101 protein-coding genes, 3 tRNA genes, 1 pseudogene and 2 riboswitches (2 of these 107 only partly in view) are annotated in these 114,858 nt (G+C 61.0%); of the genes and pseudogenes, 54 read left to right on the forward strand and 51 right to left on the reverse strand.

Translation table 11 applies throughout. From position 1 onward, the window contains the following. Window positions 1-796, reverse strand: the 5' portion of a protein-coding gene (locus GLS_RS05300) for an efflux RND transporter periplasmic adaptor subunit (RefSeq protein WP_041111490.1). 341 nt of this gene lie to the left of the window's left edge; only the first 796 of its 1,137 coding nucleotides appear in the window; the start codon lies at window positions 794-796; its stop codon lies off the left edge, out of view. 277 nt (window positions 797-1,073) lie between these two features. Further along, on the reverse strand, window positions 1,074-1,877 hold the full coding sequence (locus GLS_RS05305; RefSeq protein ID WP_041111491.1) for an OmpW/AlkL family protein: 804 nt from the start codon (window positions 1,875-1,877) through the stop codon (window positions 1,074-1,076). 271 nt (window positions 1,878-2,148) lie between these two features. Between GLS_RS05305 and GLS_RS05310 the strand changes: the two genes are divergently transcribed. Together GLS_RS05310 and GLS_RS05315 are read left to right on the forward strand one after the other, a co-directional pair. Further along, the gene (locus GLS_RS05310) at window positions 2,149-2,745 is read left to right on the forward strand and encodes a Crp/Fnr family transcriptional regulator (RefSeq protein ID WP_041112685.1); all 597 of its coding nucleotides are present in this window, start codon (window positions 2,149-2,151) and stop codon (window positions 2,743-2,745) included. A gap of 73 nt (window positions 2,746-2,818) precedes the next feature. Next, on the forward strand, window positions 2,819-3,274 hold the full coding sequence (locus tag GLS_RS05315) for a hypothetical protein (protein ID WP_041111492.1): 456 nt from the start codon (window positions 2,819-2,821) through the stop codon (window positions 3,272-3,274). A gap of 44 nt (window positions 3,275-3,318) precedes the next feature. Here the strand turns inward: GLS_RS05315 and GLS_RS05320 are convergent, their stop codons facing one another. Then, window positions 3,319-4,758, reverse strand: a complete 1,440-nt coding sequence (locus GLS_RS05320; protein ID WP_041111493.1) for a cryptochrome/photolyase family protein — start codon at window positions 4,756-4,758, stop codon at window positions 3,319-3,321. A gap of 200 nt (window positions 4,759-4,958) precedes the next feature. Between GLS_RS05320 and GLS_RS05325 the strand changes: the two genes are divergently transcribed. The 7 genes from GLS_RS05325 (at window position 4,959) to GLS_RS13245 (ending at window position 12,876) form a co-directional block, all read left to right on the forward strand. Beyond that, on the forward strand, window positions 4,959-5,150 hold the full coding sequence (locus GLS_RS05325) for an entericidin A/B family lipoprotein (RefSeq protein ID WP_024716914.1): 192 nt from the start codon (window positions 4,959-4,961) through the stop codon (window positions 5,148-5,150). A 163-nt stretch (window positions 5,151-5,313) separates the two neighbouring features. Continuing rightward, window positions 5,314-5,471: riboswitch (FMN riboswitch) on the forward strand. A gap of 117 nt (window positions 5,472-5,588) precedes the next feature. Continuing rightward, window positions 5,589-6,638, forward strand: coding sequence for a bifunctional diaminohydroxyphosphoribosylaminopyrimidine deaminase/5-amino-6-(5-phosphoribosylamino)uracil reductase RibD (gene ribD, locus GLS_RS05330; protein WP_226986646.1), 1,050 nt, complete (start codon window positions 5,589-5,591; stop codon window positions 6,636-6,638). Continuing rightward, a complete protein-coding gene (locus GLS_RS05335) occupies window positions 6,620-7,258 on the forward strand; it encodes a riboflavin synthase (RefSeq protein WP_041111494.1) in 639 nt (212 codons plus the stop codon). The genes ribD and GLS_RS05335 overlap by 19 nt, the downstream gene beginning before the upstream one ends. Beyond that, window positions 7,255-8,508 (forward strand): bifunctional 3,4-dihydroxy-2-butanone-4-phosphate synthase/GTP cyclohydrolase II, encoded by a 1,254-nt coding sequence (locus tag GLS_RS05340; protein WP_041111495.1) that lies wholly within the window; start codon window positions 7,255-7,257, stop codon window positions 8,506-8,508. The genes GLS_RS05335 and GLS_RS05340 overlap by 4 nt, the downstream gene beginning before the upstream one ends. Further along, window positions 8,505-8,984 carry a 6,7-dimethyl-8-ribityllumazine synthase gene (gene ribH / locus GLS_RS05345; protein ID WP_041111496.1) on the forward strand — a complete coding sequence of 160 codons (480 nt, stop codon included), beginning with the start codon at window positions 8,505-8,507 and terminating at the stop codon, window positions 8,982-8,984. The genes GLS_RS05340 and ribH overlap by 4 nt, the downstream gene beginning before the upstream one ends. A gap of 566 nt (window positions 8,985-9,550) precedes the next feature. Next, window positions 9,551-11,365: a hypothetical protein gene (locus tag GLS_RS05350; RefSeq protein ID WP_148295893.1), complete on the forward strand. Its 1,815-nt coding sequence runs from the start codon at window positions 9,551-9,553 to the stop codon at window positions 11,363-11,365. A gap of 107 nt (window positions 11,366-11,472) precedes the next feature. After that, window positions 11,473-12,876, forward strand: a complete 1,404-nt coding sequence (locus GLS_RS13245) for a hypothetical protein (protein WP_148295894.1) — start codon at window positions 11,473-11,475, stop codon at window positions 12,874-12,876. Window positions 12,877-12,897: 21 nt separating this feature from the next. On the opposite strand, the gene pqqE is transcribed toward GLS_RS13245, so the two are convergent. From pqqE to pqqA, 5 genes are all read right to left on the reverse strand, one after another. Further along, on the reverse strand, window positions 12,898-13,959 hold the full coding sequence (pqqE, locus tag GLS_RS05355) for a pyrroloquinoline quinone biosynthesis protein PqqE (RefSeq protein ID WP_041111498.1): 1,062 nt from the start codon (window positions 13,957-13,959) through the stop codon (window positions 12,898-12,900). Next, window positions 13,956-14,246 carry a pyrroloquinoline quinone biosynthesis peptide chaperone PqqD gene (gene pqqD / locus GLS_RS05360; RefSeq protein ID WP_041111499.1) on the reverse strand — a complete coding sequence of 97 codons (291 nt, stop codon included), beginning with the start codon at window positions 14,244-14,246 and terminating at the stop codon, window positions 13,956-13,958. Before pqqD ends, pqqE begins: the two co-directional genes overlap by 4 nt. Then, a complete protein-coding gene (pqqC, locus tag GLS_RS05365; protein WP_041111500.1) occupies window positions 14,243-14,962 on the reverse strand; it encodes a pyrroloquinoline-quinone synthase PqqC in 720 nt (239 codons plus the stop codon). The genes pqqD and pqqC overlap by 4 nt, the downstream gene beginning before the upstream one ends. Next, window positions 14,959-15,873: a pyrroloquinoline quinone biosynthesis protein PqqB gene (gene pqqB / locus GLS_RS05370; protein WP_041112687.1), complete on the reverse strand. Its 915-nt coding sequence runs from the start codon at window positions 15,871-15,873 to the stop codon at window positions 14,959-14,961. Before pqqB ends, pqqC begins: the two co-directional genes overlap by 4 nt. A gap of 115 nt (window positions 15,874-15,988) precedes the next feature. Next, window positions 15,989-16,069, reverse strand: a complete 81-nt coding sequence (gene pqqA, locus GLS_RS05375; RefSeq protein WP_010502998.1) for a pyrroloquinoline quinone precursor peptide PqqA — start codon at window positions 16,067-16,069, stop codon at window positions 15,989-15,991. A gap of 195 nt (window positions 16,070-16,264) precedes the next feature. Between pqqA and GLS_RS05380 the strand changes: the two genes are divergently transcribed. The 4 genes from GLS_RS05380 (at window position 16,265) to hisD (ending at window position 20,473) form a co-directional block, all read left to right on the forward strand. Next, complete coding sequence (locus tag GLS_RS05380; protein WP_062368206.1) at window positions 16,265-17,524, forward strand: AI-2E family transporter; 1,260 nt, start codon at window positions 16,265-16,267, stop codon at window positions 17,522-17,524. 160 nt (window positions 17,525-17,684) lie between these two features. Next, window positions 17,685-18,311, forward strand: coding sequence for a guanylate kinase (gene gmk / locus GLS_RS05385; protein ID WP_041111501.1), 627 nt, complete (start codon window positions 17,685-17,687; stop codon window positions 18,309-18,311). 144 nt (window positions 18,312-18,455) lie between these two features. Next, window positions 18,456-19,181 carry an ATP phosphoribosyltransferase gene (gene hisG / locus GLS_RS05390; protein ID WP_041111502.1) on the forward strand — a complete coding sequence of 242 codons (726 nt, stop codon included), beginning with the start codon at window positions 18,456-18,458 and terminating at the stop codon, window positions 19,179-19,181. Then, window positions 19,181-20,473: a histidinol dehydrogenase gene (gene hisD / locus GLS_RS05395; RefSeq protein WP_041111503.1), complete on the forward strand. Its 1,293-nt coding sequence runs from the start codon at window positions 19,181-19,183 to the stop codon at window positions 20,471-20,473. The genes hisG and hisD overlap by 1 nt, the downstream gene beginning before the upstream one ends. A gap of 47 nt (window positions 20,474-20,520) precedes the next feature. On the opposite strand, the gene GLS_RS05400 is transcribed toward hisD, so the two are convergent. Together GLS_RS05400 and GLS_RS05405 are read right to left on the reverse strand one after the other, a co-directional pair. Next, entirely contained in the window at window positions 20,521-22,146 is a 1,626-nt protein-coding gene (locus tag GLS_RS05400; protein WP_052327629.1) for a phospholipase C, read from the reverse strand. A gap of 103 nt (window positions 22,147-22,249) precedes the next feature. Further along, on the reverse strand, window positions 22,250-23,659 hold the full coding sequence (locus tag GLS_RS05405) for a cytochrome-c peroxidase (protein ID WP_226986647.1): 1,410 nt from the start codon (window positions 23,657-23,659) through the stop codon (window positions 22,250-22,252). 379 nt (window positions 23,660-24,038) lie between these two features. On the opposite strand from GLS_RS05405, the gene GLS_RS05410 reads away from it, so the two are divergent. The 11 genes from GLS_RS05410 (at window position 24,039) to GLS_RS12950 (ending at window position 31,474) form a co-directional block, all read left to right on the forward strand. Next, window positions 24,039-24,479 carry a hypothetical protein gene (locus tag GLS_RS05410; RefSeq protein WP_041111504.1) on the forward strand — a complete coding sequence of 147 codons (441 nt, stop codon included), beginning with the start codon at window positions 24,039-24,041 and terminating at the stop codon, window positions 24,477-24,479. 127 nt (window positions 24,480-24,606) lie between these two features. Then, window positions 24,607-25,905 carry a DEAD/DEAH box helicase gene (locus tag GLS_RS05415; protein ID WP_041111505.1) on the forward strand — a complete coding sequence of 433 codons (1,299 nt, stop codon included), beginning with the start codon at window positions 24,607-24,609 and terminating at the stop codon, window positions 25,903-25,905. 195 nt (window positions 25,906-26,100) lie between these two features. After that, entirely contained in the window at window positions 26,101-26,319 is a 219-nt protein-coding gene (gene infA, locus GLS_RS05420) for a translation initiation factor IF-1 (RefSeq protein WP_007282896.1), read from the forward strand. A 13-nt stretch (window positions 26,320-26,332) separates the two neighbouring features. Beyond that, a complete protein-coding gene (locus GLS_RS05425; RefSeq protein ID WP_041111506.1) occupies window positions 26,333-26,989 on the forward strand; it encodes a Maf family protein in 657 nt (218 codons plus the stop codon). Beyond that, a complete protein-coding gene (locus GLS_RS05430; RefSeq protein WP_041111507.1) occupies window positions 26,986-28,029 on the forward strand; it encodes a ribonuclease E/G in 1,044 nt (347 codons plus the stop codon). Before GLS_RS05425 ends, GLS_RS05430 begins: the two co-directional genes overlap by 4 nt. Then, on the forward strand, window positions 28,026-28,205 hold the full coding sequence (locus GLS_RS05435) for a DNA gyrase inhibitor YacG (protein ID WP_024716732.1): 180 nt from the start codon (window positions 28,026-28,028) through the stop codon (window positions 28,203-28,205). The genes GLS_RS05430 and GLS_RS05435 overlap by 4 nt, the downstream gene beginning before the upstream one ends. Window positions 28,206-28,265: 60 nt before the next feature. After that, window positions 28,266-28,341: transfer RNA gene (locus GLS_RS05440), tRNA-Phe, on the forward strand. Window positions 28,342-28,517: 176 nt separating this feature from the next. Then, the gene (locus GLS_RS12945; protein ID WP_052327478.1) at window positions 28,518-29,051 is read left to right on the forward strand and encodes an energy transducer TonB; all 534 of its coding nucleotides are present in this window, start codon (window positions 28,518-28,520) and stop codon (window positions 29,049-29,051) included. A 133-nt stretch (window positions 29,052-29,184) separates the two neighbouring features. Further along, the gene (locus tag GLS_RS05450; protein ID WP_011252571.1) at window positions 29,185-29,646 is read left to right on the forward strand and encodes a hypothetical protein; all 462 of its coding nucleotides are present in this window, start codon (window positions 29,185-29,187) and stop codon (window positions 29,644-29,646) included. A 115-nt stretch (window positions 29,647-29,761) separates the two neighbouring features. Further along, the gene (locus GLS_RS05455; protein WP_011252572.1) at window positions 29,762-30,391 is read left to right on the forward strand and encodes a DUF1269 domain-containing protein; all 630 of its coding nucleotides are present in this window, start codon (window positions 29,762-29,764) and stop codon (window positions 30,389-30,391) included. Between the two features lie 72 nt (window positions 30,392-30,463). Further along, window positions 30,464-31,474, forward strand: coding sequence for a DUF6624 domain-containing protein (locus GLS_RS12950; RefSeq protein WP_052327479.1), 1,011 nt, complete (start codon window positions 30,464-30,466; stop codon window positions 31,472-31,474). 50 nt (window positions 31,475-31,524) lie between these two features. Here the strand turns inward: GLS_RS12950 and GLS_RS05465 are convergent, their stop codons facing one another. Then, a complete protein-coding gene (locus tag GLS_RS05465; RefSeq protein WP_193363850.1) occupies window positions 31,525-33,465 on the reverse strand; it encodes a glycoside hydrolase family 32 protein in 1,941 nt (646 codons plus the stop codon). A gap of 97 nt (window positions 33,466-33,562) precedes the next feature. Between GLS_RS05465 and GLS_RS05470 the strand changes: the two genes are divergently transcribed. Beyond that, window positions 33,563-34,585 carry a bile acid:sodium symporter family protein gene (locus GLS_RS05470; protein WP_041111508.1) on the forward strand — a complete coding sequence of 341 codons (1,023 nt, stop codon included), beginning with the start codon at window positions 33,563-33,565 and terminating at the stop codon, window positions 34,583-34,585. On the opposite strand, the pseudogene GLS_RS05475 reads toward GLS_RS05470, so the two are convergent. The 4 genes and pseudogenes from GLS_RS05475 to GLS_RS05490 form a co-directional block, all read right to left on the reverse strand. Then, window positions 34,510-35,217: pseudogene (locus GLS_RS05475) on the reverse strand (ABC transporter ATP-binding protein); the annotation flags it as partial. The gene GLS_RS05470 and the pseudogene GLS_RS05475 sit on opposite strands and share 76 nt — an antisense overlap. A gap of 73 nt (window positions 35,218-35,290) precedes the next feature. Beyond that, window positions 35,291-36,277, reverse strand: a complete 987-nt coding sequence (locus GLS_RS05480) for a FecCD family ABC transporter permease (protein ID WP_041111510.1) — start codon at window positions 36,275-36,277, stop codon at window positions 35,291-35,293. Continuing rightward, window positions 36,274-37,107: an ABC transporter substrate-binding protein gene (locus GLS_RS05485; RefSeq protein ID WP_052327480.1), complete on the reverse strand. Its 834-nt coding sequence runs from the start codon at window positions 37,105-37,107 to the stop codon at window positions 36,274-36,276. Before GLS_RS05485 ends, GLS_RS05480 begins: the two co-directional genes overlap by 4 nt. Window positions 37,108-37,135: 28 nt before the next feature. Next, entirely contained in the window at window positions 37,136-39,133 is a 1,998-nt protein-coding gene (locus tag GLS_RS05490) for a TonB-dependent receptor plug domain-containing protein (RefSeq protein ID WP_041111511.1), read from the reverse strand. A gap of 107 nt (window positions 39,134-39,240) precedes the next feature. After that, window positions 39,241-39,449: riboswitch (cobalamin riboswitch) on the reverse strand. 159 nt (window positions 39,450-39,608) lie between these two features. Between GLS_RS05490 and GLS_RS05495 the strand changes: the two genes are divergently transcribed. The 6 genes from GLS_RS05495 to GLS_RS05520 all read left to right on the forward strand — a co-directional run bounded on the left by GLS_RS05495 (window position 39,609) and on the right by GLS_RS05520 (window position 49,588). Further along, window positions 39,609-40,376 carry a sulfotransferase family protein gene (locus tag GLS_RS05495; protein ID WP_052327481.1) on the forward strand — a complete coding sequence of 256 codons (768 nt, stop codon included), beginning with the start codon at window positions 39,609-39,611 and terminating at the stop codon, window positions 40,374-40,376. Window positions 40,377-40,600: 224 nt separating this feature from the next. Next, the gene (locus GLS_RS05500; RefSeq protein ID WP_041111512.1) at window positions 40,601-43,138 is read left to right on the forward strand and encodes a TonB-dependent receptor; all 2,538 of its coding nucleotides are present in this window, start codon (window positions 40,601-40,603) and stop codon (window positions 43,136-43,138) included. Between the two features lie 156 nt (window positions 43,139-43,294). Beyond that, window positions 43,295-43,798: a ferritin-like domain-containing protein gene (locus GLS_RS05505; RefSeq protein WP_041111513.1), complete on the forward strand. Its 504-nt coding sequence runs from the start codon at window positions 43,295-43,297 to the stop codon at window positions 43,796-43,798. 50 nt (window positions 43,799-43,848) lie between these two features. Further along, window positions 43,849-45,087 (forward strand): metallophosphoesterase family protein, encoded by a 1,239-nt coding sequence (locus GLS_RS05510; RefSeq protein WP_041111514.1) that lies wholly within the window; start codon window positions 43,849-43,851, stop codon window positions 45,085-45,087. Then, window positions 45,087-48,497, forward strand: coding sequence for an ATP-binding protein (locus GLS_RS05515; RefSeq protein ID WP_041111515.1), 3,411 nt, complete (start codon window positions 45,087-45,089; stop codon window positions 48,495-48,497). The genes GLS_RS05510 and GLS_RS05515 overlap by 1 nt, the downstream gene beginning before the upstream one ends. A 212-nt stretch (window positions 48,498-48,709) precedes the next feature. Continuing rightward, window positions 48,710-49,588 (forward strand): helix-turn-helix domain-containing protein, encoded by an 879-nt coding sequence (locus tag GLS_RS05520; protein WP_041111516.1) that lies wholly within the window; start codon window positions 48,710-48,712, stop codon window positions 49,586-49,588. A gap of 15 nt (window positions 49,589-49,603) precedes the next feature. On the opposite strand, the gene rfaE1 is transcribed toward GLS_RS05520, so the two are convergent. From rfaE1 to flgE, 5 genes are all read right to left on the reverse strand, one after another. Beyond that, a complete protein-coding gene (gene rfaE1 / locus GLS_RS05525; protein ID WP_041111517.1) occupies window positions 49,604-51,043 on the reverse strand; it encodes a D-glycero-beta-D-manno-heptose-7-phosphate kinase in 1,440 nt (479 codons plus the stop codon). A gap of 130 nt (window positions 51,044-51,173) precedes the next feature. Then, a complete protein-coding gene (htpG, locus tag GLS_RS05530) occupies window positions 51,174-53,045 on the reverse strand; it encodes a molecular chaperone HtpG (protein ID WP_041111518.1) in 1,872 nt (623 codons plus the stop codon). 66 nt (window positions 53,046-53,111) lie between these two features. Beyond that, complete coding sequence (locus GLS_RS05535) at window positions 53,112-54,173, reverse strand: flagellin (RefSeq protein WP_041111519.1); 1,062 nt, start codon at window positions 54,171-54,173, stop codon at window positions 53,112-53,114. A gap of 2 nt (window positions 54,174-54,175) precedes the next feature. Then, window positions 54,176-55,705, reverse strand: coding sequence for a flagellar hook-associated protein FlgK (gene flgK / locus GLS_RS05540; protein ID WP_041111520.1), 1,530 nt, complete (start codon window positions 55,703-55,705; stop codon window positions 54,176-54,178). Window positions 55,706-55,730: 25 nt separating this feature from the next. Further along, window positions 55,731-57,011, reverse strand: a complete 1,281-nt coding sequence (flgE, locus tag GLS_RS05545; protein ID WP_226986670.1) for a flagellar hook protein FlgE — start codon at window positions 57,009-57,011, stop codon at window positions 55,731-55,733. 169 nt (window positions 57,012-57,180) lie between these two features. On the opposite strand from flgE, the gene GLS_RS05550 reads away from it, so the two are divergent. Beyond that, window positions 57,181-58,566 carry an MATE family efflux transporter gene (locus GLS_RS05550; protein WP_226986648.1) on the forward strand — a complete coding sequence of 462 codons (1,386 nt, stop codon included), beginning with the start codon at window positions 57,181-57,183 and terminating at the stop codon, window positions 58,564-58,566. A gap of 70 nt (window positions 58,567-58,636) precedes the next feature. Here the strand turns inward: GLS_RS05550 and GLS_RS05555 are convergent, their stop codons facing one another. Beyond that, complete coding sequence (locus GLS_RS05555; RefSeq protein ID WP_024716738.1) at window positions 58,637-59,602, reverse strand: DMT family transporter; 966 nt, start codon at window positions 59,600-59,602, stop codon at window positions 58,637-58,639. 394 nt (window positions 59,603-59,996) lie between these two features. On the opposite strand from GLS_RS05555, the gene GLS_RS05560 reads away from it, so the two are divergent. Beyond that, complete coding sequence (locus GLS_RS05560; protein WP_041112697.1) at window positions 59,997-60,344, forward strand: hypothetical protein; 348 nt, start codon at window positions 59,997-59,999, stop codon at window positions 60,342-60,344. Window positions 60,345-60,402: 58 nt separating this feature from the next. On the opposite strand, the gene GLS_RS05565 is transcribed toward GLS_RS05560, so the two are convergent. Further along, entirely contained in the window at window positions 60,403-62,325 is a 1,923-nt protein-coding gene (locus GLS_RS05565; RefSeq protein WP_052327482.1) for a S9 family peptidase, read from the reverse strand. A 150-nt stretch (window positions 62,326-62,475) separates the two neighbouring features. Between GLS_RS05565 and GLS_RS05570 the strand changes: the two genes are divergently transcribed. Continuing rightward, window positions 62,476-63,075 (forward strand): DedA family protein, encoded by a 600-nt coding sequence (locus GLS_RS05570; protein ID WP_041112699.1) that lies wholly within the window; start codon window positions 62,476-62,478, stop codon window positions 63,073-63,075. A gap of 23 nt (window positions 63,076-63,098) precedes the next feature. Next, the gene (locus tag GLS_RS05575) at window positions 63,099-64,070 is read left to right on the forward strand and encodes an SDR family oxidoreductase (RefSeq protein ID WP_041111522.1); all 972 of its coding nucleotides are present in this window, start codon (window positions 63,099-63,101) and stop codon (window positions 64,068-64,070) included. A gap of 101 nt (window positions 64,071-64,171) precedes the next feature. On the opposite strand, the gene hemJ is transcribed toward GLS_RS05575, so the two are convergent. The 3 genes from hemJ to hemE are packed head-to-tail and all read right to left on the reverse strand — an operon-like array spanning window position 64,172 to window position 66,377. Further along, on the reverse strand, window positions 64,172-64,618 hold the full coding sequence (hemJ, locus tag GLS_RS05580) for a protoporphyrinogen oxidase HemJ (RefSeq protein WP_011252598.1): 447 nt from the start codon (window positions 64,616-64,618) through the stop codon (window positions 64,172-64,174). After that, window positions 64,615-65,319 (reverse strand): HAD family hydrolase, encoded by a 705-nt coding sequence (locus GLS_RS05585; RefSeq protein WP_041111523.1) that lies wholly within the window; start codon window positions 65,317-65,319, stop codon window positions 64,615-64,617. Before GLS_RS05585 ends, hemJ begins: the two co-directional genes overlap by 4 nt. After that, window positions 65,316-66,377 (reverse strand): uroporphyrinogen decarboxylase, encoded by a 1,062-nt coding sequence (gene hemE / locus GLS_RS05590; RefSeq protein WP_041112700.1) that lies wholly within the window; start codon window positions 66,375-66,377, stop codon window positions 65,316-65,318. Before hemE ends, GLS_RS05585 begins: the two co-directional genes overlap by 4 nt. Before the next feature lie 353 nt (window positions 66,378-66,730). Here hemE and GLS_RS05595 point away from each other — a divergent pair, with 353 nt between their 5' ends. From GLS_RS05595 to GLS_RS05610, 4 genes are all read left to right on the forward strand, one after another. After that, on the forward strand, window positions 66,731-67,342 hold the full coding sequence (locus GLS_RS05595; protein ID WP_041111524.1) for a Maf family protein: 612 nt from the start codon (window positions 66,731-66,733) through the stop codon (window positions 67,340-67,342). Window positions 67,343-67,433: 91 nt separating this feature from the next. Next, window positions 67,434-67,509, forward strand: a tRNA-Ala gene (locus tag GLS_RS05600). A 126-nt stretch (window positions 67,510-67,635) separates the two neighbouring features. Further along, window positions 67,636-68,790 carry an AGE family epimerase/isomerase gene (locus GLS_RS05605; protein WP_226986649.1) on the forward strand — a complete coding sequence of 385 codons (1,155 nt, stop codon included), beginning with the start codon at window positions 67,636-67,638 and terminating at the stop codon, window positions 68,788-68,790. A 125-nt stretch (window positions 68,791-68,915) separates the two neighbouring features. Further along, on the forward strand, window positions 68,916-69,353 hold the full coding sequence (locus GLS_RS05610) for a YjjA family protein (protein WP_225198159.1): 438 nt from the start codon (window positions 68,916-68,918) through the stop codon (window positions 69,351-69,353). 51 nt (window positions 69,354-69,404) lie between these two features. On the opposite strand, the gene GLS_RS05615 is transcribed toward GLS_RS05610, so the two are convergent. Continuing rightward, complete coding sequence (locus GLS_RS05615; protein ID WP_034954160.1) at window positions 69,405-69,908, reverse strand: aminoacyl-tRNA deacylase; 504 nt, start codon at window positions 69,906-69,908, stop codon at window positions 69,405-69,407. A gap of 80 nt (window positions 69,909-69,988) precedes the next feature. Between GLS_RS05615 and GLS_RS05620 the strand changes: the two genes are divergently transcribed. From GLS_RS05620 to GLS_RS05635, 4 genes are all read left to right on the forward strand, one after another. After that, the gene (locus GLS_RS05620; protein WP_011252605.1) at window positions 69,989-70,396 is read left to right on the forward strand and encodes a lytic transglycosylase domain-containing protein; all 408 of its coding nucleotides are present in this window, start codon (window positions 69,989-69,991) and stop codon (window positions 70,394-70,396) included. A gap of 73 nt (window positions 70,397-70,469) precedes the next feature. Beyond that, on the forward strand, window positions 70,470-71,357 hold the full coding sequence (locus GLS_RS05625) for a metal ABC transporter solute-binding protein, Zn/Mn family (RefSeq protein WP_226986650.1): 888 nt from the start codon (window positions 70,470-70,472) through the stop codon (window positions 71,355-71,357). After that, window positions 71,344-72,033, forward strand: coding sequence for an ATP-binding cassette domain-containing protein (locus GLS_RS05630; RefSeq protein WP_041111525.1), 690 nt, complete (start codon window positions 71,344-71,346; stop codon window positions 72,031-72,033). The genes GLS_RS05625 and GLS_RS05630 overlap by 14 nt, the downstream gene beginning before the upstream one ends. Continuing rightward, window positions 72,020-72,826, forward strand: coding sequence for a metal ABC transporter permease (locus GLS_RS05635; protein WP_041111526.1), 807 nt, complete (start codon window positions 72,020-72,022; stop codon window positions 72,824-72,826). The genes GLS_RS05630 and GLS_RS05635 overlap by 14 nt, the downstream gene beginning before the upstream one ends. Here the strand turns inward: GLS_RS05635 and GLS_RS13570 are convergent. After that, a complete protein-coding gene (locus tag GLS_RS13570; protein ID WP_264358003.1) occupies window positions 72,813-72,941 on the reverse strand; it encodes a hypothetical protein in 129 nt (42 codons plus the stop codon). The two genes, GLS_RS05635 and GLS_RS13570, sit on opposite strands and share 14 nt — an antisense overlap. Window positions 72,942-73,060: 119 nt before the next feature. On the opposite strand from GLS_RS13570, the gene GLS_RS05640 reads away from it, so the two are divergent. The 3 genes from GLS_RS05640 to GLS_RS05650 all read left to right on the forward strand — a co-directional run bounded on the left by GLS_RS05640 (window position 73,061) and on the right by GLS_RS05650 (window position 76,596). Then, window positions 73,061-74,545, forward strand: coding sequence for a sugar porter family MFS transporter (locus GLS_RS05640; protein ID WP_052327485.1), 1,485 nt, complete (start codon window positions 73,061-73,063; stop codon window positions 74,543-74,545). Window positions 74,546-74,580: 35 nt separating this feature from the next. Then, window positions 74,581-75,018 carry an HIT family protein gene (locus GLS_RS05645; protein WP_041112705.1) on the forward strand — a complete coding sequence of 146 codons (438 nt, stop codon included), beginning with the start codon at window positions 74,581-74,583 and terminating at the stop codon, window positions 75,016-75,018. A 78-nt stretch (window positions 75,019-75,096) separates the two neighbouring features. Next, entirely contained in the window at window positions 75,097-76,596 is a 1,500-nt protein-coding gene (locus GLS_RS05650; RefSeq protein WP_041111527.1) for a glycosyltransferase family 2 protein, read from the forward strand. Window positions 76,597-76,608: 12 nt separating this feature from the next. Here the strand turns inward: GLS_RS05650 and GLS_RS12955 are convergent, their stop codons facing one another. The 6 genes from GLS_RS12955 to rfbB form a co-directional block, all read right to left on the reverse strand. Then, window positions 76,609-78,366: an HAD-IIIC family phosphatase gene (locus GLS_RS12955; RefSeq protein ID WP_052327486.1), complete on the reverse strand. Its 1,758-nt coding sequence runs from the start codon at window positions 78,364-78,366 to the stop codon at window positions 76,609-76,611. Between the two features lie 108 nt (window positions 78,367-78,474). Further along, a complete protein-coding gene (locus GLS_RS05660) occupies window positions 78,475-79,422 on the reverse strand; it encodes a glycosyltransferase (protein WP_041111528.1) in 948 nt (315 codons plus the stop codon). A gap of 111 nt (window positions 79,423-79,533) precedes the next feature. Beyond that, entirely contained in the window at window positions 79,534-80,439 is a 906-nt protein-coding gene (gene rfbD / locus GLS_RS05665; RefSeq protein ID WP_193363852.1) for a dTDP-4-dehydrorhamnose reductase, read from the reverse strand. Then, complete coding sequence (gene rfbC, locus GLS_RS05670) at window positions 80,436-80,999, reverse strand: dTDP-4-dehydrorhamnose 3,5-epimerase (protein ID WP_011252613.1); 564 nt, start codon at window positions 80,997-80,999, stop codon at window positions 80,436-80,438. The genes rfbD and rfbC overlap by 4 nt, the downstream gene beginning before the upstream one ends. A 102-nt stretch (window positions 81,000-81,101) precedes the next feature. Beyond that, complete coding sequence (gene rfbA, locus GLS_RS05675; protein WP_024717001.1) at window positions 81,102-81,968, reverse strand: glucose-1-phosphate thymidylyltransferase RfbA; 867 nt, start codon at window positions 81,966-81,968, stop codon at window positions 81,102-81,104. 20 nt (window positions 81,969-81,988) lie between these two features. Next, a complete protein-coding gene (gene rfbB / locus GLS_RS05680; protein WP_011252615.1) occupies window positions 81,989-83,044 on the reverse strand; it encodes a dTDP-glucose 4,6-dehydratase in 1,056 nt (351 codons plus the stop codon). 198 nt (window positions 83,045-83,242) lie between these two features. Here rfbB and GLS_RS05685 point away from each other — a divergent pair, with 198 nt between their 5' ends. Further along, a complete protein-coding gene (locus GLS_RS05685; protein WP_041111530.1) occupies window positions 83,243-85,291 on the forward strand; it encodes a hypothetical protein in 2,049 nt (682 codons plus the stop codon). Then, window positions 85,288-85,974, forward strand: a complete 687-nt coding sequence (locus GLS_RS05690; RefSeq protein ID WP_041111531.1) for a histidine phosphatase family protein — start codon at window positions 85,288-85,290, stop codon at window positions 85,972-85,974. Before GLS_RS05685 ends, GLS_RS05690 begins: the two co-directional genes overlap by 4 nt. A 46-nt stretch (window positions 85,975-86,020) precedes the next feature. Here GLS_RS05690 and GLS_RS05695 read toward each other — a convergent pair whose 3' ends face one another. The 11 genes from GLS_RS05695 to GLS_RS05745 form a co-directional block, all read right to left on the reverse strand. Further along, window positions 86,021-87,505 carry a M48 family metalloprotease gene (locus GLS_RS05695; RefSeq protein ID WP_041111532.1) on the reverse strand — a complete coding sequence of 495 codons (1,485 nt, stop codon included), beginning with the start codon at window positions 87,503-87,505 and terminating at the stop codon, window positions 86,021-86,023. A 1-nt stretch (window position 87,506) separates the two neighbouring features. Next, a complete protein-coding gene (locus tag GLS_RS05700; protein WP_041111533.1) occupies window positions 87,507-87,881 on the reverse strand; it encodes a hypothetical protein in 375 nt (124 codons plus the stop codon). After that, the gene (locus GLS_RS05705) at window positions 87,878-89,599 is read right to left on the reverse strand and encodes a CHASE2 domain-containing protein (protein ID WP_041111534.1); all 1,722 of its coding nucleotides are present in this window, start codon (window positions 89,597-89,599) and stop codon (window positions 87,878-87,880) included. The genes GLS_RS05700 and GLS_RS05705 overlap by 4 nt, the downstream gene beginning before the upstream one ends. Window positions 89,600-89,994: 395 nt before the next feature. After that, window positions 89,995-90,070: transfer RNA gene (locus tag GLS_RS05710), tRNA-Lys, on the reverse strand. 118 nt (window positions 90,071-90,188) lie between these two features. Continuing rightward, on the reverse strand, window positions 90,189-91,064 hold the full coding sequence (locus GLS_RS05715) for a ParB/RepB/Spo0J family partition protein (RefSeq protein WP_041111535.1): 876 nt from the start codon (window positions 91,062-91,064) through the stop codon (window positions 90,189-90,191). A 6-nt stretch (window positions 91,065-91,070) separates the two neighbouring features. Beyond that, on the reverse strand, window positions 91,071-91,874 hold the full coding sequence (locus GLS_RS05720) for a ParA family protein (protein ID WP_011252624.1): 804 nt from the start codon (window positions 91,872-91,874) through the stop codon (window positions 91,071-91,073). Further along, window positions 91,864-92,445 (reverse strand): 16S rRNA (guanine(527)-N(7))-methyltransferase RsmG, encoded by a 582-nt coding sequence (gene rsmG, locus GLS_RS05725; protein WP_041111536.1) that lies wholly within the window; start codon window positions 92,443-92,445, stop codon window positions 91,864-91,866. The genes GLS_RS05720 and rsmG overlap by 11 nt, the downstream gene beginning before the upstream one ends. Next, the gene (gene mnmG / locus GLS_RS05730; RefSeq protein ID WP_041111537.1) at window positions 92,442-94,298 is read right to left on the reverse strand and encodes a tRNA uridine-5-carboxymethylaminomethyl(34) synthesis enzyme MnmG; all 1,857 of its coding nucleotides are present in this window, start codon (window positions 94,296-94,298) and stop codon (window positions 92,442-92,444) included. Before mnmG ends, rsmG begins: the two co-directional genes overlap by 4 nt. Window positions 94,299-94,301: 3 nt before the next feature. Then, window positions 94,302-95,615: a tRNA uridine-5-carboxymethylaminomethyl(34) synthesis GTPase MnmE gene (gene mnmE / locus GLS_RS05735; RefSeq protein ID WP_052327487.1), complete on the reverse strand. Its 1,314-nt coding sequence runs from the start codon at window positions 95,613-95,615 to the stop codon at window positions 94,302-94,304. A gap of 129 nt (window positions 95,616-95,744) precedes the next feature. Then, entirely contained in the window at window positions 95,745-97,181 is a 1,437-nt protein-coding gene (locus GLS_RS05740; protein ID WP_041111538.1) for a cytochrome c, read from the reverse strand. 29 nt (window positions 97,182-97,210) lie between these two features. Further along, window positions 97,211-99,484 carry a PQQ-dependent dehydrogenase, methanol/ethanol family gene (locus GLS_RS05745; protein WP_041111539.1) on the reverse strand — a complete coding sequence of 758 codons (2,274 nt, stop codon included), beginning with the start codon at window positions 99,482-99,484 and terminating at the stop codon, window positions 97,211-97,213. A gap of 463 nt (window positions 99,485-99,947) precedes the next feature. On the opposite strand from GLS_RS05745, the gene GLS_RS05750 reads away from it, so the two are divergent. Then, window positions 99,948-100,394, forward strand: coding sequence for a methylated-DNA--[protein]-cysteine S-methyltransferase (locus GLS_RS05750; RefSeq protein WP_011252630.1), 447 nt, complete (start codon window positions 99,948-99,950; stop codon window positions 100,392-100,394). Between the two features lie 87 nt (window positions 100,395-100,481). Here GLS_RS05750 and rho read toward each other — a convergent pair whose 3' ends face one another. The 3 genes from rho to GLS_RS05765 form a co-directional block, all read right to left on the reverse strand. After that, window positions 100,482-101,783, reverse strand: coding sequence for a transcription termination factor Rho (gene rho / locus GLS_RS05755; protein WP_011252631.1), 1,302 nt, complete (start codon window positions 101,781-101,783; stop codon window positions 100,482-100,484). Window positions 101,784-102,059: 276 nt separating this feature from the next. Next, the gene (locus tag GLS_RS05760; RefSeq protein ID WP_041112708.1) at window positions 102,060-103,589 is read right to left on the reverse strand and encodes a GMC family oxidoreductase; all 1,530 of its coding nucleotides are present in this window, start codon (window positions 103,587-103,589) and stop codon (window positions 102,060-102,062) included. A gap of 14 nt (window positions 103,590-103,603) precedes the next feature. Continuing rightward, window positions 103,604-104,251 (reverse strand): gluconate 2-dehydrogenase subunit 3 family protein, encoded by a 648-nt coding sequence (locus GLS_RS05765; RefSeq protein WP_041111540.1) that lies wholly within the window; start codon window positions 104,249-104,251, stop codon window positions 103,604-103,606. 203 nt (window positions 104,252-104,454) lie between these two features. Between GLS_RS05765 and sucB the strand changes: the two genes are divergently transcribed. From sucB to GLS_RS05785, 4 genes are all read left to right on the forward strand, one after another. After that, window positions 104,455-105,564, forward strand: a complete 1,110-nt coding sequence (sucB, locus tag GLS_RS05770; protein ID WP_041111541.1) for a dihydrolipoyllysine-residue succinyltransferase — start codon at window positions 104,455-104,457, stop codon at window positions 105,562-105,564. A 173-nt stretch (window positions 105,565-105,737) separates the two neighbouring features. Then, window positions 105,738-106,691, forward strand: coding sequence for a L,D-transpeptidase (locus tag GLS_RS05775; RefSeq protein WP_405002435.1), 954 nt, complete (start codon window positions 105,738-105,740; stop codon window positions 106,689-106,691). A 143-nt stretch (window positions 106,692-106,834) separates the two neighbouring features. Further along, window positions 106,835-109,099: a TonB-dependent receptor gene (locus tag GLS_RS05780; RefSeq protein WP_041111543.1), complete on the forward strand. Its 2,265-nt coding sequence runs from the start codon at window positions 106,835-106,837 to the stop codon at window positions 109,097-109,099. Then, complete coding sequence (locus GLS_RS05785; protein WP_041111544.1) at window positions 109,096-110,271, forward strand: histidine-type phosphatase; 1,176 nt, start codon at window positions 109,096-109,098, stop codon at window positions 110,269-110,271. Before GLS_RS05780 ends, GLS_RS05785 begins: the two co-directional genes overlap by 4 nt. A 76-nt stretch (window positions 110,272-110,347) precedes the next feature. Here GLS_RS05785 and GLS_RS05790 read toward each other — a convergent pair whose 3' ends face one another. From GLS_RS05790 to GLS_RS05800, 3 genes are all read right to left on the reverse strand, one after another. Further along, entirely contained in the window at window positions 110,348-110,740 is a 393-nt protein-coding gene (locus tag GLS_RS05790; protein WP_011252638.1) for a DUF3597 domain-containing protein, read from the reverse strand. 75 nt (window positions 110,741-110,815) lie between these two features. After that, entirely contained in the window at window positions 110,816-112,111 is a 1,296-nt protein-coding gene (gene ahcY / locus GLS_RS05795) for an adenosylhomocysteinase (protein WP_024716747.1), read from the reverse strand. Between the two features lie 94 nt (window positions 112,112-112,205). Continuing rightward, window positions 112,206-112,583: a hypothetical protein gene (locus GLS_RS05800; RefSeq protein ID WP_052327488.1), complete on the reverse strand. Its 378-nt coding sequence runs from the start codon at window positions 112,581-112,583 to the stop codon at window positions 112,206-112,208. A gap of 252 nt (window positions 112,584-112,835) precedes the next feature. Between GLS_RS05800 and GLS_RS05805 the strand changes: the two genes are divergently transcribed. Continuing rightward, window positions 112,836-113,900: a transporter gene (locus tag GLS_RS05805; RefSeq protein ID WP_041111545.1), complete on the forward strand. Its 1,065-nt coding sequence runs from the start codon at window positions 112,836-112,838 to the stop codon at window positions 113,898-113,900. A 127-nt stretch (window positions 113,901-114,027) separates the two neighbouring features. Here GLS_RS05805 and GLS_RS05810 read toward each other — a convergent pair whose 3' ends face one another. Continuing rightward, window positions 114,028-114,858 carry the final stretch of an alpha-keto acid decarboxylase family protein gene (locus GLS_RS05810; protein ID WP_041111546.1) on the reverse strand. It continues 861 nt past the right edge of the window, so only the last 831 of its 1,692 coding nucleotides appear in the window; the start codon falls outside the window, past its right edge; it ends in the stop codon at window positions 114,028-114,030.

The following is a 114,858-nucleotide window of genomic DNA, read 5'->3' on the forward strand; positions in this document are numbered from 1 at the left end:
ACGTCCGCCCCGGGAATTCATCGAAGCTGACCGAGAGCACATTGCCGTCGCTGATCTGCGCCAGACTGTCCTGCGGAATGGCGGCTGCAATCCAGACTTCCGACAGGTCCAGAACCGTCATCTGGATCGCGGTCGGGTCGGTGATGTTCTCGCCCGGCGCCATGGTCGTCATGGACACGACACCGTCCACCGGAGAGACAAGCGGGGCCTGTCCCTGGGCCGAATAGCCGGGACGTGCGCCCAGAACCTGAAGCCTGCGCTGTGTCCGCTCGGCTTCCGCCTGGGCCTGCGCCAGATCGTTGCGGGCGGATTCCAGATCCTTGACGGCATTGCCGCCGATCGCCTGAACGCCCTTGGCGCGGGCATAGGCCCGGCGTGCGAAATCGAGAGCCGCGCGGGCACGGGTATCGTCAGCCCAGGCCTGATCCAGATCGCCGGCGGCAATCGTGGCGAGGACCTGTCCGCGATGGACCTTCTGGCCCAGATGGACCGAAACACCCGTGATCCGTCCGGTGACGGGCGCGTAGACATTCACCTGCCGGTCAGGTTCCGTCATGACCTGTGCGGGCAGCGCGAGACCATGACCGCGGGAAACGCTGGCAACCTCCTGGATGATCAGGCGTTTCTCAAGAGGGCTGCCTTCGCGCACGACAAGGTGCCCCTGTGACTGCGTCACCATGGGGGACTCGACCGCTGCAACGGGTGAATGCGGGGTTCGGAACCGCAGGACGACGACGAGAAGGATGGCCAGGCATAGCAGGCCTATGGCCAGCGCGCCGACGCGTGAAACGCGCATGCTGATAGAAAACCCCGTAACTCTGTCAGGACAGACGTCCCGTTTCGTCCGAAACGTCTGGAAAATACTGTATCTGCCACCAGTCGGACGTTTTCATGGCAGACGGTCTTACCATGCCCATGGCAGGACGCCAGATGTCACATAAGGAAACGATGGGACTTTTGCACTTCCCGAATGATCGCATTGCAAAAGTTTTATGAGATTGCCACAAAAATGAAAAAAAGCGGCCCTTCCGGGGAAGGGCCGCTTTCTCAAGATCCGGATCCTGATCGGAAAATCAGAAGCGGTATTCGATACCTGCGCCGACGACGGTCGGGTCGAGGGAATCATGCGCCGTGATCTTCGTGGTCTCGGCACTGTCCTGGGCCCAGGCGTGGACACGCATGAACATCTGCTTCACGTCGAAGTTGAAGAACCAGTTGCCGACGACCTGATAGTCGAAGCCGACGTTGACGGACGGGCCACCGGTCACACCGATGTTCACCTTCTGCGTCAGGCCGTTGTTGGCCGGAGAGATATTGTGGAACCATGCCAGCGTCGCGCCAACACCCACATACGGGTTGAAGCGCTTGTGCGGGCGGAAGTGCCAGGCGAACGTGACCGTCGGCGGCAGGACCCAGGCGCTGCCGACATCGACCTTGCCCAGACCCGGAACGCCTTCAGCGGCGATTTCGTGACGGGTGCTGGCGGCGATCAGGTCAACCGACAGGTTGTCCGTGAAGAAGTATTCGAACGTCAGTTCCGGCATGACCTGACGCGTCGTCTTCACGCGGCCGCCAAGATGGGCGCCGTTCAGGGACAGGCTGCTGTCACGGTCTTCCGGCAGGACGCCGAGAGCGGACAGACGGACGATGAAGTCGCCCTTGCCGAGTCCGATGCGCGTGTTGGCGCAGGTCTGGAACAGGCCGCAGCGACCCGAAGCCGGAGCATGGATGTTCACGGAAGGCACCGGAGCTGCCGTCATGGGGGCGCTGACCATGACCTGCGGCGCGGCAGGAGCGGCGGCGGGGGCCGTCTGGGCAAACGCCGGAGTGGCAACGGCACCGACTGCGGCAGCCAGCGCGAAAGCGTTAAATTTCATCTGGATGTTCCATCAACATTTGTTGAGCCTCACAAAGCACTCCTCCCCACCCATCACCTTGACCTGAATCAAGTCTGGTAAATTATGTGGTAGTGTGGCTGAAAGTCTTCAGGCTGAGGTCAGCACAACGCAAACGGGGTTCATCATGTCAGCGTCACATAGTCCAGAGGATGTCCATGATCGATGCGCCCATTGCGTGGGGCGGCGTCTGAGTATCTGTAGCAGCATTGACGACTGTGACCTGGCCATCCTTGCCAATGAATCTTCCCGCATGACAGTTGCGGACGGCCGCTCCTTTATCGAGGAAGGCGCGCCAGCCAATGATTTCTTTGTCGTGACCGGCGGGCGGGTCAAGCTTTTCACCCTTCTTCCGGATGGCCGGCGCCAGATCACCGGCTTTGCGGAAGGCGGGGACTTCCTGGGACTTGCCGCCTCGACGAGCTATGCCTTCGGCGCCGAAGCGCTTGGCGGTGCAACACTCTGCCGCTTCCCCCATGCCGGCATGCAGCGCCTGACCGAACGTTTCCCCAGCCTCGAACACCGTCTGCGCGAGGAAGCCTCCCGCGAGCTGGCCCTGATGCAGGCCCGCATGACACTTCTGGGACGCAAGACGGCCCGTGAGCGCGTGGCCACATTCCTGATCGAACGCTGCTCCCATCTGGACAGGCCGGACCCGTCTCACCCGATCGAACTCGATCTGCCGATGCCCCGCACCGATATTGCGGATTATCTCGGACTCACTATTGAGACAGTCAGCCGGATCCTCAGCGCATTCAAAAAAGAGAAACTTATCAATATCAGAAGCATTACCCATATCACGTTACTGGCCCCCGAACGGATATCGATGATTGCCGAGGGCATGGAATAGGCCTTTTCAGAAGAGGCCACATTCCCGCCATCAGGGCGTGCTCTGTTTTACTGATCCGTTTACAGGAGATTTTATGAACTTCACCCTTTTTTCCCGCTCGATGCTTGCCGCAGGACTGATTGCCGGCGCCGTTTCCCTGGCGCCGCAGGCCCATGCAGCAGACAGCACGACCTCGAGCACCTGCCAGCAGACGGGTCAGACCGGTGTCCTCGGTCGTCTGGCACAGCGGGAAGACTGCCTGAACAGCAAGGTTCAGAACTACCAGAAGCAGTCCCAGGACGCGCAGGCCGCTCGTGAAAAGCGGATTCAGGACCTGAAGGACAAGTATACGAACGCCCCCGCCAACCAGAAGGCACGCCTGCAGAAGCAGATCACCAGCGAGCAGTCCAAGCTGACCAGCATGCGCGACCAGCAGACCCAGCGCCTGCAGCAGCTCAAGAATGCACCGCAGGAACAGCGTAACCGCGTCAACGCCCTGGGCAACAAGACGCGCGGCGACGTGAACAACTTCCTCAACGGCGGTCTCTGATCCGCTCACTCCGGCCCCTCTGACAGGGCCGGATTTTCAGGGTCTCAAAGGGCCCTGAACGCCTGAAGGGCGCGGTCCCGCCCGTCCTTCAGATCGACGATGGGACGGGGATAGGTCCTGCCGAGCACAACGCCCCCTCTTCGCAGATCCTCGTCCGCCGCTGCCCAGGGCTCGAACAGCGCCTTGCCGGAAAGACGGCGCAGTTCGGGAACCCACTGGCGGATATAGTCGCCATCCGGATCGAACTTCTCGGCCTGGCGCGTGGGATTGAAAATCCGGAAGAACGGCGTGGCCTCGATGCCCGTGCCGGCCACCCACTGCCAGTTCATGGCATTGTTGGCGAAATCCGCATCCACCAGCGTATCGCGGAACCAGGCTTCCCCCTCCTCCCAGTCAATCAGCAGATGTTTCGTCAGGAAAGACCCCACGATCATGCGGGCCCTGTTGTGCATCCAGCCGGTCTGCCAGAGCTGACGCATCCCGGCATCCACGATCGGCACCCCCGTCTGTCCACGCTCCCAAGCCTTCAGATCAGACGCATTTTTTCGCCAGCGCATTCCGGAAAACTTGGGGCTCAGATTTTCAAACGGCAGTTTCGGTAGATGATACAGCGTGTAGCGGGCGAACTCCCGCCAGCCGAGTTCCGACAGAAAGATCCGCGGACCATCCGTATGCGCGCCGTGCTTCTGAAGCGCGGCCCAGACCTGCCGGGGCGATACCGCGCCGGAGGCGAGATAGGGCGACAGGCGGGACGTTCCTTCCTCCGCCACCCGGTCCCGGCCTCTGGGATAACCTGCGACGGAATCCTTTAGAAAATCTTCAAGATGCTCCAGCCCTTCGGCCTCGCCCGGCTCCCAGGTTTTGCGAAAACCCGCCGCCCAGTCCGGCGCCTGAGGACAGAGGCTGTCCTCGTTCAGCCGGGCATCGGACAGGACAGAGGCGGGGACGGCGTGGAACGACAGATGGGACGGCGCGTCGAGCGATTCAGGAACGGCATGGGTCTGAAGCGCTTTCCAGAACGACCCGCAGACCTTGTAGAATCCGCCCTGTTTCGTCTGCACGGTGTCCGGATCGACCAGAACCGTGCCCCATTGCGCGTGGACCTCACATCCCTGCTCTTCCAGCGCCTGCCGGATGCGATCGTCCTGCGCCCGCTCGCGTTCATGCAAACGATGATGCCAGTGGACAGAGGCCGCATCCGTCTGTTTCGCGAGCTGCGGAAGCAGCTTTTCAGCCGAGCCGGAAAGCGTCAGCAGCGTCCCGCCCTGTTTTTCCAGGTTCCGTCGCAGATCGGCCAGCGCTCCATGCAGCCACCAGCGTGCGGCCGCTCCGAGAGGGTGGAGAGCCGGCGTGACATCATCAAGAATGTAGATACAGATCAGTGGTCGGCCGGAAGCAGCGGCTTCATGCAGGGCAGGATGGTCTGCCATGCGCAGATCGTCTCGAAACCAGACGATGGCAGGGCGGTTCTGGGAGCTGGACATGGATCCTCACAGCAGGGGAAAACATCTCATAAAGCGCGTGACGGCGCAGGTCGTTCAGAATGAGCCCCGTCAGAATGGTATCAAGTCATTTTCCTGGCCCAGGCGGCTCATTACCTGAGAAAAAATTTCTCTTCCTGTTGTGAACCATTGTCATCGGATGTCGTTTACAAGGCAAAACGCTCTTTAGAGGATTTTTACCTATGTCCACCAAATCCATCGCACGCATTGCCCTGTCCCTGGCTCTTCTGTCCGGTGCCGGTGTTTCACTCTCGGCCTGCAATACCGTTCATGGCGCCGGTCAGGACGTGAGCTCGGTCGGGCATGACGTTTCCCGCGGGGCCAATGCAACGCAGAACGCCATTCAGCGTAACACCCCGGCTTCCCGGAACTGAGCCTCTTCTCCGGGCTATCGGGTCTATCGGACAGGCCGCCAGATCTTCGGATCTGGCGGCTTTTTCGTATCTGCCCCGCAGACCGGATCTGTCCTCACTGGAATGCGAACGCATTTTTGCTTGTCATTCACTACAGGACAGTCCCATAGTTTCTTTTGAACAAAGACGTTCTCAGGGCGGGGTGAAATTCCCCACCGGCGGTATTGGCGGATTTCTCCGCCTCAGCCCGCGAGCGCCTTCCGGATTTCGGTTCGGAAGGGACAAGCAGATCCGGTGAGACTCCGGAGCCGACGGTTAGAGTCCGGATGGAAGAGAACGCAGCACTTGTCCGGTGACGGACAGGCTCGGGCACTTGTTGCCTGGCCTGTATCCCGTATCGGCTGAGGGCGGCGTGCGCCTTGCGGGCGTCCCGACTGTAACGGGACCAGAAGACGCAACTTGGCTGACCAGACTACCCTTTCCGACACAGTTTCGCTGCCCGCGATCCGCCATGGCTTTCATTCGGCCATCACGAAGGCTGTCGACACTTTCGGCGCTACGGCACCCAACCCGTCTGTGGGTTGTGCGCTGCTGGATGCGGAGTGTCGTATCCTCACGGTCGGCGTCCATCCGCGCGTTGGACAGCCCCATGCCGAAGCGATGGCTCTGGCGCAGGCCCGGGCGGCAGGTGTGCTGGATCAGGCGCGCGTGGCCCTTGTGACGCTTGAGCCCTGCAATCATACCGGGCGGACCCCGCCCTGCAGCGAGGCCCTGCGCAACAGCCCCGTTCGTGAAGTCTGGATCGGTGCGGCCGATCCGAACCCGCAGGCCGCCGGTGGTGCGGCACGACTGCGCGAAATGCCGGGTGGAAAGCGCGTGATCATGCTGGCCGATCGGCCGGACATGACCGATCTGGCCCGGGACTGCCAGGCCCTTCTGGCCCCTTTCGCAAGCCGCGTCGTCCGGCACCGCCCGTGGATCAGCGTCAAGCAGGCGCTGGACGAACACGGCTCCATGGTGCCGCCGCCGGGACAGAAAACCTTCACATCCCCGGACTCGCTTGTCCTCGCGCATCGCCTGCGCCGGGCAACGGATGCGATCATCACCGGCGTTGGCACCGTTCTGGCAGACCGCCCACGCTTCACGGTCCGGCATGTCGCGGATCATAAAGGCCGTTCGCCGCGCCTGCTCGTCGTCTGCGACCGCCACGGTCGCCTTCCGGCAGACTGGGTAGCCGAAATGACGGAGGCCGGGTTCGAAGTTCTCACCAGTTCCGATCTGCTCTCCATCCCCGCCATGCTGGCGGAGCGGGGCGTGAACTGGGCGATGATCGAGGCCGGTCCTGCCCTACTGGCATCCGTGGCCGAAGCCGGGCTGTGGGATGACTGGCTCACCATTCATAAGACCCCGGGTCACAAAACTGCGGGCGCTGACCGCATCGACCTGAAATCGCGGGACGAGAGCCCGCTGCGACTGCTGAGGGAAAACGCATGTTCTCTGGAATCATAGAGCGTCTGGGAACCGTCCGCTCTGCTTCCGTCCGTGACAAAGCGATGGATCTGACCGTGGAGACCGGCTTTCCTGATCTGGAACTCGGCGAGAGCGTGGCCGTGAACGGCGTGTGCCTGACAGTCGAGACCTTCGATGCGGCAGGCGTAGCGACGTTCCACCTCAGCGGCGAAACCCTGTCCCGCACCCCTCTGGACCAGCTCAAAGCCGGATCACGCGTCAATCTGGAACGCGCCGTTGCCGCCAGCACACGCCTTTCAGGCCATATCGTGCAGGGCCATGTGGATGGCATCGCGATCCTCGCCAGCATCGAAAAGGCGGGCGTTTCCTATGCCCTGCGCGTGTTCGTCCCGCAGGCCCTGCGTCAGTATGTCGTGGAAAAAGGCTCTATCACCTTCGATGGCATCAGCCTGACGGTGAACGAACTGCATGATGACATCATCCGCGGCAATCAGGCCGGTTTCGAAGTCGGCCTGACGATCATCCCGCACACCTGGGAACACACCAACCTCTCCACGCTATCGGTCGGGGACCGGATGGATGTGGAAGTCGATGTGCTCTCCAAATATGTCGAGAACCTGTTGCGGTTCTCGCCCAGTCTTGCAAAGGCCGCATCATGAAGCCGTCCCTGAAAGCGGCCATCGAGGCCATCCGCGCTGGCGGCATGGTCGTCATGGTCGATGACGAGAACCGTGAGAACGAAGGCGATCTGGTCATGGCGGCGCAGTTCGCCACGCCGGAAGCCATCAACTTCATGGTCCGCGAGGCGCGCGGGCTGGTCTGCCTGCCGCTGGAAGCCGAACAGGTGGACCGCCTCGGCCTGCCGCCCATGGTCACGCGCAACCGCGACCCGCGCGGTACGGCCTTCACGGTCTCGATCGAAGCAGCAACAGGTGTGACGACCGGCATTTCCGCCGCCGACCGCGCCCGTACAATCGTCGTCGCAGCCAATCCGACCGCAACGCCGGATGACGTCGTCTCGCCCGGCCACATCTTCCCGCTCCGCGCTCATCCGGAAGGCGTTCTGGGCCGCAACGGCCATACCGAAGGCTCCATCGACATTGCGCGTCTGGCCGGGCTGGAACCGGCTGGCGTGATCTGTGAGATCATGGCCGATGACGGCAGCATGATGCGCCTGCCGGAACTGCGGAAATACGCGGCAAAGCACAACATGCCCGTGGTCAGCATCGCAGACCTTCAGGACTGGTGCCGCGAGCATGGCCGTGGTCCTGTCGCAGGCCATGACCTGATCTGCACGCCCGTCCCTGCGGCTGGCGAAATGGTGGCCGAATCCGCCCTTCCGAGCATCTTTGGCGGTCATGACCTGCGGATCCATGCCTTCCGCGCCGTCGATGGCGTGGAGCATGTCGCGCTGGTGAAGGGCGATCCATCCAAAGGCGTGCCTTTAGTGCGGCTGCATTCAGAATGCGTGACGGGCGATGCGCTCGGCTCCCTGCGCTGCGACTGCGGCGCGCAGCTCCGCGAGGCGCTGGAACGGATTTCGGCGTCGGAATCCGGCGTGCTGGTCTATCTGCGCGGCCATGAAGGACGTGGGATCGGACTGGCCAACAAGATCCGCGCCTACGAGCTTCAGGATCATGGCATGGACACGGTGGAGGCCAATGAAGCCCTCGGGCTGCCCGCCGATGCCCGCGAATGGGATGCGGCAGCCGACCTGCTGCGGCATCTGGGCGTAAGTTCACTCCGCCTTCTGACGAACAATCCGGACAAGGAATCCAACCTGGTCCGCTTCGGCTTTGACGTGAGATCCAGCGAGCGGCTGGAAATCGAAGCCAATCCTTTCAACCGCGCCTATCTTGCAACCAAACGCACACGGATGGGCCATTTCCTTCAGGAACAGCCGGCATGAGCAAGCACATCCCCGTAGCCCCCGACCTGCGTCTCTCGCCTGCGCCGAAAATGGCCATCGTGGTCAGCCGCTTCAACACGAACATCACGGGCGGCCTGAAGAACGGCTCGCTCGAATGGCTGGAAGAGCGCGGCATCACGGATGTGGACGTCTATGACGCGCCCGGCGCTTTCGAGCTGCCGCTTCTGGCACAGCGTCTGGCGAAGTCCGGCAAGTATGAAGGCGTGATCTGCCTCGGCTGCGTCATCAAGGGCGACACCGCGCATTTCGAGTTCATTTCACTCGGCGCGACCATCGGCATCATGCAGGCCCAGCTTGCGACCGAAGTACCGATCGCCTTCGGCATCCTCACGACCTACACCGAACAGCAGGCCGTGGACCGCTCCCGCAAGGATGCCGAAAACAAGGGCCGTGAAGCCGCAGCCGCCTGCGTCGAAAGCGTGGCCTTCCTGCGCAACGTTCCCGGCCAGCCCTGATCATGTCATGCTCCCTGATGGTTTGCGGACTATCTTCCGTTACCATCAGGGTGATCCTCATCGGCTGTGGAGATGCTCCCGAACGCTGATGGAGCACCCGGAAAACATAGCAGACTTGCACTTGAGCGCAGTTTTTGCTATATTTTGCTAATGTAGAAGGATTTCATTTTCCTTCGCACAACAATCATAAAATGTACTAGATGTCCCTTCCCGATACTCGCGGGCCAAGGTCGATTACATTGCCTTCCTGAAAATTGAGGAATTTAATGTTGAAGAAATTTATTTTCTTTTGCGTACTGCTGTCCAGTCCGGCTCTGGCATCGGATGTGATCCCACAGACTTACCGCGCTACCGACAATCAGTATCATACCGTTAATATTACTTCGAATCTTGATGCGACAGGCAAGCCGGTCGTAGGCGCCTACCGGGATCTGAACGGACAGTGGCATGCCACCACCGTTTCAGTTCAGGCCTGTGGGCTGGACGCAGACAATCATCCTGTCCCCTGCGCGCCAGCCGTGACCGGCAGCACTCTTGAGAACTATCTCCAGAAATCGGCCGTCAGTGTGGCCAATGGTGTGGCCGCGCTCGACGCACTGGGAGATGTCACAAGCCCCCTCACCTCGGGAACCGACTGGCTGGGCACATGGCAGAAAAATGCTCAGTCCGTCGATGCCTTTGCCCAAGGCTACGAAAGCGCGCTTTTCGGCGGCCAGATGGCAACGGGGGAAAATAACGGCACCTATATGCCCCGTTCCCTTCTGGTCCAGACCGATCCTTACGGCCCGTATTCGACCGGATGTGGCGTGGGCGTGGCCATGACCGGATCGGTCTATAATTCGCAGTATCCGATTTCCGAGCAGGATCCGCGCGTGGGAGCTGGTGCTGTGGTTGGCGTTGGCGGCTATGACACCGTTGCGAACTGCATTCTCGTCAGCAACATGCCCGCACGCCTTGTCCTCACGGCTACCGGCTATACGGCGACATCCGTGCAACTCGCTACGCCCCTGACGGCCGCGCAGGCCGCGCAGATTCACCCCAACATGTACATCACGACCAACAGCCCCAATCCGGACCTGACACCCGCGGCCACAACAGGGCAGCTTCCCAAAAGAAATCTCTACGCGGGGTTTGTGAGTGCACAACCGGCGGCAGGCGCCACGTCAATCAACGTCTACGCCTGGGACGTTCCCGGCATTGGGACCAAGGCCAGCGGGCAGATCCCCCAGACAGCCACGCTTGATACCGTGTGGAGTGCACGTTCAACTCCTACGGTCTTTCTGGGCGGTGGCGCAGCGGGCAGCGCTTTTGGCAGCAACCTGTTCTTCAACCTGAATGCAGCCGATCTGACGCCTTCCACGACGAACCAGTCCCTGATTCATCAGATCACCCCTGCGGAAATTGATCTGAACATCATCAACGGAACGGCCCCCGCCAACTCCATCGACTGGCAGGGCATCAGCATGAATGCAGGAAACCAGCCTGCAGCACTAACAACTGATAGCAGACAGATTTTTCTGGGTGGAAACATAGCCCAGCACCTTGTTTTCGACGGTGGTGAAGGAAACTGGCTCATTAATGGTGATAATATCTATGTCCCTTCCCTCAAAAACCAATCCCTGAGCGCTCAGAACACAGCACAGCTCTATCAGGAGTGGGACCAGTGGATCGGCGGCGCCAACCGGATGCGCTTTCTTCTCTGGAATTCTTTCGGCAACCCGACCGCACCGCAGGGCTGGGAACAGGCTGTTTCGCATTTTGGTCCGACAATAGACGGAGACCCCGTCACTGAAGGCGATCCGGGCGGCTCCAAGCAGGCCGACATTGAATGGAACCGTGCAGAAAATTATGGTGGGCTTGATCTATGCGGGTACGGACATAATTGTGGCTTTACCCTGACAGGCGACGGAAATATTTCCGTTAGTGGCACGAGCACATTCAACTCCAGCTTCTCCATCACCGGGGGCAATACACTCTATATTCAACCTTCAACACTCGACAACAACCTGTTTTCAGGATGGTGCGCTCCTGACAGCTACAGTATGTCGCTATGTTCCAACATTGGTGCGTGGGTGTCCCTTCAGTCAAAAGGAGATCTCCGTTCTACAGCAGGCGGAACAACTTCATCGTCGGCCTGGCACCCTGATGGTTACGGGAACTGGTATGCTTCCAACTCAAGTAATGATGGCGGAATTTCCGGCGGTGGGTCTATAGCATCATCCTCATATACATTAGAAACACTCCCCACAAAAAATGAATTAGACGGTGCACGACTATGGTGTTCGGATTGCAAACTGAATGGCATTAGCGGAGTCGTTGTGTACTGGCATGCATCCATATCCAAATGGACTGACAGCCAAAATAATACTATTTCTCAATAAACCAGAAACAATCCTCACGTTCCCACTCTAGCGTTTCTGGGTGGAATTCCAGAAAAAAAAAGAATATGTCTCTACAGCTATCCTTTAGCGTAGGGACATTGAAAGTCATGGTATTTTTCCTTCTCTCGTCATGGAACACAGTTTTAGACTTTGACGAAAATAATAATAATCTTGTTTGCCGCGAAATAAACAACCAATCACCCTCTGTAACAGTTGAAATTAAAGACACCAAAGCTGAAATTAAGATTCACAATGCGGAACCCATATCTGTTTCAGAAGATATGAGCTTAAAACCCGGGATGGGTTCAACAATATTTGATATTAAATATCCTTCCCGATCCGGCCCCTATATCAGCTTAATGTTTCATGGCCTTTACATGAGCGCTACATCAACAGGCACCGTAGCTGTTGATAAAACTCGAAATTTTAGCTGGGAAACATTTAGGATCATTTCCCAAGCAGATTTAAATAATTTGTCTCATTTTTTAAATAATTCTTGGTATATTCGCTCCCGAAAAGAAATTATCTCACACCATGAAATTTCTGGTTCAGGTGACTTTACAATACGAATTGGAAATTTTTTCTCTACAAATACCGAAGATCTGATCGAAGCATTAGAAAAACCAAACCCCAAAGAGGTAATTCTTTTTCATGATGTCTGGAAAACAGAATTTTTAGATTTGTTTAGACCTGCAGTATACTATTGCAGCTTTGGGCGTCCTGAAGGTTTCGAATGCCTTAAAATGTCTATATCTTCTCTAAGAGAGTACGGAGAATATTCTGGCGAAATCAAAATTTTTACAGAAAAAAATCATGAATATATTAAAGATTTTCTTCCAAATGGAAATTTTGATAGAATTAGCATAGAAAAATATACTGCTCTTGATAATGTAGACTATATGTCAGCACGTTTTGATACGGAATCAATCTCATCACTCAATGAATATCAGCCAATATTATATATGGACACAGACATAATTGTAAAAAATCCCATAGAAACCGTATTGCGCTCTATTATATCAGACAAAATCCATCAATTTCAGGTATTTAAAGAAGTTGATGATGTTGCTCATGATATTTATTGGGGAAATGAACTTTTCGATGATGATCCAGCATCGGAAAAACCCAATTTCGGATTTTCGACTGGCATTATAGGATTCAAAAATTACCAAGAAATTTCGGCATTTTTCAAAACAATTAGAGAGATTATATTTAGACAAAGCACCATTTGGGGGACAAGGCAAATAATTCGTTGCTTTGATCAGCCCGTAGCAAATTATGTTTTGGGAAAATTTGCTTCACTAGGAAGTGAATTGCTTTCTTCAACAGTCATAAATTTTGATATGGAATACAACAACAGCCCCGAGGATAAATACAAATCATACGTAGACAACATAAATGAGGTTATTGTTCACTTTGCCGGCGGAGTCGGCGCGTATGACTGGAAACTTGAAGCAATGAAACGTTTTCTAAACCACCTCGAAGAAGGATCATCATCAAACGAGGCGTAGGTTTAAAAAACCGACCGTACTTTACCGCCCCCGGTAGACAAATTCTGTTTTTTGACTCCCTGCCTGTTCCACAAGATTGTGAAACGGCGACAGGCTGCAGACCGGATCGGTGTTTGCCGCATTTCCCGTCAGGGCCAGGGCCTGACAGCGGCATCCGCCCCAGTCCCTTTCCTTGCGTTCGCAGGACCGGCAGGGCTCGGGCATCCAGTCTGTCCCGCGGAACATGTTGAACAGGGGCGAGATGTTCCAGATCTCGGACAGGGTCACGTCTTTCACATTCGGGAACGAAACATCGGGAATGATCTCGGCCGCATGACACGGCAGCACCCGGCCCGAGGGCGTGACATTCACGAAACGCTGCCCCCATCCCCCCATACAGGGCTTGGGCCGGTCTGCATGATAGTCCGGCGTCACATAATCGATGGAAAGGCCGCCCTTCGCGCGTTCAGCTTCCACGGCACGGGTGGATTCCTCTAGCTGGTCCCTGCTGGGGAGAAGCGCATCGCGATTTTTCAGCCCCCAGCCATAATACTGGGTATGCGCGATCTCCACCCGCCCTGCTCCGAGTTCCCGCGCCAGCGCGAACATTTCGGGGATACGGGCAACATTTTCCCTGTGCACCACAAAATTGAGCGTCATCGGAATGCCGGACGCGCGGATGAGCCGCGCTGCCGCGATCTTGCGGGCCTGCGCCCCCTTGAGACCGCCGATACGCTCGGCTCCCCCCTCCGTCACGTCCTGGAAAGAGAGCTGGATATGATCCAGCCCTGCCCTGTCGAGGGCTTCCAGTTTCGGTTCGTCCAGCAGCACGCCGGACGTGATCAGGTTGGAATACAGGTTGAGTCTCCGCGCAACGGAGACCAGTTCGACCAGATCAGGCCGCGCCATGGGCTCGCCGCCGGAGAAATGAACCTGGAGCACCCCAAGCTCGGCCGCCTGCTCCAGTACGGCAGTCCAGGTGGCCGTGTCGAGTTCTGCCGCCTTGCGTTCGAGTTCAAGCGGATTGGAGCAGTAGGGGCAGGAAAGCGGGCATCGATGCGTCAGTTCAGCCAGAAGGCTCATCGGCGGCGAAGGGAGTGTCATGTGTGCAGGACGTTCTTTTCTGTCAGTTCAGAAAGAAGCGTGAGGACATCCTTCGCAATGACCTCACGCGGGGCGGAAAACTCGATTGCAAGCTGCTGGATGATGTCGCCGACGCTGCGCTTCCCATCCAGCAGCCGCAGAATATGCGGCGCGGCGCCCTCAACTACAAATGCTTTTTCAGGCGCCTGCACAATCCATACGTCCCGCACGCGATCGTACTGGAGACGATGCCCCCGGGCAAAGGAGAGAACCGTCCCCTCCGTCACGACATGCGGAGCCTCCGTCATGGAACGAAAGCCCCCGGCGGAATGTGGCCTTCCACATAGGCATAGTCGAGCGCGTCCAGCATCGTCCACAGCACGGAACACTTGAACTCCAGCGCTCCCAGGACCTCTTTCTGCTGCTCCGGCGTGCGGGCGTTTTCGCGGACATAGGCCAATGCGAAATCGGAATCCCGCGGAGCCTGCGTCAGGCGCGGCGTGAAATAGGCCAGCGTTTTTTCCGACACGAAGTCGTAGTGACGCAGCATCCCCGAAACGCGCTCGCTGATGATCGTGGGCGAAAACAGTTCCGTCAGCGACGACGCAATGGCCGCCAGGATCGACTGGTCCCGCACGAAGTTCACATAGGCATCAACCGAGAAGCGCGTGGCCGGAAGCAAGCCCTCGAGACTTTCCACATAGTCCCGGTCCAGCCCCAGACCATCCGTCAGCATCAGCCAGCGCGCGACACCACCCGTTCCGGGTTCCGTGCCGTCATGGTCTTCGATCCGGCGACGCCATTCGCGGCGCAGTTCGGCCGTCGGCAGGCGTGCCAGAAGCGTGGCATCCTTGGCCGGGATGCGGTCCTGATAATAATAGCGGTTCAGCGCCCAGGCCTGAACCTGAGCCTTGTCGAGCTTGCCGTCATGCAGCTTGCGATGGAACGGGTGCCGGTTGTGGTACCGCTCGGCCCCGATCTGGCGAAGCTGTGCTTCAAGCTGGTCAGGTGTGAGGAGCGTCATGGTGTGTCCAGTCTGAAAGTCATGCCGTCTTCCGCAACCGTCCATCCGGCGCGTTCGACGTCTTTGCGTTCGGGGCTGTCTTCGAACAGAATTGGATTGGAGTTGTTGATATGAATCAACACCTTACGGGGTTTTTCGCATGTCGTGAAACATTCGACCGGTCCCCCGGCATCATTCACGGACACATGCCCCATCCGCTGTCCGCTCTTCGGACTCAACCCGGCGCGGATCATTTCGTCATCCCGCCACAACGTCCCGTCAAAGAACACGAGATCGGCCGCAGCCACCCGTTCCACGATTTCCGGCGTAATCTGCGCACAGCCGGGAATGAAGAGCATCGTCTTGCATCCATCCGTGATGGACAGGCCCAGCGTTTCGTCCGGGCGTGAGCCTGCGGCTTCCGCGTAAAGCGGCGCCTTGCCGGGAACGGCGAAGGCCGTGAGCAGAAGACCGGACGGAATCCCGTCCTTGTTCATCAGGGACGTGGCTTCATCGAGAATGAGCGGAACACGTGGGACGATTTCGGGATCGAGCGCCCCGAAGATCGGATTGTCCGCAAGCTGCTGCAGGGTCGAGTCGCTGCCCATCAGGGTAAAAGGCTCACGCTCGCGCAGGGTCAGAAGGCCGGTTATGGCGTCGATCTCGCCGCAGGTCAGGACGACGCCCTGAATAGGCGTGCCGCGCAGGCTGCCCTGATGATGCAGGGCCGGCGTATCGATGATCTGCTGCCGCAGATCGGGCGAGGCGTTGAGAATGAACCAGCGCTTTCCGTCGGCACTGACGGCAAGAGAGGCCTGGGTCCGGGCTTTCGCGCCCTGTCGCGTGCGGGCGGCCACACAGCCGGGTGCTGCGGAGTTCCACTGCGGAAAACCGCCCCCTGCCGCCGCGCCAAGCACGATGACATCAATCATTTTTTCACAAACCGTCTGACTGGGGCACCACAGGGCACCCATGAACGAAAACGGCCGCTCCATGGGGGAGCGGCCGTGCCATTATTCCTCAAGGACGGGTCCCCGGGAAAGCGGCTTATTTCTTCTCGCCGCAGACATACGAGTTGATTTCTGCGCCCAGCGGGATTTCGGTAACTTTCGGTGTGTTCCAGGCCATGATTTTTCTCCTTGGTCTCCGATAACCGGCAGATGCGAGAGATGCTCCACCCCTGCGCACCCACAGGCGCTCCTCATGATTTAGTGACCGGATGCCACTGGAGTTCAAGGGGTTTTTTGGGCAGAACACGCAACTGTGTCCTTTCGCGGATCGTTTTGGTCCGTAAGCTCCGTCTCCGTTGCAGGCAAAGAAAACATGTCCGGCCGTCCCATCGCGTCTTCCGCCGACCCTGCCTGTAGCGACAGCCCCGCTCCCTCCGAAAAACCGGGCGAAAGACTGTTGCCCGACGGCGATTTTCCGGACCCGACCCTCGACCGGAATCTCCTGCGCGAACACCTGAACATCCGCGACATGTGCGTCCTGATCCTGACGATTCTGGCCGTATTCTATTCGCTGTATTTCACCGCACCCATCCTGCTGCCCTTCGTCTTCGCGCTCGTCCTGAACCTGCTCATGATCGCGCCCATGCGATTCCTGACGCAGCGCCTGCACCTGCCCCGGCATCTGGCAGGCCTCATGCTGATCGTCATGATGTTCGGAATCGTGGGCGGAATCGCCACGACCATTTCCGTCCCGGCCGCCGGCTGGATCACGCGCGCCCCTCAGACGCTTCCCGCCCTGCAAAGCAAGCTGGCCCTGCTCAGCGGGCCAATCGACGTGGTCCAGCGCGACTATATGCGCCTTTCCGCCATGTTCAGCGGCCATTCGGGCAGCACACACACCACCCATGGCGTGAGCGGGACGATCGGGGGAGAAACGGCTCTCTCGCGCCTCGGATCCTCCGTCCTGGCCGGAACACGCGAACTGGCCGGCGGCTTTTTCTCGATGCTGCTGATGCTGTTCTTTCTCATGACGGAAGGCGACACGCTCCTGCGCCGCTGCGTCGAGATCATGCCAACCTACGCCAAGAAACGCCGCCTCGTCGAAATGGCGACCCAGATCGAGCAGAACGTCTCGCTCTATCTCGTGACGATCACGATGATGAATCTGGGTGTCGGGCTAGTGAATATGATCCAGTGCTGGGCCACCGGCATGCCCAACCCGCTTCTGTGGGGCGTGCTGGCCTTCCTGCTGAACTACATTCCCATCATCGGCCCACTGACGGGTGTGGTGGTCTATTTCGTGGTCGGGCTGTTCAGTTTCCCGTCCCTGCTTTACGCGCTCCTGCCGCCCTCGATCTACCTGCTGATCCATGTTCTGGAAGGCGAGACCATCACACCCATGCTTCTGGCCCGGCGCTTCACCCTCAATCCCGTTTTCGTCATGGGATCGCTGCTGTTCTGGGACTGGATGTGGGGCATTTCGGGCGCGTTCCTGTCCGTCCCGATGCTCGCGGTCTTCAAGATCGTCTGTGACCATATCGAAGTGCTCGCCCCGCTTGGGCATGTTCTGGGGGGGCCGACACGGCGGACGATCAGCCGCGCCATCGTCGCGCAGCTTCAGTCCGAGCCGTGAGGATCGGGGCTTTGCCCCGCGCCCCACAAAGGGGCTCACCCCTTTGCGGGTTTCAGGGCAGCGCCCTGAATTCAGCCCGAATATCTGGCCAGAACGGCCTCTTTCACGCTAGACGCTTGGCAGAACATTTCCCATCCGGCTCATAATGCAAGGAGACCCCATGACCCAACTGCCCCGCCGCGGCGTCTGTCTGGTGATCTCGGCCCCGTCTGGTGCGGGCAAGTCCACCATTGCCAACGCCCTGCGCGCTTCGGAACCAACCCTGCGCCATTCCGTCTCGGTCACAACGCGCAGTCCGCGTCCGGGAGAGGTCGAGGGCGTGCATTACCATTTCCGGGACATTGCGGAATTCCGCCGCATGGCCGCGGATGGCGAGCTTTTGGAATGGGCAGAAGTTTTCGGGCGGGGGTATGGCACGCCGCGCGCACCGGTCGAGCAAGCGCTGGATGCCGGGCATGACATGGTGTTCGACATCGACTGGCAGGGACACCGCCTGCTGCGTGCGGCCCTGCCGGACGATGTGGTGAGCCTGTTCGTCCTGCCGCCGTCGCTGGAAGAGCTGGAACGCCGGCTGAACAAGCGGGCCTCGGACCATCCGGAAGAAATCGCCAGGCGCATGAAGGCGGCGCTGGATGAAATTTCCCACTGGTCCGAATTCGATCATACGATCATCAACTCGGACCTCGACACCGCCATTTCGCAGGCCCGCTCCGTCCTCACGGCCGCACGGCTTGCCACACGGCGCCAGCGCAACCTGCTGGACATGGTCGCCAGCTTCAGCCGCTGATCTCGTCAGTCGCGACGCCCTGAGAACCAGTTCTCCGGTTTTTGCGGAACCGGAAATCTTTCTGCGGAACTTGGGAAGAGTCCGGCTTCGTGATATGGCCTGCCGTTCTCTCAGTGGCTGCGGACGGCAAGGGAAAGACACTTCATGACAGCGCCCCAGAACGGGACCGGAAACGGCCTCCAGACCGGAGCGGACCTCGCTGTCCGCAGTGACTCACCCCTGATCCTGGCGCTCCCGAAAGGGCGGATCCTCAAGGCGCTGGCCCCCGTCCTGACACGCACCGGCATCGAACCTGATCCGGACTGCCTGACGGAAAGCAGCCGCCGCCTGCGCTTTGGCACGTCCGATCCGAATCTGGATGTGGTCCGGGTGCGCTCCTTCGATGTCGCGACCTTCGTGGCCTATGGCGGCGCCGATATCGGCGTCTGCGGTGCGGATGTGCTGATGGAGTTCGATTATCCGGACATCTATGCGCCGCTCGATCTGGGCATCGGTGGCTGCCGCATTTCCGTCGCACGCCCCAAGACCATGGTCGAAGATCCTGCAACCGGTCAGTCCCGCCTGCGTGTCGCCACGAAATACCCAACCATCGCCCGCCGCCATTTCGCGTCCCGTGCCATCAACGCCGAGATCGTGCATCTGAATGGCGCGATGGAACTGGCGCCGACGCTGGATCTGGCGAGCGTGATCGTCGATCTGGTCGATACCGGCTCCACACTGCGCGCCAATGGCCTGATGGAAACCGAGACCATCGCCCATGTCACGAGCCGCCTGATCGTCAACCGCGTTGCGCTCAAGACCCGCCCTGAAGAAATCAGCGCCCTGATCGAACGCTTCCGCGCCGCCCTGAACACGGAGGAAGCCGCCTGATGAAACGCCTTGATACATCCGCGAACGGTTTCTCCGAAGACTTCGCAACACTTCTGGCCGCGCGCGGTAGCGACGAACGCAGCGTGGCCGAGCCGGTCCGCGCCATTCTCGCCGATGTACGCAGCCGGGGCGATGAAGCCCTGTGCGATTACACCGCCCGATTTGATCGCCTGACCCTGCCGCCTGAAAAGCTGCGGATCAGCGCCGAAGAAATCGCGTCCGAAGCCGCGCGAGTCCCTCGGGACCTGATGGAAGCCCTGCGCACCGCCGCCCGCCGGATCGAGACGTTCCACGCCGCCCAGATGCCGAAGGATCTGGATTTCACGGACGAAGACGGCATCCGCCTTGGCATGCGCTGGACCCCGCTGGATGCAGTCGGGCTGTATGTTCCCGGCGGCAAAGCGGCCTATCCGTCTTCCGTGCTGATGAATGCCCTGCCCGCCCGCGTTGCGGGTGTGAAGCGGCTGGCCATGTGCGTGCCGTCTCCGGACGGCGTGCTAAACCCGCTGGTTCTGGCGGCCGCACAACTCTGTGGCGTCGAGGAAATCTATCGCATCGGTGGCGCGCAGGCCGTGGGCGCCATGGCGTTTGGTACGGACCTCATTGCGCCGGTGGACCGCATCGTCGGCCCCGGCAATGCCTATGTCGCGGAAGCCAAGCGGCAGGTCTTCGGGCATGTCGGCATCGACAGCATCGCCGGGCCGTCCGAAGTCGTAGTCGTCGCCGATGGCCAGAATGACCCGCGCCTTGTCGCGCTCGATCTGCTCGCGCAGGCCGAACATGATGAGCAGGCCCAGGCCATCCTCATCACGACGGATGCCGACTTTGCCGAGCGTGCTGCCGAAGCCGTCCGCACGGAGCTGGAAACGCTGCCCCGCACGGCCATCGCCTCAAGAAGCTGGGACGACCATGGCGCGATCATCGTGGTGCGCTCACTTGAGGAAGCCGCCGAGATCGTCAATGCGCTGGCGCCCGAACATCTGGAGGTCATGCTCGACGCCCCGCGCGAGTTCTCGGCGATGATCCGCCATGCAGGCGCAATCTTCATGGGCCGCTACTGCCCCGAAGCCGTGGGCGATTATGTCGGTGGTCCGAACCACGTCCTGCCGACCAGCCGCACGGCCCGTTTCGCCTCCGGCCTGTCAGTCTTCGACTTCATCAAGCGCACCACCACCATCGAAGCCGACGAAGCCGGTCTGCGCCGCATCGGCCCGGCCGGTGTGGCGCTGGCCAAGGCCGAAGGGCTGGACGCCCACGCGCTCAGCCTGTCGGTCCGGCTGGAAAAGAACTGATCCAGCCTCCACCCGGGAGGTTCTGACACCTCCCGGAACATCCCGCTTTACCGGAGCGAGCCCGTATCCGGGTCCAGAACCAGAGGCGTGGTGTTCGGCGTCTGCGTGAAGTCGAACATCGTATTGATCTGGCCCGCATCCGCATCAAACGAGCCGCCACCAAGGCGCTTTCCGCCCAGCCAGTTATCTTCGATGAAGCGCACCACGGAGGCCTGACTGGTCAGGTCATGACTGACGAAGTTCCGACGTGCATACGGCGAGATCACGATGAGCGGGATACGCGTTCCCGGCCCACAACGCCCATTGGCCGGCTTGCCCGCCACACCTTTCGGAGCCGATCCTGCGGTTCCGCAAACCCCGGGACCGTTGAGCTGATCCGCGGTACTGTCGAACGAGCCCCAGAGCGGTTTGTGGAATGCATGATCGTACCAGCCGTCTGAGTCATCATAATCGATGATGATCGCGGTGCTGGTCCATTCCGGCTGACTCTGGATGAAGTTCACGAGCGTCACGATACCATTCTGCTCATCCAGCGGGTCCGAGTTGCCAGGATGACCATCCTGATAGCCCGGCATCTTGATATAGGAGACCGCAGGGAAATTCCCCGCCTTCACGGCCGTATAGAAATCCTTGATATCATACTGATGGTTGGCCGGTTCCCGCGTCGATGTTCCTGGGATCGTGCTGAAGCCGATCGAAGCCGTGGAGTTCGGTCGGGCATGCGTCGGATTGGACGTACTCGCGAAATACTGGAACCAGGCATGATGCGGAACATAATCCGTGCGAGTTCCCACCGTTTCGGAATAGGTGCTGCGGCTGCACCCCGTGGTATTGTTCGCGTTCGTAAGCGTCAGGTCAAAGCCGCCCATGAAACCACCCCAGGAAATACCCTTCTCGTTCAGTAGGTCACCAATATTTTTGGCATTGATCAGCACCTGTGACGGGGTCGAGCAGCGATCGTAAGCCGGGTCCTCATCGTTGATCAGGGTGTATCCGCCTTGCCCGTCATGAATGTAGGCATTGCCGAGCATGTTGCCCGCGATAGGCTGAAGACCATTGGTCTGGCCAGCCACAACCTCAAGCGCACCCGGCGTGGACGGGCCGTATGTATCGCTCCAGTTATTGTCGCTCATCGCGTAATGCTGGGCGTAATTCCAAAGCGCCGTGACCGTGTTGCCATCAAAATACCCCAGGACCTGCCCCTTCGTCCCGAAGGCACCCGAGCTTCCAGATGTTGCTGATCCGGTATATTTTGGAAACAGATCCATCTTCCCAGCGTCGTAAGCCTGCTGTTCCGGCGTGTAGCTGTGGTTCTGATCCGCCGTATTGGCCTGCGTCCGGTCAATGCGGAACGGAAGTGCGGCTCCCGCCCCGTTCGCCGGACTGGAATTCGGATTGTTCGTAAGGAGATTTGCGCTTGTGAGATTATTGACAGAAGGCGTATTAGCCAACGCCGTAAAAGCCGGTTCACCGCTCACATTCGCCGCCTTGGGATAAGTCGCGAAATAATGGTCGAACGAACGGTTTTCCTGAAATATCACCACGACATGCTTGATGGGCGTCGCAGTCTGATAGGACGCAGCAGAAGACGCCGCCAGCCCCACGGACGGGAAAAGAATGGAGCCGGACAGAAGGACTACCAGGCCGGATTTTGCTTGTTGTACGCGCTTCATGAACACCTTACGGAACCTTTCCTCACTACGATCCACCGGTTTGACAAACATTCTGAACCCCACGCCCATCGTTCGTCCGAATGCTTCTGGTTTGTGGAGCATGTCACCCATCCTGTCGTTTCCCTGTCTGTCCCGTGACGGTGTCAGCCGCAGGAGCTACAGCCGGAGCATCCGTATCTGTCAGCGTCCCAAGAAACGCGATGATCGCCCGGCGCTCGCTTTCGGTTAACGCCGGCGACTCTCCGGCCTTGCGATCAAACGGCGCATCAATCATGTCAATATTAGAACGATATTGTTCCGGAATGTCGTTGTAGGCGTTGATTTTTCCGTCCGGACTGCGCGGATAGAATTTTTCAGGCTGAAGATCCCGAACAGCATAAAAATCCAGAACAGCTTCGAGCGTGTGAAAAACACCATTATGGAAAAAGACATGACGTGTCGCGACATTGCGCAGGGTGGGCGTCACGAACATTCCGCAATACGCCGCAAAAGCCTTCCGACCATCGAGCTGACCATCACACACTCCGAGATCGTCATAGCTGGCGAGGGCATTGCGGCTGATCGCCATGTTGCGCGGCGCGCCCAGCGCTTCATACTGATGATCGGTAAAAAGCGGTGGCAGGCCATCGCGCGTAATGTGGTCGAGATGACAGGCCGCACAGTTGCCTTTCTGCGGATCGTTGAACAGGAGATAGCCTTCGCGTTCGAGTGGCGTGAACCTGGCTTTCCCTTCCAGCCAGGCATCAAACCTGCTGGAATATTCGTGGAAATGACGGTCTTCCAGCTCGTAACGCCCAATCGCGAACAGCGCTTCTTCACGCAGGAAGGCAGCATCCTTTTCTCCACGCGCTCCGGCCAACGCAAAAAGAGCCGCACGGTAAGGTGCCGTGTTCAGCCGTGCAGTAACACGCTCCGGCGTGGAGGCCATTTCATCGGGATCAAAAAGCGGGCCGCCCGCCTGCTGCTGAAACGTATCGGCCCGACCATCCCAGAACAGCCCGCCCTGTGGAACGATATGCGCAGCAGATGACGCCGTATCCGCCGCACTTTTGCTGCCGCGCCGGTTTCCCATATTCGGCACAGCGATGACGCGCGGTGCAACGTCGTCATTTCCCAGATCCGGACCGATACTGAACGGCGGCATACGTTCCAGATAGGTCAGCGAGGGAATTGCGCGCCGCCCCTGCCGGTGCAGATCCGCCCCACCTTCGAAAACGGACGCATTGCCCGTCGGCCCGTAATGGTTCTCCGGATCATGACAGGACGCGCAGGACAGTTTGCCCGAACCGGACAGCGCCCTGTCGTAAAACAGCATGCGCCCGATCTGCGCCATCTGCGACAGGGGAGCCTGTCTGGGACGATGAAAATTCTGGGGACAGGGATTGCGACCATCCGACGCGGGATCACAGACATCCTGAGACACCGGGGGCGATACAGGCGAGGACTGCGCCTCACAACCTGCGCCGAGCACCGTCATGCCAAGGACTGCACTGACACACCGGATGGTCCGCATCACGCCCCTCACAGGAAAAGCGTCCGTTCTCCACACCGCACGTGCACCGTTTCCTGAACCCGTCATAACCAAAGGTCGTACCATACTGAAATGCGGGAGCTTCCTTGTTGCCAGTCCTCACGATCAGTTCCGGCAAGGGAGTAATCGCTGTGTCCGAGACAAGGGCTGATAACGGATTCAACAAAGAGGAGGATGTGACAGTTTTATGAACCTCAGCCTGCAGTTTTTTGCTCCCTTTTCCCATGAAGGCAGGATTGATGCAGTCCGCACGACGCTCGCATACGCCTTTCAGATTTGAAATCGGGCACGGGGAAGCAGAAAGTTTTTACCCACGATCCGGAACTGCTCTAGGCTCCGTCCTGAGAAGGAGAAGTGTATCATGGCCAAGTTGTCGATCGGTGATCATGTGTCGGACCTGAAGGGCATGCATGATGGCAGGCTGGTCGATATCGACGGCTCCACCGGTTATGTAGAGCAGGCCAATGGCGTGGAGGTTGAATTCCCGCTGAGCCAGCTCAAGCCTTACGAGCCCCCGAAAATAGCGGAAGAGCGCACGCTCTCCGGGCCCCTGCGGGACCGGCTTCTGAATCCTGCGCAGAGAGCGCTTCTGGCTTCGGTTCCCGCCTCCCTTCTGGCTGCAATCGCCAAAAGCTATGATGCGGGCAGTGAGGGGCCCGGATCGCGGCCACCTTTTGCGGCACTTCCGGAGTCCAAACGCCTTGAGGCCATCCGGATCTATCTGCCCACGCTGCCGCAGCGGCTTCTGGCGTCACACATGTCTCTGGTCGTGGCCATGCGCGATATTTCCAAACTGTCCTGACAGACGGGAGCGGCACGCTCTTTCGTTGCGTTGACGGCGGCAGGCATCATTCGTACAAGCCCGTTTTCTGAATCCGCGAAGCCCCATCAGGCGCAGCTTTACTCAGCGCCGGAGGCGCCGCTTCATCATGTCCCCGACTTCTGCCCAGGCTTTTGCCGATCTCGCCCTGGCGCCCACGCTTCTCCGCGCGCTGGATGAAGCGGGTTACGTCAAGCCTACGCCTATTCAGGCCCAGTCCATCCCGCTGCTGCTGGAAGGCCGTGATCTGCTGGGGCTGGCCCAGACCGGCACCGGCAAGACGGCCTCTTTCGCACTCCCCCTGCTGCACCGGCTCGCCGCAACGCCCCGTCCCGCACCCAAAAACGGCGCGCGCGTTCTGGTTCTGGCTCCCACACGCGAACTGGTCTCCCAGATTGCGGACGGGTTCGAGAGCTTCAGCCGTCACCAGCCGGTGCGCGTCACGACGATTTTCGGCGGCGTCAGTCAGGTGCATCAGGTCAAGGCGCTTGAAGAGGGTGTAGACATCATCGTCGCCGCACCAGGCCGCCTGCTGGACCTGATCGAGCAGGGTCTATGCGACCTGTCGCAGCTTGAGGCGCTGGTGCTGGATGAAGCGGACCAGATGCTGGACATGGGCTTTGCCAAGCCGATCGAGCGCATTGTCGCAACGCTCCCCGAAGACCGGCACACGGTGCTGTTTTCCGCAACGATGCCGAAATCCATCGCAGCCCTCGTCGAGAGCCTCCTGCGTAACCCGGCCAAGGTCGAGATCGCACCGCCGTCGAGCACGGTGGACCGGATCGAACAGTCGGTCATGTTCCTCAATGCGTCCGACAAGAAAGCGGCTCTTCTGGCGCAGCTCCGGACGCCGGGCATCGGTCAGGCCGTCGTCTTCACGTTGCAGAAGAACATCGCCAACGACGTCTGCACCTTCCTGACGGAATCCGGCATCACGGCCGAAGCCCTGCACGGCAACCGCTCGCAGGGTCAGCGCGAGCGCGCCCTGAATGCTTTCCGTGAAGGTGACGTTCAGGTTCTGGTGGCAACCGATATCGCCGCCCGCGGCATCGACGTCGATACGGTCACGCATGTCATCAACCATGATCTGCCGAGCCTGCCGGAAAGCTATGTGCACCGGATCGGACGCACGGGCCGTGCAGGCCGCAGCGGTTTCGCCATCACGCTGTGCGATGCCGAGCAGCGCGCCTGGCTGCATGCCGTCGAGCGTGAAATCGGCCGGACGCTGGACGTTCATGACAGCCATGAATGGCATTCGGAAGAGGCGCGGAACTCCACCATGCGCCCGCCCGTGCTCGGCGGCGGTCCGGTCAAGCAGGTCAAGCCGCAGAAGGTGCGCGAGCGCCGCGTCTGGACCGAAGAGGAAAAGATGGCCGCCCGGGCAGCGGCGGCTGCCAAAGCGTCCTGAACAGCCCCCGTCGTGCTGTCCGATAGGGCGGCACGACGCGAGAGTGCCAAAAAACCGCAAGAATCCCCGGACAGGGACCGGTCATGCTTGACCTTTGGGCTGACAGTCCGCACATAGCGGGCTGGATTTTCTGGCTCCGCACCGGAGCCACTGCCGCGCGCAGATCATTACCCTGTCCCTGAAGCAAGGATTCACATGTCAAAAGAAGACCTGATCGAGTTTACCGGCACCGTCATGGAACTGCTCCCCAACGCCATGTTCCGCGTCACGCTCGACAACGAGCACACCATCCTCGCCCACACCAGCGGCAAGATGCGCAAGAACCGCATCCGCGTTCTGGCCGGTGACCGCGTGAACGTCGAAATGACGCCGTACGACCTGTCCAAGGGCCGGATCACGTTCCGCTTCAAGTAAGACAGTCCGCCGCATGACCTCCTCCCCGTCTTCCGCAGAAGGGTCATCCGGCCTTCCGGACCGTCCGAAGCTCGTTCTGGCCTCCGCCTCCCCGCGCCGCCTGAGCCTGCTGGAACAGATCGGCATCGTGCCCGACGCCGTCGTCAGCGCCGATATCGACGAAGAACCGCGCCCCGGTGAACTGCCGCGCCCGCTCGCGCAGCGCCTCGCCCGCCAGAAGGCGGAGCATGTGGCCGCGCAGCGCACGGATGCCGCCCTCGTCCTTGGGGCCGATACGGTGGTCTCCGTCGGCCGGCGCGTGCTGCCGAAAGCCGAAGACGAAAAGACCGCCCGCGCCTGCCTGAAGCTGCTCTCCGGCCGCCGCCATAAGGTGCTGACGGCCGTGGTCCTGCGCCCGAGCGCGGGCTGGCCACAAGGCACGCCCTGCGAGAGACTGGTGGAAACCTCCGTCATTTTCCATCGCCTGACGGAGGCGCAAATCGACGCCCTGATCGCTCAGGGGGACTGGCAGGGCAAGGCGGGCGGCTATGCCATCCAAGGCGCCGCCGCCGCTCATATCCGCCAGATCGGCGGCAGCTATTCCGCCGTCGTAGGACTGCCCCTGTTTGAAACGGCCCAGCTCCTGCGCGGACAGCCGGTCGGCAAGCCTTCAGGTGGCTGGATCGCATGACCGAAATCCGCGCAGCCTGTTCCCCGGGCGAAGTGCGGATTGCTGTCACGGACCATGACACCCTGCTGGATGCCGCGATCTGGCGTCCCGGCTGCCCGGATGGTCTGGAAGACTGGCACGTCGTCCGCGTCCAGAAAGCCGCTCCCGCTCTGGGCGGTGCATTCGTCCTGCTCGAAGACGGCCAGAGCGGCTTTCTTTCCACCCGCGAAGCCCTGACCGAAGGGGCTCTGACAGCAGCCCGCGTCAGCCGTGCCGCCCAGAACGGCAAGGGCCTGCGCCTGCGCCGGGCAGACATGCCCACTGAGGCACCCTCTGCCCCCAAACTGCTCGAACGCGGACCAACCCCACTCGACGAACTGGCAGACCGCTATCCGGAGGCGCCGATTTTCGTGGACGATCCGGGCATTGCGGCAAAACTGCCTGTCCGCCTGCGTCCGCGCCTTCAGCGCTGCCAGCAAGCCTTCGACGCTGCGCTGGAAGCGGATTTCGACAGTCTCGGCAGCCCCGAGGCCGATCTGGGCCTCCTGACCGCCAGCATCTTCCCGACCCCCGCTCTTGTCGCCATCGACCTCGACAGCACTGGCGCCCCGGACTTCAAGGGCAATGTCGCAGCCTTCCCTGAACTGGCCCGACAGATCCGCCTGCGGAACCTCTCAGGCACGATTCTGGTAGACCCGGCGGGGGTGAAGACGCGCAAACGCCCGGCTCTGGTCCCCTTCCTGCGTGAGGCTCTGGCTGGCGATCCCCTCAAACCGGACGTCCTCGGCGCCACACCCTCCGGCCTGCTGGAACTGACGCGCCCGCGCCGCCGTCCCCCCTTGCATGAACTCCTGTCCTCCCCACATGGGCAGGCGCTGTCCATCCTCAGGACGATCCTGCGCGAAAACCGCCCCGGCCAGACGCTGACCGCCTCGATCGGACTCGTCACGGCGCTGGAAAACGATCCCGATGCCCTGGCGGATTTCATATCCCGTCGCGCCCGGCCGCTGGACCTTGTCCTTGATCCCAATGCCCCACCCGCAAGCTGGAGCCTGTCATGAGCAACGCCACCTGCCCGATCTGCCATCGCCCCACCGATCCGCAGTTCCGGCCTTTCTGCTCCCGCCACTGTGCGGATGTCGATCTGGGCCGCTGGTTCAGCGGGACCTACCGCGTTCCGTCCTTTCGTCAGGATAATGACGAAGAGCACGACGAATATCGCGACAGGGAGGGTTGATCCCGCCTCAATCATCAGTTAAACCCCATCTCCGCAACGGGGTCCGCCCTGAAGCTCGGTGCCCAAGTAGCTCAGTTGGTAGAGCATGCGACTGAAAATCGCAGTGTCGGTGGTTCGATTCCGCCCTTGGGCACCATTTTCCTCCTGAAAAAATCTTCTTCTGATCAGCGCTTCACGCGAATGGCTTCCTCTGTCATGGCGCGATTCCCTCTGGCGTTCTGACAGCCGGATCTTCCATGATGAAGCCGGGCAGGCCATCGCCGTCTGAAACAGGCCTCATCTCTCGCGCCCGGAGATATCGGGAACCGAAAAATGGACGATCCCCTTTCCCGGCATCACGACCCTGACCTTCCACCCCGGATGGAACCGGAGCAGGGCCCCCAGCCTGAACTCCAGCCCTGTCCCGAGCCGGATGCCAACGGGCGACGTCGCCAGCCACCAGTCTGGTTTCTCCTGCCCGTACTCTGCATCTGTCTGTTTCAGGTTGCTGTTCTGGTGCCGCAGATCGCCCATCTGAACATCGGCCCAGGCAGGTTTTTCGGAATATCAAACCATCAGGACAACACCCACGCCGCCCGACTCAACCGCGCCGTGTCCGGAACGCCCCGTTATCCCCAAGACATGGTCGACCGGCATATCGAAGATCACGTCACGGTGGCCTGTACGATCGATGCACAGGGCCATTCCCATGACTGTCTGGTCCAAGAAGGGCATTATGCGGAGCTGAATCAGGCCGCACGCGACTATGTGGTTCAGGCATCCTATTTCCCCGCGATGAGAAACGGTCATCCCGTCAGTTCACACTACAGGATGCACTTCAACTTCCTCATCCCTCCGGACCGGTGACCGATAACCGGAACATGAATTCTCCCTTCGCATGCATCCGAACCCACGTCGGAGCGTTGTCTCCTCAAGTGTCAGTGCCACACGGGTTTGCACCCGCAGGGCCTGACTATGAAAACAGACAGAAGGTTTCATGATGTCTTTCAATATCAGCCGCCGTGGCGTCGCCCTTGCAGCCGTCCTTTTCGGTGCCGGTCTTGTCGCAGCTCCTGCCGTACGCGCTGAAGATACGCTCGGGGCCCCTGTCGGACATGTCACCCTCACCGCCCATTCGGCGGATGTCGGCGTGGGTTACACCTGGGGTGACGGCACCCTGACCTACGGCCATCATACCTATCACTTCAAGGTCAGCGGCGGGAACATCGCCGCCGTCGGCTTCTCCGCCCTGAAGGCCGAAGGCACCGTCTACAACCTGAAGCACCTGCATGATTTCGACGGCAGCTACGGCTCCCTCGCCGGGGAAGCGACGCTGGACAAGGGTCTGGGTGGCGCTGTCCTGTCCAACAGCAACGGCGTGCGCATCAAGATCGAGACGGCGACCGAAGGTGCGCGTCTGGCTGCGGGTGCGCAGGGTCTGACCTTTACGCTGAGCCGGTAATCTGGTGTCCTCCTGCCGCAGCCTTCCGGGAAGGCTGCGGTGACAGGCCGGACACTTCCCCCGCGTGCCCGGCTCTTCCTGCATTTTTTCGCGGGGGAGCGGAGCGTGACAGATCATGGATACCAACATTCTTGTTCTCTCCTTCACCGAGCAGAGCAAGGCCTTCCAGGCTTTTTCCGAACTGCGGGAACGGGCTGCAGACCAGAAGCTGGTCGTCATCAACGAGGCTGTCGTTGAGCGCACCACGGACGGCAACATCACCATTCATGACAACTGGGCCAACGGGTCTTCAGGTGAGCAAGTTCTGAACGGGACGCTTCTGGGCTCGCTCGTCGGGCTTCTTCTGGGGCCGCTGGGCGTGCTTCTCGGGGCGTCCATGGGTGCGCTCGTGGGATCAAGCCTGTCGGTTGAGGATGCGGCCATCCGCAGCAGCCTTCTGGCGCAGATCGCCTCCGTCATTCCCGTGGGGACGACGGCCGTGATCGCGACGGTTCAGGAATATGTGCCGCAGGTCGTGGACGATCTGGCGGCGTCTCTTGGTGCATCGCTGGTGCTGCGTCGGCCAATCGAGGCCGTGGAGCGCGAGGTCCTGGCCCAGCAGAAGGCACAGGCCGCTGCGGCAGCGGAGGCCGAGCGCGTCCTCGTACAGCAGCATTCGACCGAATGGCACGACCGTATGAGCGAGTGGCAGAAGCAGGTTTCGACCAGCCTTCACAATCTGAAGAACAGGATCACGGGCGGCTGAGATCGTTACGGTCTTGATCTGAGCCTCTGATGCGGGCCATCGTGACGAAACATTTCCTTACAGGATGTCGTCATGATGGCCCGTTTTCGTATGCTTTTCCTGCTGGCCGGTCTGGGCGCGTTTGCAGCAGCATCCGCGGCTCCTGCGCCGCCACCCGTTCTGGCGCCGTTTATTCATGACGGCAGTTTCGAGCCCGGCGATTACGGGTTGGTCCGGGGTGCTTTTCCGGGTGCGACCACGCAGCAGGTCGCGGACTGGAAGGCCATTAAGGCTTATGGCAAGGCCTGCGTGCATGATGCGGCACTCGTGCAGGATGCAGAGTTGAAAAAGCTCGGGATTATCGCCTCGGTTCCGAAAGATCGCGGCTATCAGGACCGGCTGTGTTCGCAGATCCTTAACGTCATCTCTGCGCCGGAAGGTTTTGCGAATTGGGAGGCATTCCGGACAGCATTGTCCCGCAGCCTTCCCTATTTCCAGACTTACGAGGCCGGGATCACGGCTTCAGTCAATGCCATTCAGGGGGCAGAAGAGAACACGCTCGAAGAAGAGGCCACAGCACGCATCATTCCTGATCAGGCCTGGCGGGGGCCCCTTGGGATGGAAACATTAGACACTCTGTCAGGCGTTGATGCCGATACACTCAGAATGCTGAAAAACCGTACTGTACACAGATTTGAAGATGTGGATTGGGACAACAGTCACTGGGTGCGGCATCTGCTGGACACGAAGGGATGGTCAGCCGTGATAAAGGCGGGACCGAGAACCGCAAAAATGGTCTGGCTGATAGTGCAGCATGCCGATGAGGATCCGGCCTTTCAGGCCAAAGCGCTGCATCAGCTTGCGCCCTATGCGCGCGCTGGCAAATTCGCCAAGCCGGATTATGCATTGCTGACAGACCGGGTCATGCTGGCGACGACAGGCAAGCAGCATTATGGCTCCCAGCTTTCGTGCCAGAACCATCACTATGCACCCCGTTCGCTTGATGCGGGCGGCGACGATCCGAAGACGCTGGACAAACGGCGGGCGGAAATGGGGCTGTTCTCGGAAGCCACCTACCTCACCTATCTGCCACCCCATTGCTAAAAGGGGTGAAGGGGGCGAGCCCCCTTCCGGGTGCAGGGCAGCGCCCTGCATCACAACGCCGTCGGACGATCCATGGTTTTGCGCAGCGGATACAGCGCCAGTTCTTCGATTGTCGCACCGGTATTGGTGGCCTGAAGGCCCAGCGTTGTCAGCGGATTGGCAGGGAAGACCAGGGCCGTGGCAACCGAGAGGCCGTCATTGGCGAAGAGTTCCAGCGCACAGGCATCCAGCACCAACCGCAGGGAAAAGCGGCGGCTGTTAGCGATCAGGGGCGTGGAAAAGCGCTCCGTGAAGAACGGCTGGGAGAAGCCGTGCAGATCGCCGCGGTCGAGCCAGAGCTGGCTTGAGAAGGCGTCGAAGCCGATGGATAGGGACTCTCCCTGCCCGTTCGAGAACACGATGACGAAGCGGCCTGCGCGTCCCTGTTCGCCGTCCGGCTGCGGGTTGCTGCGTTCGTCAACGGTGACGGTCAGGAGCAGTTCGATGGCAGTGCCGGTGGGCAGCGCAACCTGCACCCCGCTCTGGGCGGCGATACGGTCCACCTTGAACGGGATCTTCTCACCCCGGAAGGCTTCGAGCCCGTAGGGGCGCTGGACCAGACGCAGCCAGTTCATTTCATCCCGGCGCAGGGACATGCGGCGCGGCAGCGTCATGAGGCCGCGCCAGCTCCGGTTGGGGACTTCCTCGCAGTACTGCCAGTTGCCGAACCAGGCGAAATAGACCGCCTTGTTGTCCGGCATGCTGTCATAGACCTGCATGGCGTAGCTGTCCTTGGCGAAGTCCGTCAGGCCGATCACCGTGTTATCGGGCGTAAAGCGTTCGCCGTCGAAATCGCCCACGAAATACTGTGTGACGCTGCCGCCCAGCGGGCCACCCGGATTGACGGAAACGAACAGGACCCATCGCCTGCCTTTTTCATCGCCCTCGATGTCGAGTTCAATCAGGTTGGGGCATTCGTAGTCCACGCCGAACAGGCCGGCGGGACCGAAGCTGCTGAGATGCATCCAGTGCAGCAGGTCGATGGAGCCGTAGAACAGCACTTTATGAGCGCGTGCACTGACCACGACCATGATCCATTTGCCGCTGGCCTCGTGCCAGAAGACCTTGGGATCGCGGAAGGAATTGACGCCGATATTCAGGATCGGGTTGTGGTCGTAGTCGATGTAATGCTGGCCGCCATCGGGGCTCCAGGCGATGTACTGCGTCTGGCTCTGCGGTGTGGCGCGCGTGTAGATCGCGACCAGTCCGCCGGGCATGGGCGGGAGCGCAGGCGGGGCAACATGGGTTTCGGCGCTGCTTGAAGGAGCATAGACCGAGCCGAACGGGGCGGACTCATTCGGGCCGAGCGCGGGCATTTTGTCGGGCGCGTAAGGCGTGTCAGATGTGGTTTTCCGCAGTTCCGGGGCGAGCGCCTGCACGGCGGCCTGCGTGGCCGTCGGGGTCGCCGGAGGAGCAGCGGCAGCCTCCGGTTTGCGGGGCGGGAAGAGGCCCGAGACGTTGTTGCGGTCCAGCACGACGCAGCCGGTATAGGCCTCGCCCGCTGCCGTCTGGTCGATGGCGATGGGCTGGTCCTGCCAGGTGTAGAGATCCGTGCTGGTGGCGTGGCCCCAATGGACGCGTCCGGCATAGGGGGCGGTAGGGTCGTACTGGTAATAGAGATGGTAGGTCTGGCCGTCGAAGATCAGGCCGTTGGGGTCATTCATGAAGCCGGTGGGCGGCGAGAAATGAATGGAGGGGCGATAGAAATAGTCGCTCTGGGTGCGGATGACAGGCTTGTTATTTGCGCCGGGCTGATCGGCGGGTTCGATATGCGCATTGCTCGGCTGATGGCCGTGAGACGTGAGTGTGTCTTTCGGCGGTTCATCGGCGGCGCTGGCATTCCCCGTCAGACGCAGGCTGCTACCGACGGTGCCGGCAACGGTTCCGGCGGCAAGAAGGGATGTCAGGGCGCGGCGGCGGCCCGGGACTGGCAGGTCATTATGGTCTGTCATGGCGGACAGGATACATGAGACGCCCGTTTTCAAAAGAGCGGGCGTGAGCCCGGGGCAGGACGTTGCATGTCCGGCCCGGATACGGACATAGTGCGGCATGAAGCGTCTCGACCCCTTTCTCCTGTCCCTCATCGCCGCGATCGCGCTGGCCTCTTTCCTGCCCTGCCGGGGGCAGATGGAGCACATTCTCCAGCATGTCGTGACGATCCTCATCACGTTCATGTTCTTCTTCCAGGGCGCGAAGCTCGAACGTCACGCCATTGTGGACAGCGTGAAGGACTGGAAGCTTCAGGGGAGCGTACTGCTCTGCACGTTCGCGCTGTTTCCGCTGCTGGGGATCGGGCTGCATCTGCTGTTCCGGTCCGTCTTCCCCGATGCGCTGTTCGGTGAAGAGCTGTGGTCGGGCATCCTGTTCCTGTGCTGCCTGCCGTCCACCGTGCAGTCTTCCATCGCGCTGACCTCCATCGCGAAGGGCAATGTTCCGGCCGCGATCTGTGCAGCGACGGTTTCCAATATCGCGGGCATTGCGCTCACGCCGCTGCTGACGGGCGTGGTGCTCGGGCATGTAGGCGCAGGCCATTCGCCGCTGGAATCCGTGCTGGATGTGGGCAAGGAGCTGCTGCTGCCGTTTGCGCTGGGACAGATCCTTCAGAAATGGGTCGGGCCGATCGTGCGCAAGCACAAGATCCTGATTTCGTTCACCGATCGCGGGTCCATTATCGTGGTCGTCTATACGGCGTTCAGCTCGGCCGTGGTCGAAGGGATCTGGCACCGGGTTTCAGGCACGCATCTGCTGGAAGTGGCGCTGCTCGACAGTTTCATGCTGGCGCTGGTCTTGTTGCTGTCGCATCTGATGGGCGACGGGCTGGGGCAGACGACGGAGAACAAAATCGCGCTTCAGTTCTGCGGCTCGAAGAAGTCGCTGGCGTCGGGCGTGCCGATGGCGAGCGTGATTTTCCCGGCGGCATCGGTTGGCATCATCGTGCTGCCACTGATGATCTATCACCAGATCCAGCTCTTCACCTGCACGCTGCTGGCGCGACGTTATGGACGTCGGGCGCTCGAGACCAGCGACCAGGGCACGGCGACCTCGCCGCAGCGTCGCACTGCCACACCGTAAACTTCGGCGAACAGGGCGTCCGTCAGGACTTCGGCAGGCGTGCCGATACTGACGAGACGGCCCTGCGACAGCACCGCAATCCGCGTGCAGAAACGGGCCGCGAGGGCCAGATCGTGCAGGACGACAGCGACGGCCTGACCCTGTGCGGCGCATTGGCCGAACAGGTCCATGACCGTCAGGGCCTGCGCGGGATCGAGGGCCGCGACCGGTTCGTCCGCCAGCAGGATCGGGGCCTGAACCGCCAGCGCGCGGGCGAGCAGAACGCGGGCGCGTTCGCCGCCTGAGAGCCGGGCGGAGGAACGATCGGCAAAGGCGCTCATCCCGACCGCATCGAGAGCCTGCTGCACGGCTGTTTCATTCTGTTCCGCCGAAGCCGTGCGACGATGGGGCAGGCGCCCGAGCATTGCGACATCCCGCACGCTCATACCGATGGCAGCGGGCGCTTCCTGCGGGAGGTAAGCCAGATGGCGCCCGCGCTCCTCGGGCGGCATGGTAAACAGGTCCTGTCCGTCCAGCAGGACGCGGCCGGTCTCGGGGCGGAGCAGCCCGGCCATGATGCGCAGGAGCGTGCTTTTGCCTGCACCGTTGGGGCCGATCAGGCCGAGGACTTCGCCGGGACGGACGTCGAGTGCGATATCGTTGAGAAGTCTGTTGCCCTGAAGGATCAGGCTGATCGTGTCTGTCTGGAGGATCATGGTGCGCTCCTCATACCGGCCGGCCGCGCAGGCGCCAGACCTGCCAGAAGAAGACCGGCGTTCCGATCAGGGAGGTGACGACGCCGAGTTGCAGTTCGGCGCCACTGACAGGCAGGCGCACGAACAGATCCGCAGCCAGCAGAAGCGCCGCGCCCCCGAGTGCAGACGGCAGCAGGAGGCGCGACGGACGGGCGCCGGCGAGCGGACGCAGCAGATGCGGCATGACGAGGCCAACGAACCCGATGCCTCCTGCAACAGCGACGCCGCTGCCGACCGCGAGTGCCGTTCCGAGCACGACGCGCCACTGTACCGCGCGCAGGGGAAAGCCCATCGTCTGGGCAACGTCTTCACCAAGAGTCAGGGCGTCGAGCGAGCGTCCGGTGCTGAACAGCAGGGCCGAGCCGATCAGAAGGCCGGGTGTGGCGATCAGCACGTCATGCAGGCTGGCGCGGGACAGGGAGCCCATGAGCCAGTGCATGATTTCGTAGGACGCATAGGGGCTTGGCACGAGGTTGAGCGTCAGGGCCAGAAGGGCGGCGCTCATGGAGCCCAGCGCCGCACCGGCGAGCACCAGAACGAGCGTGCCGCCGCGCGTCAGGGCCAGAAGCAGGAGTGTCGCGAGCCCGGCGCCGGACAACGCCGCCAGCGGCAGCGCGGGCGCCCAGACCGCCGAGACGCCGGTATAAAAGACCAGTACGGCGCCGAGCGCACCGCAGCCCGAAATGCCCAGCACGCCCGGATCGGCGAGCGGGTTGCGGACCAGTCCCTGAAGTGCTGCGCCGGACAGGCCGAGCGTTCCACCGATCAGCAGGGCCAGGATCATGCGTGGCAGGCGGATCTGGCCGATGATGGTTGCGGCGATCGTCTCGCGGCCATGCAGCATGTCGGACAGGCCTTGCACGACGCCGATCCCCGCCGGGCCTGCGGCCAGTGACAGGACGGCGAGAGCCAGAACCACGGCGCTCAATATGGCGACGCTTAATGTATAGCGGCTCATGGCGAAGGCTCCGTGCCGGTCAGACGGTCATGCGCGGCGATCAGGGCGGTCAGCGCATCGAGAGTGTCAGGCGTGCCGCACATTGTCAGGCGGCCGGGAAGCGCCAGAAGATGCGCGCCCGTGAAGCGGTCTCGCAAAGCAGGGTGATGCACGACATCTTCCGCAAGCGACGCGCCTTCCGAAATCATACCCGTCACCAGAAGATCCGGCGGATGGGCGATCAGCGTTTCCAGCGCGATGGTGCCGTCCGGGCGTTCGGAAGCAGACAGGCGGAATCCGGCGCGCTTCAGCAGATCGGAAATCAGGCCCCCCTCTTCTCCCGCAAGGTTCGCGCCGATAACCGTGGCCGTCAGGATCTGGTCCGAATGAACGGGATGGAGACTTTCCAGACGGTCCGCAAAGGCGCGGATCATATTGTCGCCGCGTGCGTCCTCACCGATGGCATGAGCGACCGTGCGGATCTGCGTGGGAATGTCTGCCAAGGACGCGATGGACGGAAGCTGGACGAACGGAACATGCAGGGCATTGGTCACGAGCGGGACTGTCGGGCGGTGCCATGTTCCGTCCAACACGACGTCCGGATGGGTAACGACAAGGTTTTCGCCGTCAGGGCGCTGGACGGGATATGTCGCTGCGATCTCGCAGCGGACGGATTCCGCGCAGTCCGTGGCCAATGGGCTGAGACCGAGGATGTGGGACGGGTCTGCCAGTTCGAGCAGCAGTTCGTCCGTGCACAGGTTCAGGGAAACGATACGGGTCCGCACCGGACCGGCACAGGCCGATCCAGCGATCGCACCCGTCATCAGGCCCGACAGCAGCAGGACTGCCATCGGGGCTGAAAGGACGTGAAGGAACGCCTTAAAGGCCAAACGTCACACCGCCATAGAAGGACCGGCCCGGCTGGAGATAGCCGACCGGGTTTTCATAATACCGGTTCCCCAGATTGTCGCCGCGCGCGAACAGGGTGACGAAATCGGCCAGCTTGTATTCCGCAGCGATGTTCACCGTGACGTAGTCATGACCGATCGTGCTCATGGACGTGTAACGGTCGAGATCGTGCCAACCGCTGACATAGAGCAGGCTTGGCGTGATGCTCAGGCGCTTGGTCGGCGTCCAGATGACGCTGGCTGTGGCCTTGTGGCGGGGCCGGCGCACGAGGGCAGCGCCGGTGCTGCGGTTCGTGGCGTCCGTCCAGGTATAGGTTCCGCGCAGATCCACGCTCTTGATGATGCGGTAATCGACGAAGGCTTCCACACCATGCGTCTGGGCGCGGGCGACATTCACATAAGTGTAGTTGTAGCCCGACAGCGCCGTGTTGATGAGGTTGCGGACATGGTTGCCGTAATAATCGGCGCCGAAGGTCAGCTTGCCGTCCAGAAGGCGCTCTTCAAATCCGGCATCGAAACCCAGGAGACGCTCGGCCCGCAGGTTCGGATTGGCCAGGAAGTAATAGGCCGGGTAGCTGACGAAGAGCTGGTTCAGGGACGGGCCGTGGAAGCCCGAGCCGCCGCTGGCCTTCAGCGTCAGGCCGGTGCCGGGGATCTTCACCGCTGGAGCGACACGCCAGGTCACGTAATTGCCGTAACGGGAATTGTTGTCGTAGCGGATATTGGCCGAGCCGAAGAGAATGTCGTGCCAGTGGCCTTCGAGCTGTCCCCAGGCGGCGTTCGTCGTGGTCTGGGCAGAGACCGGCGTCATGATCCGCTCGCGGATATAGTCATAGCCCACCAGGAAGGAGCCGTTATGGCCGAGATGGGTCAGGCCCTGCCAGTCCACCTTCAGGCGGTCGCCACGGTTGGACGAAATTTCCGGATCGCCAGCGGTGATGTCATGACGGCGATAGGTGATGTATCCAACGCCCAGCGTTTGCTCGAACACGCCCTTGAAGGACTTCAGATGAGCAGTGCCGCGCAGGATAGCCTGTTTGAGATCGCTTTCGTTCTGCTGGGCTGACGGCAGCGTAGGGTAGGAGCTGTAATCGTCGGCGACGTATTCGTAATCCGCCTGCGTCAGATGGGCCGTAAAGCCGAGATCGAAATTGTCCGTCACGTCATAGCCGAGCCGCACATTGGCGGTGCGGTTGTCGTTGCGGTTGGACGCGACGTCATGGTCATGAACCTGCGCACGGATGGCTTTCGGCACGGCCTGATAATCGCCGACATGATTGTGCGAGACTTCGACCATGTAATGGAAACGGTGCAGCGAGCCCGAGAAACCGGCCGTCTGGTTCTTCGTGGAATAGCTGCCGCCTTCGAGACGGACGAAACCGTGCAGCGGTCCCTGCCCCTGTTTGGTCGTCATGTCGATGACGCCGCCCATCGCATCCGCACCGTACAGACCGCTCTGCGGTCCGCGCAGGATTTCCACCCGGGCCAGACCATCGGTGAGGAACTGTGCCGTATCGAATGCCCCGGCCGGCGTGGACGGATCATTGATGTCCATCCCGTCCAGCCGCACCTTCACTTCATTGGAATTGACGCCGCGCATGAAGATCGAACCCGTGGCTCCGGGGCCACCCGAACGCACCATGTTCAGGCCCGGTTCACGCGCCAGAAGATCCGCAAGGTCGCGTCGCTGCAGAAGTTCAATGTCACGCTGGGTCACAACCGTAACCTGCGAACCGACCTTGCTGATGTCCTGCGGGATGCGGTTGGCCGTTACGGTGACGGTCTCGGGGACCGTGGCGGTCACGGCGTCAGGAGTGGTCTGCGGGGCACTGGTGGCTGTCGTCCGGGGAGCGGCCGGGGGTGCCTTGGGCTTCTGCGGCGGTGCCGGTTCCTGGGCCGGGACGGACGCCAGCGCGGGAACGGCGACAAGCATGCTCGTCGCGAAAAGAAGGCAGGAAATACGGGGCATGGCGATAGTAATGTCTCGTCGTTCTGCGTCGCCCTCAAGAAGGAGGCAGACCCGCAGTGACAGGGCCTGACCCGGCGTTCCGATGCACCCCGCCCGGACCGTCCTTCGGACAACTCATGCTGACGGCAGGTCTCCTGGCTCGCGCTCCGGTCTCAGGCCCCTTCCCGGCACCGGGCCAGTGGGTTCTCTCCTGAAGCCGTACTGTCCACCCGTTACGGAGCGACAGTCAGCGCTTACAGTTGCGGGGGCAGCCGCAGTTTTGCACTGCGTTCCCTTTTCACCCGGCAGACCGGGCACCGTCAGGTGTCATGAAGCGCCCCGGGCGGCACAAGTCAAACACAAACATCCATTCATGGCTGATTTGATGCCGCACAACTCTGCAACATTGCTTTCATTCCGTTACAATCCGGTCTTTGCCTCGAATATCCCCGGACGTCAGTGTTCCTGCCATCGGATACAGGATCAGGACACGATCATGACGACCCCTTCTGCTGCCCAGACGGTTCACCACGACCGCGACCTTCCGGCAGGACGCGATGGTATGAAAGCAGAGGGGCCCGGTCTTCCCCAGCGCCTGTTGTGCAGCACCTTCCGGGTCAGGCAGTATAATGACGTCCATGCCCGTGCCGCCGATCTGAAACTGCGCCTGCCGCTGGGCCGCAAACGCCTTCAGCGGATCGAACGCATCCGCGAAGCCGGGGCGCTGTTCATCCATGTTCCCAAGAACGGCGGGACCTCGATCTGTGACCTGCTGTATGGCGGGATCATGATGCATGAAACCTGGCGCTATTATCAGCATGTCGCGCCCGATCTGTGCCGGACCCTCCCCAGCTTCGCGATCTGGCGTGATCCCGTGAAGCGTTTCGTTTCCGCATGGGCCTTTGCCCGTCGTGGCGGCACGTCACGGGTAAAAATCCATCCTTCCGTCAACGCGCTCTACCGCTCGTTCCATACGCTGGACCATGCCATCGAGCACGTGGGATCCTGTTCGTCCGTTTACGAGATGGATCATATCTTCCGTCCGCAGACCCTGTATGTCTGCGACCGTAATGGCCGGCTTGCCGTCGATCAGCTGTTTTCGATGGACCAGATTTCGTCCCTGCCCGATCTGGTGCCTGTCCTGAAGGGCAAAACCATTCCCCATCTGAACGGCAACAGCCACGATGTCGTCCCCACGGCCGCACAGGCGAAAAGGATTCGACAGATCTACAGCGCAGACGAAGCACTGCGTCCCGCAGGATGACTTTTTGAAACGATCGCCCCCAGAAAAACGGGTCATGTCTTCCAAATGTCACAATGCGCAGGGAGTTACCTGCCCTTTCGCGCCGTTACATCAGCGAAATGTGACTAAATTGCCATACCCCCTTCATGTCATACTGTATCACTCTACATCTGATTGAAATAGAGCCGGCACTCATGCTTTTTCTCGGTTGAAAGTTCACCTGACCGAGAAAGACCGAAAATACGATGCGCCTTGCTCGCCTGCTTTCGACTTCGGCCCTGTTTGCGTTCGGTACGGTGTCGGCATTTGCCGCACCCGCAGACAGCACGGCCTCTTCTGACAAGAAGAGCCCTACGAAAGTCGCTGCTGCCGCCCCGTCCATGATGGGCAATACGGCTCCAACAGACGAACATGAAGAACATGTCTCCGTCAGCGGACATCACACCTATTTCGATGGCGTAACGCGCCGCGATGTCGGTGGTGGTCTGATGCAGAAACAGGACTCCGCGAAGTCCGTTTCGGCCATCTCCCGTGACTACATCGAAAAGCAGGCACCGGGTCAGGACCCGATGCAGCTGATCGCACTGCTTCCGGGCGCAAACGTTTCGTCTTCCGATCCGGCAGGCCTGACGGGCAGCCACATGAGCGCCCGCGGCCTCGACCAGTCGCAGATGGGCTTCACGCTTGAAGGCTTCCCGATCAACGATATCGGTTCCTTCTCGGTCTATTCCCAGGAAATCGTGGACTCCGAAAACCTGCGCAAGGTCAGCCTGGCACAGGGTTCCGCCGACCTCGACAGCCCGCATCTGAGCGCCACCGGCGGCGTGGTCGACATGTACATGATCGATCCGAAGATGAAGAAGGGCGGCGCGTTCGACGTCTCCTACGGTTCATACGATTACACGCGCGGCTTCCTGCGTCTGGATACCGGCAAGATCGGCCAGACCAACCTGCGCGCCTATTTCTCCGGCTCCTATGCGACCGAAGACGCCATCCACTCCATGGCCACGAACCGAAAGCTTCATGCCGAAGCGAAGTTCGTGAACGACTGGGGTGACGGCAACCGCGTCTCGCTCGCGATCGTCGGCAACCGCCTTTACAACTACCTGACGCCGAGCGTGAACCAGGCGTCCTGGGAGACGTACGGTTTCGGTGTGAAGGACCAGTACATCGCGCCCTGTTACAGCGGCAGCACCTGTACCCGTCCGAACGGCACGACGTTCAAGAACACGTCCGGCTCCACGATTTCCAACACCTCTTATAACGGTGTCTACAAGGACCCGACCGGCAAGACGACGGCAGGTGACGCCAGCTACTACAAGCTGCATCAGAACCCGTTCACCAACATCTATGCCAGTGCGCCTTCCACCTTCAAGCTGACGGACCACCTCGTCCTGACGGAAACGCCGTATTTCTGGTACGGTGACGGCAGTGGCGGTGCGGCCTACAGCCTTCCGACGAGCTGGGGCGCCACGTCCATGAGCGGTACGCTCGATGGCAAGACGCAGACGAAGGGCAGCCTGATCTACGAGCCGTCCATCACGACGACGTATCGTCCGGGTGCCGTCACGAAGCTGACGCTGACCACGGGTGTGAACCGTCTGATGGTCGGTTACTGGTTCGAATATGCCAAGCAGTCCCAGACCGCACCGGCAACGGGCATCGCTTCCGATGGTACGCCGTGGAACCTGTGGGGCGCCGGCCCGAACTTCGTGTTCAATGACGGCACGACCTACCAGTACCGTCAGAGCCTGACGCAGACGCGGACGCATACGATGTTCATCGGCGACAGCCTGTCGCTGCTGCACAACAAGTTGACGATCGACGGCGGCCTGAAATATGCCATCGTCACCCGCGATGCGCACAACATGCTGCCCGATACGTCCACGGGTCCGTACATCAACAAGACGTATTACCAGCCGCTGCCGACCGCTGCGATCCGTTACCAGATCAATCCGGAAATGCAGGTCTTCGTCTCGGGCTCCACGAACTTCCGTATCCCGACGAACTACTCCCTGTACGACGCTGGCACCTATTACAAGAACGGTGGCTATTCGACGCACGGCTCGACCAACCTGCAGCCTGAAATCTCGATTTCGGAAGAAGCCGGCTGGCGTTACACGGGTCCGACGGTCATGGCCTCGGTCACGTACTTCCACTACAACTTCACGAACCGCTTCTTCTCCCAGAGCGAATGTCTGGACGAGAGCTGCAGCAGCTACGCAACCGGCAGCATCAACGCTGGCGGCCAGAGCACGAACGGTGTGGATGCCGAAGTCGGAACGCGTCCGATCTTCTATCACATCCGTCCATATGTCTCTTTCGAGTATGTTGATGCCCGCACGACGAGCAACCTGCGTGCCGGCAGCGGTTCGTCCATCGACTATCTGCCCACCAAGGGCAAGTTTGCTCCGGAAACGCCGAAATATCAGGTTGGCTTCAACCTCGATTATGACGACGGCAATGTCTTCGGTGCCTACAACCTGAAATACGTCGCCAAGCAGTATTCCACGTTCATGAACGACGAAAGCATCCCGGGCTACGTCAAGATGAACATCACGGTGGGCTACCGCTTCAAGAACCTGGGCTTCCTCCAGGCTCCGAACGTCAAGCTGAACCTGACCAACATCACCAACAAGCACTATCTGGGCTTCCCGATTGGTCTGCAGACCAATGCCACGACGATGCGCGGCATCTTCGGCAACACGGTCAAGGGTTCCACCCCGACCTACATGATCGCGGCACCGTTCGCTGCGACGGGTTCCATCAGCGCCGGTTTCTGATCCCTTCAGATCCTGCTGAGCCTGAATGCCCCATGCCGGTCTCCGGCATGGGGTTTTTCATGCCTGGAAGGGCTTTTGTGCAAGGCTGCCGTGCCCTTGCGCTCTACCCTGCAATATGGCCATTTATGACTGCGCCAAAGATGAAAAGGATCCACGGTGGGCAGAACGAAAACGACAGCCAGATCAGCGCTGGATATTTATCTGGACGCCCTGCGGGATCACCTGTCCATTGAATCCAAGGCGATCGAGACCGCGCTTTCGGAGCTTCCGGTATGTGAGCAGTATCCGGGGCTGTGCAGCCGGATGGAGCAGGATCTGGCGATGGGCCGGAGCCATGCGCGGGAGATCACGATCATTCTGTCCCGGCACGGACACCCTGCCCCGGTTCCCCATGAGACCGTCTCGTCCATTCTCAGCACTGTCTCGGGGCTGCTGCATGGGGGTGAGGAGCATGACGTTCTGAAGAACGTGCTAGCGGCGAGCGGGTATCGCGCGCATCAGATCGCCTCGCTTCAGGTGCTGATCGTGCTGGCACGGCAGCTTGGCTTTGCGCAGGACGCGGCCGCGCTGGACTGTCTGAAGGATGAGGAAATAGCGGCGGCCGGAGCGCTTGAAGGGCTGATGCCGGAAATCGTGGCGCAGTATCTGGCGGCGGACTGAGGCGGCTCAACGCGGCTTGCAAGACATCCGTGAGGGCGTAAACTTCGGGCATGTCCTCATTCCGCTTCCTTCATGCTGCTGACATCCATCTCGACAGCCCCCTGAGGGGGTTGAGCCGTTACGAGGGGCTTCCCGAAGCGGAAATCCGCGGCTCCACGCGGCGCGCGCTGGACCGGCTGGTCGAGACGGCACTCACCGAAAAAGTCGATTTCGTCGTGCTGGCCGGCGATCTGTATGACGGATCCTGGCAGGATGTGGGGACCGGGCTTTACATGGTCCGGGCGTTGAGCCGGCTGGTTCAGGCGGGCATCCGGGTCGTCACGCTTTCGGGCAATCATGATGCCCAGTCGGTCATTGCGCGCGAACTGCCGCTGCCGGACGGGATCGACCATTTCTCCTATGATGCGCCGCAGACGCTGCACTGGCCTGAACTGGGTGTGGCGCTGCATGGGCAGAGTTTCCGGGACCGGCATGTCACCCAGGACATGACGCGATCCTATCCCGCGCCGGTGGCGGGGTGTTTCAATATCGGGGTGCTGCATACGTCGCTCTCGGGATATGGGGAGCACGAAACCTATGCCCCCTGCTCCGTCGAGACGCTCTCGGCCAAGGGGTATGATTACTGGGCGCTGGGGCATGTCCATGCGCGCGAAATTGTCTGCGAGCATCCGTGGATCGTATTTCCGGGCGTGCTTCAGGGGCGTCATGCGCGGGAGACCGGGGCCTGTGGCTGTGAGCTGGTCACGGTTGAGGACGGGATCGTTCAATCCGTCGAATTCGTGGAATGTGATGTCGTGCGCTGGGCCCGGCTGGAGCTGGATGTCAGCGGGATGCAGACCATGGATGCGGTTCTGGGCGCGGCGCGTCAGGCGATGGAAAACGCGCTCTCCGATGCGGGCGGCCGGACGGTTATTGCGCGGATTGTGCTGACGGGGCGAAGCGTTCTGCATGACCGGTTATGTGCGTCGCAGGCGTGGAAAGAGGATCTGCGGGGCATTGCAGTGTCGATGGCGCAGGGGACGGCCCAAATCGCGCTGGAGAAAATCCGCAACGAGACGTCCGCGCCCGTGCATCGTGCCGGGGTGGCGGAGACGCGGGAGCTGGATCTGGCGCTTGAGGGGCTGATGCAGGACGAGGATTTTCTCGCGTCCCTGCCCGAGGCGTTTGAAGGTTTTTTCTCCGCCCTGCCCTCCTGTGTCGAGCGGGACAGTCTGATGCCGGACGGGCGGTTTCCGCTTGAAGAGGCGCGGGCGGCGTTGCGGGCGCGGCTGGTGGGGGAGACGGAATAATGCGTTTCGAACGTCTCGATCTTCTGCGCTATGGCGGGTTTCAGGATGTCACGCTGAACTTTCCGAAGGGGAAGCGGGACCTGCATGTCATTTACGGGCCGAACGAGGCTGGAAAATCGACGACGCTCTGTGCGATCCGGGATTTCCTGTTCGGGTTTCCGCATCATATTGCCGGAGACTGGATGACGGCAGCGCCGCTGCTGCGGGTCGGGGCGTGTCTGGAGCAGGACGGGACGGTTTTCGAGGGTGTGCGGCGTCGGGGGCGGAACCAGACGCTTTTTGCGGCCGATGACAAAACGCCTCTGGATGATCTGCCGCTGCGGACCTGGCTGGGTGGGCTCGATGCGAAAGGGTTCGAGGCAGCCTGGGCGCTGGATCATGCGCGGTTGCGGGACGGCGGCGAGGAAATGCGTCGGCTGAAGGACGATGCGGGGCTTCAGATCCTGGCGGCTGGTCTGGGTCTTGAGGGCGTCGGGAAACTGGCTGCGACGCTTCAGGACGATATCAATTCGGAATGGAAATCCGGACGCGCGCGCTCGGCCCTGCAGCAGGCGAAGCTGAAGCTGAAGGAGTTGCAGCAGACGCTGCGTCAGGACACGACGACGGCGCGGCAGCTTTCCACCGCGAACCGGGCGCTGTCTGTTTCTGAATCGGAACGGTTGGCTTGTGAGAAGGAAGCGCAGGCTCTTGGCGTGCGTCGCAGGACCAACTCGCGTCTGAGAATGACATCCGTTCCGATTCAGAAACTGATGGAGACGGAAGCGGAGATTGCCGCATTTCCGCACTGGGATCTGACGGTTCAGGACTGCGCGCGGATTGAAAAAATCCTGGAAAATCTGCACCGGGAAGAAGAGGCGCTTTCGGCTGCGCGCCAGAAACTTGAGGCGGTGTCCGGGCAGGTCCGGGAGTGTGGCGAGCCGCATCCCGTTCTGGCGGAGCAGGATGCCATCCGCGCACTTCTGGGCCGGGGTGTTCTGGTTGAGCGTCTTGAGGCGGCGGCAGGGGACCGTCAGGCGCGACTGACGCGGGACGGGATCTGGCTTGAGCAGTTCTGGGCGCGGCATGGCTGTGAGCCGGACGTGCTGCCAGACCTGTCGGAACTGGATGATCTGGACCGGCGGCTTCAGGAACGCGCGCTGCTGCACACGCAGGAGCAGGATCTGCGGGACAGGCTCCGGGAGACGGAGCAGGCGCTGAATGCACTTCACCCGCAATCCGTTTCGGATACGGATGGAAATGGAAACGGGGAGCGTCTGCGTCTGTTCCGGCTGGAACTGGATGAGGCGCGGAGCCTTGGTCCGCTGGATGAGCGGATCGATGGTCTTTCGGAGGCGATTGCGCGGCAGGAAGACGTCACGGCGTCTGCTTATGGGGCGCTGTTGCCCTGGCGTGCGACAGGCGCGGACCGGAAGGCCGAGCTGACTGCACTTGCCTTGCCGGACATGGCGGCGCTCGAAGAGGAAGCGCGACTCCGGGCGGGGCTGGAAGAGCAGCGCCGGATGGCGCGCGAGGACGAGCAGGCGGCCGAGACGGACCGCGCGCATCTGGAACAGCAGCGGCGGCGGCTTGAGGAAGGCGGACAGGCCGTTTCACGCGAGCAGCTTTCCGCGGCGCGGCAGGAACGTGACCGGCTGTGGCAGGAGATGGAACGTCATTTCCAGTCCGGGGCCTGTCCACCTCCGGCGATGCGGGAGGCCTTTGGCGTTCTGGTCCAGAATGCGGATGGTCTGGCGGACCGGCGTCATGACCATGCCGAGCAGTCGGCGCAGCTTGCGGCGCTGTCGCGTCAGGTTGAGGATCTGGCGCTGAAGGCGGGAGAGGCCCGGCGCAGGGCAGCACATGCGGAAGCGGAACTGGATCGGCGTGATGCTGCATGGGCGGCTCTGCTGGGGACGTTGGGCGCGCCGGTCCTGCCTCCTGCTCCGCTTCAGGTCTGGATTACGCGCCGTCAGGCGGCGCTTGCAGCCGAGGAGCAGTTGCAGGGCACGCGGGCGCAGTTGCAGGCCGCCATGCAGTCCCGGGCGGATATGAGCCGGCGGTTGCAGGCTTTCGTGCCGGCATGTCCATCCGAACGGCTGGCGGTTCAGATCCGGCAGGCGGCGTCGGTTCTGGAGCGCGACGAGGCCCTGGCAAGGCAGAATGAGGCCCGGAATGCGGATCAGCGCCGGTTGCAGGAGGCTGTGGCAAAAGGCAGGGCGGCTCTGGCTGGGCTGGAGCGCAAACTGGCTCAGTGGGACGAAGACTGGGCGCTGGCCTGTCAGGCCTGTCGTTATCCGGGGCGGCCGGACCGGACGGATCTGCGGGATGTGCATGATGCGCGCGTAATCCAGACACGGATGGAAAGCGAACAGAAGGAACAGGCCGCCGAGACGCGTGATATTGCGGCGTTCCGCACGGAACTGGGGACGTTCCTTCAGCGCCACGGACAAGGATCGGCGGCCGAACTGGAAGCTTTCCTGACGCAGGCGCTGGCCCGCGAGCAGAAACGGCAGAATGTGGTTCAGGCTCATGCCGCGCTTGAGGCCGAGGTTGCGCAGAAGGATCTGAAGATTGCGTCGCTGGTGGCGGAGCTGGCGCCTGTGCGGTCAACGCTGGGTCTGGGGCCGGACGATGATCTGCGTCATGCACTGTCGCGGGCGTGCGAGCGGGCTGCATTGTGCGACAGGCGTGACGAGTTGCGCGATCAGATCCTTCAGGCCGGAAATGGCCGGCCGATCGACGTTCTTCTGGAAGAGGCCCGCGAGACGGATCCGGCACAGCTTGAAGAAGAGTTCGAGGCCATCGAGGCGGAAACGGTGGCGCTGAACGCCCGCAGGTCGGAGGTGGACGAGCGTCTGTTTACCGCGCGCAAGGTTCTGGACGATCTGGAAAATGCCCGGGGCGTTCATGAGACGGCTGAGGAAATCCAGGAGACGGAAGCGGATATTGCCGAGCGGGCCAGCCGCTATATCTCACTCAGGCTTCAGCAGCTGATGCTGTCGCGGCTGGTGGAGCAGGGGCGACAGCAGGCCCACGGACCATTGTTGTCCCGCGCCGGAGCGCTGTTTTCGCGGCTCACGCTTGGGCGTTATGTGGGGCTTGCGACGGAAGAGGACGGGTCGGACGGGCTGGTTCTGGCGGGATGCCGGCCGGGGAACACGTCGCTTGTTCCCGTTCATGCCATGAGCGAGGGCACGCGCGACCAGCTTTATCTGGCGTTGCGTCTGGCGTCGGTCGAGCAGGCGCTGGAGCGTGGAATCCGTCTGCCTTTCCTTGCGGATGATCTGTTCGTGACGTTTGATGAAGAGCGCACGGAGGCGGGTCTGAAGATTCTGGCGGAGATTTCGGAAAAAACGCAGGTTCTGTTTTTTACCCACCATGGGTATATCTTAAATCAATCGAAAGAAATTGGCTGTCTTACGGAACTATAATTCCGTTTCTAAAAAAATGTTTACTTTATAACATTCCAATGCTTCGCAGTTTCGTGAATGACACCGAGTGACGAAATAGTATGAAATACAGTCTGGCTATTTTCCTTTGAGCTGATTTTCCATATAGCCATCCTGACATGGGTGTTTTGACTGGTTTTACTATTAAAAATGGTGTTTAACGGCATTCCCACTTTCCTTCACGGAGCACAGTCGTGACTGAAAGCCCCCGCGGTAGCCTGAATGCACAGCGCATCATCCCGCTCGCGACCCTTGCGGCACCTCCCCGTGGAATGGACCCGATCGTCGTTCGTCTCAGCACGGCCCTGTCTGCGGGCGTTGCGGAGATTCTGGAGCAGGAACGGGCGGTTCTGGTGCTGTCACGGCAGTCCACGGGCAGGCTTTATCTGGATCAGCACCAGTTCTCGACTCTGGCCACGCCGCCGCGTGTTGAACCTACGGCGGATGTCTTTCTGCTGAGCGTCACGCGCAGTGCGCTGCTGCGGTATCTTCCGATGCTTGCGGGGCTGCCGCCCCTGTCTTTCAATATGGAGAAGGGGCCGGGGGCGTTCCTGCTTTCCGCGGGGTCCATGCTCGAGGCCGGTGTGCTGGAAGGCACGATTCCGCAGACACGCCAGCGCCTTATGCAGCATGTCACGGATCTGCTGATTACGACAATCCTGGACTGTTTGGAGCTGGAAGTCAGTGTCGCGGGGCGGCGCCGGCATCGGCAGAAGCATATCCGACACTATATCGAGACACGCCTGCACGAGCATGATCTGACGCCGCAGAGCATTGCGGAAGCGTCGGGGATTTCCACCCGGGCGCTCTATCAGCTTTTCGATGGCGAGGAGGGGGCGGTCGCGGGGTGGATCCTCAACCGGCGGCTTGAGCGGATCCATGCGGATCTGACGAACCCGGCCCATGATGCACTGCCGATCGCGCAGATCGCGCTGAACCACGGCTTCCGCAATGCCGCGCATTTCTCCCGGCGTTTCCGGCAGAAATTCGGGGCGTCCCCGCGGGAAATCCGGCAGCGTTCCGCCTTGCGGCTGGGGCGGCTGGAACAGACGGGATCGTCAGGGCGACGCTAACCAGAACGGGGCTAATCAGGACGGCGCTGACTGCATGCCCCGGACGAGGCGGGTGGTGGACTGGCCTTCGACAAGGTCCACCAGCACGACCTTGCCGCCATAACTCTTGACCACATCGGCACCGACCACCTGGTCTTCGGTGTAGTCCGCGCCCTTGACGAGAATATCCGGCTTCAGGGTGCGGATGACCTCCAGGGGCGTGTCTTCGTCGAACAGCACCACGAGATCGACCGAGCGCAGGGCCCCGATGACCCGGGCGCGGGCTTCTTCCTTCTGGACTGGGCGGGTCGGTCCCTTGAGCCGGCTGACGGAGCGATCCGTGTTGAGGGCCACGACCAGCCGGTCTCCTTCACGGGCCGCCGCCTGAAGCAGGCTGACATGGCCGGGATGGACCAGATCGAAACACCCGTTGGTGAACACGACCTTCGCGCCGTGCCGGTGCCAGCTTTCCACGATGCGGGCCGCCTGTTCGACCGGCACGAGGGCGCCTGTTTCGGGCATTTCCTGCAGCAGTTCGCGGGAGAGTTCCTCGCGCGAGACCGTGGCGGTTCCGAACTTGCTGACGGACAGGGCGGCGGCGGCGGTTGCGATGACGACGGCTGTTTCCAGCGTCTGACCGGCGGAAAGCACGGCGGCGACCGTGGCAACGACCGTGTCTCCGGCGCCCGAGACGTCAAAGACTTCGGATTTGCGGCTGGCAACATGCAGCGGTTTGGCGTCACGTTGCCAGAGCGTCATGCCATCTTCCGATCGCGTGACGAGGACGTTGCCGCCGAACTGGCCGGACAGGGTTTCCGCGACTTTCAGGACCTCGCCATCCGTGCGCGCCGGCAGGCCGCTGGCCTGTTGCGCCTCAATGCGGTTGGGGGTGACGAGCGTGGCGCCGGCATAGGCTTCGAAGGTGGGGCGCTTGGGATCGACGATGACGGGGATGCCCTTTTCGCGGCCGGCGGCGATAATGGCGCGCAGGACCTCATCCGTCAGGACGCCCTTGGCGTAATCCGAGCAGACGAGGACGTCCGAGACAGCGATCGCACGACAGGCTTCTTCCACAAGGCGCTGCTGGAGTGTTTCGGAAAGGGGGGTGAGCTTTTCGACGTCGATGCGCACGATCTGCTGGCGACCACTGACGACGCGGGTCTTGGTGATGGTGGTCCAGTCGGGGGACGAGACGATGCCGTCCGTCTCGATGGTGGGCCAGAGTTTCAGGGTTTCGTTCAGGCGCGCGGCCGAATCATCCTCGCCCACGAGACCGACAAGATGGACCTGGGCGCCCAGGGCAGCGGCGTTGACCGCCACATTGGCCGCACCGCCCGGCACACAGCGCAGACCGTCATGCAGGACGACGGGAACAGGGGCTTCTGGGGAAATCCGGCTGACGCCGCCCGAAATATACTGATCCAGCAGCAGGTCACCGATTACCGTAATGCGGCCAAAGCGGAAATCGTCGATCACAGGCCTGCTTCTCCTTCAGTCATGCGCGGCGGTTCATATTTCACCGGAGCGCGCAAAAAGAAAAGGCGAGGGATGACACCCTCGCCTTTTGCGAACCGGACCGGAGACATGGATTGCTCCGGGTCTTTGCTCACTCTGCGGCAGGACCGGCCAGCAGCGTTGCGAGCGAACGGCCGAAACCGGTCGGATCGGGAAGGGGCTCGCCTTCCTGCACGCGGGCCAGATCCAGCAGGACGGTCGCATAGTCCTTGACGCTCTCGCCCTTTGCGACGCGCTCGGCCAGGGCCTTGATGAGCGGATGCTTCGGGTTGATCTCGAGGATCGGCGGCATGGCGGGCATGGCCTGACCCGAACGGCGCATCAGGCGCTGCATCGTCAGATCCGGACCACCATCGGACGTGATGACAACGGCACTGCCCGTCAGGCGCACGGTGCTGCGGACGTCCTTGACCTGATCGCCAAGCGCGTCCTTGAGGGCCGGGACCAGCTTTTCGACGTCTGCAGCTTCGGTCGTGTCTGCTTCCACAGACTCGAACTTCTCCAGATCGCCATGGGAGTGGGTGACGGAGCGCAGGGGCTTTTCCTGATAGGAAGACAGACGCTCCGGCCAGAAGCCGTCCACCGGATCGGAGAGAAGCAGGACTTCGAGGCCGCGGGCGCGGAAGCCTTCAAGCTGGGCCGAGGACTTGAGCGCGTCCAGACTGTCGCCGGTCAGGTAATAGATGGCGTCCTGAGCATCCTTCATGCGGGAGATGTAATCATCCAGCGTGATCAGGTCGTCACTATAGGTCGAGTGGAAGCGGGCGAAACCGGCAATTTCCGTCCGGTGTTCGGCGTCTTCCCACAGGCCTTCCTTGATGACGGCGCCAAAGTTTTCCCAGAACGTGTTGAAACCGCTGTCGGCTTCCTTCGCACGCTTGCTGATCTCGCTCAGGACACGTTTGGTCACGGCTTTGCGGATACGGGCCAGGACCGGGGTGGCCTGAAGCATTTCGCGCGAGACGTTGAGCGGCAGGTCTTCGGTGTCGACCACGCCCTGCACGAAGCGCATCCAGTTCGGGACCAGTTCGGCTTCGTCGGTGATGAACATCCGGCGGACATGCAGATGGATCCGGCTTTCGCGGGACTGCTCCATGAAATCGAACGGGCGGGCGCTCGGCAGGAACAGCAGGGCCGTGAATTCGGTCACACCTTCCGCGCGCCAGTGCAGCGTCGCATAGGGCTCATCGAAAGCATGCGAGATGTGCCGGTAGAACTCGGCATACTGTTCCGGCGTGATCTCGGATTTCGGCTTGCTCCACAGGGCTGTGCCTTCGTTGGCGGCCTGGTCTTCGGTGGTGCCGTCTTCCTTGGTTTCACGCAGGGTGATGGGCCAGGAGATGTGGTCTGCCCATTTGCGAATGATCGAACGTAGACGCCAGCTGTCGAGGAACTCGTCAGCATCATCCTTCATGTGCAGGACAATGTCGGTGCCCGGCGTGGAGCGGGAGGCGGGGGTGAGCGTGAAGGCGCCCTTGCCGTCAGACGACCAGGTCCAGGCTTCGTCGGAACCGGCCTTGCGGGACGTGACGTCCACACGGTCAGCCACCATGAAAGCCGCGTAGAAGCCCACACCGAACTGGCCGATCAGGCTCGGACGGTCTTCCGGCTTTGCGGCATTCAGCTTCTCACCGAAGGCGCGGGTGCCGGAACGGGCAATCGTGCCGAGGTTCTGGGCCAGTTCGTCATGGGTCATGCCCACGCCGTCATCGGAAATGGTCAGCTCTTTCTGGCTCTTGTCCGGATTGATGCGGATGGACGCATTTTCCGGGAGAGCCAGTGCGCTGTCCGTCAGGGCCTCGAAACGGCGCTTGTCCGTGGCATCAGCCGCGTTGGCGACGAGCTCACGCAGAAAGATCTCACGATCCGAGTAAAGGGCATGGACCACCAGATCCAGAAGACGTCCGACTTCGGCACTGAACTCGTGCTTTTCGGCTGCCTTCTGGGTGTTCGTTTCACTCATCTCATCAGTCTCCGTACAGGAAAGTGACTTCGATATGCGATGTCACAAACGGATTTTCAACCGGCATCAGAGGTAAGATGCGAGCGTCATGCCCTTCATGTCGGCGATGAGGGAATAGGACGCCTGAAGCTGGTTGTTGGTGTCCGTCACCTGCGTGGAAACCTGCGCCAGATCAGCATCCTTGACCTGCCCGAGCTGGGTGGTCAGGGCGGAAGACATCTGGCTCAGCATGGAGGCCTGGGTTGTCAGGCTGTTCTGCTGAACGCCGAGAAGGCCGCTCATGTCTCCCAGGCCGCTCGTTACGGTTTCCATGGAGCTCTGGAGGCCTGAAATCAGGCTGGAATAGTCACTTGCGCTGGTGGAAGACGAGCCGAGGGAGGCGACCACCATGAGGTTGCGCATCAGGTCGCGGATGGGCGATGTGGTGGAGGTCGAGGTGGCGCTCTGGGTGGCGACCATGCCCACGGAGACCGTTTCGGACTGACCGACGACGACCTGCATTTTCTGCTGGTAGGCCTGATCGGGGGACGTGGACACCGCTGCGGAGAAAGGCTGGCCGGCGGCGGTATTGCTGGCCAGATCCCCGGTCGTGCTGAGCACGTCGTCCGCACTGGTGGAGCCGAGCTGGCTGACGGCCTGTTCGATCTGGGTGGCGAGATCCGATGTGCCCAGATCGGTGCTTACGGGGGCGGTCGTGTTCTGCTGCCCGGCGAAAACGTAGCTGTCGCCCTGTTTCGTATTCAGCAGGTTGCCGAGCGATGTCAGGGCCGACTGGGCGGCGGTGGCGGCTGTCGTGACGGTTGAATAGGTCAGCGTGCTGCCGAGCGTGGACAGCGAACTCGTCAGATCCTGGGCAATGGTGGAGATCTGCGACAGAGCGGTCTGTGTCGTGGTCAGGGTGTTCTGCGCATTCGTGACGTTGCTCGTCCAGGCGGACACCTGCGTGATGGCCGGCTGAAGGGCGAGGGCCTGTGTCCGGGATGCGCCGAGACCGGCATAGCTGCTGGAGAGAACGCCGGTCGAGGCTTCGAGCTGGAGCGAACTCTGGCTTTGCGAAAGGTTCTGGACACCCAGAAGAAGCTGGCTGGAGATTCCTCCGAAGCCGAAACTGGAGATGGTTCCGGTCATGATCAGGTTCCGATTGCGCTCAGCAGAGCGCTGAACATTGTCTGGACGGTTGATACGACTTTGGCATTGGCCGCATAGGCGTTCTGCAGGGTGACGATATTGGCCATTTCCGTGTCCACGGAGACCGTGGATGTTCCGGAAAGGTTGGACGTCAGGCTGGTCTGTGTCGTCTGGGACAGGGCGAGGCCGCTGCTGGCATCGCTGGCGGTGGCGGCCTGTTTTGCCGTCAGGGATGTCGCAAGGGAGATGATCCCCTGATTTCCCGTATAGCCCGTGGACAGGGTTCCGGTCAGTCCGAGGTTCGTGCTCGGCGCTGCCGTCTGGGAGGTGCCGGCGGAATCGGATGTGGTTCCGAAACCGTAGCTCAGGACCTTCTGGATGGTCTGTGTTCCGGATGTGCTGCTGTCGAGCAGTTTGGACGGATCATCGGAATAGGTGCTGGAAACGCTCATGACCTGCGAGAAGCCGACGCTTCCGGTCGGCGTGAGGTCCGTCTGCGATGTGCCCGGAACGTCGCCATCTGCGCCAGATGTGAAAAGGGGCATGCCCTGATCGCTCAGGCGGGTGGCAACGGTTGATGTCAGGGAGTCCAACTGCGCCTGCATGGTGGGGAGCGTTGTATCGCGCAGGGTGATATTCGCGCCCAGCGTTCCACCAGTCAGATCCGCAGTGACATCCCGGCCGTTCATGGTGATGGCAGGAATGCTGCTGTCGGCAGACGTGGCGGAATAGGTCGAGCTGACCGAAATCTGGGCTGATGACGTGCTGAGGGGCCAGGTGGAGGAAACGGTTGCGCCCTGGGTGCTGCTGGTATCCCGCGTCGGCAGGGTCACGCCATTTGCGGTGGAGATGGTCATGTCGCCATTTGCGGACTCGGACCAGGAGACGGAGAGTTCCGAGGAAAGCGACGACAGGGCCGTGTAGCGCTGGTTTTCCAGCGCGGCCGTATCCTGACCGGTGCTTTTGAGATTCATGATCTTGGTGGACAGGGCACCGATCGTGGTGAGATCGGTGTTGATGTCCGAAACCGAGGATACGACAGTATCCTGGGCCGTCTGGCGCTGGGTCTGATAGGCCGAGGCGAGGGTGTTGACGGACTGCGCGAAGGTGGAGGCGGCTGAAATGACCGTGCTCTGGGCCGATGCGCTGTCGGGCGTGGACGTCAGGGACGTCAGGGCGGACTGAAGATTGCCCAGTTCGTCAGAGAGGGTTCCGCTGCTGCCGGAGGTGGCGCTGGTGGAGCCCTGAAGTGCGGTGATGTTGGACAGGGAGTTGCTCGTGGCCGTGTAGGCCGCGACGTCCGCATTCTGGGCGTAGAGCGCCTTCTGGACCTGCTCGTTCGTGGCCAGGGTTGTGGCGGCAGTGCGCACACCGGTGCCCATATTGCCAGCCACGGTGGACTGAACGTTGGCGTTTTCCTTGATATAGCCGCTTGTCCCGGCATTGGAGACGTTGTTGGACGCAACGGCCATGGCGTTCTGGACGGCGTTCAGGCCGGACGTTGCAATCGAGAGTGCGCTGTTCAGTCCCATGAGGCAGGTATCCCTTCAGTCCGGCTTACTGGATCATCGCCAGGGTGGTCTGAAGAAGCTGGTCGGCCGTGGAGACGACTTTCGTATTTGCGCCGTAGGCCTGCTGCGCCACGATCAGCTTGCTGAGATCGCCGGTCAGATCCGTGGTGGATTCCTCGATGGAACCCGTGGTCAGGGTGCCGGCGCCATTGGTGTTGACGGCGTTGATCTGCGGGCTGCCGGACTGCGACGTGGCGGTATAGGCCTGTCCGTTCTGGGCAGACAGGCTGTTCGGATCGGCGAAGGTCGTCAGCGGGATCTTGGCGACAAGCTGGGAATAGCCGTTGTCGAACGTTGCCATGACAGAACCGTCCGTCTCCATGGAAATGCCGGAGAAGGTGCCGCTGGTGACGCTGTCAGAGGTCATGGAAACTGTGTTTGCCGAGCCGAGGGTGACGCCGCTGAGGCTCACGGTCATGTCCTGAGGGGAGCCTGTATAGTTGAAGCTTGAGCTGGAAGTGCTGCTGGCTCCAGTGCTGTCCTGGGACGTCACGGAGGAAACGGCGCCGGTGGAATCAAACGTCACGGTCGCGCTGTTGCTGGTGCCCGTAGTGTCGTTAGCATCCTTAACAGTCCAGGTCGTGTCGTTGACCTTCGTCCAAGTCAGATCGACCGTCGAGGCCGCACCTGTGCTGTCATAAGCTGTCGTCGACATATCGACAGTCTTGCTGCTGCTGTCGAGCGTGCCGGTTGCGGTCAGTTTCGTGCTCTCGGTCGGTCGGAACGCGATTGTGGAAGGAACCTGAATGGCAGAGAGAGACGTGCCCAGGGTGCCTGAGGTGGCGTCGACGTTGTAGCCCTCAAGGTAATAGCCGGACGTGTTGACCAGATAGCCGTTCTTGTCCTGCGAGAAGTCACCGTTACGGGTGTAATACTGCTGCGTTCCCAGAACGGGGGTGCTGTCATTGCTCTGGCCGGTGGCCTGCACGACGTTGAAGAACCCGTTGCCGGAAATGGCGAGGGCCGTGCTGTTGGTCGACGTTGTGACCATGCCCTGGTTATCGGTGTGCTGACGGGTGGTCGCAGAGACGCTATCGCTCAGGGATTCACCGTCATTGGCCAGTTCGTTGTTGGTGACGTAGTCCTCGAAACTGGTGGTGCTCGCCTTGTAGCCGGTGGTCTGGCTGTTGGCGATGTTGTTGGACAGGTCGGTAAAGGCGTGGGACTGGGCGTTCAGGCCACTGACGGCCGTGTGGACCGCGTTGATGATCGAGGACATGGCATACTCCCGGACATGGAACAGGCTGCGGGTCGTATGCCCGAGCATCACGGCCAAGGATTCCACGACGGATGTTAAGGAAGTCCTTACGAGGCAAAAAAGAGCGGTCCAGCCTGCATGAAAGCCGGATTCGGCTTTGGAATTCCTTGGAACCTGGGCGGGAAAAACACTTTCAGCCTCTGGTTCTCCGGGTTTGGAACGGGCAATATGTGTGAGCATGCCCCAGCCAGACGACGACCCGAAAAAGCCCAGTATTCCTGACGATTCTCCGGTCAGACCCGCCAGATTCGTTCATGGCAGCATCATGCGTCATGTCGTGACCATGGCCGGGACGGGGGCGATCGGGCTGATGGCGGTGTTTGCCGTCGATCTGCTCAATTACGGCTATATTTCCCATCTGCATGACAAGACGCTGACGGCGGCGATCGCGTTTGCGACGGCAGTCAGCTACGTGCAGGTGTCTGTTTCCATTGGCATGACGATCGGGCTAGGAGCCTGCACGGGGCGGCTGATCGGGGCGCGGCAGCATGCCGAAGCCCGGCGGATGGCCTCGGCATTTCTGGTGGTCATGGTGGCGATTGCCGCTGTGCTGGGGCTGCTGACGGCGACGTTCGCGATGCCTCTGCTCGGGCTGCTGGGCGCGCATGGCGAGGCGCAGCAACATGCGGCGACATTCCTGCATATCGTTTCGCCAGCGTTGCCGCTGGTCTGTCTGGGGATGGCGCTGTCATCGCTTCTGCGGGCGGTCGGGGATGCCAAGCGCTCGATGCGGGTGACGCTGACCGGGGCGGTTGTTTCGGCCTGTCTGGATCCGGTCATGATTTTCGGGCTGCATCTGGGGCTTGAGGGGGCTGCGATCAGCACGGTTCTGGCGCGACTGGCGATTGCGGCGAGCGGATTCCTGAATTTGCGCGGTCACGCCATGCTGGAATGGCCGGAGCGGTCGGCGTTTGGGCCTTCCACGCGACTGATTGGCGGGATTGCGGTTCCGGCGATTGCGACCAATCTGGCGACGCCGACGGGGGCGCTGTTCGTGACGCATGCGATGGCGCGGTTCGGGCTCAATGCAGTTTCGGGGCAGGCGACGATTGACCGGATCGTGCCGGTGGCGTTTTCGCTGGTCTTTGCGCTGACGGGGTCGGTGGGGCCGATCATGGCGCAGAATCTGGGGGCGCGGCAGATCCATCGCGTGCAGGAGGCGCTTCTGGCGGCGCTCAAGCTGACGGCGCTGTGTGTGGGCGTGACCTGGCTGATTCTGGCGGCGACGCACAATTACATCATCCAACTTTTCGAGCTTCAGGGTGTCGGCGTGGACATCGTGCGGCTGTTCTGCTGCTGGCTGGTGCTGAGTTACATGTTTGTGGGACTGCTGTTCGTGGCCAATACGGCGTTCAACAATCTGGGGCACCCGTTCTATTCCACGGGGTTCAACTGGGGCCGGGCGACGCTGGGGACCATTCCGTTCGTGTGGTTCGGGTCGGCTTACGGGCCGGTCGGAATTCTGGTCGGGCAGTCGCTGGGCGTGGTGCTGTTTGGCAGTCTGGCAGTGGTGACGGCGTTCCGGGTGATCCGGAAGCTGGAGCCGGCGATTGTGAAGCCTTAAGAGGGTGCTGGGGTTGCCGCTGCGACTGAGGCCAGTGTTCTGACCGTATGTGCAGCGGCGGGATCTGGCTTTATCGGGCGGAGAGCGCCGTTTTCTTGGCGGCTTTGAGGTTGCCTTTGGCGATTTTGCGCGCCTTGAGGCGTTCGAGACGCTCTTTCATCGCCATTTTCTCGTAGCGAATGCGCTGACGGATCCAGTTCAGCATGCCGGATGCTGTCAGGACCGCGATGCCCACGAAGGTCCAGCGATCGAGCGGCTGTTTGAAGAGGAAGTAGCTCAGCGCGACGCCCCAGGCCATCTGGCTGTATTGCGGCAGGGCGACGCGGTTTGCCGGGGCCCGGGCGGTGGCAAGCATCATGCAGAGCTGTCCGAGCGCGGTCAGGAAGCCGTATCCGAACAGGTAGAACCAGATCTTTGTGTTGGACGGCCATGTGGCGTGGGCGATCATCAGTAGACCGTTGCCGACCAGGGCGCCCATCAGGCTCGATCCGAAGAGCGACAGGCGGACGGTTTCCTTGCTGGCAATGCGATAGGCGATCACGCTGCCCGCATTCGCGCAGGCGGCCATGAGGGCGCACAGATGGCCCAGATTAAGGGGGCGCACTCCCGGGCGCAGGACGATCAGAACACCCGCAAAGCCAAGCGCGACCGCCAGCCAGGCCCAGAACGTTACTTTCTCCTTGAGCAGCACGACGGACAGGATCGTGACGAACAGCGGCATCAGGAACGTGATCGACAGGGCCTCGGGCATCGAGAGCAGCATGAAGGCTTTGACGCTGGCGGCCGTGGCGACGAAGACGCAGACGGCCCGCAGCAGCCACATGCCGCGAAGCTTCGGACGCACGATGTCGAGATAGGATTCAGTCGGTTTGCGAATGAAGGGAAGGATGAGGAACCCGAACACACCGCCAAAAAACGCGACCTCGAAGGGGTCGAGACTTCCGTCCAGCAGTTTGGAAAAGGCGTCGCTGATGGCGAACGCGGAATAGGCACCGAAGGCCAGGGCCATTCCGGAGAAGAGGGTTTTGGTGTCCATAAGGCGCGGGGACTCTGACGGGAGAGAGAAGGAAACGTGCAGTCCTGAGACAGGGCACCAGTAATTTCGGTCAGGCTTCTTAGAAGAAGTATTATGGAAATTCAAACCCGTTTCCGGAATGACGAGTATTTTCTTTTATAACTGGGGATATATTTTGTTATAACACATAATTATTTATATATAACACTGTAAAGGTTATTAATTCACACCTGATGCTGCGTCTGGTGTGTTCCGGTCCGGCCGGCGAAATCGACTCTGGTGAAGGCGCCCGTTATAGAAGCGGCACTCTTCAATGCTGTTTTCAGGGGAACGGTCTGTGCAGTGCGAATGGCGTAGGTCTTACGACAGGCTGGTTCCGATGCTGATTAAGGAGCATTTCGGAGATCCGGGTGTGATGACCCGGCAGTTTCCTTACATGAAATCGACGTTTCTTTGGAAAGGGGATGATTTCATTCTCACGCCGGAAGCGCTCGCCAATCCGAAGAACAAGTATCATGGGCTTGAGCGGCTGGCGCTGGAGCATCATGAGGCCGGAGACTGGCGGCTGGCCGGGGAATACTGGCTGATCGCGGCGGGGTGGCGCCGGAACCTGATGAATCCCGAGAACGAGCGGCATGTCGAAGCGCTGCAGTTCGCGCTGCGGCATGTTGAATATGATCGCGCGCTGGCGGAGTGGAAAAAGAAGAAGCTCGGCCGGAATGCGATGCCCTATCCCAGCCAGTTCGGGCTTTCGGACGACTGATTTTCCGGAGCATTTCATGCAGGGATGGGAGTCCCTGCATGCATACCCAGTCTGAAAATTACTGACCGAACACCTGCTGATAGAAAGCGAGTTCCCTTTGCAGGGCGTCCTCTATGGTTTCGCGGGCGCGGAAGCCGTGGGCTTCCTCCGGATAGACGTGCAGGGCGGAATGTTCGAGTTTTGTGCGCATGGATTCCGCCTGTGAGAGGGGGACGACCCTGTCTGCGCCGCCGTGCAGGAACAGGACGGGAACAGTAATCCCTTCAGCCTGCGTGATGGGAGAACGTTTCAGATACACGGCCTCGTCTTCCGGATAGGGGCCGATCAGGCCGTCCAGATAGCGGGCTTCGAATTTGTGCGTTTCTTCGGCGAGGGCGCGCAGATCGGTGACGCCGTAGAGGGATGTTCCGGCGGCGAAGAGGTCCGACTGGGCAAGAGCACCGAGGACGGTCAGGCCGCCGGCGCTGCTGCCGCGGATGACGCAGCGGGCGGGATCGGCGAGGCCACGGTCGAGCACGGCCTGCACGCCGGCGAGGCAGTCTTCGATGTCTGCGACGCCCCACTGACCGTCCAAGGCTTCGCGATAGGCGCGGCCGAAGCCGGTTGAGCCGCGGTAATTAACGTCGAGGACGGCAAAACCGCGTGAGGTCCACCACTGCACCTTGAAAGCGAAGGACGGGTTGGCACGGCCGGTCGGGCCGCCATGGGCCATGACGACGAGCGGTGGTTTTTCGCCGGGCTGGAGTGTGCTGGTGCTGCTGGCGGGAGCGTAGAACAGGGCGTGGGCTTCGGCGCCGTTGGCGGTCGGGAAGGTCAGGGGGGTGGGGGTTGCGATATCGGCTTTTGTCACGCCGGGCGGGAGGGTGACGCTGGTGCGGAAGCGGTCACAGGGCTCGCCGGGACGGCCGACGGCAATGGCGGCAGGGGCGTCGGACGGGGCGTCGATCCATGCGAAGCATCCGTCTTCGAGCGGTTGGGGGACATTGACCGGAGTGCCGAGCGAGACGTCTGTCCAGTGTCCGTTGTCTTCCAGCAGGACGTGATTGAGACCGTGGCGGATACCGAGGGCCAGCAGTCTGTTTCCGGGCAGCGGGGCCATGGTGCGTTGACCGAAGACCCAGTGCGGCAGGCCGATTTCGGCGTTGGCACCGTCGAGGCTGTGCGGGTGCCAGCCGGTATCGTCATGGGAAAAGCGGATGGGGGTCCAGCGGCCTGAGGCGTCGGACGTGGCGTAGAGCGTGCCATCGGGGGACCAGCAGGGTTCGATGATGCTGCATTGTTCCGGGCCGGTCAGGTCGGTGACGGGGCCGAGTGTGCCGGTTGTGCGGTCGAAGGGTGCGACGGAGAGGGTTGTGACGGTCCAGGGCATGGCGGGGTCGTTCCAGCTGAACCAGGCCAGGAAGCGTCCGTCGGGTGAGGGGCGGGGGGCGGCGTAGAAATCCGCGCCTTTGACCAGCACGGTTTCGAGGCCGTCGGACTGAACATGAACGAGGGTTGCGACGGGCGTGCCTTCGCCGTGGGTTTCGCGCACGCAGAACACGGCATCGGAAACAGGGTCGAAGGTCAGGTCGGCGTAGCGGTGTTCGGGGTTTTCGCCTGCCTGTGCCCATTGTGTGGCGGTGGGACCATCGCTGAACCAGAGTCCGCCGAGCTTGCGGTCGCTGAAAACGACCTGCGGGGCGCCGTTCTTCAGACGCACGTCCCAGGCCCCGCCGCCATATTCGTGCACCCGCGTGCCGACCGAATATCCGGGCGGGATCAGGTCGCGGATCCGGCCTTCGGGATCGCGGGCGGTGATGACGGAGCGGCCCTGTTCATCCGGGCGGCTTTCGAGCCAGATGATCCAGTTTCCAGCCGTGCGCAGTTCGGAGAAGGACAGGGTGCGGCCGGCCACGAGTTCGGGCGTGACCCAGGACGGCCAGTTTCCGGATGCGGATTTGGGAGCGCGGGGGGAAACTGTGGGGGAAGGCGATGTCGTCATTTTTCATCCTGTCTCCGATGCCGTAGTATCGTAACCGGCGGCCTTCCTTTCCGCCACAGCTTGAACGGGACCAGGACACTGTTTCACCTCAGTCATTTTCTCGACCACATGCTGGTGCATTACGGCTATGGCGTCGTTGGCGTCATTGTCATGTTCGAGAGCATGGGCCTTCCCCTTCCGGCGGAAAGCGTCATCATCGCAGCCTCGCTCTATGCGGGCAGTACCCATCATCTGGAAATCCGCTGGATCGCCCTGGCCGCCGTGCTTGGCGCCATCATGGGCGACAATATCGGGTATCTGATCGGCCATCACTTCGGTTACGGCATTCTGAAAAAGCACGGCCACAAGGTCGGCATGACGGAAGAGCGGCTGATGCTGGGGCGGTATCTGTTCCGCAAGCATGGCGGGATCGTCGTGTTCCTCGGGCGCTTCATCGCAGTGCTGCGTGTGTTCGTGGCGCTGCTGGCCGGAGCGAACCGGATGCCCTGGCATTCGTTTCTGTTCTTCAATGCGATGGGCGGCATCTGCTGGGCGGGGGGCTATGCCTTCGTGACCTATGAACTGGGCAAGCAGATCGAGAAGATTTCGGGCCCTGTGGGTGTGGTCATGGCCATTCTGGGGGTGAGCTGTCTGATCGGGGGGCTCATCTTCCTCAAGAAGAACGAGAAGCGCCTGACGGATGAGGCCCTCAAGGAAGCCGAAGCGGATGAAAAACGCGACGAGGCCCGCGCAGATACGAAACCGAGCTGACCCACACTGGAAGGACAGACCCGATGACACAGACCGCCGCACCCGCCTGGTCCACGGATTCCCTTGAGCGTCTGGACGGGAAGACGGCGCTCATTACCGGATCGACGGGGGGTCTGGGCTTCGAGGTCGCCTGCGGGCTGGCGAAGCAGGGCGCCGCGATCCTGCTGAGCGGGCGCAACCGTGACAAGGGGCAGGCGGCTCTGGCGCGGCTGCATGAGCGCGTGCCGTTCGTCAAAGCGCGGTTCGAGCTGCTGGATCTGGCGTCACTGGCCGGGATCGAGGCGTTTGCGTCTGCCATGCGCAGCCGGGGCGAGCCGATCCATCTTCTGGCGAACAATGCCGGGGTCATGGGGCCGGCGACACGGCTGACGACGAAGGACGGGTTCGAGCTTCAGTTCGGGACCAATCATCTCGGGCATTTTGCGCTGACCGGACGACTGCTGCCGCTACTGGCAGCGGGGAATGCAACGGTCATGACGGTGGCGTCTCTGGCGGCGCTGAAGGGGGAAATCCCGTTCGGCGATCTGAACGCGCGGCATTCTTACAATCCGATGGTGCGTTACCGGCAGAGCAAACTGTGCAATCTGCTGTTTGCGCTGGAACTGAACCGCCGGGCGCTCAAGGCGCCCTGGCCCATCCATTCGCGGGCCGCGCATCCGGGCTGGGCGGCGAGCGATATCGTGGCCAATAATGGCAGCCTGGATCAGTCCGCCAACAAGGCGGCGCGGTTCATGCGGGGGCTGGCGCGGCGTGTGGCCGGGCCGGTCTTTCATGCGATGGGCCAGACGGTTGAGGAAGGCGCCTGGCCGCTGCTCTATGCGCTGGCCAGCCCAGAAGCGCGTGACGGTGGCTATTACGGGCCGCAGGGTCCGGGAGAGCGTCGTGGCGTGCCGGGGATCGCGGGACTGCCGGCGCTGGCGCATGTACCCGAACTGGCGGAGCGTCTGTGGACCGTCTCCGAACAGATGACGGGCGTGAAATACGGACTGCTCTGAGACGAATAAAAGTTTTTGGGTGTCGCCTTTTTTCAAAAAGGTGACGTTCCTTGAATCTTCTTGGAAAAAGCTTCACCAAAAACTTTTATTCGGGATCTTTCTCAGGGACGAACGATGATCATGATGACGATGATCATCATCAGGATCGTAGGAACCTCGTTGGCGATCCGGTAGAATTTTTCCGGATGCTGGTTGCGGTCTTCGGCGAAGGCGCGACGCCAGGCCCCGCAGGCGCCGTGGAAACCGGCGAGCCCCAGAACGCAGATCAGCTTCGTCCACCACCAGCCGGCGTTCCAGTCGATCAGGCCGGGAATGGAGGCCAGTGCGCCGCCGGCGAGGAAGGTCACGATCATGGCCGGAGTCATGATCTGGCGCAGGAGCTTGCGCTCCATGACCTTGAACCGCTCGCTCTCGGCCGAACCCGGTACCACCTGACAGTGATAGACATACAGGCGCGGCAGATAGAACGTCCCGGCCATCCAGGCGATGAACGCCATGATGTGCAGGGACAGGATCCAGCTCTGATAGGTCGCGAGAAAGTCGGTCATGCGTGTTTCTGGCTTTCCAGCGTCCGGCGGAGCAGGGGTACCAGCTCATCCAGATGCGTGATGCGGACAGAGCCTTTGACGGGCCAGAACGGGGGCAGGGGCACGTCCTCGGGGCGAAGAAGCACACAGGCCATGCCGGCCTTCCAGGCTGCTTCCGCACCGGTATTACTGTCTTCGATGACGACACAGTTTTCTGGCAGTACACCCTCGGCCTTTGCGGCGTACAGATAGACGTCCGGAGCGGGTTTGGGGCAGCCCATGTCATTGGCGGAATGGATGCGGTTTTCGGGGAAATACTGCGACATTCCGGTGCGCTCGAACTTGGCTTCCATCTCCCGGACGGAAGAATTGGAGCCGACGCGAACCGGCATTCCCAAAGCCCGCACGCCTGCCAGCATTTCGAGCGCTCCGCTTACGGGTTCTGCGCTTTTTCGCATCATCTGTACGAGATTTTCGCGCAGTTTGAATGCCGTTTCTTCCGGCAGGGAATGCCCGAGGTCATGCTCGAGTTCTGTCACGATCTGCGGCAGGGCCTTGCCTGCAAAACGCTTATGCGCCTCGTCATCGGAAATGGACAGCCCCTTGGAGCGGGCGAATTCCGCCGTGGCCCGGCAGGACGGGCCTTCGCTGTCCACGAGAACGCCGTCGCAGTCGAAAATGACCAGTTTCAGCTGGCCTGCCGGGTCCAGGGCGGTTGTCATACTGACCGTACCGCCTCGACGAGGGCTGCCACGTTTTCAGGTGGCGTGTGCTGCATGACGCCGTGTCCGAGGTTGAAAACATGCGGTTTTCCGCGCATCGCGTCCCGGATGGCCTGGGCTTCACGCACCATTGTTTCGCCGCCGGAGAACAGGATCATCGGATCCATGTTGCCCTGAAGCGTCAGGCCGGGGCGGACTTCGGAGACCAGTTCGGAGATCTGGGCCGGGTCGGCGACAGTGTCGAGGGCGAGCGTGTTAACACCGGTTTTCTGCGCATATTCGCGGACCATGATGCCGCCAAGGCGCGGGAAACCGATAATCGGGGTTTTGGGATGCCGGGCACGGATGTACTCGACGATCTGGCGCGTCGGCTCGATCACGTAGCGGCGGAACGCGGAGGGCGGCAGGATTCCGGCCCAGGAATCGAACAGCATTACGGCTTCCGCGCCGGCTTCGATCTGGCCGCAGAGCATCTCGGCGGTACTCGAGGTCAGGGTGTCGATCAGGCGATCGAACAGGGCCGGGTTGGTCTGCATCATGCGGCGGGTTTCGGCGAAATCCCGCGATCCACCGCCCTCGACCATGTAGCAGGACACCGTGAACGGGCTGCCTGCGAAGCCCAGAAGCGTGGTGACGTCCGGAAGCTCTTTTGTGAGGCGGGACAAGGTCTCGCGCACGGGTGCGACGGCATCCTGTACGCGCTTCGGGTCCAGTCTGGCGAGGTCGGCTTCGGAGCGGATGGCGCCGAGCACGGGACCACGCCCGTCAATGAATTCAAGGGACTGACCCATGGCCCAGGGCAGGATCAGGATGTCGGAAAACAGGATGGCGCCATCCATGCCGTAGCGGCGGATCGGCTGGATCGTCAGCTCGGTGGCCATGTCCGGGGTCATGCACCGGGTCAGGAAGTCGGCCCTGTCCCGCATGGCGCGGAATTCGGGGAGATATCGGCCTGCCTGACGCATGAGCCAGACCGGAGGCGGCCAGACGGCTTCACCACGGAGGGCCCGCAGAAGCGGTTTCGACGAGGGTGAGGAAGGTGCGTTTTCCGAAATCATGCCGCCCACTAATCATAAAAGAAAAAAGAAAGAAATGCTGGAGGTTAAGATGATCCCTGTGGATACCGGGGTACCCGGCTTTCTGAAAATGTACCCCGTCTTACTCACACTGTGTACAACTCCGGAAGCCGCACTTTGCAAGGGAGTCGCTGATTCAATCCCGAATTGCCCACAGAGAGCCTGTGTACAACCCCCAGTTCCGGCTGGTGTACCGTACAATCCACGGTACTCGGTACTCCTTTCGCAAGGGCAGGTACTATCCCCATGTACCCCAGTACTGACGCAATCTCTTCACCGGGTGATCCGCAGTACTCGTCCCTGTTCCAACAGTCGATAGTACGGAGTCGTACTTCATGATGTCTTTCAGTACTTCCCTCATTCTTGCCAGCGGCTCTTCGGCCCGGCGGATGCTTCTCGAAAATGCGGGGCTGGCCGTGCAGGTCCGCCCCGTCGATCTCGACGAGGAGGCGTTGCGGCGATCCTGCGAAGAGCAGGGACATACGCTTTCCCAAACGGCCATCGCGCTGGCGGATGCAAAAGCCAATCTTGCGACGCGGGATGTGGGCTTTGATGAGCTGACGGTTGCGGCGGACCAGATCCTCGATCTGGACGGGGTGGCGTTTGCCAAGCCGGGATCTGTGGCCGAGGCGGCGGAGCATCTGCGCCGGCTGCGGGGGCGGACGCATGTCCTGCGCACGGCTGTCGTTCTCTATAAGGGGGGCGAGAAGGTCTGGGAGCATCTGGCGTCGCCGCGTCTGACGATGCGGGATTTCTCTGATGACTTTCTGAAGGCCTATCTGGAGCGGGAAGGGCCGGCGATCCTGTCCTGTGTAGGGGCGTATCGGCTTGAAGGCCCGGGGATACAGCTTTTTTCGGCTGTCGAGGGGGCGCAGGATGCCGTGATGGGACTGCCGCTGTTGCCGCTGCTGGAGGAACTGCGGGAACTGAAGGTCCTTGGGGTCTAAAAAATCTGTTTTTCAGGCTTGTCAGGGCGAAATCATGACGATATACCGCCCTCATCCGGCCCCGTCCCAAAGGGGCCGCATTGAAACATGTGGGGCCATAGCTCAGTTGGGAGAGCGCCTGAATGGCATTCAGGAGGTCGTCGGTTCGATCCCGATTGGCTCCACCAGTTTCCCTTTTCCCTGAAAATCTGAAATTTCTGTTTCAGCTCTGCCGTAGCAGCTCGCGATCTGTTGACGCGGGCGTTCAGCTCTCATACGGCAGTCGGATGCAGACCGGAACGCGACACGCCCCCTTGCCCACCTTCATGGATGCTGACCAGCGGGCGCTGTGGAGCGGCTGGCTCACGCGGACGGTGCTGCCGGCCTGGAGCGGCGTCGGGTTTGATCGCGGGCGGCGTCTTTATCATGAGCGACTGACATTTTCCGGAGAACCGCTGGTTCTGCCCGCCTCGCGCCTGATGGTGCAGGCGCGGCAGATCTCGACATTCTGTCGGGCTGCGCTGGACGGGCTGCATGATGCTTCGGCGCAGGCGCTGGCATGTCTCGAAGAAGTCGAGCGGCTTTACCGGCATCGGGATGGCCAGGCGGGGTGGATCTTTTCCGTGGCGCCGGACGGGTCGCCGGTCGGGATGCAGCGCGATCTTTATGCGCATGCCTTCATTCTCTTTGCCTATGGCTGGGCTTACCGGGTGAGCGGCAATCCGGATTTCCTCGCGGTGGCGCGGCAGACGGTTGTGGAGCTTCACCAGATCTTTGCGGCGGAGCATGGCGGATTTCTGGATGAAGTGTTGCTGACGGCACCGGGGGTTACGGGAGCTGTGCGGCATCAGAACCCGCATATGCATCTGCTTGAGGCGTTTCTGGTGCTGTTCGAGGTGTCGGGAGACAGCTTTTATCTGGATGAGGCGACGGCTCTGGTGCGTCTGGCGCTGGAGCGGCTGATCCAGCCAGGGGCCGGAGTGTTGCCCGAGGAGTTCGGGGCGGACTGGCGGCCTGTGGCGGCTTTGGGGGAAAACCGGGTGGAGCCGGGGCATCTGTTCGAATGGTCCTGGCTGCTGGGGGATTATCTGCGTCTGAACCCTGGGGCGCTGGACGCCGGGGCGATCCGGCAGGCTGCGGACGGGCTGTTCGCGTTCGGGATGCGCCACGGCGTGCGGTCGGATGTGCAGGGGGCCGCGGTGCGCGATGCCATTGCGGATGATGGACGCTCCCTGGAAAACGCCACGCGGATCTGGCCGCAGACCGAACTGTGCCGCCTGCTGATCTGCCGGAACGATAGCCCGGAGATCCTGCGGGGCCTGACGGAGCATTTCTTCGCGACGTTCATTCCCGACAGCACGCGTGCTGTGTGGATCGACCGGTTTGATGCGTCCGGTAAGGCGAGCGTTTCGGATGTGCCGGCCAGTTCGCTTTACCATATCTATGGTGCGGCGCGGGAGTTCTGCTGAGACGGCAAGGGTGGACCTGCTGTCCAGCTATGTTAGCGTAACCCCGGGTCGGTATGAATTCTGGCAGCGACGGTTTCCGACTTCTGGCAGGTGCTGCCCTGAATGTTCTCTGAAGGAGAAATACGGTGCGTTACTCAAACGGTATTTTCGCGGTTCTTGCGGCAGCTGGTCTTGTTGTCTCGTCGGCTCATGCCCAGTCCATTCCGGGCGTTGGCAGTGCGGGCAATGCCATGAGCGGCATGTCGGGCATGAGTGGCATGACCGGTGGCACCGGCATGATGAGCAGCATGCTGCCGAATATCTCTTCCGCTAGCACGGGCAATGTCGCCGGTGTTCTGAGCTACTGTGTGCAGAACAACTATCTGAGCGGCAGCGGTGCGACCTCGGCCCTGAGCAGCCTGACCGGCAAGCAGGACGTGACGTCGTCCAGCGATTACACGGCTGGTCAGCAGGGGCAGCTTCTGACGGGGGGCAGCAATGCGTTCTCGCTGTCGAGCCTCAAGGGGCAGATGAAGCAGAAAGTCTGCAACATGGTCCTCAGCCGCGCGAAGAATCTGCTCTGAGGCATTCGTGTTCCGGGTGGTCGCGTTCGCGACCGTCCGGTTCGGGATGGTTTAAAGCGGTTTGACGAGATCGGCCGTGATGCCGTTCGTGGCGGTCAGGGCATCCTGGGGTGAAAGCTCGATCAGGAGGCCCTGACTGCCGCCATTGATGACGACGGGCGGGCCGTCCATGCCGCATTGTTCGAAGGCGGTGGGGACGGTGCTGCGCTGGCCGAAGGGACTGACGCCGCCGATGCGGTAGCCTGTGCGCTGTTCGGCATCGGGGCGGGAGAGCATCTTGGCTTTGCGGCCGCCGAAGGCCTGCGCCACGCGGGCGAAATCCAGTTCGCGGTCCGCGGGAAGCACGACGCAGGCGGGGCGGCCGTCGATCTGCACCATCAGGGTCTTGAGGACGTGATCCGGCGACAGGCCGAGTGCTGCGGCAGCGGCCACACCGAGTTTTCCGGCCGAGGGATCGTAATCATAGACATGGCGTTCATAGGAAATGCCGAGAGCGTCCAGTGTCAGGGTCGCGGATGTGTCCTGCACGCTTGTTCTCCTGTCCTGTGCGGTCATCTTGAAGGGTTCAGGATGGCAGGCGCGGGCGTCCGATGCTAGGGTCAGGGCTATGATTCAACAGCGTTTCGTCCGTAACCATGGCTGCTAGTCTGCTGGCCTGCATGCTGGCTTCGGCCCTGCATTACCGGCTGCCGCCGCGCATCCTGCCTGCGATCCAGCGGGTCGAGGGCGGGACGATGGGGCATGTCAGCACGAATACGGACGGGTCGGTTGATATCGGGCTCATGCAGATCAATTCGCGCTGGATTTTGCCCATTGCGTCCATGATCCATCAGCCTGTGCCGCAGGTTGCGGCGCGACTGGCGCTTGATCCGTGTTTCAACATCGCGGCGGCGGCCATGATCCTGCGCAGGGCGCTGGATGACGAGCATGGCAATCTGATGAAGGCGATCGGGGATTATCATTCCCGGACGCTGCCGCTCAATCTGGATTACCAGCGCAAGGTGGTGGCTGCTGCTGCGGCGCTTTATCTGCGCCAAGGGTGAGGGGTTCTGGTGAGGTGGTCAGGCGGGATGTGTTACTTTATAACGCTACACCCATGACGCTTTCCCGAGGAAAATGATGCGCTGTTTCCCGGCTTTTCTGCTGGCTGGCCTGGCTCTGGGCAGTCTTGGGAGCGGTTTGACCGCTGCTCAGGCCGAGCCTTCCCGAACTCCGGTATCCGTGGTGTGTGCCGAGGCGGCGTGGTGCGATGTGGCGGCGCAGATCGGCGGGGCGGATGTGCAGACCCATGCCCTGCTCGCGACACCGGGCATTGATCCTCATGATCTGACGCCGTCGCCTTCCATGGCCCGCGCCATGGCGGGGGCGACGATCGCGGTGGTGAACGGCGCGACCTATGACGACTGGGCGCTGCCGTTTGCGGCGTCCGTGCCCGGAAAGATCGTGGTGGCGGGGATTGCCGGATGGCAGCCCGGCGATAATCCGCATCTTTTTCTTGATCCTGAAGCGGTGGGAAAGGTCGCGCATGTCTTTGCGGACATGCTGGCGCATCAGCCGGGGATTTCGACATCGGCTGTGGAAGCGCGGCTGGGGGCGTTCCTGAAGGAACTCGACGGTGTGAAGGCCCGTCTGGCCGCGATGAAGGTGCGTCATGAGTCCGTGCCCGTGGCGGCCGTCGAACCGGTTGGGGAGACGCTGCTCCGGGATGCGGGGCTGGATGTCGTGGATGAGAGTTTTGCACTGGCGATCATGAACCATGCGGAGCCGTCTCCGCGGGATGTGGCGCAGGTCGATACGCTGATCGACGGGCGGAAGGTGCGGATGCTGATCACCAATCCAGCCATTCATTCCCCGCAGATCGACCGGCTGGTGGATCGGGCGCATGCGGCTGGCCTGCCGATTGTGGCGATTGGCGAGACGCTGCCGCCAGGGCAGTCCTGGCAGGGTTGGGTTTACGGGATTCTTCAGACTGTGGAGCAGGCGCTGGGTGATGGTGGACGCTAAAAAGGTCTGCTGTCAGCCGGAGCGGGGTCTGGTCCTGCGGGATGTGACGCTCACGGCGGGATCGACCTGCGTGTTGCGGGATGCGTCCCTGACGGTGCCGCTCTCGGGGATGACGCTTCTGTCCGGGCGGAACGGGGCCGGGAAGTCCACGCTGCTGCGGGCGATGCTGGGGCTGATTCCGCTTCAGGGCGGTGAGATCCTGACCCATGGTCTGCCACCGGCGCAGGCGCGGCAGCATATCGGTTACATGCCGCAGAGTGTGACGGATGCGGCGCTGCTGCTTCCGGCGGTCAGTCATGTCCGGGCGGCGGTGGACGGGCTGCGCTGGGGGCTGCCGCTGCGTCTGCGGCCACGGCGGGAGGAAGCGGACCGGCTTCTGGCGCTGACGGGGGCTTCGGCGTTTGCGCATCGTCCGCTCGGGCTGTTGTCCGGCGGGGAGCGTCAGCGGGTCGGTCTGGCGCAGGCTCTGGCGGGGAATCCGGATCTGCTGCTGCTGGATGAGCCTCTGGCGGCGCTCGATCAGGCGGGGCAGGAGCAGACGGTGCGTCTGCTGACGGATCTGACGGCGCGTCTGGGGATCGGGATTGTCCTGACATCGCATGAGACGGAGGCGCTGGCCGGGGCCGTGACGCGCGTGGTGCAGCTTGCGGACGGGGGGCTGCATGTTCGAGTTTGATTTCATGCGCCATGCTTTTGTGGGCGCGGCGGTTGTGTCGGTTCTGGCGGGGACGGTTGGCTGGTTCCTGATGCTGCGGCGTCAGGCGTTTGCGGCCCATGCGCTCTCGCATATCGGTTTCAGCGGTGCGGCCGGGGCGGTCTGGCTCGGGTTTCCGCCGCTGTCGGGGATGGTGGTGTTCAGCCTGATGGCCGGGTTTGTCATCGGGGCCGAACGGGAAGGGGAGCGCGGCGTTCCCGCCCAGCGGGACAGTACGATCGGGCTTGTTCTCGCGGCCAGTCTCGGGCTTGGGGCCTGGTTCCTGCACATGAGCAACCGGGGTTCCAGTCTGGCGACCACGCTGTTGTTTGGTGATGTTCTGGGGATTGATCTGCGGACGCTGGAGGCGCTGTGCGGTGTGGCCGTGCTGTGTCTGGGGCTGCTGGCGTTTCTGGGGCGGCGGCTGCTGTTTGCCAGTCTGGCGCCGGAAGTGGCGCGGGCGCGGGGTGTGCCGGCGCGTCTGGTCTCGGTGGTGTTCATGGCCGTGGCGGCGCTGGCCTGCGCCGCCTGTGCGGAAGTGGCCGGGGCGCTTCTGGCGTTCAGTCTGATGATCGGGCCGGCTGCGACGGCGCTGAAGCTCGGGCTTGGGCCGCTGGCCGGGATTGCGCTCTCGGTCGGGCTGGCGCTCGCCCTGTCATGGGGCGGGCTGATGCTGTCCTGGGTGACGGACGCACCTGTCCCGTTCTGGATCGGGCTTGGGGCCGCCCTGTCCTATGCGCTGGCCGATCTGTGGCAGCGGGTTAGAAGTCGTTGAGACCAGCCGCTTTGAAGTGAATCAGCAGCATGAATGCGACAAGCATTACATGCATGATGATCAGCGCTTTTGTGCCAATGACCGGGACATCTTTGGTGGTATCGGGTGTTTGCATGATCGTATCCTGACGGGCTTGTGACAGAATAGTCAATTCTGATGGTATTTCCCACAGAATTTCTGTTGGTTTTCTGCCCGGCCTGAAAAACCATTCATTTTGTGATATGTTATGTTTCTATGGAAAACGATACGAAAACAGTCCGAACCGGACGGGACCACATCGATCCCGCGTCCATCGAAGTTTCTCCCAACGCCAAGCTGATGCTGATTCTGGCCGCTGTGGTCGCCGCGATCTGCGGTGGTCTCTATGGCTATGACACGGGCATCATCTCCGGCACGCTGCCGCTGATCGGGGATGATTTCCGCCTAGGTGCCACCATGAAGGAATGGGTTGCATCCGCCATTCTGCTCGGCGCCATCTTCGGCGCATTTGCGGCCGGAGGACTTTCGGAGAAATTCGGTCGCCGGAACACCACCTGCATGGTGAGTGGTCTGTTCGTGGTGGGTGCCACGGCCTGTTCTCTGGCGCCGGATGTGTGGAGCCTGATTGGCGCGCGCTTCGTGCTGGGGCTGGCGGTTGGCGGTTCGACGCAGGTCGTGCCGATGTATATTTCCGAACTGGCGCCGCAGGAGCGTCGTGGCACGCTGGTCACGATGTTCAACGTGGCCATTGGTCTCGGTATTCTGATCGCCAACATTATCGGCTTTACGGAGCGCGTGAACTGGGGCTGGCGTCCGATGGTCGGTGTTGCGGCCATTCCGGCGGCCATCGTGTTCATCTCGATGTTCTTCATGCCCAAGAGCCCGCGTTGGGCTGCTGAGAACGAAGGCATGAAGAGTGCCATCATCCAGCTCGGCCGGATCCGTACGACCAAGCGGGCCATCCGCCGCGAGGTGCAGACCATCCGTGAGAACGCGGAAGGGATTGATCCGAAGAACCGTGGCTGGCGCGGTCTGTTCCAGCCTTGGGTGCGTCCCGCACTCGTGGCCGCTCTTGGCGTTGCGTTCTTCACGCAGTGCGGCGGTCTGGAAATGATGATCTACTATACGCCGACTTTCCTGAATGATGCGGGTTTCGGCACGTCCTCGGCGCTTCTGGCGTCGCTGGGTGTGGCGGTGATCTACTGCATCATGACGTTCCTGGGCTGCATGTTCGTGGACCGGATCGGCCGTCGTCGTCTGATGCTCATCATGGGACCGGGGGCGGCTCTGTCGCTGGTGGGGCTTGGTGTGATGTTCCTGAGTCATCCGGCTCCGGGCAGTGTGGGCGCCTACATGATCGTTGTGTTCCTGCTGCTGTTCATGATGTTCAATTCCGGCGGTATTCAGGTCTGCGGTTGGCTGCTGGGGGCTGAAATGTTCCCGCTGTCTATGCGTGGGCAGGCGACGTCGCTTCATGCCGCGACGCTGTGGGGGGCCGATCTGCTGGTGACCAGCACGGCGCTGAGCATGGCCGAAGCCATCGGGCTGAGCTGGACGATGTGGTTCTATGCGTTCGTGAACCTGGCATCCGTGGTCTTCGTGTTCTTCTTCGTGCCGGAAACGGCCGGTGCGTCGCTTGAGGACATTGAAGAGGCGCTCCTTGAAAAGCGCTTCCGCCCGACGCCGGGGAATACCCGGATCGTGCAGAGCGATGACGGGGACGCCGAAGCCGCTGCATGATACGCTTTCCCCTTCACGCAGAAGGGGAACTGACCATGACGGATGTTATCGCACAAAGGGTTGCTGCCGCACGATGTGGCAGCAACCCTTCTGTTATCGGGCGTATGAAATCGGGCTGGCTGGTGATTGGTCAGACCCAGCCTCTGCCGGGCTATTGCCAGCTTCTGGCTGATCCGGTCGTGCCGACGATCAATGATCTCAAGGGTGAGGCGCGGGCGCAGTATCTCGCGGATATGGCGGCGGTCGGGGATGCGCTGCTGGCCGTCACCGATGCGGTACGGATCAATTACGAGACCTGGTGCAATCTGGCGCCGTCCCTGCACACTCACATTGTCCCGCGCTATGCCTCCGAAGATCCCGAGAAAGCCACGCGCCCGGCGGGGACGGTCTATGACTACGATGCAGCGCGGCCATTCAGTCTGGAGCAGGACGGCCCGTTCATGGAGGCCATGCGGCGTTATTTGAAGCTTTAAAGCGTGGGGTAGTCATTTTTCTTCCCGGCATTACATTCTATGGTTCGGGTTTCTGGAGATGCAGGGCAGCTTACTGGCATGAAAACAGCAATTATTCTGATTGTTCGGAACGAAGTGCAGGACATCGTATGGTGGCTTGCCCATCATCTTGGTGTCGGGATCTCCACTCTTATTATTTATGACGCTGGTTCGACCGATGGAACGTGGAGCCTGCTTCAGGCTGCCAGGCGGACGTCCGATATCCGGCCCCATCGTCTTGATGATGCGACGCATGAAACGTGGGGAGGCCTTCGCAGGAGAGCTGTTGCCGATGTTCGGGAGCGTTATGGCCGGGAGTTCGACTGGCTGGGTGTTTTCGGGATTGAGGACTATCTGACGCCGGCGGAGGAGCACACGCTTCAAAGCCTGTTCCCGATGGCAGAGGACTATCGGGGCGTTCTGTTCAGCCATCGTCTGTATGGTGGCAATGGTTATATCGGTCTGCCGAGATGTTCGCCTGTTCATGCCTATACCCGCCATGCTCCGGATGATTTTCCACATCATGGGGAGGGTATTCTGTTCGTCCGTTCCGCGGTGATGGATCATGCTTCTGTTGAACAGTCGGACTGGGGACTGGATGGGAAGGACATTCTTCGCCCGTCAGGTCAGACTCTGGAAGATCATGCGGGGCGGGAGTGGACACATGGCTGGGTGCGTCGATATGCGGTCAGAAGCATGGCGCATCAGGTTCGCAGACTTGCCTTTGACCGTGTGCTCGACAGACGGCAGCCCGACCTGCATGCCCTGGACCGTAATGATGTTGAAGGCGCGGATTCTTCGCTTTTTGCAACAACGGAAAACCTCGCTGTCGCGATTTACGGTGACGTTTGGGCTGATGTCATACGCAGGAAGAAATTCGAACAGATCCTGCAGATGCCGGACAGGGATTCCGAAGCCTTCTCTCCGTCATCAGGAGCCAGATTTTTCCGGATACAGGGCCTGAATGGGGAGTTCCTGTGCTGTGACCAGCGGGGGGGCCATCTGGTCGGTCTTCATGAAGGACACATCGAAGAAAGCGGCCATCATGTCCTGATGGCGGGTTGTGTCTGGGAAGAGTTGCCGGGCTGGATCGTGCTGTTCCGCGAGGACGGTCAGATCTGCAGCAACAGGATCAGCCATGCCGGGCTTGCTCCCGTTCCGGTTCCGGTTGCAGCATTTGAGACAGTGGACGTGGAGAACGGAGCGGTTGCGATGCGACTGCCAGCTACGGGGCGTTTTCTGACGCTTGTTGTCGGGAACGGGGAAGTCTGCGTGAACAGGACCGAGGCTTTCGGGTGGGAATATTTCAGTCTTGTCCCAGTTGAAATCTCTTCATCCGGACAGGGATCGGAACTGACGGAAGCACTGGGTTTCCTGCCGGTTCTTCTGGATGGGAGACTGCGTGCAGAAAATCTGGCGGAGGTACTGGAAAGAGTGGATGTCTCGCAGTCTTTTCTGCTGCCCCTCATGTTCTCCATGCTGCCGGAGCGGGAGCAGGCACGGTTCAACGAGGATTATCCCGGCCTGTTCCCCTCCTGGCTCAGTGCTCTGGTGTTCTGAGCAGAGCGCTTCTCAGGCGCTCACCTGCTGTTCGGGGACCGGGTGATTTCGTTCGAGATACCGGTAGACCTGCTTCAGGCGGAGCGCCAGCCGCTGGTAGACGATGCGGGTAAAATGTGTGGAAGTGGTCTGTTCATCAGGATTTTCGACGAAATCGTCGATCGGGATAACGGAGACGTTGGGGAAATTCTTCTGCTCGGCTTTGGTCCACCGGTTCATGGATTGGTGCCTTTCCAGGATTTCGGAGGGCATGCTGGCCGGGTTTTCACTGCTTAGCAGGAGAATGACCTGGGTATCAGCCGGAATGGCGGTCAGGATTTCCCGTAGATTCCGTCTGAAAAGTGGTTCATCAGAGGGCCCCTGATACACCATGTTCGCTCTGAAATACCGGAATGCCTGAATACCGTCTTCAGGCACGCCGCGGTTTCGTAGATCAGCCTCATAGAATGTGGTCAGGTCATTATAACCGAGATTGGAAGGCGTGTAGGTCAGGACCGTCTGGCCGCCATGCTGGGCGTAGGTCCGGTAATACAGGTCTCCCCAGAAGCTGAAGATGATCAGACTGTAATGGGGAGATGCATAATCCAGAGAAAGGTCTTCATCGGTATAGCCGCAGTTCAGCAGGCACTCCCGGTGAGCAGCTGGGACGGGTCTTGCCGACTGGGCAACGATGGTTGAATGGTCGCGTCGCAGTTCACCACCGTGGCGGATGGTATTGGCGAACAGGCGGAAACGCTCGGTAACGGGCTGCAGATAATGCGCCACGGCTTCCAGATCGCAGCCGCCGCAAAGCAGGATGCCGCCACGCCCGGCACTCTCGCGCGTCGTGGTATCCTTTTCCTCGTTGTAAAATGAGATCCAGTCTGCCGGATTACTTTCGTCAAAGAGATCCGAAATGACTTCTCCCTTGATGTGAATTTCAGGACGGCCAAGCTGGCGGTAAAGCCAGAGTTCCACGAACATGCCCAGTGTACGGCATGAGAAGCAGTATTGTTCGAGCTTGTTGTAACCGGCACCCCGGACATGAACGAAAAAGCCGACATAGCCGTAATCGCCAAACCGGTCCCGCACATGCACCAGGGCTGTATGGACATTGTAGGGGCGGATCATGTCCCGCACCTGCTGGCGGGCAGTTTCCATGTCGTCGGAAACGCGGTTCTTCGTGTAGTTGAGCTGGTTTGTCCGGTTCAGGAGCTCGATGGCACGGTCGATATTGCCTTCGACATCGTAGTCGAGTTCGACCGTGATGTCGCTTTCCCGCAGGAAATCGAAAGCGTTTCCGCCAATGGTCTGTTTGGCTGCATTTTTGACTTCAAGGATTTTGTAGTCCGCCAGACGCTTCATGTCCGGGTCGGGCTTGCCCTTGAAAAGAGGATTTTCCAGCAACCCAGGGAGAATGCTTTCGTCCGCGACCTGAAGGTCGGGGACCATGAATTTTGCTTCCTCAAGATTCATGGGGTTGTCGTCAACGAACAGGATCGTGGGCGCCCGAAGCTGGGCCTGTTCGACAATTTCGCGGATTCTGGGGCCTTTTGTATCCCAGTTTATACTGGGGAAGACGAAATATTCCCAAAGTCCTAGCCGTTCGAGGACATCCTTGGCTGCGTTGAAATCGTTTTTCGAGCAGATGGAACTGACAATGCCGCGCCGGGCAAGTTCTTTGACGACCTCACCGAAATGCTGGTCCTCATCAATGCCGCCTTCAGTCAGTGTCCCTTTCCAAAATGTTTCGTCGAGATCCCAGATGATGAGTCTTACGGCTTCGGTCATGGAAAGGTACTTCCTATCAGAACGACTGTATTTGGAGGATAAGCATAGTCAGCGGTGTTTGCTAGATCGAACGGGAGCAATACTGTCCCGGACCCGTTTGACAGTCTGTTATCGGTGATGGGTCGGGAAAAGATACCACAGCCTGAAAACCAGACTTTCCACAGATCGCTGACGTTTGAGATTTCTGTACCGGCACAGGACAGACAGACGCTGCACAAAAGTCCGGGCTGCTGCGAGGTCTTCAAGGAGTTTCCGGTTTTCCGGTGTAATTGTTTTCGGGCCTTCTCGCAGGCAGGCGACATTGGAATTGAAGATCGTCATGAAGACCTTCGGTCCGCGACGGCAGGCAGCCCAGGCGCGTCTGATGAAGGAGCCGGTTGCACCAACGGTGTTGTGGGCGTGCTGCCGGTAGTAGCTGACGCAGCGGTTGTCGAAAATGACCTCTCCGCCGGCTGCGGCCGTCAGGAGATAGGCCCACCAGTCATGCAGGACCGAAGGCGGGGGCGGCGTGTTCCGCATCAGGCTGTGGGTTGCGGCGTTCAGCAGGATGGTGTGGCCGGTTGCGATGTTCTGCGTCAGGGAAGCCGGAAAATCGGGTCTGCGGCGCAGGGGGGCGGATTCCTGGAAAATGACGAGATCCGCGTCTGTCAGATACTGCCGGGCGCAATACAGGGTCGGCTTTTCGGCAGGGCGACGGCTGACGGCATCGAGGGCCCATTCCAGCTTCTGCGGTTCCCAGATGTCGTCCTGATCGGCGAAGGCGACATAGGGCGTATCGGGGATGGCGTCGAGCAGATGCGCGTAAGATCCTGCGACGCCCAGGCGGCCGTGGCGGGTCGTGATTTCGACGCAGCGGCCCTGTCCGGGACCTTTGGCAAAGGCGCGCATCCGTTCGCGTGAAAGATCGGTCGAGGCGTCATCGCGCCAGTAGAGCGTCCACTCAGGATGGGTCTGGCCCAGGATGCTGGCAAGCTGGGCGTCCAGATAGGTTTCGCCATTGTAGAGCGACAGGAGAATGGCGATCTGACGGGAAGATTCGGCCCTTTTCTGTGTCATGTTTCGGCACCTGGGCATGAGGCCGAAAGAAAGGAAAAGGGAATCATTCGGACGCAACGGCAGAGAATGTGATGGTCGGTTGCCCTCCCGCGGAGAGAGGGCAACAGGCGGTCAGGCTTCAGGAGAAAACAGCTTGTGGACGATATGCGTCACGCTGTGGCGCCAGTCCGGCATTTTTACGCCGAAGACGCGATGCAGCTTTGAATTGTCCATCCGGGAGTCCTGCGGACGCTTGGCCGGTGTGGGCCAGTCTTCGGTGCGGATGGCGTTGACCTGCGGCATGGTCTGACCATGCTTTGCGGCCTCTTCCAGCGCGGCGACGGCCAGGCCGTGCCATGTGGTTTCGCCGGTTCCGCTGGCATGGAAAATGCCGCGATATTCTGGCTTCCAGCCATCGCGCTCGATCAGGGCGATGATGGCAAGAATGGCTTCGGCCAGATCGTCAGAACTGGTCGGGTTGCCTTTCTGGTCGCCGACGACCTTGAGCACGGGGTTTTTGGCGCCCGCATTGATCATGGTGCGCACGAAGTTCTTGCCGTGGGCCGAATAGACCCAGGACGTGCGCAGGATGATGCTCTTGATGTTGGCGGTCAGGACGGCCTGTTCGCCTTCAGCCTTGGTGCTGCCATAGACCGTCTCGGGAGAGGTGGCATCGTCTTCGGTGTAGGGCGTACCCTTGTCACCGGAGAAGACGTAGTCCGTCGAGACATGGATGAACGGGATATCCGCCTTGGCGCAGGCTGCGGCGAGCGCTGCCGGGCCGGAATTGTTGGCGCGTTCGGCGCCATCCTTCTCGGTTTCGGCCAGATCGACAGCCGTCCAGGCGGCTGCGTTCACGACAACTGACGGCTTATATTTTTCGACCGTGGCGGCAATGGTTTCCGGGCGGTCGAAATCGAATTCCGGACGGCCGACGCGGATGATGTGCTCGTTGCCGAGATTCTGAAGGGACGTCGCAAGCTGGCCGTTGCCGCCCGTGACGAGAATGGGACCTGTGCTGGACATCGTCATGCTCACTTTTCGTACGAGAACCAGCCCTTGGCTTCTGCAAAATGCGGTGCGACCTTGTCCTTGTCGGACAGGATGGCGTCAGCTTCGGAAACGGGCCAGTCGATCTTCAGTTCCGGGCAGTTCCAGATGACGGCGCGTTCGGAGACCTTGCTGTAGAGCGAGGTGCATTTGTACTGCACTTCGGTGTTCTCTTCGAGCGTGACAAAGCCGTGCAGGAAGCCGGGCGGAATCCAGAGCTGGGACCAGTTTTCGGCGGAGAGTTCGGCGGCGACCCATTTGCCATAGGTCGGCGAGCCCGTGCGGGCGTCGACGGCCACGTCCCAGATGGCGCCGCGCGTGACGCGGACGAGCTTGCCCTGCTCGTAAGGCGCAAGCTGGCAGTGCAGGCCACGGACGACGCCTTTCTGGCGGGACAGGCTCTGGTTGTCCTGAACGAAAGGCAGGTCGATGCCTGCTTCGCCCATGCGCTCCACATTGTAGGTTTCGGAGAAGAAGCCGCGATTGTCACCAAAACGGGGAGGCGTGACGAGAATGACCTCTGGAATGGAAAGACGTTCGACTTTCATGCTCTGAAAATCCCTGTTTTGAAGATGGGGTCGTGAAAATTGGTCACGAAAAAACGGCTCCGGCTGCAAAAAGATGCAGAAAACCGGAACCGTATGAAGAAATCAGCTGTCGGCCAGTTCCCGCAGCAGGCGACCGAGTTCGGTCTTGCCCATTTTCTTTGCGTGTTCGCGGAGCTGGTCAGCGGTGATGAACTTGTTGCGGAACGCGACTTCGGCGGGGGAGCCAACCAGCATGCCCTGACGGGACTGGATGGTCTGCACGAAGGTTCCGGCCTGCATCAGGCTGTCGGGCATGCCGGCATCGAGCCAGGCGCAGCCACGGCCCAGACGGTCCACCTGAAGGGTGCCTTCTTCGAGATACATGCGGTTGAGGTCGGTGATTTCCAGCTCGCCGCGGGCGCTGGGCTTCACCTTCTTGGCGAAGTCTACGACGCGGTTGTCGTAGAAATACAGGCCCGTGATGGCCCAGTGGGATTCCGGATGGGTCGGCTTTTCCTCGACCTTCAGGGCCCGGCCGCTCTCGTCGAAGGAGACCACGCCGTAACGCTCGGGATCGCGGACCTGATAGGCGAAGACCGTGGCACCCTGCGGACGGTTCGACGCGGCACGCAGAAGAACGCCCAGATGTTCGGAGAAGATCAGGTTGTCGCCCAGCGCCAGGGCACAGGGAGCACCCTGGATCCAGTCTTCGGCGATCAGGAACGCCTGCGCCAGACCGTCCGGGGAGGGCTGAACGCGGTATTCGAAGGTGACGCCGAACTGGGAGCCATCGCCCAGCAGACGCTGGAACTGGGGCATGTCATGCGGGGTGGTGATGATCATGATGTCCCGGATTCCCGCCAGCATCAGCGTGGAAAGGGGATAGTAGATCATCGGCTTGTCATAGACGGGCAGGAGCTGCTTGGAGGCAGCCATCGTCATCGGATACAGGCGTGTGCCCGAACCGCCGGCGAGGATGATGCCCTTCATGGGCTTTGTCTCGATGGTGCTCACGTGTTTGCTCCCAGTCTCTGGCCGGTGTAGCGCTTGGAGCGGATTCCTTCCCACCAGGCGCGGTTGTCGAGATACCACTGAACGGTCTTGCGGATGCCGCGTTCGAAATCGTGCTCCGCTTTCCAGTCGAGTTCCTTCTCGGCGTGGGAGGGGTCGATCTCGTAGCGGAAATCATGGCCGGGGCGGTCGGTCACGAAGCGGATCAGGCGCTCGCGCGGGCCGGCCGGGTCGGGCTGAAGTTCGTCGAGGACGGCGCAGATCTTCTTGACGACTTCGAGATTGGTGCGCGGCTGGCGGGCGCCGATGGCGTAGGTCTCGCCCGGCTTGCCGATTTCGACGGCCTTGACCAGGGCTTCGGCATGGTCTTCGACGAACAGCCAGTCGCGGACATTCTCGCCCTTGCCGTAAACCGGAAGTTCGCGGCCTTCGATGGCGTTGATGGTGACCAGCGGGATCAGCTTCTCGGGGAAGTGCCAGATGCCGTAATTGTTGGTGGTGTTCGTCACGAAGGTCGGCAGGCCGTAGGTGTGGAACCAGGCACGGACCAGATGGTCGGACGAGGCCTTGGAGGCCGAATACGGGCTGCGCGGATCGTAGGGGGTGGTTTCCGTGAACGGCGGGTCATTCGGCTCCAGATGGCCGAAGACCTCGTCCGTGGAAATGTGATGGAAGCGGAAGGCCTTCTTTTCGGCATCTCCCAGCGTGTTCCAGTATTTCCGGGCGGCTTCGAGCAGGGAATACGTGCCGACGACGTTCGTCTGGATGAAGACACCTGGGCCATCGATCGAGCGGTCGACATGGCTTTCCGCTGCGAGATGCATGACGGCGTCCGGGCGGTATTCCTCGAACAGGCGCTGCATTTCCACGCCGTTCACGATGTTTGCACGGGCATGGGAATACCGGGGATCGTCTGCGACTTCGCTGACCGTGTCTTCTGACGCTGCATAAGTCATGCAGTCAACGTTCAGAACCGAATGTTCGGTGTTCCGGATCAGATGGCGTACAACGGCCGATCCTATGAAACCACAGCCGCCTGTCAGCAGAATCCGCATTTGAACCTCATGATATTGGATCAGGGTCTGAACCCCGACAGAATAACTTTTATCTTACAGCGTTGTTGAAACAGCGCAAATAACGCCGGTACGTTTCTTTACACGCCGGACAGGTGACATTGGGAAATGCTTTCACCTCTCGCGCTGTCCGGACTGATGGGCTAATCCCACAGTCGTGCGGAGGCAGGAGAGGCAGGCATGCTGGCTGATACTTTGACACGCTCCCTGACGGATGTTCTGGAGCGGCCCGATCTTCGGGTGATTGCGGACGGGCTGGTTCCGATCCTGGATGTGTCACTGCCCCTGCCTTTCAGGATCGAGGGAGCACTCGAACCGGGGCAGCCTTTCTGTCTTCAGACGGCCACGCTCAAGCTGGGCGGTCCGTGTCTTGAGGCACCGCGTCTGGCGCCGACTTTCCTGCGACATGCCATCGAACTGATGCGGCTGCTGGAGCCGGGCGCCAACCCGTATCTGGCCAGCTTTGCCGCAGCGCGTGTGGCGGCGTTGTTCCATGCGCTTGATACGGGTGATGTTGCGCCTCTTCCGGTCTGGCTTGCGGTTTTCAGCGATGCTGTGCCGGATGCGTCGGCTCTTATGCAGAGCTGGGAGACGCTGAGTGCGTTCCTGCCGGATCTGCCATTTTTCACGCAGCATGAGGCAGAGCGGCTGGAAGGGGTTCTGACCCGTCTGTGGCCTGTTCTCGCGCCGGCCGAAAGCCTGATGAGCAGTGGTGGGGACTCCCGGCTTGCTGTTGATCCGCATACTGGGCTGAACCGGTATTCAAGCTCCCATCGTCCGCGCCCCTGGGCGATCACTTTTGGGTCATCGACTGCCTCTTCGCTGTCCGAGCGTGGTTTCGGGGGAGCGGAAGCAGCCCGACGTGGTATGATGAGTGCGCTTCTGGCCAAGCAGGACCCGGATCTGGTGCAGGAAGGTGTTGTGCGTCGGGCGCGCGAGGCGATCGGCGCGCATTTTGGTCTGCCGGAAGATGCCGTTCTGCTCTCGGCCTCCGGAACGGATTGTGAGCTGGCGGTTCTGGCGCTTGTTGCGGCGCGAACGGATCGGCCGGTCACGTCCATTCTTCTGGCGCCGGATGAGACGGGCAGCGGGGTTCCGCTTGCGGCCTGCGGGCGGCATTTCGCGACGGACAGTGCCTGTGCCACGCTTGTGGGCAAGGGTGAGGTGATCGAAGGGTTCTCGCCCGAGACGCGGTTGATCGGTGTCGATATCCGTGCGGCTGACGGGACGGCGCGGGCGGTGGGCGAGATCAACGCCCAATGTGCAGACCTTGTGCGGCGGGAAGTGGCCGAGGGGCGGCATGTTCTGCTGCACCGGCTGGACCAGTCCAAGACCGGACTCGCGGCGCCGGACATGGATCTTGTCTGGGAATTGTGTACGGAGCTGGGCGATCAGCTCAGCGTTGTTGTTGATGTCTGTCAGGCGCGGCTGAGCCCGTCGCGTGTGGCGGAATGGGTGGAGCGGGGGATCATCGTCATGATAACCGGCTCCAAATTCTTTACCGGCCCGCCTTTCTGCGGGGCCATTCTCCTTCCTCCTGCAATTCGCAACCGTCTGTCGTCCCTGTCGCTTCCCAAAGGGTTGCGGGCCTATGGCAATCGGGACGAATGGCCGGAAGGCGCGGACGCGTCAGCCCTCAATAACGGTCACAATATCGGACTGGCGCTACGCTGGTATGCGGCTCTGGCGGAAATGGATGCGCTGTTTGCGCTGCCCGATCCTGTCATTCGTGGACGTCTGACCCGGTTCATGACGGAAGCCGTGGCCATGGTTAAGGCCCGTCCGGCGCTGACCATGCTGCCGATGGGCACGCCTTTTGATGACGGGCGCTGGGATGCAGTGCCGACTATCCTGTCCTTTCTGGTTGAAGATCCCCATGCGCCCGGGCGTCCGCTGGCGCTCGAAGATGCGCGGCGGCTGCATCGCTGGCTGAATGCGGATCTGTCACCCTGGGTGACGGAAGGCGAGGGCAGCCTGCTCTGTGTGCTGGGCCAGCCGGTGCCGGTGCCCCATCCTCTGGTGGAAGGGCCGGCCGGAGCGCTGCGTCTGTGTGCGGGGGCGCGTCTTGTGTCGGGTGAGCCGTCGCATGAAGGGCTGGACGAGGAGCGCCGGCTTCAGCGCGAATGCATGGATGCACGCCGGGTGCTTGGAAAACTGGAACTGATCCTGAAGCACTGGGATGTTCTGCTGGACGCGAACCCTGTCCCCCGTTACGCCCCGTTGTCATGACCCAGACAGACAAAGCGGTCCCGCACGGGCATTTTCTCGATACGCCGGAGCTGCCGAAGGGCGTCACCCGGTTCTGGCTGATCCGTCATGCGGTTGTAGAAGCCAGTGCGCGCAAGACGATGTATGGCGCGCTCGATGTGCCGTTGTGTCGTGAGGCGATGGCGAGCCAGCAGGGCGGCTATGCCACACTGGCACGCCGTCTGCCGAAGGATGCGCTGTGGTACAGTTCACCGTTGCAGCGGGCGCAGGATACTGCGGCTGAAATCCGTAAAGCCGGGGCGTTTTCGCAGGATGTGACGATTGACGGGCGCTTCATCGAGCAGTCGATCGGGAAATGGCATGGCACGCCGCATTCGGAGTTCATGTCCCTGCTGCGTCTGCCGCCCAACCCGTTCTGGTCTATTTCCGCCTGTGAGCTTCCGCCGGGCGGGGAGAGCATGCTGGATGTCTGCGCGCGTGTGGGGCATGGGCTTGAGGATCTGGCGAATGCACATGAAGGTCAGGACATGGTTGTCGTCAGCCATGGCGGCGCCATCCGGGCGGCTCTGGCGCATGCGCTGAGCGTTCATCCCGATACGGCGCTGCGCTTTTCGATCCAGAACCTGTCCATCACCATCCTGGAGCGCATCGACTGCCTGTGGCGTGTCGTGACGGTCAACGAACTGCCTGATTTCCGGGGCTGATATCCTGCCGGGGAGAAGCATCAGTCTTCTCCCCCGGTATTTTGGTTCAGGACTTGCTCGCGGCTGAGCATTGCTGCTGAAGACGGTCGATACCAGTCATCTGACATTCCACTACCAGTTCATTGACCGTGATCGTTTTCTTGGCCTTCTTCGCGATCGTGATCTGTTGGGGCAGTGTCGCCGGATCATCGAACAGTTTCTGCTCCTGGGCCAGATAGGCAAGGGCGTCATCGGTCTTGCCCTGGCTGTCGAGATAATCGGCCCATATGGAGACGGTTTGCAGGATGACGTCGTCACGCTGGCTGGCGGCCTGAAGATCCGCAATGGCCTGTCTGTTCTGGCCAAGCCCGGCTTCCGTCAGGATGTTGAAATAGAGCCAGATCTGGCTTGAGCGCACCGGACTGCCGATCCCCGCCAGAAGCTCTCGGGTTTTCTGCCAGTTCTTTGTCGCTGCCGTATCGGCAATGTCATTGATGGCCTGGCTTTCATGCAGGAATTTCTGCACCTCCCGGCTTCGGATCCACTTCTGGAAGGGCGCCTTGTGAAGGATCGGGATCAGGTCTGCATAATTGCGATTGATGTAATGTGACAGTTCCGCCTTGCGTTCAGCGGCGTGAGGATGATCGAGATTGACGTAGACCACGCCTTTTCCGACATAGTTCAGTCCGGAGCCCAGAAGTGAGAAACCGGGTGTCAGGATGGGGCTCAGCACTGCGGCCGTCAGATTGTCTTTCTGGTTTTTCTCAGCTTCCTGCCGGGCCTTTTCCTGTGCTGCTTTTGCTTTCAGTTCGGCCCGCGCCGCATCGCGCTGGTCGGCTGTATTGAGAGCATCCAGCGAGGTTTCCGCCATGGAGACCGAGTATCCGGCCTTTGCCATCAGATCGACCGCAAGGGTATCGGCTTCCTCTTCTTGGGAACGGCTCCAGCTTGGGAAGCCGCCATATTCACCGATGGTATGTGCGCCATACAGGGACAGCAGAGCCATTTTGGCGCTTGATGCAATGGCGCTTCCGCCTGCGGCGCCGGCGACCATGGTGCCAAGTTCACCGGCTCCCGAGAATCTCTGTTCGAGTTTCTGGTTTGCGGCCTTGTCGGCTGCATGTCCCAGAAGGATATGGGACAGTTCGTGAGCAATGACGAAAGCGAAAGCGTCTTCGGACTGCGTTTCCGGATTGTCAGAAAAATACTGAATCATGCCGGCGTTGATGAACATGGCTCCCGCAGGAGAGACATCCGAGGAAAACTGCTCGTCCACGCTCAGGAAGATGGGCGCTTCGGGTTTTACTCCGGTCCACTGTGCCAGAAGACGGTCGCGGATCTGTTCCATGTAGGCGGTTACGGTCGGATCGACCACAATGCCTTCGATCTTGCTGTTGTGGGGAAAGATCAGTTTCTGAAGTGCGGGGCGCGTCGGATAGGATGCTGGGGGCGTAATATGGGAAATGTAGGTGCCCTGCGCCGGGATGCCGGGATCGGACGTGCTGCATCCCAGAAGGGACAGGGTGCCTGCGAGTGCCAGGAACTTCTTCATGTCAGTGCGTGCCCGGCTTGCAGTTGCTGGCAAATCCCGAGGATGAGCCTGTTCCGGAGGCTGAAAGCGTTCCAATATAGCTGCAGGATGTTTCCCGGGGGGCTGCTGCTGCCATTGTTGTCGTGACGGCAGCGCGGGCTACCAGAACGAGGCCTTTCGGAGTCTGGACCTTCAGCAACCCCGTCTCTTCGTCGATGCCGACAACCGGCTGGTTCAGCAGGTCAGAGGCGGGAATCTGACCGAGAGGAGCATGACTTTCCGAAAACGCATGAACCGTCTTTTCAAAGACGCCACTGACTGTAGGCGTTGATGCCGCCTGAGCCTGGGAAACCAGAATGGTGGCGCACAGAAGGCCAAGAGACAGGATCTTTTTCATTGAGAGCTGCTTTCGGAGTTTGGCACGCGTTCTGAGGTGAGGGCGTGCGACCGACGATTGAGGAAATTGACGAAAGTCAGGACGAATCCCGTGGATTCACAGGATTCCCCAACGGCCAGCCAGAGCAGGATGAATCCGATCCAGTCGGCATTTGGCCATTGAATGAAGAGTTCGTTCAGGGCGAATACGATGCCGGTCAGGCTCGTGAGCAGAGCGAGATGCGCCCAGAAGCCCAGGCGGAATTTCTCGGCTTTTTCCGCTTCGGACTCTTCCGGATCGTGTGCATGTTCTGTTTCTTCCTGTCGGGACCGCTGTGCCGAGCGCCGTAAAAGAACCAGGGTTCCAAGCAGAACGAGGAACAGACAGACGTATAGAAGAGCCTCATCCACACCGTTGAGGAGGGTCGGCTGGTGTGACAGGTCGAACGCGGCGAGCCCGGCGCAGAATATTGCAGGGACAAGAGCATTCACACGAAGGGAACGTGACAGAAAATCCCGGCTTTTCCGGCGGATATCACGCCGCAGTTTGGCTCCGTGACCTCGTGGGACTTCGGGGTGACTGTAATAGAACTTGAACGCCATCCATCCGGTGAAAATGAGCCACAGGATGAACTCGCAGATTTCTGCCCAGCCGATATGGACGCCGTGACCGAGCTCCATTTCCGAGGGTTCATGGAAATAGTGATTGCCGTAAGTGACGAGATTGTCGAAGGCCATGGCATGCAGCACGACATTCGGAACACGGCCCAGAAAGGGAATGACGGTGTCGTCATGCTGGTCCCGGATGTCCGTTCCGTAAAAGACCGCGCGGCCCTTCAGGAGATGCGACAGAGGAGGGCTGCCGGCAGGCGTTCCCAGGCCGCGCTCGCCCAGCTGATGCGCGCCAATGGTCAGGGGATAATAAGCGTGTCCGACCTCATAGTCGCGCGAGCTTCCCCAGAATGCCCGGAAACCCAGGGTAAAGGACTGCACGATGCTTCTGCAGAAGAGCCCTCCGGAAAAGGGCACGGCGCAGATATTGCGGGGAGAGTTGTCCAGTGAACTGACCTGTGTCTGGGCAGGGTCCACATGCAGGCCCCACTGGATCATCATGGGACGGCGGAAATCATCTTCATGAAACGATCCGCACTGTCCTGACCATGTCGATGTGCACAGGCTGCGATAGACGTCGAAAGCGGCGTTTGCCTCGGGTTTCCTTGTCTCCTCCTGCGATGGTTCGCCTTCCTTTAAGGCTGCGCCCTCTTCTTCGAACAGCAGGGGATAGGCAGAAGAGGTTTCGAGGGCGTTGCTATAACTTTCGACATCTCTCAGTGGTGGCAGAAGATGGATCTGGTCGTGTCCTTCTTCGCCCCGGGCGAAGAAAATAGGGATATGTTTCGATTTTGCTTCATCCAGAACGCTCTGGAACAGAGTCAGTGATTCATCCGTATGTTCATAGGCCATACGGAAATCGACATAGATGGCGGCGGGATCAGCTTCCAGAATCTGCCGGAGAATGAAGACCTGTCGCTGGTAGGAGAGGGGCAGAGCGGCATCAAATTTCTGCAGGGTTGGATCATTGATCGCCACGACCGCCACCCGCTGGTGAGACTGTGGAGAAGAAAGCCCATAGAACGGTGCAGTAATGGCTGAAAAAAACTGTGCCGATGAATTTTTTGTTGCACTCTCCAGAGAGAGGGGATCAAAGAATTTATAGACAATCCAGAACATCACCATCATGAAGATGTAAAGGATGGAACGATATTTTAAGACTCTGTTAACAACAGAGGCGGAATGTCGGAAAGAATGATTTTTATGCACGGTTTCATCTGTTTTACTCACTGTTGCGTTTTGTAAAAATTGAAATATGGAAAATCAAGTTTAATTTTTAATGCAATCTGAAAAAACGTATCTTATCCGGAATGAGGGTGTGAAGGTTTATCCGTGAGGTGTGTTGGGGGTCGGTTTTAACAGACAGAGAAAAATGCCAGCATCATGGGGGCGGAGCAATTGACGCTCGGCAGGACAGGTTCTGGACTTTCTGGAAAATACAGAACTGACCGCAGAGAGTTCTGTGTTCCTGAGAAAGGAATATTCAGGATCTGAAATTTTTGGGAAATAACCGGAGACGGGCATGGTGGGCACACAAGGGCTCGAACCTTGGACCCGCTGATTAAGAGTCAGCTGCTCTACCAACTGAGCTATGTGCCCATGGCCCGTCTACCGGTGGAGCGGCTTATAGCGGGATTTTGCCCCGGGCTGCAAGGGGTTTTTCATCTTTTCGTGCAGTTTAGTGCTGAAAAAATGAAAAACCTTTTATTCCAATGACTTACCTGCGGTTGAGCAGGCGCATGACGCTCTCGAACTGCTCCAGGGACGTGTAATCGATCTTCAGGGAGCCGCCTTTTTTTCCATTGTAGGAAATATGCACTTTCAGTCCGAGGCGGGAGGAGAGGTCGTTTTCGATCTGCAGGATTTCCGCGTCCCGTGCCTTTTTGGACGGTGTCAGGGTATTTTTACCGCCGGTCAGGGCTTCTGTCTGACGCACGTTGAGGCCACGGGCTATGACGATTTTGGCTGCGGCGACCGGATCGGGATGAGTCAGCAGGGCGCGGGCGTGACCGGCCGTGAGTTCGCCGTTGCGGACATGCGCGCGGACTTCGGGCGGCAGGTTGAGCAGGCGCATGGTGTTGGTGATGTGGGGGCGGGACTTGCCCACGGCACCGGCCAGTTCTTCCTGCGTCAGGGTATAGTCCGTGACCAGGCGCTGCAGGCCCTCGGCCTCTTCGATCGGGTTGAGGTCCGCGCGCTGGAGGTTCTCGACCAGGGCGGCGGCCATGGCGTCCGTGTCGTCGAGTTCGCGGATATGAACGGGGACGCTGTGCAGGCCTGCGAGCTGTGAAGCGCGCCAGCGGCGTTCGCCGGCGATGATCTGGTAATGGCCCGGCTTTTCCGGATCAGGACGGACGAGCAGGGGCTGCAGGACGCCGCGGGAGCGGATGGAATCTGCCAGTTCGGACAGGCGCTCGGGGTTCATGTCCTGTCGTGGCTGGAAGGGGCTTGGAGCCAGAACATCCACCGGCAGGGAGGAAAGCTGCTGCGGCTGGGCGTTCGCACGTGTGGCGCGGGCGAGTTGCGGGGCCTGATCGCCCAGAAGAGCCGCGAGGCCGCGACCAAGACGCGGAGAACTGTCCTTTTTGGCCATCGCAGGTTACGCCTTTGCCTTGTTCTTGTTGCGTTTGATCAGTTCGTCCGCCAGCGCCAGATAGGCGATGGCACCCGTGGAGCGGGCGTCATAGTCCAGCACGGGGCTGCCGTGGCTCTGGGCTTCGGAAATTCGGATGTTGCGCGGAATAAGCGTCTCGAACACCTGATCGCCAAAGAAGCCGCGCGCGTCCTGCGCCACGAGTTCGGACAGGTTGTTGCGCCGGTCATACATCGTCAGGACGATGCCTTCGAGATGCAGGTCGGCATTGAAGGCGCGGCGCACGCGGTCGATGGTGCGGACGAGCTGGCTGATGCCTTCGAGCGCGAAGAACTCACATTGCAGCGGCACGATCACGCTGTCAGACGCGACCAGCGCGTTCAGCGTCAGCAGACCGAGGCTTGGGGGGCAGTCGATCAGGATGGTGTCGTAATCGCCTTCGAGCGCGCGCAGGGCGTCACGCAGGCGGTATTCGCGACGCTCATCGCCGATCATTTCTAGCTCTGCACCCGCCAGTTCGTTATTGGCGGTGATGATCGCCAGATTGTCGAACCCGGTCGGCTGGGGCAGGGCGTGGGGTTCAGCTTCCACCATCAGTGCGGCATAGGTGCCGGTGTTGCGCTGGTCGTAGTCGATGCCCAGACCGGTGGAGGCGTTGCCCTGCGGGTCCAGATCCACGAGCAGGACGCGCTGTCCCTGACGGGCCAGACCCGCGGCCAGATTGATGGTTGTGGTGGTCTTGCCGACGCCTCCCTTCTGGTTGGTGACGGCAATGATCCGGGTAGTGGGAGATTCGGTTTTAGACGACACGCTTGAAATCACTGACCTTGATGATGGCTCCGCCGGGGTCGGTGCGGCTGGGAATGATGCTGTGGCTCATGTGCCAGTCGGCGCTTGCCTCGGTCAACTCGGCCTGCGCCTTCTGACCTTTCAGGAACAGGCAGAACCCGTCTTCCTTCAGCAGCGGCCGCGCCCATTCGAGGAGCCTGTTGAGAGGAGCCAGCGCCCGGGCCGTGATGATGTCGGCCGGAGGGGGACTGGCGGCTTCGATACGTTTGGCGATGACCGTGACCTTGGCTTCGCAGATGCGTCCGGCTTCCCGCAGGAAGGCGCATTTGCGCTGGTCCGATTCGATCAGGGTGACGGGGTTTCCGGTGGCGATGGCCAGAATGATGCCCGGAAAACCGCCGCCAGAACCCAGATCGGTGATGGTCGCGCCTGCAGGGATCAGTTCCGCGAGCTGGAGGCTGTCTTCGATATGACGGGGCCAGAGCTGGGCGATGTCACGCGGGCTGACGAGATTGATCTTTGCGTTCCACTGCACGAGCAGGTCGGCAAAGCGCTCCAGCCTCTCATGTGTTTCACGTGAAACGGTGGTCATGACAGGGTCCTTACATGGGCCAGCAGGGCGACCAGCGCGGCAGGTGTGACCCCGCGCACGCGCTGTGCTGCGGCGAAACTGGTCGGGCGGGCCTGGGAAAAGCGCTCGCGCATTTCGCTGCTCAGGCCACCGATGGCAGTGTAATCCAGATCGGCCGGAAGGGCGATGGCACTTTCGGATGCGAGCTGTCGAATTTCACGATCCTGCCGGTGAAGATAGCCGCCATAACGCGCTTCGGTCTCGACATGGCGACGCACGCGCAGGGGAAGTTCGGCGAACCAGGGGGCCAGCGTGTCCAGCTTCGTATGGTCGCCATTGCTGGCGAGGACATCGAGAACCGTGCGCCTGCGGCCGTCGAGCGAGACCTCGAAACCGACATCGCGCAGGGTCTGCGGCAGGAAGGTCGTCTCTGCCGCGCGGGCCATGGCGGCGTCGAGTTCGGCTTTCTGGGCGGTGAAGGCGGCTTCGCGTTCGGACAGGACGCAACCTGCGGCGATGCCCTTTGGCGTCAGGCGTAGGTCGGCGTTGTCGGCGCGCAGAGTGAGGCGATACTCGGCGCGCGACGTGAACATGCGATAGGGCTCGCTGATGCCGTGCAGGGTCAGATCGTCAATCATGACACCGAGATAGGCGTCACTGCGATCCAGCGTGAGCGGTTCATTGCCTGCCGTGGCGCGGGCGGCGTTCAGGCCCGCAAGCAGACCCTGTGCGCCGGCTTCTTCGTAGCCGGTCGTGCCGTTGATTTGCCCAGCGAGATACAGGCCCGGCAGGCGGCGGAGTTGCAGAGACGGCAGAAGCTCACGCGGGTCCACGTAATCATATTCGACGGCGTAACCTGCCGTGACGATACGCGCTTTTTCCAGACCGGGCATGGTGGCGATCATGGCGGCCTGCACATCGGCGGGCAGGCTGGTGCTGATGCCGTTCGGGTAGACCAGATCGCCGCCCGGATTGCCCGGCAGGGCCTCGGGTTCAAGAAAGACCTGATGCGAGGTGCGCTCGGCGAAGCGGACCACCTTGTCTTCGATCGACGGGCAGTAGCGCGGGCCGCGACCGGCGATGGCGCCGCCATACATGGCCGAGCGGTGCAGGTTCTCGTTGATGATCCTGTGGGTTTCGGCCGTGGTCTGGCTGATGCGGCAGACGACCTGCGGGTTGGTGATCGCGGCCGTCATGGGGCTGAAGGCCTCGGGCTCGGCATCACCCGGATCGGCCGGGAGGTTCTCCCAGTCGATGCTGTCTTTGGCCAGACGAGGAGGCGTGCCGGTCTTGAGGCGGCCCATTTGCAGGCCGAGCGCATAGAGCCGTTCGCCCAGACGCTTTGCCGGAGCCTCGCCGATGCGTCCGGCTTCCGTCTGGGTGTGGCCGACATGAATGACACCGCGCAGGAAGGTTCCGGTGGTCAGCACGACGGCGCCGCAGCGGAACTCGCGGCCGTCTTCGCAGATGACTCCGGTGATGCGGCCGTTCTCTTCGATCAGGTCTCCGGCGGCGCCTTCGAGGATCGTCAGGTTTGGCGTGGCAGCCAGAAGATCCTGAATGGCGGCGCGATAGAGCGAGCGGTCGGCCTGTGCACGTGGACCGTGGACGGCGGGGCCCTTGGAGCGGTTGAGTAGTTTGAAATGGATGCCGGCGCGGTCTGCGGCCTTGCCCATCAGGCCATCGAGCGCATCGATTTCGCGCACGAGATGGCCCTTGCCGATTCCGCCGATGGCCGGGTTGCAGGACATGGCACCGATCGTTTCAAGCCGATGGGTGAGCAGCAGGGTGCGCCCACCGAAGCGGGCCGATGCCGCTGCGGCTTCACATCCGGCATGACCGCCGCCGATCACGATGACATCGAAATCGCTCAAAACCTACTTCCCGATACAGAACTGCCCGAAAATTGCATCGAGCAGGGATTCAACATCAACACGTCCTGTCAGACGCCCCAGAGCCAGCATGGATAGTCGAAGTTCTTCGCCCCGAAGCTCCGGCCAGGTTGCGGTCCGTGCGCGGTCCAGATGGGTTGCGGCCTCCTGGATTCCGGCGCGGTGTCTGGCGCGGGTCAGCGGCGGCGCGGCGGAACCTGCCATAAGTTCTGCCACCCGTTCGGACAGGATCTGACGCAAGGCAGCGAGGCCTTCGCCGGACTGCGTGCTGATCCCTAACATGCCGGGCGGGGCGGGCGCGATGTCGATTTTCGTCCGGATGGGAATTTCCTCTCCGGAAAGGGATTCGAGGCTCTCATCCGGGCCGATCAAATGCAGCACGACGTCGGCCTGTTTCACGTGAAACAGTGCGCGGCGGATGCCTTCGGCTTCGATCTCGTCTTCGGTTTCGCGCAGGCCGGCCGTGTCGATCAGGCGCAGGCGCACGCCGTCCAGAACCCAGTCGAGCGCAATGGCGTCACGTGTGGTGCCTGCGCGATGGGTGACAATGGCGGCATCCGTTCCAGATAACGCATTGAGAAGACTGGATTTTCCGACGTTTGGTGAGCCTGCGATCACGACCGTCAGGCCCTGACGCATGAGTTCGCCGCGGTTGTCTTGAAGATGGGCGGACATTTCGGTCTGGAGTTTCGAGAGTTCTTCGATCAGGCCGTCTTCCACGTCCTGCGGCAGCTCTTCGTCCGGGAAGTCGATCAGGGCTTCCTGATGCGCCAGGACGAGGCGCAGGCGCTGTGCCCAGTCGTCGTACAGGCGGCTCAGGGCGCCGTCGGCCTGACGCAGCGCCTGTTTGCGCTGGCTTTCGGTTTCGGCGTCCACAAGATCGGCAATGGCTTCGGCCTGAAGCAGGTCTAGTCGTCCTTTCTGCACGGCGCGGCGGGTGAATTCGCCCGGTTCGGCAGGGCGGGCGCCCAGATCGGTCAGTGCGTCGGCGACGCGGGCGATGATGGCGGGGCCTGCGTGCAGGTGCAGCTCGAAGCCGTCTTCGCCGGTATAGGAGTTGGGGCCGGGGAGCCAGAGGGCGACGGCATGATCGAGCACCTCTCCGTTATGACGCAGGGTGCGCAGGCTGACGCGGCGGGGTTCGGGCAGGCGTCCGTTGCAGAGTGCCTTCAGGATTGCATCGCTGCCTGGGCCGCTGGCACGCATGATCGCGATGGCAGCGCGGGACGGACCCGTGGCCAGTGCGAAAATGACCTGTGGCGTGTTGTCAGGGGCGTCCGGGAGGGATGAGCGCGTCATGGGTTTCTATGTAGTGCAGGTGGCCCGGCGGTGAAATGCCCTGCGGACAGACATGAAAAGCGCAGGCATGAAAAAAGGCGGATCGTTTCCGATCCGCCCTTTCTCTCAGACTGACAGGAGTGGGGACGCTTACTGTGCGTCGTCCACGCCGGTGTGGGTCTGCGGGGAGAAGGTCCAGCCTTCGCCGTAAGGCTGCGGCATGTAGGCCATCCAGCCCTTGCTGGAGACGTTCCAGCCAGCGGTGGAGACCGGTGCACCCGTCGTGCGCAGCTTCTGGATATCGGAAGCGGACACGGTTCCCGGTGCGTTGTTGCCCCAGCCCTTGCGCATGAAGTTCACGACATCGGCCATCTCCTGGTCGGAGAGGTGATTCTTGAACCCGGGCATGGCAACAGCGGACGGTGCGCTGTTGGTCGGGGGCAGGATGCCACCGAAGGCCACGACATTGGCGAGCGACGTCGGATCGTCGGTAATGACGACCGGGTTGCCTGCCAGCGGCGGGAACATGCGGTTGACGCCCGTACCATCATTCATGTGGCAGATGGCGCAGTTGTGCAGATAAACTTCCGCACCTGCGTTGCCCTGGCCACCCTTGTTCAGCAGAGCGGTCGTCTGACCGTCATCCTGACCGAGGTTCTTGCCTTCCGGCACGGCCGGCATGCTCTTGAGGTACTTGGCCGTGGCGCGCAGATCGTCGTCGGACCAGTGCTGCGTGCTGTAGGCCACCACGTCGGCCATGCCACCGAAGACGGCGGAGTGGTCGATACGGCCGCTCTTGAGGAAGGTGACGATGTCATCTTCAGACCAGCGGCCCAGACCCGTGTCGCTGTTGCTGCGCAGGCTCGGTGCGATCCAGTTGTCGATCGGGGCACCACCGGCCAGGTAGGCGTTGCCGCCAGCCGTGCCGTAGGCCTTGACCTGCATTCCGAAACCGCGGGGCGTATGGCATTCGCCGCAATGGCCCGGACCGTTGACGAGGTATTCGCCGCGGGCGACTTCCGGATCACTGATGCTCTTGTCCACGCCCGGCGTCATGCTCGGGACGAACATGGCGCGCCACATGCCCAGCGGCCAGCGCATGGAGAGCGGCCAGCTGATGTCCGGCGCCTTGTTCTGCAGGGCGACCGGCTTCACGCCGTGCATGAAGAAGGCATACATCGCACGGATGTCGTCATCGGACAGACGTGCGAATTCAGGGTAGGGCATGGCCGGATAGACCGTTGCACCATCCTTGCGGATGCCCTTGCGGAGGGCCTTTGTGAAGTCCTCCAGGGTGTAGTTGCCGATACCGTGTTCCGGGTCCGGCGTGATGTTGGTCGAATAGATCGTGCCGATCGGGCTCTTGATCTCCAGACCGCCCGCATAGGGCTGTCCGTGAAGGGCCGTGTGGCAGGCGATGCAGTCCGACAGGCGGGCGACATATTCGCCACGCTTGATCAGGGCTTCATCGGCGTCCTGGGCATGGGCGGCGCCGAAAGACACCGCCATGAGGCCGATAGCGGCCGCGAGTTTCCATCCCTGTTTCATCTCAGATACCAGCCTGTCCCGAGTTAATGCGTTCAGCATGTCACGTGCTCCTTATGCAAACCGCTGCCTCAGGGGTGATCCGCGGTCGGAACATCGGCCGTGGACTGCGGGACATTGAGGAACTGATCGTTCGGAACGCCAGTTGAGTTTTCACGTGCCTTGACTTCGTCGTCGTAGGATTCGTTCGCGCGCTTCACGATGAAGTTGCGGATATCCTCGATCTGCTCAGGCGTCATGGACGTGTCGAAGCGGTCCATGCCGTAAGCCGTCAGAGCACCGCGGCCAACGAGCTTGTAGAAGCTTTCCCTTCCGCGCGGAGCACCGGACCAGCGAAGGTCAGGCAGAACGCCACCGGAGATCGCGTTGTCGCCATGGCAGGCCGAGCAGAACGTCTGATACATGAAGTATCCGTCCTTCTGGCGGGCCTCGTCATAGGTCGGAACCGGCTTGACGGGGGTGAAGCCCAGCTCGTTCTTCGGCGGCAGGCTGTCCTTGCCGTCAAGCGAGAAGGCGATCACGCGGGAGTGGTTGACCGTCCAGCCCGAGGTGCGGGCAACGCCGCCATACAGGAACGGATAGATGCCACCCCAGCCCACTTCAACCGCGACATACTGCTTGCCGTTGGCCGTATAGGTCACCGGCGGAGCGATGATCGCGCTCTGTGCGGGGAAGGAGTAGAGATCGTTGCCGTTCGTGGCGTCGTAGGCGTGGAATTCGCCGTTCGCCAGACCCTGGAAGATCACGTTACCGGCCGTAGCCAGAAGACCACCGTTCCACGGACCCTTGTGGTTGATCGTGAAGGCCGGAGCCATCTTTTCCGGATCCCAGGCAACCGTCCAGCCCTTCAGGACCTTCAGGAAGTCCTTCTTGGCGGCCACATGCTCCGGATCATTGTCGTCGAAGAGGCCGATCTTGTTCATGTCGAGGCCGAGGTTCCAGGCGTCATGATACGCCTTGAAGCCGCCTTTCTGGCCATCGTACAGGAGCGGGATCTGCTGTGCCGGGATGTAGACCAGCTTCGTCTTCGGGCTGTAGGCCATGGCGGCGAAGTTATGGCCACCAAGCTCACCCGGGATGCCGAGCCAGGGCTTGCCCGTCAGGGTCCACAGGGCGTCAGGCACGTAGTTCGGGCGACCCGTAACCGGATCCAGGCCGTTGGCCCAGTTCTCGTAGGTGTAGGGCTTGCCGGTGATGAACTTACCGGTCTTCGCATCGATGATGTAGAAGAAGCCGTTCTTCGGAGCATGCACGATGACGTGGCGCATCTCGCCGTTGACCGGCATGTCGAGCGTCATGATCTGCTGGACGGAGGTGTAATCCCACTCGTCCATCGGCGTTTCCTGGAAGTGCCAGACATACTTGCCGGTGTCAGGATTGATCGCGACGATGCTGCCGAGGAAGAGGTTGTCGCCCTTGCCTTCGGAGCGGAACTTGTAGTTCCACGGCGAGCCGTTGCCGACGGCCAGGTAGACGAGGTCCGTCACCGGGTCATAGACGAGCGAATCCCAGACGGTACCGCCGCCGCCCTGCTGCTTCCAGGCGCCGTTCTTGCCCCAGGTCGGGTAGGCCTTGGACATCAGGATGTCGTCGGAGGCTGCGCCGTCCGGCTTGTTCTCGGGGTTCGGAACGGTGAAGAAGCGCCAGTCGAGCTTGCCGGTTTCCGCGTCGAAGGCAGAGACGAAGCCGCGGGCACCGAATTCTGCACCACCGTTACCGATCAGGACCTTGCCCTTGGCGATACGGGGGGCACCGTCAACCGTGTAGGACCGCTGGTGGCCGAGCTGGGCCTCCTTGGGGATCGTGTAGACGCTCCAGACCAGCTTGCCGGTCTTGGCGTCGAGCGCGATCAGACGGCCGTCGAACGTGCCGAAATAGACCTTGCCGTTCCAGTAGGCGGCGCCACGGCTGACCGTGTCACAGCAGCCACGGTCGGCGATGTTGCCCGGAACCTTCGGATCGTAGGACCACAGGAGCTTGCCGGTCGCTGCATCCAGCGCCTTCATCTTGCTCCAGTTGGTCGTGGCGTACATGACGCCGTTGACGATCAGGGGAGTGCCTTCCTGGCCGCGGTTCGTGTCCAGATCATAGTGCCAGGCGAGCTTCAGCTTGCCGACATTCTCCGTGTTGATCTGGTCGAGCGGGCTGTAGCGCTGCTCGGAATAGGAACGGCCGTAGGACAGCCAGTCCCCGGGATGGCCGCCGTTATCGGAGCTCGTGATTGCTGTGCCGGTATCTTCCTGCGCAAAAGCGACAGGTACAGCTGCTGAAAATGCCAGCGCGGCAGCGCAGCTGAGAAGGCGCTTTTTCGTAACCTTGATCGGCGTCAGTAGACCAGAAGTCATGATCCAACTGTCCTTTTTGTAAAGACTGTTTCCGCTGTGATATTCTGGACCTGTGAAGTCTTGAAAGGGACGGGGCTAATCCTCGTTCTCTCAATCCAACACTCAGTACCGGACACCGGCAGCATGAGAACTTACTGAGCCTATTTTATTGCTTAAGACAAACACGGCTTCTGACGTTTCCGTGAGGGACGGGGCGGGATCGCTCCGAAACCGGGCGCGATGCGGCTCACCGAATAATTACACTGCCGTTCCGGAAATCCTCCGACTGCTTTTCGAATACAAAAAATGGCAGTTTTCCAACACATTACAGAATATTGCTACAAAGCCTACATGAGCGGTCCAGTATGTGTTTTGTGCATGTCGCTATACCGCGATATGCGTGTGGAGCATGGCTAAAAAGTCTCGTCCTGATGGTGATATCGCCGGATTGACGGTTTTGAGCGGCTCGGGCACCGTGTCGTTCATGCCACAGCTATCCTGCCACTCACCTTTCGGGGCCCTTACCATCAGTGAAGATGAGGGCCAGATCGTCGCTCTGGACTGGGGTTGGGGGCGCGATCAGGAAGAGACTCCGCTCCTTCTGAAAGCCCGCGACCTTCTGGAGCGCTATTTTGACGGGGAATCGGTCGATTTCGAGACCCTGCCTTACCGTCCTTACGGGACTCCGTACCGCCAGAAGGTCTGGGACGCGCTGCGCCGGATTCCCTATGGGCAGACGCGGACCTATGCCGACATCGCGGCCGAGGTTGGCGGTTCGGCGCGCTCGGTGGGCGGGGCGGTCGGGGCGAATCCGATCCCCATCCTGATCCCCTGCCACCGTGTCGTCGGGCGGTCGGGGCTAGGGGGCTATTCGGGGCTTGGGGGTGTGGCCGACAAGCACGCGCTCCTGCATCTGGAAGGCGCGCGCTAGGACCCCGTCTTTCACTCCACGTCGCTGAAATACAAAAAAAAGGGAGCCGAAGCTCCCCTTTTTCATGTCGGCCGTGCTGATCATGGATCAGTTGTTCATGGCCTCGAAGAAGTCGTGGTTGGACTTGCTGTATTTGAGCTTGTCCAGCAGGAAGTCCATGGCGTCCATCGTGCCCATCGGCGCCAGGATGCGGCGCAGGACCCACATCTTGGACAGCTCGGCGCGGTCCACCAGCAGTTCTTCCTTACGCGTGCCCGACTTGGTGATGTCGATGGCGGGGAAGGTGCGCTTGTCGGCCAGCTTGCGGTCCAGGATGAGCTCGGCGTTACCGGTGCCCTTGAACTCTTCGAAGATGACTTCGTCCATGCGCGAGCCCGTGTCGATCAGGGCGGTTGCGATGATCGTCAGCGAGCCGCCTTCCTCGATGTTACGCGCAGCACCGAAGAAGCGCTTGGGGCGCTGCAGGGCGTTGGCGTCCACACCGCCGGTCAGCACCTTGCCCGAGGAAGGGACGACGGTGTTGTAGGCGCGGGCGAGACGGGTGATGGAATCCAGCAGGATGACCACATCGCGCTTGTGCTCGACGAGGCGCTTGGCCTTTTCCAAAACCATTTCCGTCACCTGGACGTGGCGGGTTGCCGGTTCGTCGAAGGTGGAGGAGACGACTTCGCCGCGGACCGAGCGGGCCATGTCCGTCACTTCTTCCGGGCGTTCGTCGATCAGCAGGACGATCAGGAACACTTCGGGATGATTGGCGGAGATCGACGCTGCGATGCTCTGGAGCATCACGGTCTTGCCGGTGCGGGGCGGGGCGACGATCAGGGCGCGCTGGCCCATGCCGATCGGCGTCACGAGATCGATCACGCGCGGGGTGTAGTCGCGCTGGTCTTTCTTGCCCTTGCCGCGCGGGGAGGATTCCGTGACGGCGGCTTCGGACTGTTCGACTTCCATCTTCAGGCGACGCTCGGGGTAGAGCGGCGTGAGGTTGTCGAAGTTGATGCGGGTCCGGACGGTTTCCGGAGCCTCGAAGTTGATGGTGTTGACCTTCAGCAGCGCGAAATAGCGCTCGCCGTCGCGCGGGGCGCGGATCTGGCCTTCAACCGTATCACCCGGACGCAGACCGAAGCGGCGGACCTGGGCGGGGGAAATGTAGATGTCGTCAGGGCCGGGAAGGTAGTTGGCTTCCGGGCTGCGCAGGAAACCGAAGCCGTCCGGCAGGATTTCCAGCGTTCCTTCGCCGTAGATCGCCTGATCGCGCTCGGCAAGGGTCTTGAGGATGGCGAACATGATGTCCTGCTTGCGCATGGACGAGACGTTCTCGATCTCCAGTTCCTCTGCATAAGCCAGCAGATCGGCCGGAGATTTCTTCTTGAGTTCGGCGAGATGCATGAAAGACGCGCCTTGATGTGCCGTAGGGGGCAGACCTGATAGGGGAGGATGCGCGACCACACAGAAGACAGGGCGACTGGGCGGGGGCTTCGGGTGTCAGGCGGGGATCCGTAAAGATTTCGCAGGACAGTGAAGCGGGCGTCATCCGGATGGAAAGGGAGACCGGGTGACAGGACGTCACCGGAAAGTCGTCCCTCGATTACCGGAGCGCGCGAACCGGTGTCAAGGCTGGTGCGCGTGCTCTGGAACACTTTGATCCATGTCAGTTTTTCGGGATCACGCTTTCAGCATGGCGTCCGCCGTGCGCAGGGACAGGGCCATGATGGCCAGGGCCGGGTTGGCGGCGGCGGCGCTGGGGAAGATCGAGTGATCGGAGATCCACAGATTGTCGATATCGAAACTGCGGCCTTCCGGATTGACGACATTGCTGCCCGCATCCGTGCCCATGCGGCAGGTGCCGATCATGTGGGCGGCGCGGTCGATGACGCGGATGTCCTTTGCGCCAATGGCCTCCCACATCCGGCTTAACAGGTTGGCCGCATGATTGTGCATGGCCCATTCGTTGGGGCCGTAGGAATGTTCGATCAGGGGTTTGGGGATGCCGAATGCGTCCTTCTCATTCGAGAGGGTCACGCGGTTTTCGGGGCGGGGGAGGCACTCGCCGTTGATGCCCATGCCAGCGGAGCGGTTATATCCGGCGAGTGCGCGGGCGAAGGCCGGGCCGCGTGTCGTGGTGCTGCGGGCGAGGTTCTGGCCCCAGGTTGCGGGCATCATGCCCAGTGACTGGATCAGGTAGCCGCCGACAAAATCTGCGTCATTCGGGCGCATCATGTCTTCGGTGATGGTCAGGGACGGGTAGCCGCGATTGGGGCGGATATCCTCGTCGAATTCGCCCCAGACCTGCGTGGAAACATGGGTCATGTAGTTCTGGCCGACCTGACCGGAGCTGTTGGCGAGGCCGTTGGTCAGGAGCAGGCGCGGGGTCTCGACGGCGCCGGCAGCCAGGACGAGGGTTGCGCATTTCTGGCGGTGTTCGATGCCGTTCTGGCGATAGACCACGCCGGTCACGCGGCCGGAGCTGTCGCGTTCGATCGTGTGGGCGAAGCAGCCGGGCCGGAGTTCCGCACCATAGGCGACGGCCATGGGGAGCCAGGTATTGTCCGCGCCGGATTTGGCGCCGTTGCGGCAGCCCTGATGGCAGGCGCCGCAGTTTGCGCAGCCATGACGGGTGCCGAAATGGGGCTGTTCGATATCGCGGGTGATGAGAGCGGCGGGGCCGTCCGCATGGCGCATACCGAGCGCGTCACAGGCTTCGCGCATTTTCAGGGCGGCGGAATTGGCGGGCGGGGGCGGGTAGGCGTAGCGGCGGGTTGGGTCCCAAGGGTAAGATTCCGGGCCGGAGACGCCGATGAAGGATTCCACGCGCTCGATATAGGGCAGCAGTTCATTCAAGCCGAACGGCCAGTCCACGCCCTTGCCGGTTTCGGTGTGCAGATGGAAGTCCCGTGCGTCCATGCGGGGCATGAAGGCGCCGTAATGCAGCAGGGAGCCGCCGAGGCCGGTGCCGCTGTTATTGCCGCCGAAAGCCTGCGGGTTCGTGCCGGCGGAGAGGCGTTCGTGCAGCCAGTACAGCTCTCGTGCCGCGATCTCGTCAGGTGTGTGGCCCATGGCGGTGAAGGCGGGGCCGGCTTCGAGCACCACAACGGTTTTGCCATTGCGGGCGAGTTCTGCGGCGAGCGGTGCGCCACCGGCACCGCTGCCGATGATGACGGCATCGACGATGTTTGTTTCTGCGAATGTCTTCATGACGGTCGTGCTGTTCATTCCCTGGAGTCTGCCATTTGGGCGAGGGGGGCGGTGGCTTTGGGCTCGAAATCTTCGCGGCTGTCAGGGCCGACTTCGGTGAAGCCCTGAAAGACAGTATCGCCGCCGGTGAGGCTGGAAGAAATGCCGAGTGCCTGCTGCACGCGCGGATCGCTCATGACGCAGTCTACGACTTCGCCGCGCAGATCGCCGGCCCAGCGGGCCATCTGGGGAATGGAGAGGCGGCCGTCGCGGTCGAGGCCGAGCTGACCGGTCATCATGGCGTCGAGCAGGACGCCGCGCAGCTCCGGAGCCAGATGGATGAAGCGGATGCCGTGCTGTTCGGCGGCGACATCGTCGAGCGTCAGGAGGGCCGCTTCCCAGGCTTCGGCGTCGGGCGGAAGGTTCGCAAAGCGCCAACCGTCGCGGGGACCGGAGAGGGCAGCGTCGATCCGGGCTGTCATGTTGATGTCGGTGCCGGGAGGCAGGATCTCGTCGAAGGGGAGCAGGACGGGAAGGAGTGCATCGAGGACGGCATAAGCCTGAAGCGACAGGGTCCGGGGCTGTGTTTCAGGCGCTGAAAGCCGGGATGTCAGGATCGCGCGGGTGCGGGTGGAGAGGTGGTCGGAGTCCAGAATTTCAGGACGGTCGGGCGGGGGGGACATTGCGGCCTCCTGTGTTTTGGTTTCAAAGTCCGGCGACGGCGATGGTTCCGCCTCCCGCTGGCGGCAAAGATGCAGTATCCTGCATGACCGAACCTTTTCCGGTATGGTGCCGGGCGTGATTCTGGGGGCCAGTTTTTGGAACGGGCCGCAGGACAGACAGACATTTCCCCGCTTCGGGGCGGGACGCAAGACAGGGAAACAGCATGACGGTCGAGATCAGGGTTCCGGCGCTTGGAGAAAGCCTGACGACTGCGACTGTCGCGCGGTGGCTTAAAAAATCCGGCGACTATGTGCAGCATGACGAAACCATCGTGGAGCTGGAAACGGACAAGGTCAGCGTCGAAGTGACGGCGCCGTCCGCCGGGCGTCTGGAAAACTGCGTGGCTGTTGGGACGGAAGTCGAGATTGGCGGCCTGCTGGGCGCTGTGGATGAGACGGCAGAGGCGCCGGCTGCGCCTGAGCCTGCTCCGGTGGCTGAAGCGCCTGCCGAATCGCCTGCTGCTCCGTCGGCACCCGAGCCTGTTGCACAGCCTGCGCGCGTGGCCCCGCCCGCACCGGAAGCGCCGAAGCCCGCTGCTGTTGCTTCGGCCCCCAAGCTGTCATCGCATGAAGCGCGGGAACGTCGCGTACCGATGAGCCGTCTGCGTCAGACGATCGCCCGCAATCTGAAAGCGGCGCAGAACACTGCTGCCATTCTCACGACGTTCAACGAGATCGACATGTCCGCCGCCAAGGCGCTGCGGGCACAATACAAGGAAGAGTTCGAGAAGAAGCATGACGGGGCCCGGCTGGGCTTCATGTCCTTCTTCGCGCGCGCTGTGGTCGGGGCGCTGAAGGATTATCCGGCGATCAATGCGCAGATCGAAGGCGATGAGATCGTCTATCGTGATTTCGTCAATCTTGGCATTGCGGTCGGGACGGAGCGCGGGCTGGTGGTGCCGGTGCTGCATGATGCCGATCAAATGAGCTTTGCCGAGCTGGAGCGTCGCATTGCCGATTATGGCAAGCGGGCGCGGACGGGCGGGCTGAAGCTGGAGGAGCTGTCGCATGGCACGTTCTCCATCACGAATGGCGGGATTTTCGGATCGCTGCTGTCCACGCCGATCCTGAATACGCCGCAGTCGGGTATTCTGGGGATGCATGCCATTCAGGATCGGCCTGTCGTGCGGGACGGACAGATTGTGATCCGGCCGATGATGTATGTTGCGCTGTCTTATGATCACCGGATCGTGGACGGGCGGGAGGCGGTGAGCTTCCTCGTCCGGATCAAGCAGCTTGTGGAAGATCCGCGGCGTCTGCTTCTGGATCTGTGATGCCTTTTGCGTGGCTGGGGCGTTGAAAGACGTACCAGTCATGCTGAACGCCCGGACAGGAAACTGTTCCCTCGCGTTCTGTCTGTTGTTCTGAACTCGAGGATGGTTTTCTGAAGATGCGTGATGTTTCCAGACTGACGCGGTTTGTGGCCCTGTTATCTGCGTCCACGGCCATGGTTGTGGGGTTTGCGCCGCTGGTGGCCTGTGCGCGGCCGGACAGTGCGGGGCCGGAACTGTCGACGCAGCAGCCCGATACGACGCCATCGTTGGGCGCTTCAGTCCCCCCGCCTGCCAGCAATCCGCCGACGGATACGCCGCCGCAGCCTGATCTGGCGCCCCCGCCGATCGATATTCCGGATCTGCCGGTTGTGTCGGATGAGGTGGCGCGGCAGGAGGCGTCCCGGCTGGCGGTGCTGATGAAGCACAATGTCAAAGGGTTCAGCACGTACACGCCGGAACGTCGGAAGGCGTTTCTGACGCTTGCGAAGGAGGCGGTGACGCAGGCGGACATGCCGGTTTCGCGGCCGCAGCTTGTCATGGTCGTGGATCGTAACGAGAAGATCCAGCATCTGGATTATGTGCTGGCGCTGCCGGATGCTCCCTGGGAGTCCCTTGGAGGGACGCCAGTTTCGACCGGGACGACAGGGCGCAAATATTACTACATCACACCGACCGGGGTTTTTCAGAACACAGCGGACCGTCTGGGCTATCGGGCGGAAGGTACGAAGAACAAGTACGGAATCCGCGGGATTGGTGCCAAGGGATCGCGTGTGTGGGACATGGGGTGGCAGACGGCGATGAAGGGCTGGCTGCCACGTCATGAAACCGGCCAGATCCGGCTGGAAATCCATGCGACGGATCCGCAGTTCCTGGAATGGCGTCTGGGACATCCGGCGTCGGAAGGCTGCATCCGGATTCCGGCGACCATGAATAAATTCATGGATCATTACGGGCTGATCGATGCGCTGTATGAGCAGGCCGCGAGTTATGACCCGCGCTTTCAGGCGCTGCTGCCGAAGGACCGGCAGCCGACGCAGATTGCGGGCGATCTGGTCGTCGTGATTGATTCAGGGCCGCTGACGGAGCCGAAGATCGACCCTATTGCTGATAAAAGACCGTTACCTTAAGTATAGAATTAGAAATATTTCAAAATAAGTATGAAGGTTTGAAGTAAAACGTGTGAATGTTTTATTTCAGGAACGGTAAAGCAGTTTTCCTGAGCTGAAGCCTTCCGTATGGAATGCGCGCCATTCACTGGAGCCCATTCCCCATGACGTTCAAGATGCGTAACCATATCCTGCTTTCCGGGTGCTTCGCCGGTGCCTTGTTGCTGGGAGGAAGCGCCCACGCAGATGTTTCTGATTCAAAACAGAAGAAGCATGAGGAGCACAAAGCCAAAAAGGAAAAAGCGGCGACGCCTGGCGTGGAAAATCTGACCGTTCTTGGTCATGCCGCGCGGATTGCACCTGCGACGGTGCCGCTGGATATTACGGAGCCGACATCAAAAATTCAGTCTGGCTTTCTGAGCAACAATATCATTCCGCTCGCCAGCATCGACGATATCATCCGGTTCCAGCCGAGTGTTTATTCGCAAAATCCTAACGGTCCCGGAATGGGTAAAGCCGAGGCGATGAGCCTTCGCGGCTTTCAGGACGGGCAGTACAACATGACGTTCGATGGCATTCCGTTCGGTGATGCCAGTGATTTGCACCACACGACATCGTCCCTGTTCATCTCGCACTTCCTAGGGGAAGCGCAGATTGATCGCGGTCCCGGAACGGGCTCCACGATCGGTAATGCGACGTTCGGTGGAACGATGGGGTTCATGTCCAAGACGCCGTCGGCCAAAAGGGGCGTGTCGCTGTACGGGACTTATGGCAGTTTCAACACGCGCGCCGGTGGCATCGAATTCGACAGCGGCAAAACGCGTTTTGGGCGTGCATTTCTCGACATGCAGCATGAAGAGACGAACGGCTATCTGACCAATTCGGCCGAGCGCCGGAGCAATCTGATGTTCAAAGACGTGATCGATCTCGCGCCCGAGACGACGCTGACATTCGAGACGACATACAACAAGGAATGGCAGTACACGACACAGGGTGCGACGCTCGCCGAATATGCGAAATACGGCAAGAATTACGGGCTGTGCAACGACCCGTCCAAACAGTGTTATTACGGATATAACCCCAGTACCTACACGTCCGATTTTGATTATGTGAGCCTCAAAAGCCGCCTTGCATCATGGCTGACGATGGAAAACCAGCTTTATACGAGCGGGTTCGAGCATGATTATACGGAAAGCACGGATGCCAGCCAGACGAGCACGGCTGCGAATGGTGTGACGTTCTATAATTCGGCCGGGAAGAAAGTGGCGACCTATGCCAATGACATTCCCGGAAAATATGCGGACGCTAAGTTCCGTTCTTATGGCGATACGTTGCGGTTCAAGGCGCATACATCCTATGCGGATATTCTGTTCGGTGTGTGGGCGGATGTGCAGAAGGATCGTCGCTACACCTATGCGCTGGATCTGAGCAAAAATGCGATCCCGGTTCCGTCCAAAACAGGTTCGGCTTACAGCTATGATATTTCCGATCTGAACACGACGGTGCAGCCCTATCTCGAGTTCGATATTCATCCCTGGAAAGGGGCGGTTATCAAGCCGGGTGTGAAATATTCCATGTTCACAAGGGACTATGATGCGACGATAAACAAGTCGACAAAGGTGCCGATGAAGGACACCCAGCATTATGGATCCTGGCAGCCATCCATTGCGATCAATCAACGGATTATGAAAAACTGGAGTGCGTATGCGCAGATTGCGCGCGGGTTCCTGGCACCTCCGATGTCGGTTTTTCAGGTTCAGTCCGTTGGAAATGTGAAGCCGGAAACGACCCTGAATTATCAGGTTGGATCGGTTTACCACGGCAAGAACTGGATGCTGTCGCTGGATGGGTATTACATCGATTTTTCCAATTATATCGCTTCCGCACAGATCAATGTTGAGAACATCGGCACGACATCGACGTATGTGAACAGCGGTGGCGCGATTTATCGTGGGATCGAACTCGAAGGGCAGTATGTCATCGGATACGGCTTCTCGCTTTACGGCAATTACAGCGTAAATGACGCGCGCTACAAACACAGCAGCGTGCGCGTGGCGACGACGCCGGATTCGCTGGCATCGTTCGGTCTGCTTTATGAAAATGCGAAGGGTCCGTATTTCTCGCTCATGGGGAAATATGTCGGGCATCACTGGGGTTTGGACAGCACCACCAATTCGGCTGGTCATACGGTGTTTGAAAACCAGTACAGGATCCATGGCAATGTGACGGCGGATCTGGCCCTGGGCTGGCGCATTCATAATATCGGTGGCTTCATGCGCGATGTGACGCCGAGCCTCAAGATTTCCAACCTCTTCAATAATCGCTCCATCAGCGATTTTGCGGGCAACCAGTCTTACGGTGATGCGCCGCTTTACTGGCGGCTGGCCGGACGGAGTGTGTTCTTCAACATGACGGCGACCTTCCCGTGAAAAAGACCGGCTGTGTCCTTCTGTTTGCGCTGTCCCTGACGGGATGTTCGGGCGAAGCCTCTGCGCCGTCCGGGCCTGTTCTGGAAAAAGTCGTGCTTCTGTCCCGGCATGGGATCCGGAGTCCGACGACGTCTCCGGCGTCTTTGAAAGCGAAAACCGGGTTCGACTGGCCTGAATGGTCCGTGGCGCCCGGCGAGATGACGCCGCATGGCGCGGCGGCGCTGGGGGCGATGGTGCAGGCTGTCCGGTCGCATTATCTGCGTCTGGCTTTTGGACCGTTGCAGAACTGTTCCGATCGGATCCGGGTCTGGGCGGACGGGGCGGATCACAGGACGCAGCAGACCGGGCAGGTCTGGGCGCGGGATGTGGCGCCGGACTGTCATGTTAAGGCGCAATGGCAGGCGCAGGGTCCGGACCCTGTTTATAACGCCATTGCGGCGGGTCGCGCCGTGCCGCCGCGGCAGGAGACCGAGCAGGCGTTTGCGTCTGCATTGCCTGTGTCCCGTACTCCGGAGGTGCAGCGCGGATTACAGGCGTTGCAGACGCTGATGGCGCCGGGAGCCTGTGAGGGGGCAGAGCGTACCTCGCATTGTCTGCGGGATGATGCCGTTTTGGACTGGAAAAAAGCTGCGCCCCATCTTTCAGGCGGTGTTGCGACGGGGGGGATGGCGGCGGAAAGTCTGCTGCTTCTGTATTCCGAAGGCTTTTCAGATGATGTGTTTGGATCTGCGAGAGCGGATGTTCCGGGACTACTGAAGACTGTCATGCCGGTTCATGAGGCGGAAAGTCTGCTGCTGCGGCGTCTGCCGGTTGTGGCGCAGGCGCGGAACGGGGTTATGGCGCAAAGCATCCGGGCGTTTCTGGCGGATCGTCCGGTTGAGGATATTCCCGGTATCACACCCTCCGCGCGGCTTCTGGTGCTAGCGGGACATGATACGAACCAGGATGCCATGGCGGCGATTTTCGGGCTGTCTTGGGCGTTTGAGGATCAGCCGGACAGTACGGCGCCGGATACGGTTCTGGCATTTGAGCGGTGGCGTTATCCGGACCGGCATGTGGAGGTCAGGGTGCGGATTTTCCATCAGTCTCTGGAGGAGCTACGGGCAGGTCAGGCGTCCAGTGTCGAGCGTTCGATGCAGACGCTGGAGCCGAGCAATCCAATCCTTCCCTGACACAGGAATTTCACAAAAAAAGCCCGGCTGTTTCCAGCCGGGCTTTTTCATGCTGTCCGTGCGGACGGGGCGCGGATCAGTGCGTCCAGTCAGCCGGAACCTTGCCGCCATTCTTGGCCAGCTCGGCATAGACCTGCTTGATGAGCCAGACGTTCATCGTCGCGGTGTCGTCCGTGCTGCCCGAATAATGCAGTTCGCCAGCCAGTTCCTTGCGGGACTGGAGCGAGCTGTCGAGACCGAGCAGCTTCAGGAGATCCACGATGGAGGTCTTGTAGTTCAGCGGCTGGCCGGCCTTGGATGCCAGATCGGACAGGACGGCATCCACGTCCACCGGAGCTGCGGCGGGCGCTGCTGCGGGAGCAGCCGGAGCGGCGGCAGGTGCAGTGGCGGCCGGGGCTGCACTGGTGGACGGCGTTGCGGCTTCTGCATGGCCAAAGATCTTGGACATGATGGTGCTGAAAAGACCCATGAGTGTAACTCCTGTTGATTAAGGAAGTCCGGAAGGGGCGTAACCGGGGTTTCGCCCTTCCTGATCCGCCTTGTCTTAGTAGCGGTATTCTTCGTGCTTGAACGGACCATTGACTGGAACGTCGATGTAGTCGGCCTGTTTCTGTGACATTTTGGAAAGTTCTGCGCCGACCTTTGCAAGGTGCAGGGCAGCGACTTTCTCGTCCAGAGCCTTCGGCAGGGTGTAGACCTTGACTTCGTACTGGCCCGGCTTTGCCGTCCACAGTTCGATCTGCGCCAGCGTCTGGTTGGTGAAGGATGCGGACATCACGAAGGACGGGTGGCCCGTTGCGTTGCCCAGGTTCACCAGACGGCCTTCGGACAGAAGGATGATGCGGCGGTTCGGAGCCAGCTCGATCTCGTCGACCTGCGGCTTGATGTTGTTCCAGCGGTAGTTGCGCAGGGCTTCGACCTGGATTTCGCTGTCGAAGTGACCAATGTTGCAGACGATCGCACGGTCCTTCATCTCACGCATGTGGTCGATCGTGATGATGTCCACGTTGCCCGTGCAGGTGACGAAGATGTCGCCGCGCGGTGCTGCGTTTTCCATCGTGACGACTTCATAGCCTTCCATGGCGGCCTGAAGGGCGCAGATCGGATCGACTTCGGTCACGAGCACGCGGCAGCCTGCGTTGCGCAGGGAGGCGGCGGAACCCTTGCCGACGTCACCGTAACCGGCAACCACGGCGACCTTGCCAGCCATCATGACGTCCGTGCCGCGACGGATCGCGTCCACGAGGCTCTCACGGCAGCCATACAGGTTATCGAACTTGGACTTGGTGACGCTGTCGTTCACGTTGATGGCCGGAACCTTCAGCGTGCCCTTCTTGGACATTTCCCACAGACGATGCACACCCGTCGTCGTCTCTTCGGATATGCCGCGCACGTCCTTGAGCATTTCGGGGTACTTGTCATGCATCATGATGGTGAGGTCGCCACCATCATCGAGGATCATGTTCGGCGTCCAGCCATCGGGACCATGGATGGTCTGCTCGATGCACCAGTTGAATTCGTCTTCCGTCAGGCCCTTCCAGGCGAAGACGGGAATGCCGGCTGCGGCAATGGCTGCTGCGGCGTGATCCTGCGTGGAGAAGATGTTGCACGAGGACCAGCGGACCGTGGCACCGAGAGCAATCAGCGTCTCGATCAGCACTGCGGTCTGGATGGTCATGTGCAGACAGCCGGCGATGCGTGCGCCCTTGAGCGGCTGTGAATCCTTGTACTCTTCGCGAAGAGCCATCAGGCCCGGCATTTCGCCTTCGGCGATGGAGATTTCCTTGCGGCCCCAGTCTGCCAGAGTAATGTCGCGAACCTTGTAATCCTGCGTCGTCATGAAATGGCCCTTGCTGCCCATCTTTGGATGGCTGCCTGTATAAAGGCTTGGCGGACCCGCGGAAAGGGCGGGCCCGGCAATAGGCCTGTCTCCCTTATTCCGGCGACGTGGTCTGGGGCGACGTTTCGGTCGGCGTGGTCGTCTTGTGGTGCGAGCGGTGATGCTTGCGGGAGAGCTTGTGCACGTCCTTCTGGTTGGAAGGGACGGGACCGGTTTCGGTCGTGGTGCGGCTCATGGCGCCGGGGGCTGCCGGGGGCGGCTGGTCCGGCTGTTCCGTGACCGTGCGCGGATTGGTCGGCAGGCTGTTGTTCGGCTGGCTGACCGTGGAGTTCTGGGCCTTCTGGATGGCCGAAGTCGAGGTCTGCGTCTGGTCGTTGCTGGGAGCGCTCACGGCCTGGGCCATGACGGACGGAGCAGCGACAGCAGTGCCGATCAGGAGGCTTGCAGCGAAGAAGGATGTGCGGATGGACATGGACATTCCTTTCCGGAGGGGAGTTCCCCTGCGTCAGGGGCTGACTCATCAGGGAGTGTTGGAATAACCGCTGCGCCCGGCCGGAGTTGCATCGCGGGACGCCTCTGTTTACGGAAAGGGGGGTATATTGCGTCGGTCTGCAGACCATGCGAGAAGCCGACAGAGTTTGTCCCCCGTCTTTTTCCAGTCGTTTCTGTTGAACCTGCATGCCGGTTCTGCCGGTCCTGAACCCCCTGAGAACAGGAGGATGTCGTGTCAGACAGCACTGCCTACAACTTCCCCTTCACGGTTCTGGACCCGGAACATCAGGAAACCGGCGCGCCCGCTTTTGCAAACGGTCTCGTCTGGGCGGTTCATGCCGTGCCGGGGCAGGAGTTGCGGACGCTGGCATCGGCGGAAGTCGAGGCGCTTCTGGCGCCGGAGCGTCCTGTCGAGAGTGATGGCTGGTACTGGCTGCATTTCGATACGGTGCACAGCTCCGCACGCGGCTATGTCGCGCATCTACCGGATCTGCCCGAAGACGTGTGCGCCATGCTGGCCGAGACGGAATATGGCATTGCGCTTGAGGCATTTGGTGATCTGATCTGGGGCGCGCTGCCGGCGTTTGACGATGCGCTGTCCGAAGAGGATCGGGAAATCTGCGCCTGGCGCTTTGCGATGCGGCCGGATCTGCTGATCACGACACGACGCAATCCCATTCCGGTTCTGGGGGCGGCGTATCGTTCGCTGAAGCCGGACCAGATTCCGAAGACACCTGCGGGGATTATCGACCGTGCCCTACGTGAGTTTACGGGGACGGTGCGGCGGCAGCTCGGGCACCTGGATGACGAACTGGACCGGGCGGAAGACGTGCTTCTGCTGATCGAGCATCGCTCCGATCTGGGGCATCTGGGTAGCATTGTCGGTAAGGTGCGCCGTCGTGCGACCGAGCTGCGTCGTGTCGTGACGCCGATTGACCGTGTTCTGAAGGACGAGGATCTGGATCTTCCGGACTGGGCGGAAGACGAATTGCGGGATCGGGCCGAGCGGCAGGTTCATGCGGCACTGGACGATCTGATCGCGCTTCAGGACCGCGCTCGCTCGTTGCAGGACGAGCTTGGCTCCAATCAGGCGGAAGAGACCAACCGGCGTCTGTATATCGTCTCGGTCGGGACCACGTTGATGCTGCCGGCGACATTCGTGACCGGATTCTTCGGCATGAATACTGGTGGGATGTTTCTGGCGCAGGGGCAGATGGGGACCGTGGAAGCGGGCATTGTCTGTTTCGTCTTCATGACCGTGACGTTTCTGTTCATGAAGATTGCGCGTCTGCTCTGATTTTTTGGGTTGAGGGCTGGTCCAAAGAAAAACCCCCCGTGCCGGGCACGGGGGGTTTTCTGTGTCGCAGGGACTGATCCGGGAAGGATCAGACGCTTTGTTCAGACGCTTTGTTCAGACGCTTTGTTCAGACGCTCTGGGGCTTGCGGGAGTTTGCGGCGGCAACAGCCTTGCCCCACTCCACGAGGGTCTTGGTGCAGTCCGTACGATCAAGCTTGCACTCGATGAGCGTCGGGCCGCGGGTGTTCTTCTTGGCCTTGGCGATGGCTTCGGCCAGTTCTGCACCGGTCGTGGCATGCAGGCCGAGACCGTACTTGCCGCTTTCCTCGCCCGGGACGCCCTGGTTGAAGCACTGCATCAGAGCTGCGTAGTCCCAGTTCTGGATGTAGTTGTACGGGCCGTCATGGATGGCGATTTCGATGACGTAGCCGTGGTTGTTCACCAGGAAGATGATGACCGGCAGTTCGTAGCGGACCATCTGGGCCACTTCCTGCGCCGTCAGCTGGAAGGAACCGTCACCGACCATCAGGACGTGCTTGCGCTCCGGCGAAGCGGTGGCGTTGCCGAACATGGACGGAACGGACCAGCCGATGTGACCCCACTGCATTTCCGTCTCGACCTTCGCACCTTCGGGAAGGTGCATACGCACGGCGTTGAACCATGAGTCGCCGGTCTCGGCGAAGAGCGTGGTGTTGCCGTCGACCAGTTCGTTGATCTGGCGGGTCATTTCGTCGTTGGACAGCGGCTTGGACGGGTCGGCCTTAGGCAGCATGACGGGCTTGTATTCGCCGGTCAGGGCTGCGGACTTCTTCGGAGCCTTCTCGGTCAGGGCCTTGACGAATTCCTTCAGGCGGAAGCCTTCGAAGGTCTTGCCGTTGACGGTGACGCGGTTGGGATCGACCTCGAGGACCTTTTCGCCACGGACAACGCTCTTCCAGCCGCCCGAGGAGTAGTCATT

Origin of the sequence: Gluconobacter oxydans DSM 3504, from assembly GCF_000583855.1 — a bacterium.
Classification (GTDB): Bacteria; Pseudomonadota; Alphaproteobacteria; order Acetobacterales; family Acetobacteraceae; genus Gluconobacter; species Gluconobacter oxydans.

Bases quoted from the DNA above. Each gene is read 5' to 3' on its own strand.
- GLS_RS05715 (WP_041111535.1), bottom strand. From the start codon at position 91,064: ATGGCCAAAAAGGACAGTTCTCCGCGTCTTGGTCGCGGCCTCGCGGCT.
- GLS_RS05570 (WP_041112699.1), top strand. From the start codon at position 62,476: ATGTTCGAGAGCATGGGCCTTCCCCTTCCGGCGGAAAGCGTCATCATC.
- GLS_RS05425 (WP_041111506.1), top strand. From the start codon at position 26,333: ATGACCTCCTCCCCGTCTTCCGCAGAAGGGTCATCCGGCCTTCCGGAC.
- GLS_RS05740 (WP_041111538.1), bottom strand. From the start codon at position 97,181: ATGCTGAACGCATTAACTCGGGACAGGCTGGTATCTGAGATGAAACAG.
- GLS_RS05320 (WP_041111493.1), bottom strand. From the start codon at position 4,758: ATGTCCAGCTCCCAGAACCGCCCTGCCATCGTCTGGTTTCGAGACGAT.
- GLS_RS05415 (WP_041111505.1), top strand. From the start codon at position 24,607: ATGTCCCCGACTTCTGCCCAGGCTTTTGCCGATCTCGCCCTGGCGCCC.
- GLS_RS05325 (WP_024716914.1), top strand. From the start codon at position 4,959: ATGTCCACCAAATCCATCGCACGCATTGCCCTGTCCCTGGCTCTTCTG.
- GLS_RS05660 (WP_041111528.1), bottom strand. From the start codon at position 79,422: ATGACACAGAAAAGGGCCGAATCTTCCCGTCAGATCGCCATTCTCCTG.
- sucB (WP_041111541.1), top strand. From the start codon at position 104,455: ATGACGGTCGAGATCAGGGTTCCGGCGCTTGGAGAAAGCCTGACGACT.
- GLS_RS05790 (WP_011252638.1), bottom strand. From the start codon at position 110,740: ATGGGTCTTTTCAGCACCATCATGTCCAAGATCTTTGGCCATGCAGAA.
- GLS_RS05615 (WP_034954160.1), bottom strand. From the start codon at position 69,908: ATGACCGCACAGGACAGGAGAACAAGCGTGCAGGACACATCCGCGACC.
- GLS_RS05705 (WP_041111534.1), bottom strand. From the start codon at position 89,599: ATGATGGTGATGTTCTGGATTGTCTATAAATTCTTTGATCCCCTCTCT.
- GLS_RS05635 (WP_041111526.1), top strand. From the start codon at position 72,020: ATGTTCGAGTTTGATTTCATGCGCCATGCTTTTGTGGGCGCGGCGGTT.
- GLS_RS05315 (WP_041111492.1), top strand. From the start codon at position 2,819: ATGAACTTCACCCTTTTTTCCCGCTCGATGCTTGCCGCAGGACTGATT.
- GLS_RS05335 (WP_041111494.1), top strand. From the start codon at position 6,620: ATGTTCTCTGGAATCATAGAGCGTCTGGGAACCGTCCGCTCTGCTTCC.
- GLS_RS05485 (WP_052327480.1), bottom strand. From the start codon at position 37,107: ATGGCAGTCCTGCTGCTGTCGGGCCTGATGACGGGTGCGATCGCTGGA.
- GLS_RS05585 (WP_041111523.1), bottom strand. From the start codon at position 65,319: ATGACAACCGCCCTGGACCCGGCAGGCCAGCTGAAACTGGTCATTTTC.
- GLS_RS05690 (WP_041111531.1), top strand. From the start codon at position 85,288: ATGACCCAGACAGACAAAGCGGTCCCGCACGGGCATTTTCTCGATACG.
- GLS_RS05650 (WP_041111527.1), top strand. From the start codon at position 75,097: ATGAAAACAGCAATTATTCTGATTGTTCGGAACGAAGTGCAGGACATC.
- GLS_RS05565 (WP_052327482.1), bottom strand. From the start codon at position 62,325: ATGACGACATCGCCTTCCCCCACAGTTTCCCCCCGCGCTCCCAAATCC.
- GLS_RS05510 (WP_041111514.1), top strand. From the start codon at position 43,849: ATGTCCTCATTCCGCTTCCTTCATGCTGCTGACATCCATCTCGACAGC.
- GLS_RS05535 (WP_041111519.1), bottom strand. From the start codon at position 54,173: ATGACCGGAACCATCTCCAGTTTCGGCTTCGGAGGAATCTCCAGCCAG.
- flgE (WP_226986670.1), bottom strand. From the start codon at position 57,011: ATGCTCGGGCATACGACCCGCAGCCTGTTCCATGTCCGGGAGTATGCC.
- GLS_RS05775 (WP_405002435.1), top strand. From the start codon at position 105,738: ATGGTTGTGGGGTTTGCGCCGCTGGTGGCCTGTGCGCGGCCGGACAGT.
- GLS_RS05695 (WP_041111532.1), bottom strand. From the start codon at position 87,505: ATGAAGAAGTTCCTGGCACTCGCAGGCACCCTGTCCCTTCTGGGATGC.
- GLS_RS05450 (WP_011252571.1), top strand. From the start codon at position 29,185: ATGTCTTTCAATATCAGCCGCCGTGGCGTCGCCCTTGCAGCCGTCCTT.
- pqqB (WP_041112687.1), bottom strand. From the start codon at position 15,873: ATGATTGATGTCATCGTGCTTGGCGCGGCGGCAGGGGGCGGTTTTCCG.
- rfbB (WP_011252615.1), bottom strand. From the start codon at position 83,044: ATGCGGATTCTGCTGACAGGCGGCTGTGGTTTCATAGGATCGGCCGTT.
- GLS_RS05405 (WP_226986647.1), bottom strand. From the start codon at position 23,659: ATGCGGACCATCCGGTGTGTCAGTGCAGTCCTTGGCATGACGGTGCTC.
- GLS_RS05620 (WP_011252605.1), top strand. From the start codon at position 69,989: ATGGCTGCTAGTCTGCTGGCCTGCATGCTGGCTTCGGCCCTGCATTAC.
- pqqE (WP_041111498.1), bottom strand. From the start codon at position 13,959: ATGACACTCCCTTCGCCGCCGATGAGCCTTCTGGCTGAACTGACGCAT.
- GLS_RS13570 (WP_264358003.1), bottom strand. From the start codon at position 72,941: ATGCAAACACCCGATACCACCAAAGATGTCCCGGTCATTGGCACAAAA.
- htpG (WP_041111518.1), bottom strand. From the start codon at position 53,045: ATGAGTGAAACGAACACCCAGAAGGCAGCCGAAAAGCACGAGTTCAGT.
- GLS_RS12945 (WP_052327478.1), top strand. From the start codon at position 28,518: ATGGACGATCCCCTTTCCCGGCATCACGACCCTGACCTTCCACCCCGG.
- pqqD (WP_041111499.1), bottom strand. From the start codon at position 14,246: ATGACGGAGGCTCCGCATGTCGTGACGGAGGGGACGGTTCTCTCCTTT.
- pqqC (WP_041111500.1), bottom strand. From the start codon at position 14,962: ATGACGCTCCTCACACCTGACCAGCTTGAAGCACAGCTTCGCCAGATC.
- GLS_RS05465 (WP_193363850.1), bottom strand. From the start codon at position 33,465: ATGACAGACCATAATGACCTGCCAGTCCCGGGCCGCCGCCGCGCCCTG.
- ribH (WP_041111496.1), top strand. From the start codon at position 8,505: ATGAGCAAGCACATCCCCGTAGCCCCCGACCTGCGTCTCTCGCCTGCG.
- rfbC (WP_011252613.1), bottom strand. From the start codon at position 80,999: ATGAAAGTCGAACGTCTTTCCATTCCAGAGGTCATTCTCGTCACGCCT.
- mnmE (WP_052327487.1), bottom strand. From the start codon at position 95,615: ATGACGCGCTCATCCCTCCCGGACGCCCCTGACAACACGCCACAGGTC.
- GLS_RS05780 (WP_041111543.1), top strand. From the start codon at position 106,835: ATGACGTTCAAGATGCGTAACCATATCCTGCTTTCCGGGTGCTTCGCC.
- GLS_RS05550 (WP_226986648.1), top strand. From the start codon at position 57,181: ATGCCCCAGCCAGACGACGACCCGAAAAAGCCCAGTATTCCTGACGAT.
- pqqA (WP_010502998.1), bottom strand. From the start codon at position 16,069: ATGGCCTGGAACACACCGAAAGTTACCGAAATCCCGCTGGGCGCAGAA.
- hemE (WP_041112700.1), bottom strand. From the start codon at position 66,377: ATGATTTCGGAAAACGCACCTTCCTCACCCTCGTCGAAACCGCTTCTG.
- rfbA (WP_024717001.1), bottom strand. From the start codon at position 81,968: ATGAAGGGCATCATCCTCGCCGGCGGTTCGGGCACACGCCTGTATCCG.
- GLS_RS05310 (WP_041112685.1), top strand. From the start codon at position 2,149: ATGACAGTTGCGGACGGCCGCTCCTTTATCGAGGAAGGCGCGCCAGCC.
- GLS_RS05515 (WP_041111515.1), top strand. From the start codon at position 45,087: ATGCGTTTCGAACGTCTCGATCTTCTGCGCTATGGCGGGTTTCAGGAT.
- GLS_RS05765 (WP_041111540.1), bottom strand. From the start codon at position 104,251: ATGTCCCCCCCGCCCGACCGTCCTGAAATTCTGGACTCCGACCACCTC.
- GLS_RS05380 (WP_062368206.1), top strand. From the start codon at position 16,265: ATGTCCGGCCGTCCCATCGCGTCTTCCGCCGACCCTGCCTGTAGCGAC.
- GLS_RS05560 (WP_041112697.1), top strand. From the start codon at position 59,997: ATGACCCGGCAGTTTCCTTACATGAAATCGACGTTTCTTTGGAAAGGG.
- GLS_RS05400 (WP_052327629.1), bottom strand. From the start codon at position 22,146: ATGAAGCGCGTACAACAAGCAAAATCCGGCCTGGTAGTCCTTCTGTCC.
- GLS_RS05470 (WP_041111508.1), top strand. From the start codon at position 33,563: ATGAAGCGTCTCGACCCCTTTCTCCTGTCCCTCATCGCCGCGATCGCG.
- GLS_RS05745 (WP_041111539.1), bottom strand. From the start codon at position 99,484: ATGACTTCTGGTCTACTGACGCCGATCAAGGTTACGAAAAAGCGCCTT.
- hemJ (WP_011252598.1), bottom strand. From the start codon at position 64,618: ATGACCGACTTTCTCGCGACCTATCAGAGCTGGATCCTGTCCCTGCAC.
- gmk (WP_041111501.1), top strand. From the start codon at position 17,685: ATGACCCAACTGCCCCGCCGCGGCGTCTGTCTGGTGATCTCGGCCCCG.
- GLS_RS05430 (WP_041111507.1), top strand. From the start codon at position 26,986: ATGACCGAAATCCGCGCAGCCTGTTCCCCGGGCGAAGTGCGGATTGCT.
- GLS_RS05750 (WP_011252630.1), top strand. From the start codon at position 99,948: ATGCCACAGCTATCCTGCCACTCACCTTTCGGGGCCCTTACCATCAGT.
- GLS_RS05575 (WP_041111522.1), top strand. From the start codon at position 63,099: ATGACACAGACCGCCGCACCCGCCTGGTCCACGGATTCCCTTGAGCGT.
- infA (WP_007282896.1), top strand. From the start codon at position 26,101: ATGTCAAAAGAAGACCTGATCGAGTTTACCGGCACCGTCATGGAACTG.
- ahcY (WP_024716747.1), bottom strand. From the start codon at position 112,111: ATGACGACGCAGGATTACAAGGTTCGCGACATTACTCTGGCAGACTGG.
- GLS_RS05495 (WP_052327481.1), top strand. From the start codon at position 39,609: ATGACGACCCCTTCTGCTGCCCAGACGGTTCACCACGACCGCGACCTT.
- GLS_RS05640 (WP_052327485.1), top strand. From the start codon at position 73,061: ATGGAAAACGATACGAAAACAGTCCGAACCGGACGGGACCACATCGAT.
- GLS_RS05685 (WP_041111530.1), top strand. From the start codon at position 83,243: ATGCTGGCTGATACTTTGACACGCTCCCTGACGGATGTTCTGGAGCGG.
- GLS_RS05305 (WP_041111491.1), bottom strand. From the start codon at position 1,877: ATGAAATTTAACGCTTTCGCGCTGGCTGCCGCAGTCGGTGCCGTTGCC.
- GLS_RS05700 (WP_041111533.1), bottom strand. From the start codon at position 87,881: ATGAAAAAGATCCTGTCTCTTGGCCTTCTGTGCGCCACCATTCTGGTT.
- GLS_RS05340 (WP_041111495.1), top strand. From the start codon at position 7,255: ATGAAGCCGTCCCTGAAAGCGGCCATCGAGGCCATCCGCGCTGGCGGC.
- GLS_RS05500 (WP_041111512.1), top strand. From the start codon at position 40,601: ATGCGCCTTGCTCGCCTGCTTTCGACTTCGGCCCTGTTTGCGTTCGGT.
- flgK (WP_041111520.1), bottom strand. From the start codon at position 55,705: ATGGGACTGAACAGCGCACTCTCGATTGCAACGTCCGGCCTGAACGCC.
- hisG (WP_041111502.1), top strand. From the start codon at position 18,456: ATGACAGCGCCCCAGAACGGGACCGGAAACGGCCTCCAGACCGGAGCG.
- GLS_RS05455 (WP_011252572.1), top strand. From the start codon at position 29,762: ATGGATACCAACATTCTTGTTCTCTCCTTCACCGAGCAGAGCAAGGCC.
- GLS_RS05645 (WP_041112705.1), top strand. From the start codon at position 74,581: ATGACGGATGTTATCGCACAAAGGGTTGCTGCCGCACGATGTGGCAGC.
- GLS_RS05555 (WP_024716738.1), bottom strand. From the start codon at position 59,602: ATGGACACCAAAACCCTCTTCTCCGGAATGGCCCTGGCCTTCGGTGCC.
- GLS_RS12955 (WP_052327486.1), bottom strand. From the start codon at position 78,366: ATGACCGAAGCCGTAAGACTCATCATCTGGGATCTCGACGAAACATTT.
- GLS_RS05760 (WP_041112708.1), bottom strand. From the start codon at position 103,589: ATGAAGACATTCGCAGAAACAAACATCGTCGATGCCGTCATCATCGGC.
- GLS_RS05595 (WP_041111524.1), top strand. From the start codon at position 66,731: ATGATGTCTTTCAGTACTTCCCTCATTCTTGCCAGCGGCTCTTCGGCC.
- GLS_RS05490 (WP_041111511.1), bottom strand. From the start codon at position 39,133: ATGCCCCGTATTTCCTGCCTTCTTTTCGCGACGAGCATGCTTGTCGCC.
- hisD (WP_041111503.1), top strand. From the start codon at position 19,181: ATGAAACGCCTTGATACATCCGCGAACGGTTTCTCCGAAGACTTCGCA.
- rho (WP_011252631.1), bottom strand. From the start codon at position 101,783: ATGCATCTCGCCGAACTCAAGAAGAAATCTCCGGCCGATCTGCTGGCT.
- GLS_RS13245 (WP_148295894.1), top strand. From the start codon at position 11,473: ATGGTATTTTTCCTTCTCTCGTCATGGAACACAGTTTTAGACTTTGAC.
- GLS_RS05625 (WP_226986650.1), top strand. From the start codon at position 70,470: ATGATGCGCTGTTTCCCGGCTTTTCTGCTGGCTGGCCTGGCTCTGGGC.
- GLS_RS05410 (WP_041111504.1), top strand. From the start codon at position 24,039: ATGGCCAAGTTGTCGATCGGTGATCATGTGTCGGACCTGAAGGGCATG.
- GLS_RS12950 (WP_052327479.1), top strand. From the start codon at position 30,464: ATGATGGCCCGTTTTCGTATGCTTTTCCTGCTGGCCGGTCTGGGCGCG.
- GLS_RS05630 (WP_041111525.1), top strand. From the start codon at position 71,344: ATGGTGGACGCTAAAAAGGTCTGCTGTCAGCCGGAGCGGGGTCTGGTC.
- GLS_RS05800 (WP_052327488.1), bottom strand. From the start codon at position 112,583: ATGTCCATCCGCACATCCTTCTTCGCTGCAAGCCTCCTGATCGGCACT.
- rsmG (WP_041111536.1), bottom strand. From the start codon at position 92,445: ATGACCACCGTTTCACGTGAAACACATGAGAGGCTGGAGCGCTTTGCC.
- GLS_RS05480 (WP_041111510.1), bottom strand. From the start codon at position 36,277: ATGAGCCGCTATACATTAAGCGTCGCCATATTGAGCGCCGTGGTTCTG.
- GLS_RS05435 (WP_024716732.1), top strand. From the start codon at position 28,026: ATGAGCAACGCCACCTGCCCGATCTGCCATCGCCCCACCGATCCGCAG.